94 protein-coding genes and 2 pseudogenes (2 of these 96 only partly in view) are annotated in these 115343 nt (G+C 63.5%); 59 read left to right on the top strand and 37 right to left on the bottom strand.

The features are described 5' to 3' along the window. Positions 1 to 528 carry the final stretch of a dihydroxyacetone kinase family protein gene (locus tag AABE10_RS14540; protein WP_342933975.1) on the top strand. The gene continues 1191 nt to the left of window position 1, outside the view, so 528 of the gene's 1719 nt are visible here — the last part of the coding sequence; its start codon lies off the left edge, out of view; its stop codon occupies positions 526 to 528. Between the two features lie 87 nt (positions 529 to 615). Here AABE10_RS14540 and kdgD read toward each other — a convergent pair whose 3' ends face one another. The 6 genes from kdgD to AABE10_RS14570 form a co-directional block, all read right to left on the bottom strand. Beyond that, positions 616 to 1533 (bottom strand): 5-dehydro-4-deoxyglucarate dehydratase, encoded by a 918-nt coding sequence (gene kdgD / locus AABE10_RS14545; RefSeq protein ID WP_342933976.1) that lies wholly within the window; start codon positions 1531 to 1533, stop codon positions 616 to 618. 177 nt (positions 1534 to 1710) lie between these two features. Then, positions 1711 to 3060 carry a glucarate dehydratase gene (gudD, locus tag AABE10_RS14550; RefSeq protein WP_342933977.1) on the bottom strand — a complete coding sequence of 450 codons (1350 nt, stop codon included), beginning with the start codon at positions 3058 to 3060 and terminating at the stop codon, positions 1711 to 1713. Positions 3061 to 3092: 32 nt separating this feature from the next. Beyond that, positions 3093 to 4223, bottom strand: a complete 1131-nt coding sequence (locus AABE10_RS14555; protein ID WP_342933978.1) for a lactonase family protein — start codon at positions 4221 to 4223, stop codon at positions 3093 to 3095. Between the two features lie 52 nt (positions 4224 to 4275). Further along, positions 4276 to 5169 (bottom strand): 2-hydroxy-3-oxopropionate reductase, encoded by an 894-nt coding sequence (locus tag AABE10_RS14560; RefSeq protein ID WP_342933979.1) that lies wholly within the window; start codon positions 5167 to 5169, stop codon positions 4276 to 4278. A 38-nt stretch (positions 5170 to 5207) separates the two neighbouring features. Then, positions 5208 to 5993 (bottom strand): 2-dehydro-3-deoxyglucarate aldolase, encoded by a 786-nt coding sequence (gene garL / locus AABE10_RS14565; RefSeq protein ID WP_342933980.1) that lies wholly within the window; start codon positions 5991 to 5993, stop codon positions 5208 to 5210. Between the two features lie 464 nt (positions 5994 to 6457). Next, a complete protein-coding gene (locus tag AABE10_RS14570) occupies positions 6458 to 7216 on the bottom strand; it encodes a FadR/GntR family transcriptional regulator (protein ID WP_342933981.1) in 759 nt (252 codons plus the stop codon). Positions 7217 to 7662: 446 nt separating this feature from the next. Here AABE10_RS14570 and AABE10_RS14575 point away from each other — a divergent pair, with 446 nt between their 5' ends. Continuing rightward, positions 7663 to 8793 (top strand): GGDEF domain-containing protein, encoded by a 1131-nt coding sequence (locus AABE10_RS14575; RefSeq protein WP_342933982.1) that lies wholly within the window; start codon positions 7663 to 7665, stop codon positions 8791 to 8793. Positions 8794 to 8928: 135 nt separating this feature from the next. Here AABE10_RS14575 and AABE10_RS14580 read toward each other — a convergent pair whose 3' ends face one another. After that, positions 8929 to 9324, bottom strand: a complete 396-nt coding sequence (locus tag AABE10_RS14580; RefSeq protein WP_342933983.1) for a YqcI/YcgG family protein — start codon at positions 9322 to 9324, stop codon at positions 8929 to 8931. 23 nt (positions 9325 to 9347) lie between these two features. Between AABE10_RS14580 and AABE10_RS14585 the strand changes: the two genes are divergently transcribed. After that, a complete protein-coding gene (locus AABE10_RS14585; RefSeq protein WP_342933984.1) occupies positions 9348 to 10562 on the top strand; it encodes a GGDEF domain-containing protein in 1215 nt (404 codons plus the stop codon). Between the two features lie 155 nt (positions 10563 to 10717). Here the strand turns inward: AABE10_RS14585 and AABE10_RS14590 are convergent, their stop codons facing one another. Then, positions 10718 to 12511 carry a hypothetical protein gene (locus tag AABE10_RS14590; RefSeq protein WP_342933985.1) on the bottom strand — a complete coding sequence of 598 codons (1794 nt, stop codon included), beginning with the start codon at positions 12509 to 12511 and terminating at the stop codon, positions 10718 to 10720. On the opposite strand from AABE10_RS14590, the gene AABE10_RS14595 reads away from it, so the two are divergent. Then, positions 12510 to 12797: a hypothetical protein gene (locus AABE10_RS14595; protein WP_342933986.1), complete on the top strand. Its 288-nt coding sequence runs from the start codon at positions 12510 to 12512 to the stop codon at positions 12795 to 12797. The genes AABE10_RS14590 and AABE10_RS14595 overlap by 2 nt on opposite strands. Positions 12798 to 13073: 276 nt before the next feature. Here the strand turns inward: AABE10_RS14595 and AABE10_RS14600 are convergent, their stop codons facing one another. The 6 genes from AABE10_RS14600 to AABE10_RS14625 form a co-directional block, all read right to left on the bottom strand. Continuing rightward, a complete protein-coding gene (locus AABE10_RS14600; RefSeq protein WP_342933987.1) occupies positions 13074 to 14132 on the bottom strand; it encodes a YncE family protein in 1059 nt (352 codons plus the stop codon). Between the two features lie 164 nt (positions 14133 to 14296). Continuing rightward, positions 14297 to 17410, bottom strand: coding sequence for an efflux RND transporter permease subunit (locus AABE10_RS14605; protein ID WP_342933988.1), 3114 nt, complete (start codon positions 17408 to 17410; stop codon positions 14297 to 14299). Between the two features lie 42 nt (positions 17411 to 17452). Further along, the gene (locus AABE10_RS14610; RefSeq protein WP_342933989.1) at positions 17453 to 18517 is read right to left on the bottom strand and encodes a metal transporter; all 1065 of its coding nucleotides are present in this window, start codon (positions 18515 to 18517) and stop codon (positions 17453 to 17455) included. Further along, positions 18514 to 19902 carry a TolC family protein gene (locus AABE10_RS14615; RefSeq protein ID WP_342933990.1) on the bottom strand — a complete coding sequence of 463 codons (1389 nt, stop codon included), beginning with the start codon at positions 19900 to 19902 and terminating at the stop codon, positions 18514 to 18516. The genes AABE10_RS14610 and AABE10_RS14615 overlap by 4 nt, the downstream gene beginning before the upstream one ends. An 83-nt stretch (positions 19903 to 19985) precedes the next feature. Further along, the gene (locus tag AABE10_RS14620) at positions 19986 to 21299 is read right to left on the bottom strand and encodes a HAMP domain-containing sensor histidine kinase (RefSeq protein ID WP_342933991.1); all 1314 of its coding nucleotides are present in this window, start codon (positions 21297 to 21299) and stop codon (positions 19986 to 19988) included. After that, entirely contained in the window at positions 21289 to 21978 is a 690-nt protein-coding gene (locus AABE10_RS14625; RefSeq protein WP_342934421.1) for a response regulator transcription factor, read from the bottom strand. The genes AABE10_RS14620 and AABE10_RS14625 overlap by 11 nt, the downstream gene beginning before the upstream one ends. A gap of 283 nt (positions 21979 to 22261) precedes the next feature. On the opposite strand from AABE10_RS14625, the gene AABE10_RS14630 reads away from it, so the two are divergent. Together AABE10_RS14630 and AABE10_RS14635 are read left to right on the top strand one after the other, a co-directional pair. Further along, positions 22262 to 23809 (top strand): methyl-accepting chemotaxis protein, encoded by a 1548-nt coding sequence (locus AABE10_RS14630; protein WP_342933992.1) that lies wholly within the window; start codon positions 22262 to 22264, stop codon positions 23807 to 23809. Between the two features lie 144 nt (positions 23810 to 23953). Then, on the top strand, positions 23954 to 25483 hold the full coding sequence (locus AABE10_RS14635) for a CHAD domain-containing protein (RefSeq protein WP_342933993.1): 1530 nt from the start codon (positions 23954 to 23956) through the stop codon (positions 25481 to 25483). A gap of 97 nt (positions 25484 to 25580) precedes the next feature. Here AABE10_RS14635 and AABE10_RS14640 read toward each other — a convergent pair whose 3' ends face one another. Together AABE10_RS14640 and AABE10_RS14645 are read right to left on the bottom strand one after the other, a co-directional pair. Next, positions 25581 to 25871, bottom strand: coding sequence for a hypothetical protein (locus AABE10_RS14640; protein ID WP_342933994.1), 291 nt, complete (start codon positions 25869 to 25871; stop codon positions 25581 to 25583). Positions 25872 to 26140: 269 nt separating this feature from the next. Then, the gene (locus AABE10_RS14645; RefSeq protein ID WP_342933995.1) at positions 26141 to 26827 is read right to left on the bottom strand and encodes a hypothetical protein; all 687 of its coding nucleotides are present in this window, start codon (positions 26825 to 26827) and stop codon (positions 26141 to 26143) included. 135 nt (positions 26828 to 26962) lie between these two features. On the opposite strand from AABE10_RS14645, the gene AABE10_RS14650 reads away from it, so the two are divergent. From AABE10_RS14650 to AABE10_RS14700, 11 genes are all read left to right on the top strand, one after another. Further along, positions 26963 to 27403 carry a hypothetical protein gene (locus AABE10_RS14650; RefSeq protein ID WP_342933996.1) on the top strand — a complete coding sequence of 147 codons (441 nt, stop codon included), beginning with the start codon at positions 26963 to 26965 and terminating at the stop codon, positions 27401 to 27403. Positions 27404 to 27707: 304 nt separating this feature from the next. Beyond that, on the top strand, positions 27708 to 28412 hold the full coding sequence (locus AABE10_RS14655) for a GntR family transcriptional regulator (RefSeq protein WP_342933997.1): 705 nt from the start codon (positions 27708 to 27710) through the stop codon (positions 28410 to 28412). Between the two features lie 34 nt (positions 28413 to 28446). Further along, positions 28447 to 29265, top strand: a complete 819-nt coding sequence (locus AABE10_RS14660) for an SDR family oxidoreductase (RefSeq protein ID WP_342933998.1) — start codon at positions 28447 to 28449, stop codon at positions 29263 to 29265. 23 nt (positions 29266 to 29288) lie between these two features. Beyond that, positions 29289 to 30221 carry a 3-keto-5-aminohexanoate cleavage protein gene (locus AABE10_RS14665; protein ID WP_342933999.1) on the top strand — a complete coding sequence of 311 codons (933 nt, stop codon included), beginning with the start codon at positions 29289 to 29291 and terminating at the stop codon, positions 30219 to 30221. A 15-nt stretch (positions 30222 to 30236) separates the two neighbouring features. Next, positions 30237 to 31022, top strand: coding sequence for an N-acyl homoserine lactonase family protein (locus tag AABE10_RS14670; protein WP_342934000.1), 786 nt, complete (start codon positions 30237 to 30239; stop codon positions 31020 to 31022). 27 nt (positions 31023 to 31049) lie between these two features. Continuing rightward, positions 31050 to 32177, top strand: a complete 1128-nt coding sequence (locus tag AABE10_RS14675) for a sugar ABC transporter substrate-binding protein (protein ID WP_342934001.1) — start codon at positions 31050 to 31052, stop codon at positions 32175 to 32177. 25 nt (positions 32178 to 32202) lie between these two features. Next, positions 32203 to 33741, top strand: coding sequence for a sugar ABC transporter ATP-binding protein (locus AABE10_RS14680; protein WP_342934002.1), 1539 nt, complete (start codon positions 32203 to 32205; stop codon positions 33739 to 33741). Between the two features lie 36 nt (positions 33742 to 33777). Continuing rightward, positions 33778 to 35877 (top strand): ABC transporter permease, encoded by a 2100-nt coding sequence (locus tag AABE10_RS14685; protein WP_342934003.1) that lies wholly within the window; start codon positions 33778 to 33780, stop codon positions 35875 to 35877. A gap of 18 nt (positions 35878 to 35895) precedes the next feature. Further along, the gene (locus AABE10_RS14690) at positions 35896 to 36846 is read left to right on the top strand and encodes a 3-hydroxyacyl-CoA dehydrogenase (protein WP_342934004.1); all 951 of its coding nucleotides are present in this window, start codon (positions 35896 to 35898) and stop codon (positions 36844 to 36846) included. A gap of 70 nt (positions 36847 to 36916) precedes the next feature. Continuing rightward, positions 36917 to 37819, top strand: coding sequence for an SMP-30/gluconolactonase/LRE family protein (locus AABE10_RS14695; RefSeq protein WP_342934005.1), 903 nt, complete (start codon positions 36917 to 36919; stop codon positions 37817 to 37819). Positions 37820 to 38034: 215 nt separating this feature from the next. Further along, positions 38035 to 38253 (top strand): hypothetical protein, encoded by a 219-nt coding sequence (locus AABE10_RS14700; protein WP_342934006.1) that lies wholly within the window; start codon positions 38035 to 38037, stop codon positions 38251 to 38253. 68 nt (positions 38254 to 38321) lie between these two features. On the opposite strand, the gene acpA is transcribed toward AABE10_RS14700, so the two are convergent. Further along, positions 38322 to 40067, bottom strand: coding sequence for an acid phosphatase (gene acpA / locus AABE10_RS14705; RefSeq protein ID WP_428983319.1), 1746 nt, complete (start codon positions 40065 to 40067; stop codon positions 38322 to 38324). Positions 40068 to 40530: 463 nt separating this feature from the next. Continuing rightward, on the bottom strand, positions 40531 to 40734 hold the full coding sequence (locus tag AABE10_RS14710) for a DUF2970 domain-containing protein (protein ID WP_342934007.1): 204 nt from the start codon (positions 40732 to 40734) through the stop codon (positions 40531 to 40533). 321 nt (positions 40735 to 41055) lie between these two features. On the opposite strand from AABE10_RS14710, the gene hcp reads away from it, so the two are divergent. Together hcp and AABE10_RS14720 are read left to right on the top strand one after the other, a co-directional pair. Beyond that, positions 41056 to 42723, top strand: a complete 1668-nt coding sequence (gene hcp, locus AABE10_RS14715) for a hydroxylamine reductase (RefSeq protein ID WP_342934008.1) — start codon at positions 41056 to 41058, stop codon at positions 42721 to 42723. A gap of 53 nt (positions 42724 to 42776) precedes the next feature. Further along, positions 42777 to 43814, top strand: a complete 1038-nt coding sequence (locus AABE10_RS14720; RefSeq protein WP_342934009.1) for an FAD-binding oxidoreductase — start codon at positions 42777 to 42779, stop codon at positions 43812 to 43814. A 41-nt stretch (positions 43815 to 43855) separates the two neighbouring features. On the opposite strand, the gene AABE10_RS14725 is transcribed toward AABE10_RS14720, so the two are convergent. After that, on the bottom strand, positions 43856 to 44452 hold the full coding sequence (locus tag AABE10_RS14725; protein ID WP_342934010.1) for a UTRA domain-containing protein: 597 nt from the start codon (positions 44450 to 44452) through the stop codon (positions 43856 to 43858). On the opposite strand from AABE10_RS14725, the pseudogene AABE10_RS14730 reads away from it, so the two are divergent. Further along, a pseudogene (locus AABE10_RS14730) lies at positions 44384 to 45118 on the top strand (lyase family protein); the annotation flags it as partial. The gene AABE10_RS14725 and the pseudogene AABE10_RS14730 overlap by 69 nt on opposite strands. Positions 45119 to 45134: 16 nt before the next feature. On the opposite strand, the gene AABE10_RS14735 reads toward AABE10_RS14730, so the two are convergent. Continuing rightward, positions 45135 to 46196, bottom strand: a complete 1062-nt coding sequence (locus AABE10_RS14735; protein ID WP_342934011.1) for a LacI family DNA-binding transcriptional regulator — start codon at positions 46194 to 46196, stop codon at positions 45135 to 45137. Between the two features lie 195 nt (positions 46197 to 46391). On the opposite strand from AABE10_RS14735, the gene AABE10_RS14740 reads away from it, so the two are divergent. Together AABE10_RS14740 and AABE10_RS14745 are read left to right on the top strand one after the other, a co-directional pair. Next, positions 46392 to 47756 (top strand): MFS transporter, encoded by a 1365-nt coding sequence (locus AABE10_RS14740; protein ID WP_342934012.1) that lies wholly within the window; start codon positions 46392 to 46394, stop codon positions 47754 to 47756. A gap of 84 nt (positions 47757 to 47840) precedes the next feature. Beyond that, a complete protein-coding gene (locus tag AABE10_RS14745) occupies positions 47841 to 49004 on the top strand; it encodes a mandelate racemase/muconate lactonizing enzyme family protein (protein WP_342934013.1) in 1164 nt (387 codons plus the stop codon). 58 nt (positions 49005 to 49062) lie between these two features. Here the strand turns inward: AABE10_RS14745 and AABE10_RS14750 are convergent, their stop codons facing one another. Both AABE10_RS14750 and AABE10_RS14755 read right to left on the bottom strand, forming a co-directional pair. Continuing rightward, positions 49063 to 49854, bottom strand: coding sequence for a phytanoyl-CoA dioxygenase family protein (locus tag AABE10_RS14750; RefSeq protein WP_342934014.1), 792 nt, complete (start codon positions 49852 to 49854; stop codon positions 49063 to 49065). Positions 49855 to 49911: 57 nt separating this feature from the next. After that, positions 49912 to 52260, bottom strand: coding sequence for a PAS domain S-box protein (locus AABE10_RS14755; protein ID WP_342934015.1), 2349 nt, complete (start codon positions 52258 to 52260; stop codon positions 49912 to 49914). A 444-nt stretch (positions 52261 to 52704) separates the two neighbouring features. Here AABE10_RS14755 and AABE10_RS14760 point away from each other — a divergent pair, with 444 nt between their 5' ends. Further along, positions 52705 to 52959 (top strand): hypothetical protein, encoded by a 255-nt coding sequence (locus AABE10_RS14760; RefSeq protein WP_342934016.1) that lies wholly within the window; start codon positions 52705 to 52707, stop codon positions 52957 to 52959. Between the two features lie 123 nt (positions 52960 to 53082). Here the strand turns inward: AABE10_RS14760 and AABE10_RS14765 are convergent, their stop codons facing one another. After that, positions 53083 to 53451 carry a hypothetical protein gene (locus AABE10_RS14765; protein ID WP_342934017.1) on the bottom strand — a complete coding sequence of 123 codons (369 nt, stop codon included), beginning with the start codon at positions 53449 to 53451 and terminating at the stop codon, positions 53083 to 53085. 228 nt (positions 53452 to 53679) lie between these two features. Between AABE10_RS14765 and AABE10_RS14770 the strand changes: the two genes are divergently transcribed. The 3 genes from AABE10_RS14770 to AABE10_RS14780 all read left to right on the top strand — a co-directional run bounded on the left by AABE10_RS14770 (position 53680) and on the right by AABE10_RS14780 (position 55093). Continuing rightward, entirely contained in the window at positions 53680 to 53847 is a 168-nt protein-coding gene (locus tag AABE10_RS14770; protein ID WP_342934018.1) for a zinc ribbon-containing protein, read from the top strand. Positions 53848 to 53881: 34 nt separating this feature from the next. After that, positions 53882 to 54403, top strand: a complete 522-nt coding sequence (locus AABE10_RS14775; RefSeq protein WP_342934019.1) for a hypothetical protein — start codon at positions 53882 to 53884, stop codon at positions 54401 to 54403. Positions 54404 to 54535: 132 nt separating this feature from the next. Next, positions 54536 to 55093, top strand: coding sequence for a hemerythrin domain-containing protein (locus AABE10_RS14780; RefSeq protein ID WP_342934020.1), 558 nt, complete (start codon positions 54536 to 54538; stop codon positions 55091 to 55093). A 102-nt stretch (positions 55094 to 55195) separates the two neighbouring features. On the opposite strand, the gene AABE10_RS14785 is transcribed toward AABE10_RS14780, so the two are convergent. Further along, positions 55196 to 55786 carry a hemerythrin domain-containing protein gene (locus AABE10_RS14785; RefSeq protein ID WP_342934021.1) on the bottom strand — a complete coding sequence of 197 codons (591 nt, stop codon included), beginning with the start codon at positions 55784 to 55786 and terminating at the stop codon, positions 55196 to 55198. Between the two features lie 176 nt (positions 55787 to 55962). Between AABE10_RS14785 and AABE10_RS14790 the strand changes: the two genes are divergently transcribed. Both AABE10_RS14790 and AABE10_RS14795 read left to right on the top strand, forming a co-directional pair. Continuing rightward, positions 55963 to 58266: an FdhF/YdeP family oxidoreductase gene (locus tag AABE10_RS14790; RefSeq protein ID WP_342934022.1), complete on the top strand. Its 2304-nt coding sequence runs from the start codon at positions 55963 to 55965 to the stop codon at positions 58264 to 58266. A gap of 572 nt (positions 58267 to 58838) precedes the next feature. Beyond that, entirely contained in the window at positions 58839 to 63011 is a 4173-nt protein-coding gene (locus AABE10_RS14795) for a CheR family methyltransferase (protein WP_342934023.1), read from the top strand. A 145-nt stretch (positions 63012 to 63156) separates the two neighbouring features. Here AABE10_RS14795 and AABE10_RS14800 read toward each other — a convergent pair whose 3' ends face one another. After that, positions 63157 to 63486, bottom strand: coding sequence for a hypothetical protein (locus AABE10_RS14800; RefSeq protein ID WP_342934024.1), 330 nt, complete (start codon positions 63484 to 63486; stop codon positions 63157 to 63159). Between the two features lie 14 nt (positions 63487 to 63500). On the opposite strand from AABE10_RS14800, the gene AABE10_RS14805 reads away from it, so the two are divergent. After that, positions 63501 to 64505: a chemotaxis protein CheB gene (locus tag AABE10_RS14805; protein WP_342934025.1), complete on the top strand. Its 1005-nt coding sequence runs from the start codon at positions 63501 to 63503 to the stop codon at positions 64503 to 64505. A gap of 281 nt (positions 64506 to 64786) precedes the next feature. After that, positions 64787 to 65212 (top strand): CBS domain-containing protein, encoded by a 426-nt coding sequence (locus tag AABE10_RS14810; protein ID WP_342934026.1) that lies wholly within the window; start codon positions 64787 to 64789, stop codon positions 65210 to 65212. A 111-nt stretch (positions 65213 to 65323) separates the two neighbouring features. Here the strand turns inward: AABE10_RS14810 and AABE10_RS14815 are convergent, their stop codons facing one another. Next, entirely contained in the window at positions 65324 to 65512 is a 189-nt protein-coding gene (locus AABE10_RS14815; protein ID WP_342934027.1) for a hypothetical protein, read from the bottom strand. Positions 65513 to 65693: 181 nt separating this feature from the next. On the opposite strand from AABE10_RS14815, the gene AABE10_RS14820 reads away from it, so the two are divergent. Both AABE10_RS14820 and AABE10_RS14825 read left to right on the top strand, forming a co-directional pair. Further along, positions 65694 to 65975: a hypothetical protein gene (locus AABE10_RS14820; protein ID WP_342934028.1), complete on the top strand. Its 282-nt coding sequence runs from the start codon at positions 65694 to 65696 to the stop codon at positions 65973 to 65975. A gap of 381 nt (positions 65976 to 66356) precedes the next feature. Next, positions 66357 to 66824 (top strand): BON domain-containing protein, encoded by a 468-nt coding sequence (locus tag AABE10_RS14825; protein WP_342934029.1) that lies wholly within the window; start codon positions 66357 to 66359, stop codon positions 66822 to 66824. Between the two features lie 167 nt (positions 66825 to 66991). Here the strand turns inward: AABE10_RS14825 and AABE10_RS14830 are convergent, their stop codons facing one another. Continuing rightward, positions 66992 to 67885: a manganese catalase family protein gene (locus AABE10_RS14830; protein ID WP_342934030.1), complete on the bottom strand. Its 894-nt coding sequence runs from the start codon at positions 67883 to 67885 to the stop codon at positions 66992 to 66994. A gap of 177 nt (positions 67886 to 68062) precedes the next feature. Here AABE10_RS14830 and AABE10_RS14835 point away from each other — a divergent pair, with 177 nt between their 5' ends. Continuing rightward, positions 68063 to 68308 (top strand): hypothetical protein, encoded by a 246-nt coding sequence (locus AABE10_RS14835; RefSeq protein ID WP_342934031.1) that lies wholly within the window; start codon positions 68063 to 68065, stop codon positions 68306 to 68308. 122 nt (positions 68309 to 68430) lie between these two features. Here AABE10_RS14835 and AABE10_RS14840 read toward each other — a convergent pair whose 3' ends face one another. Beyond that, positions 68431 to 68952, bottom strand: coding sequence for a hypothetical protein (locus AABE10_RS14840; RefSeq protein ID WP_342934032.1), 522 nt, complete (start codon positions 68950 to 68952; stop codon positions 68431 to 68433). Between the two features lie 75 nt (positions 68953 to 69027). Further along, complete coding sequence (locus AABE10_RS14845; RefSeq protein ID WP_342934033.1) at positions 69028 to 69270, bottom strand: hypothetical protein; 243 nt, start codon at positions 69268 to 69270, stop codon at positions 69028 to 69030. 326 nt (positions 69271 to 69596) lie between these two features. On the opposite strand from AABE10_RS14845, the gene AABE10_RS14850 reads away from it, so the two are divergent. From AABE10_RS14850 to AABE10_RS14915, 14 genes are all read left to right on the top strand, one after another. After that, the gene (locus AABE10_RS14850; RefSeq protein ID WP_342934034.1) at positions 69597 to 69905 is read left to right on the top strand and encodes a DUF4148 domain-containing protein; all 309 of its coding nucleotides are present in this window, start codon (positions 69597 to 69599) and stop codon (positions 69903 to 69905) included. A 597-nt stretch (positions 69906 to 70502) separates the two neighbouring features. Then, complete coding sequence (locus tag AABE10_RS14855; RefSeq protein ID WP_342934035.1) at positions 70503 to 73766, top strand: efflux RND transporter permease subunit; 3264 nt, start codon at positions 70503 to 70505, stop codon at positions 73764 to 73766. Beyond that, positions 73759 to 74994, top strand: coding sequence for an efflux RND transporter periplasmic adaptor subunit (locus AABE10_RS14860; RefSeq protein WP_342934036.1), 1236 nt, complete (start codon positions 73759 to 73761; stop codon positions 74992 to 74994). Before AABE10_RS14855 ends, AABE10_RS14860 begins: the two co-directional genes overlap by 8 nt. Before the next feature lie 32 nt (positions 74995 to 75026). Further along, positions 75027 to 76499, top strand: a complete 1473-nt coding sequence (locus AABE10_RS14865; RefSeq protein ID WP_342934423.1) for an efflux transporter outer membrane subunit — start codon at positions 75027 to 75029, stop codon at positions 76497 to 76499. Between the two features lie 123 nt (positions 76500 to 76622). Further along, a complete protein-coding gene (locus AABE10_RS14870) occupies positions 76623 to 77309 on the top strand; it encodes a heavy metal response regulator transcription factor (protein ID WP_342934037.1) in 687 nt (228 codons plus the stop codon). Further along, positions 77306 to 78790 (top strand): heavy metal sensor histidine kinase, encoded by a 1485-nt coding sequence (locus AABE10_RS14875; RefSeq protein WP_342934038.1) that lies wholly within the window; start codon positions 77306 to 77308, stop codon positions 78788 to 78790. Before AABE10_RS14870 ends, AABE10_RS14875 begins: the two co-directional genes overlap by 4 nt. Before the next feature lie 157 nt (positions 78791 to 78947). Continuing rightward, entirely contained in the window at positions 78948 to 79136 is a 189-nt protein-coding gene (locus AABE10_RS14880; protein WP_342934039.1) for a hypothetical protein, read from the top strand. 296 nt (positions 79137 to 79432) lie between these two features. Beyond that, positions 79433 to 79903 carry a DUF3280 domain-containing protein gene (locus AABE10_RS14885; RefSeq protein ID WP_342934040.1) on the top strand — a complete coding sequence of 157 codons (471 nt, stop codon included), beginning with the start codon at positions 79433 to 79435 and terminating at the stop codon, positions 79901 to 79903. Positions 79904 to 80092: 189 nt separating this feature from the next. After that, positions 80093 to 81178: a beta-propeller fold lactonase family protein gene (locus tag AABE10_RS14890; RefSeq protein WP_342934041.1), complete on the top strand. Its 1086-nt coding sequence runs from the start codon at positions 80093 to 80095 to the stop codon at positions 81176 to 81178. A 237-nt stretch (positions 81179 to 81415) separates the two neighbouring features. Continuing rightward, positions 81416 to 90265, top strand: coding sequence for a hemagglutinin repeat-containing protein (locus tag AABE10_RS14895; protein ID WP_342934042.1), 8850 nt, complete (start codon positions 81416 to 81418; stop codon positions 90263 to 90265). A gap of 27 nt (positions 90266 to 90292) precedes the next feature. Further along, positions 90293 to 90535 carry a hypothetical protein gene (locus AABE10_RS14900; protein ID WP_342934043.1) on the top strand — a complete coding sequence of 81 codons (243 nt, stop codon included), beginning with the start codon at positions 90293 to 90295 and terminating at the stop codon, positions 90533 to 90535. Positions 90536 to 90626: 91 nt separating this feature from the next. After that, on the top strand, positions 90627 to 91049 hold the full coding sequence (locus AABE10_RS14905; protein WP_342934044.1) for a hypothetical protein: 423 nt from the start codon (positions 90627 to 90629) through the stop codon (positions 91047 to 91049). A 350-nt stretch (positions 91050 to 91399) separates the two neighbouring features. Continuing rightward, positions 91400 to 93181 carry a ShlB/FhaC/HecB family hemolysin secretion/activation protein gene (locus AABE10_RS14910; RefSeq protein WP_342934045.1) on the top strand — a complete coding sequence of 594 codons (1782 nt, stop codon included), beginning with the start codon at positions 91400 to 91402 and terminating at the stop codon, positions 93179 to 93181. Between the two features lie 117 nt (positions 93182 to 93298). After that, the gene (locus AABE10_RS14915; protein ID WP_342934046.1) at positions 93299 to 94588 is read left to right on the top strand and encodes an MFS transporter; all 1290 of its coding nucleotides are present in this window, start codon (positions 93299 to 93301) and stop codon (positions 94586 to 94588) included. 24 nt (positions 94589 to 94612) lie between these two features. Here AABE10_RS14915 and AABE10_RS14920 read toward each other — a convergent pair whose 3' ends face one another. Then, entirely contained in the window at positions 94613 to 95641 is a 1029-nt protein-coding gene (locus AABE10_RS14920) for an AraC family transcriptional regulator (RefSeq protein ID WP_342934047.1), read from the bottom strand. 266 nt (positions 95642 to 95907) lie between these two features. Between AABE10_RS14920 and AABE10_RS14925 the strand changes: the two genes are divergently transcribed. Further along, on the top strand, positions 95908 to 96189 hold the full coding sequence (locus AABE10_RS14925; protein WP_342934048.1) for a hypothetical protein: 282 nt from the start codon (positions 95908 to 95910) through the stop codon (positions 96187 to 96189). Between the two features lie 375 nt (positions 96190 to 96564). Continuing rightward, the gene (locus AABE10_RS14930) at positions 96565 to 98031 is read left to right on the top strand and encodes an HDOD domain-containing protein (RefSeq protein WP_342934049.1); all 1467 of its coding nucleotides are present in this window, start codon (positions 96565 to 96567) and stop codon (positions 98029 to 98031) included. Between the two features lie 114 nt (positions 98032 to 98145). Here the strand turns inward: AABE10_RS14930 and AABE10_RS14935 are convergent, their stop codons facing one another. Both AABE10_RS14935 and AABE10_RS14940 read right to left on the bottom strand, forming a co-directional pair. Next, the gene (locus AABE10_RS14935) at positions 98146 to 98829 is read right to left on the bottom strand and encodes an HAD family phosphatase (protein ID WP_342934050.1); all 684 of its coding nucleotides are present in this window, start codon (positions 98827 to 98829) and stop codon (positions 98146 to 98148) included. 107 nt (positions 98830 to 98936) lie between these two features. Beyond that, the gene (locus AABE10_RS14940; protein ID WP_342934051.1) at positions 98937 to 100103 is read right to left on the bottom strand and encodes a porin; all 1167 of its coding nucleotides are present in this window, start codon (positions 100101 to 100103) and stop codon (positions 98937 to 98939) included. Between the two features lie 836 nt (positions 100104 to 100939). Between AABE10_RS14940 and AABE10_RS14945 the strand changes: the two genes are divergently transcribed. From AABE10_RS14945 to AABE10_RS14955, 3 genes are all read left to right on the top strand, one after another. Further along, positions 100940 to 102673 carry a PQQ-dependent dehydrogenase, methanol/ethanol family gene (locus AABE10_RS14945; RefSeq protein WP_342934052.1) on the top strand — a complete coding sequence of 578 codons (1734 nt, stop codon included), beginning with the start codon at positions 100940 to 100942 and terminating at the stop codon, positions 102671 to 102673. Between the two features lie 86 nt (positions 102674 to 102759). After that, positions 102760 to 103302 carry a c-type cytochrome gene (locus AABE10_RS14950; RefSeq protein WP_342934053.1) on the top strand — a complete coding sequence of 181 codons (543 nt, stop codon included), beginning with the start codon at positions 102760 to 102762 and terminating at the stop codon, positions 103300 to 103302. Positions 103303 to 103317: 15 nt separating this feature from the next. After that, positions 103318 to 103983, top strand: a complete 666-nt coding sequence (locus tag AABE10_RS14955; protein ID WP_342934054.1) for an ankyrin repeat domain-containing protein — start codon at positions 103318 to 103320, stop codon at positions 103981 to 103983. A gap of 42 nt (positions 103984 to 104025) precedes the next feature. Here the strand turns inward: AABE10_RS14955 and AABE10_RS14960 are convergent, their stop codons facing one another. After that, positions 104026 to 104628 carry a TetR/AcrR family transcriptional regulator gene (locus AABE10_RS14960; RefSeq protein ID WP_342934055.1) on the bottom strand — a complete coding sequence of 201 codons (603 nt, stop codon included), beginning with the start codon at positions 104626 to 104628 and terminating at the stop codon, positions 104026 to 104028. Positions 104629 to 104715: 87 nt separating this feature from the next. On the opposite strand from AABE10_RS14960, the gene AABE10_RS14965 reads away from it, so the two are divergent. Then, positions 104716 to 105444: a hypothetical protein gene (locus AABE10_RS14965; RefSeq protein ID WP_342934056.1), complete on the top strand. Its 729-nt coding sequence runs from the start codon at positions 104716 to 104718 to the stop codon at positions 105442 to 105444. 19 nt (positions 105445 to 105463) lie between these two features. Here the strand turns inward: AABE10_RS14965 and AABE10_RS14970 are convergent, their stop codons facing one another. Further along, positions 105464 to 106399 carry a histone deacetylase family protein gene (locus tag AABE10_RS14970; protein ID WP_342934057.1) on the bottom strand — a complete coding sequence of 312 codons (936 nt, stop codon included), beginning with the start codon at positions 106397 to 106399 and terminating at the stop codon, positions 105464 to 105466. Between the two features lie 344 nt (positions 106400 to 106743). Here AABE10_RS14970 and AABE10_RS14975 point away from each other — a divergent pair, with 344 nt between their 5' ends. From AABE10_RS14975 to AABE10_RS14990, 4 genes and pseudogenes are all read left to right on the top strand, one after another. Then, positions 106744 to 107178, top strand: coding sequence for a YeeE/YedE family protein (locus AABE10_RS14975; RefSeq protein ID WP_342934058.1), 435 nt, complete (start codon positions 106744 to 106746; stop codon positions 107176 to 107178). Between the two features lies 1 nt (position 107179). Next, positions 107180 to 107611: a YeeE/YedE family protein gene (locus tag AABE10_RS14980; protein ID WP_342934059.1), complete on the top strand. Its 432-nt coding sequence runs from the start codon at positions 107180 to 107182 to the stop codon at positions 107609 to 107611. 125 nt (positions 107612 to 107736) lie between these two features. Then, positions 107737 to 109548, top strand: coding sequence for a SulP family inorganic anion transporter (locus tag AABE10_RS14985; RefSeq protein WP_342934060.1), 1812 nt, complete (start codon positions 107737 to 107739; stop codon positions 109546 to 109548). Positions 109549 to 109893: 345 nt separating this feature from the next. After that, positions 109894 to 110067, top strand: a pseudogene (locus AABE10_RS14990) (cytochrome o ubiquinol oxidase subunit IV); the annotation flags it as partial. A gap of 95 nt (positions 110068 to 110162) precedes the next feature. On the opposite strand, the gene AABE10_RS14995 reads toward AABE10_RS14990, so the two are convergent. Together AABE10_RS14995 and AABE10_RS15000 are read right to left on the bottom strand one after the other, a co-directional pair. After that, positions 110163 to 110582: a DUF934 domain-containing protein gene (locus AABE10_RS14995; RefSeq protein ID WP_342934061.1), complete on the bottom strand. Its 420-nt coding sequence runs from the start codon at positions 110580 to 110582 to the stop codon at positions 110163 to 110165. Beyond that, a complete protein-coding gene (locus tag AABE10_RS15000) occupies positions 110579 to 112369 on the bottom strand; it encodes a nitrite/sulfite reductase (RefSeq protein ID WP_342934424.1) in 1791 nt (596 codons plus the stop codon). Before AABE10_RS15000 ends, AABE10_RS14995 begins: the two co-directional genes overlap by 4 nt. A gap of 273 nt (positions 112370 to 112642) precedes the next feature. On the opposite strand from AABE10_RS15000, the gene AABE10_RS15005 reads away from it, so the two are divergent. Next, positions 112643 to 112975 (top strand): DUF2322 family protein, encoded by a 333-nt coding sequence (locus tag AABE10_RS15005; protein WP_342934062.1) that lies wholly within the window; start codon positions 112643 to 112645, stop codon positions 112973 to 112975. Positions 112976 to 113006: 31 nt separating this feature from the next. On the opposite strand, the gene AABE10_RS15010 is transcribed toward AABE10_RS15005, so the two are convergent. Next, positions 113007 to 114491 carry an HD domain-containing phosphohydrolase gene (locus AABE10_RS15010; protein ID WP_342934063.1) on the bottom strand — a complete coding sequence of 495 codons (1485 nt, stop codon included), beginning with the start codon at positions 114489 to 114491 and terminating at the stop codon, positions 113007 to 113009. Between the two features lie 147 nt (positions 114492 to 114638). On the opposite strand from AABE10_RS15010, the gene AABE10_RS15015 reads away from it, so the two are divergent. Beyond that, on the top strand, positions 114639 to 115343 hold the 5' portion of the coding sequence (locus AABE10_RS15015; protein ID WP_342934064.1) for an alpha/beta hydrolase. Its footprint extends 75 nt past the window's final position; 705 of the gene's 780 nt are visible here — the first part of the coding sequence; it begins with the start codon at positions 114639 to 114641; its stop codon lies beyond the right edge, outside the window.

Raw genomic sequence — 115343 nt, forward strand, 5'->3', positions numbered from 1 at the left:
GGCGATGGCGACCTCGGTTCGAGCATGAAACGCGCGGGCGAAGCGGTGCTCGCTATGCCGGATACGGCGTGGCCTTCGGACGCCGATGCGCTCGCGGAACTCGCCGTGACGTTGCGTCGCGCGATTGCGGGCAGCTCGGGGCCGTTCTATGCGACGGCCTTGCTGCGCGCGTCGCGACGTCTCGCGGAAAGCCGCGCCCCTTCGGCATCCGATTGGGCCGACGCATTCGATCTCGCCGTCAGCGCAATTGCGGAACTGGGCGGCGCGCAGCCTGGCGAGCGCACGATGCTCGATGCGCTGCGGCCTGCGGCGGACGCGTTCTCGGCCGCCGTTCGCAACGGCCGGCCGCTCGCCGATGCGTGGGCCGTCACTGTCGAGGCCGCGCAGAAAGGCGCGGACGCAACGGCGTCGATGATGCCGCGCGTCGGACGCGCGAGCTATCTGGGCGAGCGCGCCATCGGCGAACCGGATGGCGGCGCGGTGGCGGCCGTTTGCTGGTTGCGCGCGCTGTCGCCGTTTATTCGCTGACGCATTGCTGGCGAAAGGGTGCGCAACAGCCGTTGCGCTGCGCGTCGGCCCTCCCGACGGCGCGCAACGCAACGCATTACTTGAACGTCACTGAGCGCCGAGCTTCCTGATCAGCGCATCGAGTTGCGCCATTTCGTCTTCCGTCAGATCGGTCAGCGGCGCGCGCACCGGGCCAGCGTCACGGCCGACCAATTTCGCGCCCGCCTTCACGATGCTCACCGCGTACCCCTGGCGACGATTGCGAATGGCCAGATACGGCAGGAAGAATTCGTCGAGCAGCTTGCCTGTCGTTGCGTGATCGTCGGCGGCGATTGCGCGATAGAACGCCATCGCTGTCTTCGGGATGAAGTTGAACACGGCCGACGAATAGACGGGGACGCCCAGCGCCTTGTATGCGGCTGCGTAGACTTCGGCCGTCGGCAAGCCGCCGAGGTACGAGAAGCGCTCGCCCATGCGGCGGCGGATCGTCACCATGCTTTCGATGTCGCCCACGCCGTCCTTGAAGCCGATCAGGTTCGGGCATTTGTCCGCGAGACGTTCGAGCGTGTCCGCGTTGAGCTTCGAGTTCGCGCGGTTGTAGACGATCACGCCGATGTTCTTCACCGCATTGCAGACCTGCTCGACGTGCGCGGCGATGCCTTCCTGCGACGCTTCCGTCAGATAGTGCGGCATCAGCAGCACGCCGCTCGCGCCGAGGCGCTCCGCTTCCTGCGCGTATTCGATCGCGACGCGCGTCGGGCCGCCCGCGCCCGCGAGAATCGGCACCTTGCCCCTGCACGTTTGCGTCGCGGTGCGGATGACGTTCGTATAGTCGGACTTCGTCAGCGAGAAGAATTCGCCCGTGCCGCCCGCCGCGAAAAGGGCCGTTGCACCATACGGCGCGAGCCATTCGAGACGCGCCGCGTAGGTGTCGGCGCGGAAGTCGCCGTTGCTGTCGAAGTCGGTGACGGGGAACGACAGAAGGCCTTCGGAAACGATCGCTTTGAGTTCTTGAGGCGTGGTCATGGTTCGCTTTGAATGTCGGTCAATGTGGGGCGGCCATCTGGCCGCGTTGTTTTCGGCGTTCCGGTCCGGTTCGCTATTAGCGTGCGATAGGTGTGCGATAGGTGCATGGGCAATAGGCGCGATGAGCGCGCGATAGGCGTGCAATGAGCAACTCACCGGCGCGCGATCAGCCCGACCTCAGCGCACGAGGCAGGGGCGCTTGTTGTCGAACTTCCAGTTCGGAATCAGGTACTGCATCGCGACGCCATCGTCGCGCGCGCCCAGTCCGTGCTGCTGATACAGCGCGTGCGCCTGTTCGAGCGCATCCATGTCGAGCTCGATGCCGAGGCCCGGCCTCGCCGGCACCTTCACCTTGCCGCCGACGATCTGCAACGGATCGCGCGTCAGATACTGGCCGTCCTGCCAGATCCAGTGCGTGTCGATCGCGGTGATCTTGCCCGGCGCGGCGGCCGCGACGTGCGTGAACATCGCGAGCGAGATGTCGAAGTGATTGTTCGAGTGCGAGCCCCATGTGAGGCCCCAGTCGTTGCACATCTGCGCGACGCGCACCGAGCCTTGCATCGTCCAGAAGTGCGGATCGGCGAGCGGAATGTCGACCGATTGCAACTGGATCGCGTGGCCCATCTGGCGCCAGTCGGTTGCGATCATGTTGGTGGCCGTCGGCAGGCCCGTCGCGCGGCGGAACTCGGCCATCACTTCGCGGCCCGAATAGCCGTTTTCCGCGCCGCATGGGTCTTCCGCGTAGGCCAGCACGTCGTGCTTGTCGCGGCAGAGACGGATCGCTTCCGCGAGCGACCATGCGCCGTTCGGATCGAGCGTCACGCGTGCATCGGGGAAGCGTTCGGCGAGCGCCGTGACCGCTTCGATTTCGGCGTCGCCGGAAAGCACGCCGCCCTTCAGCTTGAAGTCGTTGAAGCCATAGCGCGCTTGCGCCGCTTCCGCGAGGCGGACGACGGCCTCGGGTGTCATCGCTTCTTCGGTGCGCAGCCGTTCCCAGTCGTCGCGGCCTTCGGCGCCGCTCGCATACGGCAGGTCTGTTTTGTTGCGGTCGCCGATATAGAACAGGTAGCCGAGCATCTCGACTTCGTCGCGTTGCTGGCCTTCGCCGAGCAGCGCCGCGACGGGCACGCCGAGATGCTGGCCGAGCAGATCGAGAAACGCGGCTTCGAGCGCCGTCACGGCGTGGATGGTCGTGCGCAGGTCGAAGGTCTGCAGGCCGCGGCCTCCCGCGTCTCGATCCGCGAACTGCTTGCGTACCTGGTTCAACGCCGCGTGCAGATTGCCGATGGACTGGCCGACGACGAACGGGCGCGCATCGTCGATGGTCTTGCGGATGTTTTCGCCGCCCGGCACTTCGCCGACGCCCGTATTGCCCGCGCTGTCGCGCAGGATCACGATGTTGCGCGTGAAGAACGGGCCATGCGCGCCGCTCAGGTTCATCAGCATGCTGTCGCGGCCGGCGACGGGCACCACGCGCAATTCGGTGACGGTCGGCGCGCCTTGGGTTTGGGATGCGATCGTAGACATGAAAGTCGGTCCTGAGGTTTGGTGCTGGTAGATCAATGAGTGGATTCGGCAGACGTCGCGCGTTTGGCCGGCTGCGTCGGAATGATTTCGATCCAGTTCGCGCCGCGTCCGCCTTCGCAGCGCGACAGCAGCGCAAGCGCGCCTGAGCGGGCGTCGATCGCATAGACGGCGACGTGCGTCGATTGCTCTCCGCACGCGACGAGGAAGCGTCCGCTCGGGTCGATCCCGAAGCCGCGCGGTTGCGTTTCGGTGTCGGTATAGCCCGCGTATTCGAGCGATCCGTCGTCCGTCACGCGATAGCCGATCAACCGGCTCGTCGTGCGCTCGGCGACGAAAAGGAAATGTCCATCGGGCGTGATCTGGATGTCGGCGGCCCAGACGAGCGTCGATGGATCGACCTGAGCGCCCGCCGTACCCGAAGCGAGCGGACGCGCGCGACCGTCATGCAGATGAGCGAGCGCCGGCGCACGCGGCGCGATCGAGCGGGCCGTGAGCGTGCCCGACGCGCTGTCGCGCGCGAACACCGCGACCGTCGCGCGAAATTCGCTGGATACATAGAGCGTTTTGCCATCCGGCGAAAAGCGCAGATGACGCGGACCGAAGCCCGGTTCGACGCGCATTGTCTGCACGAGTTCGAGTCGCGCATCGGCGGCGCGCTCGACGATTGCGTAACACGACACCGTATCGGAGCCGAGCGACGCGACGTACGCGAAGCGGCCATCCGCGGACGCAACGATCGAATGCGCGTGCTCGATGCCTTCGATCAGTTGAAATGGTTCGACTTGCGCATCGGCGTGAACATCGGCGGCGCGATACAGGCTTATCGAATGTTCGCCATACGATGCGCCGAGCAGCCATGCGCCGGACGGCGTCAGCGACAGATAGGCGAGGCTGGATGCAATGGACGTCGTTCGCAGTCGCGTGAGACTGCCCGTAGTTGAATCGACGGAATATGTGACGATGGTCCGCTTCGCTGCGCGCGTTGCCGCATGGAGCAGGCTGCCGTCGGCGGAAAGCGCCATCGGCATGACGGCCTCGCCAGCGGGATGACGTGCAATGCGCTCGATGTGGCCCGTCGATGCGTCGACGCGAAACACGGCAAGATCACCGTCCGCCGCGTTCGAGACGATCGCGAAGAACGATGCGGGAGTCGGTTCGCTCATGATGTGCGTGCGTTCATTCGGCGATCGGACACGCGCGGAGGACGCATCGTTGTCATTTCTGCTGCTGTCCGATTTCGTGATCGGCGAGGTACTCCAGCGCGCGGACCATGCCCGAGTGATCCCATGCGTTGCCGCCGTGCGCCGCGCACGCGTTGAAAAGCGCCTGACAGGTGGACGTATTCGGCAGCGACACGCCGAGCGCCTGCGCCGTCGAAAGCGCGAGGTTCAAGTCCTTTTGATGCAGCTCGATACGGAAGCCCGGATCGAACGTGCGCTTGGTCATGCGCTCGCCGTGCACTTCGAGAATGCGCGACGAAGCGAAGCCTCCCATCAGCGCCTTGCGCACCTTCTCGGCATCGACGCCCGCTTTCGACGCAAGCAGCAGCGCTTCGCCGACGGCTTCGATCGTCGCCGCGACGATGACCTGATTGGCCACCTTGCAGATCTGGCCTGCGCCCGCTTCGCCGATCAACGAGACGTTCTTGCCCATCATGTCGAAGAACGGCTTGACGGCATCGAACGCGGCTTGCGAGCCGCCCACCATGATCGTCAGCGACGCGGCCTTCGCGCCGACTTCACCGCCGGAGACGGGCGCATCGAGATAGTCGGCGCCTTTTTCGCGCACGCGCGCCGCGAAGTCGCGCGTTGCGATCGGCGAGATGGAGCTCATGTCGACGACGATCTGGCCTTGGCGCAGCTTGCCCGCCACGCCGTTCTCGCCGAACAGCACGCGTTCGACGTCGGGCGTGTCGGGCACCATGATGAAGATCACATCCGCTTTTTCCGCGACTTCGGCAGGACTGCCGCACGCGAGCGCGCCCGCTTGCGTCAGCTCGTCCGGCACGCCGCTGCGCGTGAAGGCGGCAAGCTCGACACCGTTCTTGCGAAGATTGGCCGCCATGGGCTTGCCCATGATGCCGAGTCCGATGAAGCCTGCTTTTTTCATTCGCTACTCCAGATAGTGAGAGGTGAGGGGGCGTCCGCTCAGTCCGGCATGAAATGCTTCCGGACGCCCAGCGCGGCGTTGCGCAGAAGGCCCATGTCGGCGCAGACGGAAACCAGCGTGCTGCCCATCGCGAGATAGCGGTCTGCGTCCTGCTGCACGGGCGCGAGGATGCCCGAGGCCTTGCCCGCCGCCTTCGCCCGCTCGAACACATGCGCGATGGCCTGCTGGACATCGGCGTGCGCGGGGTTGCCGAGATGACCGTACGCGGCGGCGAGGTCCGACGGTCCGATGAAGACGCCGTCGATGCCTTCGACAGCCGCGATTTCGTCGATTGCCTCGACGGCCGCGCGGCTCTCGATCTGTACGACGACGCAGATGTTTTCGTTGGCGACGTGCAGGTAGTCGGCCACGCTGCCGTAGCGATTTCCGCGCTGACTGACGGACACGCCGCGGATGCCGTGCGGCGGATAGCGGGTGGCGGCGACCGCGCGGCGCGCATCGTCCGCGCTATCGACGAATGGAATCAGGAAATTGAAGAAGCCCAGGTCGAGCATGCGCTTGATGATCACGCTGTCGTTGGCGGGCGGACGAACCACGGGCGCCGAGCGGCTGTCTTTCAACGCCATCAGTTGCGGGACCAACGTGAGTTCGTCGTTGGGCGCGTGCTCGGCGTCGAGCAGGAGCCAGTCGAAGCCCACGGTGCCGAGCAGTTCGGTCGTGATCGGGCTGGCAAACGACGCCCAGCAGCCGATGAGCCGCTCGCCCCTTCTGACGGCGGCGCGAAAGCTGTTCGGCAGCGGTTGATACGGGGACGGCTGGGTCATCTCATTCTCCTGTCGGCCAGAATGGGCGCTTTAGCTCTTGCTGTGGCTCGTGCAAGCGGGCTGCCGGCTGGCGAACCGGGTTTCGCCGTGCGTGGCATGCTAAAGGAACATGGTATGTCATAGGACGTCTGAACACAAGATAAGTCGTCGGTTGACCTGGAGGAACGGTGGTAAACCCTGAATCGCCATGCAAGAAGCCAGCGGACAAGCTGAAAAGCAGGCGCGTGCGACGGCATGAGTGCTCCACTCGTCAATGAGGTTGTACGATGACAGATGGTGGCCGGGTGGATAGGGAAGAGAAAGCGCGTGACGAGCGATTTCCCGTAGAACCGCTGTTGAGAGTCCGCTCAGCGGCGCCGCTTCCGCGCAGGACGGGTACCACCGCGCGATCATCGGAATGCGCCGCGCAATAAAAAAGCGGCCACGCAGGCCGCTTTGCTGCCGCATGCTCGCGACGGATCAACTCACGTCGCGCGAGTCGCCGCTTCTTCCGCCTGTGCGCTTGCACGGCGCAAGCGTTCGCGGCTGCTCGACAGATGCATGCGCATCGCGGCGCGCGCGCCGTCGGGGTCGTTGCGCGCGATCGCGTCGAGAATGTTTTCGTGTTCGAGATTGACCCGCGCCATGTACGCGCTGAGATCGCTTTGCGCGAGCCCCGGCGAATCCACGCGATGCCGCGGAATCAGCGCCGTACCGAGTTGCGTGAGGATGTCGACGAAATAGCGGTTGCCCGTCGCGCTCGCAATCGAAATGTGGAACCGCAAGTCGGCGGCCGTGCTGTCGCCGCCGGCACGGCTCGCTTCTTCGACCGCGTCTAGCGCCTCGCGTATCTTTGCGATGTCGCGTTCGCTCGCCCGTTGTGCCGCGAGGCCCGCGCATTCCGTTTCGAGGCTGATGCGCAATTCCAGCACCGAGAGCACGTCGTTCAGCGTGGTCGCGGGGACCATCTCGAGGCCGAGCGGCTCGCGACGCGGCTCGAGCACGAAGCTGCCGATACCATGACGCGTCTCGATCACGCTATTCGCCTGCAGCCGCGAAATGGCTTCGCGTACGACGGTGCGGCTCACGCCGAGCAGCGACATCAGCGTGGTTTCCGTCGGCAGCTGATCGCCGGGCTTGAGCGCGTGCGAGGCAACCTGCTCGTTCACATAAGCGACGACCTGATCAGCAAGACTCCCGCGTGCCCGCCTTGGGGTCGAACCTGGTGCTGCAGACGCGGCCATGAAACGCTCCTCGGAGATTCGGATTTTCTCTTCATTATACGTTGTCCTACAACGCGAAAGCGGGGCGCAATTACGGATTGACCGGCCGTCAAAAGGGGAAACGCGCGGGTCGGACCGCTTGGCGGGCTTGATCGCGCATCTCATCGGACATCGCATTGCTGGCTCTCTCTACACCCGACACGCGTTTCGTTGCAGCAGCATGCATCCGCAGTCCGGCTCACGCATATCAAGAGCGATGCTCGATGACAACGCGCGTGACACAGCGCGCGCCGGGCAGACGTTCGTGCGGTCCGCGTTCGCCGTGCGGTATATTGCGAGCCTGATTTGCAGCGCACATGAGACGGGTAAATCCGTCGCCTCGCGGTCCGCGAGCCGGGACGGCTCTCATGTCGCCAGACCGCTATCGGAACCGTATGCCAGCCTTCGATCTTCGCACCGTCATTCTCATGTCGTCAGTCATGCCCGGGCTGATGTCGCTCGTCATGTTCTCGCTGGGCCGCGGTTTTCCGACGAATATTCGAGGCGTCGGGCATTGGGCGTCGGGGGCGCTGATCGTGTCGGTGTCGGCGATCATGCTTGCGCTGCGCGGCGGCATCGCCGACTGGCTTTCGTTTCTCGTCGCCAACGTCGGCATGATTCTCGGCACGGGGTTGTGGATGATCGGCAGCCAGCTGTTTTTCGGGCGACGTCCGTCGCGGCGCTTCATTGCCTTGCTGCTGATCGTCGGCGTGATCGCGATGAGCTGGACGACGTGGGTGCAACCGTCGGCAGCGGGCCGCACGCTGTGGATGTCGGTGTTCCTGACCTTGACCTACGGAACGAATTGCGTCGTGATGCTGCGTTTCGGGCGCGGCAGCAACACCGCGCTATTCGTCGGCTCGATGCTGCTGGTCCAGGCGGTCGTGACGGCCACGCGAGTCGCGACGATGTTCATCCCGTCATGGGCGAACGCCGGGCTCTTTTCGGATGACATCTTCCAGAAGATCTATCTGACGACGAGCGCGCTGATGTCGCTGACGGTGACGGTCGGCCTGCTGTTCGCGGCGATGGACCGGCTTCGCAATCAGCTCGAGCAGCAGTCCTTCATGGACCCGCTGACGGGCTTGCTGAATCGCCGCGCGTTTCTGAGCGCGCACCAGCAGGAACGCGAAAAGACGATGCGCACGGGCGGGCTCCTTTCGCTGATACTGATCGATCTCGACCACTTCAAGCAGGTGAACGATACGTACGGGCATGCAACGGGCGATCGCATCCTGACCGACTTCGCCCGGCGCGTGGCCGACATGCTGCCGGAGCACGGCCACTTTGCGCGCTGGGGCGGCGAGGAATTCGCCGTGCTGCTGCCGCGCACGCAACCCGACGAGGCGCGAGAGCACGCCGAAATCATCCGGCGACGGGTCGAGCAGAAAGAGGATCAGTCGCTGCCCGGCTATACGTGCAGCATCGGCGTCGCGTGCATGGCCGCTGCCGACGCGACGATCGAGCAACTCGCGCGCGATGCCGACGAAGCGCTATACGGCGCGAAGCGCGGCGGCCGGAACTGCGTCCGGGTCAGCGATCACGTGATCCTGCTTTAAGCGCATCAGCGCAGCGGACGCCAGAGAAAGCCGAATTTGCGCGGCATGCATTTGTGCGGCATGAGTCAGCGGCTCGCGAACGGGCAGCGTCCTGCAACGGGCGCGTTGTCGTCGGGCAGGCAGTACTGCTTCCAGTCACGCGTCGCGGGATCGCCATAAAGCCGATGCCGGATGCACGGGCATCGCGTCGTATGCGAGCATGCGCGCGTGGATCCGCCGGCGGACTTCGGCGCTGATCGGCTTGCCGGTGGCGAGGTCGGTGAACAGCTCGGGCGGCTGGAATAGCAGCAACATGCCGCTGCCGATCACACGGCCGCGTCGTTTGCGATAGGTCGGGCTCGTGCCGATGAGGAACATTATGCGGCCGGATCGCAGGGCTGCCAGAAAGGGCTTGAGTCCCGTGCCATATATCCTTGAAACGCCTGCACAGCAGTACTTCGCTATTGAAACGGGACGCCTGACTATCATCTTATTATCGAAATTTTCGGCGTAAAATCCGGCTTTCGCCGCGATGTGCGGGCCTAAAGCCACCACATCGGGCCATCAAGTCGGCGATGCATGTGGATCTTATTACTCTCTATTTCCTCGCGATCGGAACCCTTCTCGCCAGTTGCGGGATGACGCTTTGGGAGCATCGCACGCATCCCAGGCGCAGCAGGGAATTGAAAATACTGGCAGCCGGATACGCCGCGCTTGCCATCGGCTGCGCGGTGGCGCCGTTGCGTCACGATCTGCCCGGCGCGACGGGCTCTGCGCTAAGCAACCTGATCATCGTCACCGGCTATCTGCTGATCCTGCACGGCGTCGCATCGTTGAGCCACCGGCAATACCGTACCGGTTCCATCGGCATGCTGGTTTTACTTGCACTGGCGTGGGCGATTGGCGGCGCGCGCGGGCAAGAAATCATGTGGAGCTACGTGAGTGCGTTTCCAATCGCAGTCGCTTGCGGGATGACATTTCGCGAACTGCTGCGATGTGACGGAATGAAGGGGATGCAATCGCGGCGCATCGCCGCGATCGTGTCGGGCGCCCATGCGCTTCTCTATGCCGCGAGAGCGTTTGTGTTGCCCGCTCTGGTGGCGCTGTATGGGCAACGCATGCTGCTGATTGTCGGCAAGATCACGATCTACGAAGGCGTGCTCTATTCGGTCGTTTTGCCGATGACCTTGCTGAGGCTCGTGCGCGACGAAGCCCACGGTCAGCTTCTAAAGGAATCGCAGACGGACTATCTGACCGGTCTCGGCAATCGCAGATGGTTTTTCGAAGAGGGCGCGCGCATCATCCGCGACGGCGAATCGTCCCGGCCAGTTTCACTGCTTGCGTTCGACCTCGATCAATTCAAGGCGATCAACGATCGATATGGCCACGAGACGGGCGACGAGGTGCTGAAGTCGTTTGGGGACGTCGCCCGCAGCGTATTGGGACGTGATGCGATTCTCGCGCGCATCGGTGGAGAAGAATTTGCCGCATTGCTGCCGCGACATGACAGCGTTCGCGGGAAAGAGGTGGGCGAGGCCATCGTCAGGCGCTTCGCCGGAACGATCGCTCACAGGAAGAACGATGTCGAGATCAAGGCCACGGTCAGCATCGGACTGGCGCAGTCCACAAGCGAAACGCTCACGCTTGCCGACCTGCTGGCGGCCGCCGATCAGCCGTTATACAGCGCGAAATCGCTTGGCGGGAATAGGGTTGAATTGGCGCAGAGGGTCGCGCGTCGGGGCTCATCCGATGATGACGAACTTGCGTCTCGCCGCACAAGTGCTGTTTAACGCTATTTGAGCGCGGGATTTGCGAAGCCGTTGTCGTTGGATGGCTTCGGTCACTTCTGCCGATTGAACGCTAAGGTTGGCTGCAATGCAAAACGGCCCGCCGGGTGGCGGGCCGCTAAGAAAGCTTCGTCGATGCTCGACCGGTCAGGGCCGCATCAGATGTCGGCGTTTGCCGAAATGAAGCTCGAAAGTGCCGAGTAGGGCTGACTCACGGGAGTACCGTCGATCATAATGCCGTACGTTGTATTGCCGCTGTCCAGCACGTAATACATCACAGACTGGATGTTGTGGCTCTTTCGCGACCGGTAGAAGCTCGCCAGCGTCGACGAAATGTAGGACGCGCGGTAAGCCTCGGTTTTCTCTGGACCCGTATTCCATTCGGAGATGATGAACGGCACACCGTATCGGGCCTTGCAGTAGGTCGGCAGATCGAAGCCCGGACCTGCGCCGTCAACCCCGATGTTGAAGATGTCGCCGTACACTTCGTAGTTGTGCCACGTCGTGACGTCCCAGCGCACTTTCGGATAGCCGCCGCTGCCGTCGGGCTGCATGCCGTCCCACAACGCGTCGGCTGCGCCGACGTCCGCAACGCAGAAGTTGATGCCGCACTTTGCAGACGGTTGAACCGACTTCACGCCGTCGATCATCCCGCGCATCACGCCGCGCATGACCGGCCAGTTGGCGTTATTGAAATCGGAGGCCTTCGTGCCGGCGTAGGTGAAGTCCATGACAGTTGCGTCCTGTCGCGTCAACTCGTTTCCGCATTCGTAAAGCGTGACGCCATACGGCTGGAGCGCTTTTGCGATCGTCATGCCGGCAGCGAAACCGCGGTTGTATGCGGCGCCTTCGCCGGGAAGCAGCTCGCCGGTGGCGTCATACACGCCCTGATTGACGAGAACGAGGAGCGTGAGTCCGGCAGCCTGGAACGCTTGCGCCAGCTTCGTGACGGCACTTAGTTGCACGGGATCATCGGTACATCCGACGCGATACGACGTGCAGCCCATGCTCTTCATGATCGAGACAAGCTGCGCGGGCGTGTACGTGTAATCGAAGTGTCCGTTGATGCCGTAAAAGCTTCCAGCCGTCGTCAGCGACGTGGCCAGGCGCGGGTCATCACACGGCAACCATCTGTCGAGATCCGCGAGCACATAGAACTGCCCGCCCGTGCCGCGATGCCAGATCTTGCCGCCATACCACAGCAGAAGCGAAACGTTATAGGTGTTGCCGACGGTCGCGCGGTTGCGGTAGATGACGCCGTTGACGACGGTCCAGATTGCGCCCGTCTTGTCGATGATGTACGAAGCGGAAGGAATGGTCGTGCCGTCAGCCGACGTGCCGCCCAGACGCGGATCGTTGCAGGCGGTCCACGTCGTGCCGTTCCATGCATAGAACTGGCCGCCCGTGCCCTGATGGTACATGCTGCCGCCGTACCACAGCAGAAGCGAAACGTTGTACGTGTTGCCGACCCCCGATCCGTTTCGATAGATCACGCCGTTGACGACGGTCCACACTGCGCCGGAGGTGTCGGTGATTTGCGAAGCTGGAGGAATCGAGGTGCCGTCGCTGGAGGTGCCGCCGCCGCCCAGACGCGGATCGCCGCTCGCAATCCACGTGGTCCCGTTATACGCGTAGAACTGCCCGCCCGTGCCCTGGTGATAAACGGTGCCCCCGTACCACAGCACCAGCGTGACGTTGTAGTTGTTGCCGGCCTTTACGCCGTTCAGATACACGGAGCCGCCGGACAGCGTCCATACGGAACCGTTGTTGTCGATGATGTACGAGGCGGACGGAATCGTCGTGCCGTTCGCCGATGCAGCGCTTGCGCGGGCCGTCGATTTGGCAACGGGCGAGCTGCCGCTGATGCCTTCACTGCCACCGCCGCATGCGGTCAGAATGTAGCTGCCACCAAGGGAAGTTAGGAGTCCGAGAAATTGACGTCGTTTGACCATGGCTAACAAGATCCTCGCCGTGAAACTCACCGGCAGAAGTTGCGGAATTCGTCTGGGAGATGCGAGGAAAAGCGCAGATCGTCCGCTTCAGGATTTCGAATGCCTGAGGCGCAAACGTTTGACCGACGCGGTGCGTTCCCGTGACAAGTTAAAAGAGTGCGGCAGGTGTCCCTGGCCGTATTACCACCTTGCAGGCAATAAGTACCTCAATGTCCGTAAAGCAGCAAATGTCACAGACTCGATTAGCACCAAAGACAGCGAATCGGTATTTAATGCTGTTAGCTAAGTCCGAACAGCGCAAAGTCTACCGGGTTCTGGCGATTGTGCGTAATATCATAAGAAAAAACAAAGCAATCGCACTGATTTGTCGCATTAGAGAAGTGTTTTGCGCGATGTGCTTTTCGATAAGAGGGTCCTTGCCAAATCATTTGGAATGCGACCCCATAGATAAGAATCGGACGGTATGGCCTGCAAGAAGAGCGCAAATTATTACCGATTTCACTTGAAGGGAATAAGTACTTTTTTCAATCCATGAATTGCTCTTGATTCCATCGGAACGGCTTCAGCGCGGTGCCATTACACGCAACACCGGAGGTCCGTCGATGCTCTTCAGCGGGAAGTAAACCCGATGCGTCGATGGATCGACACCCACCACATGTGCGTTGGGCCCAATGCTGCCTTCGCCTATCTTCGACACGGTTGACGAACTCGCGTCAAACATCGACACGATGCCTGCTTCGCCCGCGACGTACAGCGTGCGCGAACCGGGATCGAACGCGAGCACGTCGGGCTCGCGGCCGACATCGAATGATTGGACGACCCGTTTCGTGAGCAGGTTGAGCGTCAGAAGTTTGGCATTGCCTTCACAGGCGATAAATGCGAGGTGCAATTGCGAATCGATATAAAGACCGTGATTGCCTTTAGCGCCCGGCAAGTCAATGCGAGCGACGATCGCATCAGTCGCCGGATCGATTTCGACGAGCCGTCTTTGCGTCTGCACATTGACGAAGATATGACGCGACGCGGCGTCGTACTGGGTATTGCCGGCTTCGCCGCCGAGCGGAATCGTATTGATGCGTCGATTGGCGCGCGTATCGATCACCGTTTCAGTCCCGCCCGACTCGTCGGAGACGTAGAGTTTTCCGGATTCGCGCGCATACGCCATCCCATCCGGATAGACGCCACCCGGCATGCGTGCGGTGATTTTCAGCGTGGATTCGTCGATGGCGACGATCTCATTCGTGCCCGTCGCGGACGCGTATACGCGCGACAGTTCGGGGACGACGAGTATGCCGTGCACGGCAGCGATGTTGCCGATGCGCGCGACGACGCGCGAGGCCTTCATATCGAAGACGATCACTTCACTGTCGCCGAGATGCGCGATGAACAGCAGATGCCGGCCCGGGTCATCGCTTTCGTAGTCGAGCCGCGATGCGCGGCCCGGCAACGGAATGTCGGCGACGTGCGTCAACGGCAGATTTGCGACGGCAGATTTTTCACCGGCAGATTTTTCACCGGCAGTCGCACTGTGGCGCACGGTCGATGCCGCCACTGTGACCATTGCAACGACGGCGATCACCAGCGCAATACGAAGACGATTCGTGTCGATCGGACGGTTCATGAGGCACCTCGGTCTGGCTGACAGCTATTGCGAGGAAGGGTATCTCGCTTGACGCATCAACGATGCCTGCGACTTGAACGTTCGAAGCTTGAGCGATAGTCGAGATGTTGATTGAAGAGCTAGCAGCGCCTGCGCTCCTCGGCGTCCCGATTCACCCGCGTACCTCAGGCATTCGCGATTCCGGATTCGGCCAGCGCATCGCCTTCGAAGCGCCCGTAGCGCAGCGCGAGCGTCGGAAGCACGATCAGATTCAGCGCCGTCGACGTGAGCAGGCCCCCGAGGATCACGATCGCCATCGGCCCTTCGATTTCGTTGCCCGCGGCGCCGCTCGTCACGGCGAGCGGCAGCAATGCGAGCGCCGTGACCAGCGCCGTCATCAGAATCGGCACCAGCCGCTCCGATGCGCCGCGCACGGCCGTATCGATGCCCCATGACAATCCGTCCACGTGCACGAGATGTTCGTAGTGGCTGATGAGCATGATCGAGTTGCGCAGCGAGATGCCAAAGAGCGTCACGAAGCCCACCATGCTGCCGAGCGACAGGTTGCCACCAACAAGCAGCACGCTGACGACTCCGCCCACCAGCGCGAACGGCAGATTGGCCATCACCAGCATGACACCACGGCGGCTCTTCAACGCAAGAAACAGCAGCAGCGCAATGCCGACGATCGACATCACGCCATACGCGAGCAAATCGCGCTGAGACTGCGCGCGTGCTTCGCTTTCGCCGGCAAATACGGCGTAGGCGCCCGAAGGCATCGCGATCTCGCGGTTCACGCGCGACTGTGCTTCTCGAACGAAGTCGCTCACCGCGCGTCTGCCGAGATTGACTGACACGGTTTGCATGCGCTGCCCGCCGTCATGCGTGATCTGATAACGGCCCGACACCTGACTGATCGTCGCCAGTTCGCGCAACGGCACGGACAGGCCGTCCGGGTTGCGCAGCATCAGCGCGCCGATATTGCCGAGCGTCGCGCGCGCGGACGGCGCGAGCACCACGCTGACGTCAGCGGTACGGCTGCCCTGGTAGATCTGCGATACCGTCGTGCCCTGGCAGGCCGCCTGGATCGTATCGAGCACCTCGACGGGCCTGAACCCCCAGCGGCTCAGCTGATTAGGCTTGAGCGTCACTTGCAGTTCGGGGATACCGGGCGGCGATTCGACGCGCACGCTTGCCGCGCCGCGTATCGTCCCGAGCAGCCGCGCGATCTGCTGTGCCTTGCGATCGATGATGTCGAGGTTGTCGCCGAACACATTGACGACGACAGGCGCTGTCACGCCGGAAATCGTCTCGTCGATACGCTCGACCAGAAACGTATTGACCGATACCGACAAGCCCGGAAACTTCGCGAGTGCCTGCTGGATGCGATAGAGCGTGCGGCGCTGTTGCGACGCGCTCATCGGAGCGAGATCGACTTCGAATTCGGAGAGCTGCACGCCGACGGGATCGACGACCTCGTTCGCGCGGCCCGCGCGCTGCGCGACGAGACGCACGCCCGGCACCTGAAGCAGCGCCTTTGACACCTGCGTGCCGATACGCATCGATTCGGCCAGCGACGTACCGGGCGCGAGCCCCATGTGCACGATATAGTGTCCTTCGCGCAGTTCGGGAATGAAGTTGCCGCTCATGAACGGAAGCGTCGCGAGCGCGGCGACGCACATCACCGCGACCACGGCCATGACCGTCTTCACGCGCGCCTCGATCTTCATCAGCAGCGTGACGTAGCGCGCTTTCAGCCTTGCGATCAGCGGCGGTTCGTCGGCGGGCAGCGGGCCGCGCACGAGCAACGCGAGCGCCATCGCGGGCGTCAGCGTGAGCGCGACGCCGAGCGACGCGAGCACGGCGAGGATGTACGCGATGCCGAGCGGCGCGAAGAGCTTGCCCGCCACACCGGAGAGCGTGAGCACGGGCAGGAAGATCAGCATGACGATGAAGGTGGCGAACACCACGGCGCTGCGCACTTCGAGCGACGCACGCAGCACGACGCGCCATGCCGGGAACGGAGCAGGGAGCGCGCGGTTTTGCCTCAAGCGCCGGTAGATGTTTTCGACGTCGATGATCGCATCGTCGACGACTTCGCCGAGCGCGATCGCAAGGCCGCCGAGTGTCATCGTGTTCAGGCTCACGCCGAACGACGTCAGCACGATGATCGCGACGAGCAGCGAAAGCGGAATCGCAACAGCGGAAATGAAGGCAGCGCGCACGTTGAGCAGAAACAGGACCAGGACCGCGATCACAAGCACCGCGCCGATCAGCAACGCGCTACGCAGATGGCCTATCGACGCATCGATGAAATTGGCCGGCCGGAACACGTCGGCGTTGACGTCGACGCGCTCTTTCGCGAGCACGGGCTTGAGCGAGGCCAGCGTCTTCTCGATGTCCTTCGTGACGGCGAGCGTATTCGTGCCGTACTGGCTTTCCAGCACCAGCATCACGCCCGGCTGGCCCATGATCGAAGCCGCGCCGACGGCGGGCGCGCTGCCCCACGTGAGCGTCGCGACATCCTGGAGACGCACGGCCGCGCCATTGCTCCAGCGCAGCACGGTTTCGCCGAGCTTCTGCGGCGTGGTGATCTGACCGTTTGCGTTGACCGCGATGCGTTGATTGTCGTTTTCGACGAAGCCCGCGCCGCGCACGCCCGTCGATACACGTGCCGCCGCAATCACGTCCTGGATCGACAGGCCATAGCGAAGCAGCTTCGACGGATCGACCTGAATCTGTAGCTGCCGCGTCTCGCCGCCGAACACGATCGCATCGGCGACACCGGGGACGCTCAATAGTTGAGGCCGCACCGTCCACCGCGCGATGTCGTACAGGTCCATCAACGAGCGCGTCTTCGACGTGAGGCCGATGGTTCGCACGACACTCGTTGTCGTTGTGAGCGGAAGGAGTCGCGGCGGCATCACGCCCGCGGGCATCGTCGCTGCGAGCGCATTCACGCGCTCGGAGACGAGCTGGCGGATTTGCATCATATTCGCGTGCGCGTCGAATACCAGCGTGATCGACGACAGCCCTTGCATCGATTTCGAGCGCATCGACTGAAGCCCGACCAGCCCGCCGAGGCCGTTTTCGAGCGGCTGAGTTACGAGCGTTTCGACCTGCTCGCTGGTCAAGCCCGGTGCTTCCGTCTGGACGATGCTCATCGGCGGAGCGAACTCCGGGAACACGTCGAGCTTCGCGCGCGTGAGCGTAAAGAGACCGTAGCCGGCCGCGATGACGGCCAGCGCATAGACAATGCCGCGAAAGCGGAGCGAAAACCGGATGATCGTGTTGAGCATGAGGGCTAGTCGGGTGCATGTCGTGCGAGGCTGGCAAGCAGATCAGTCATCGCATTCGGGCGGGTCCTTGCACGCAGTTGCGATGCCCTGCGGCTTCAGTTCCTCGGACAGCAGCAACTGCGCGCCTTGCGTGACGACGGCATCGCCCGCATGGAATCCGGACGTGACGACGAAGCCCTGATCGCCTTCGCTGTCGGCGGGCACGTAGCGCCGTGTGAAGCGGTCGGGTGCGGTCTGCACATAGCTCCATGCCTGGCCGCCGTACCACACCACCGCGCGTTCCGGAATGACGATCGCCGGCGTGGCTGCACCGGACGATGGCACGTGCGCGCTCGTGCGGATGCCGACGGGCAGCGCGTGGTCCGTCGCATAGAGCCACGGGTTGCCCTGCACCGACGGATCGCTCGATGGCGAAGCCGACAGCTTCTGCGCCGGCAAGGCTTGACCATCGGGCGTATCGATCGTGATGCGAGCGGGCGCAGGGTTCGTATAGTCGGAGGGCAGCGTGACGCGCAGCACGACCGCGCGGCCCGCAAGCAAACGCTGGAAGAGAGGGGAGGCGGGCGTCGTCGCGGATTCGGCGAGCGCATCGCCGAACTGCTGCCTCATCGTCGCTTCGAGTCCGCTGACGGTAGCTTCCGCCGACCGCCGCTTCGCCTCGTCGGCCTGCATCGTTGCGCGCGCATCTTGCAGGCTCTTTTGCGACACGTTGCGGTCGTCGTCGAACAGCACGCGGCTGCGCTCGTACTGCATCTGCGAGTTGCCGGCCTGTGCGGTGAAGGTGTCGAGATCGGCGCGCGCGGCCGCAAGGCGGGTGCGCAAGTCGAACAGCGGCTGCAAGTCGACGACGCTCGCATAGGCGGTGCGCTCGGGGCGAACGGCGAGCGCCGCGAGCCGCGTCGCCTCGATATGACTGGCGCGTTGCGCAGCGGCGCTCACGATGATCACCGTTTCGCCGTTTACGGCCTGTATCGTCGACTGCGGCGCCGTCTGCGCAGCCGCAGCGGTCGCAAAGGAATCCGGATAGAGAGCCTGATAGAGGGTCCAGCACGCTCCCGCCGCCAGCGCAAGCGTGCCGGCGGACCAAAACAGAAAGCGGTATTTCATCGGCGTGTCTCCTGTCCGGTCGCGGCATCGTCGAGTGGTCCGGCGGCAAGCGGTTGTTGCATCGCGTCTTCGAGCGCGCCCGCTGCTTGCCAGGCTGAAACGACGGCGTCGATATGCGTGAGCTCGCTCGCCTCGTAGTCGGATTTCGCTTGCACGAGCGTCAGGCGGTCCGCGTTGCCGGCGGCGAAACTCGCGAGCTGGCTGTCGCGTTGCTTGCGCGCGGCCGCGAGGTGCCGGGCCGAAATCCGCATCGCGTCGATGCTTGCGTGATACCGCGCGAGCGCGTGGTCCAGGTTCGCGAGAATCGAGTCCTGCAACGCGGCCGTGCGCGCGGCTGCTTCCTTGCGCTTCGCTTCGGCCTGAGCAATGCCGCCCTGGTTCTGGTCGAAGATTGGCAGCGAGATTCCGGCCACGCCGAACGCGATCTTGTGCGTGCCCGTGTCGTACGTGTAGCCGGGGCCGAGATGGATATCCGGATATTGCTTCGCGACTTCGAGCTGCAACGCCGACTCGGCGGCAGCGTATTCGGCCAGCGATGCAAGCAGGTCCGCGCGATGGAAGATCGCGTCGCGCCGTGCGTCGTCTGCGGGCGGCGCAGGCGGTGCCGTGCCGAACGCGTCGAGATCGAACTGCACGGCGTCGAGCGCTGCGACGGGAACGCCGATTGCCGCGCCGAGCTGCGCGCGCGCATCCTGCCGCGCGCTGACGGCCGCGGCCAGATCGGCTTGCGCCTGCGTCCCGGCGAACACTTGCGCATCGACATCGGGTCCCGAGTTTTCGCCGACGGCTCTGCGCTTCATGACCATCCGCACGATCTGCTGTTCGTCGTCGGCCTTGCGCGACAGAACGGTTGTGCGCTCACGAGCTGCGTATAGCGCGATCAGCGCGTCACGGACCTGTCCGCGGACTTTCCATGCTTCGTTGCCGATCGCAAGGCGCGCCGCTTCCGACAGATGCGACGCCTGGTCCATCCGGTAGCCGCGCTTGCCGGCCGTCTCGATCGGGATGTCGAGCGAAGGACCCGTCACGTAGGGCGCACCAGGGCCCGGGTTCGGCGTCGCGTACTGGAACGGCAACTGGAGCACCGGGTTCGGAATCGCGGCCGCCACGTCGATACCCGCCTTCGCGGTGCCCCATTGCGCACGCGCGATATCGAGCGACGGGCTGTAGTACCACGCGGCGAGCGTGAGCATCTGCTCGTTCCACCTCGCCAACGGCCACTGGAGTTCGTGGCCGAGCTCGCGTGTCATGTACCGATGCAGATCGTCGGCTGCGAGGGATCGTTCTTCGAACTGTCGGGCAAGCTGCGTCGGCGCGATGGGCTGCGCATGATAGGTGGCGCAGCCCGTCAGCAAGGTAAAGGCAATCGGTAGTGCGCGGCGCATTCCGGCATCCGTGAGTCTCGCTTCCGCCTGCTGCATGGGCGGTTCCAGACCAGGATGCTACGCAAGCGCTTGTGAAGTTTTCGTCAAGACGCTGCGTAACGGGCCTCGGGGCCGGCGCCGCCGGGGCTCGCGGGCGGCAGACGTAACGAGACGCGCGTGCCCCGGCCCGGCTCGCTGTCCAGTTCGACGGGCCAGCCGTAGCGGTCGCAGATCTTCTTCACGATAGCGAGACCGATGCCGACGCTGTACCCCGATGTCAGCTCGGGACTCGCCCGATAGAACCGGTCGAACACATGCGGCAACGCGTGCGCGGAGATGCCTGAGCCCGTGTCTTCGATGCGCAGCCAGCCGTCCGCGTATGAGAACCATAGGTGCCCGCAATCGGTGTGGCGCGATGCGTTGTCCGCGAGGTTCGACAGCACGATGGCGAGCGCCGACCGGTTCGCCGCGACGTGAACGTCGCGGTCCATGTCGATCACGGTCTCGACGCCTTTGCCGGCAAGACGATCGGCGAACGGCGCGAGCGCGGTTTCGATCATGCGCGCGAGGCGAACGGGCTCGACATTCTGCGTGGACTCTTCGCGGGCGAGCAACAGCAGCGCATTGACGAGTTCGCGCATGCTGTCGGCTGCGCGTTCGATCTGCTGGATGCGGGCTCGCGATTTCGTGCCCGGCGCAGAATCCTGTTCCAGCAGTTCACAACTGGTCTTGATCGTGGTGAGCGGCGTACGCAGTTCGTGACTGACATTGCCGGTAAATTCCTTCTCGCGCTCGATCATGTCCGCCATGCGCCGGTGATAGTCGTTGAACGCTTCGACGAGTCCGACGAGTTCGACTTCATCGTATTTGCCGGGATTGATCGGCGTCGATCCGCCGAGCCGCAGCGCCTTGACCTGCCGCGCGAGTCCGGCCACCTGGCGCACCAGCAGACCCGACAGCCCGTACGCAAGCCAGATGGTCAGCAGCGCAAAGATACCCGTGCCGGCCATCAGCATGTCGATCACATGGCGGAACTGCTTCTCGTAGACGTTGAAATTGTAGACGCGGTACAGACGTTTCGCGCCGAACGGCACGACCGCGACGTGAATCTCCCGATCGTCGAGCACGATCTCGTGCGTGCCGGCGGACAGGTTCCTGATCGAAGCAGGCAATGCCGCAGGCGGCTGGTCTGCCGCCGACACATATCCGTTCAGGCGTGCGTCGAAGGGCGGCAGCAGCGCGGGATTCGCGCGATAGCCTTGCATCACGTTGGCGATGTCGTCGCGGATCAGCGCCGTGATCAGTTTTTCTTCCTGGGCCTCGGCAAGCGTCTTGACGCCTAGCGCCTGAGCGACGAGCAGCACGATAGTCAGCGCGGAAAAGACGAGTGCGACCTTGAAGCGCAAGCTATGACGCATGGCCATCGCTCGCGACGAAACGGTAGCCCAGGCCGTGAACCGTCTCGATCAGCTCGTCTTCGCCCGGCGCGGTTAACGCGCGGCGCAGCGTATAGACATGCGTTCGCAGCGTATCGCTGTCAGGGAGTTGCCCGCCCCATACCTCGTTTTCGAGTTCGGCGCGGCTGAACAAACGGTTCGGCGACTGCATCAGAATGCGAAGCAGTTGCAGGCATTTGGGCGGCAGCTTGATGGCGCGGCCCGCGCGTTCGACGGTCAGTGTCGTCAGATCGAGTTGCACGTCCGCGCAACGGATCACGGACGCTGCTACCTGGCCCTTGTAGCGTTTGATCAGCGCACTGACCCGCGCGCCGACCTCCTTCAGCGAAAAAGGCTTGACGAGGTAATCGTCGGCGCCGTGCACGAAGCCCGCGAGCTTGTCATCGAGCGTGTCCTTGGCCGTCAGCATCAGCACGGGCGTGTCGCGATGCGCTTCCTCGCGCAGCTTGCGGCACAACGTCAGCCCATCCATTCCGGGCAACGCAAGATCGAGCAGGATCGCGTCCCACGGTCCTGCCAGCGCGAGTTGCAATCCGGCGTGACCACTCGACGCAAGATCGACTTCATAGCCGGCATTCTCGAGGAAGTCATAGAGGTTGGTCGCGATGCTCACATCGTCTTCGATCACGAGGACCCGCACGATACGTTCTCCCTGGTCGTCAGGCGGTATCCATTTTGCCATGCGCCTCGCGAGGCAAAGGCGTGTGGGAGAGCGATCGATGCGATCGACCGTCGAGCGCGATGACCTGCGGCAGTCCATCACACGCACTGCATCGGTGCGCAAAGTCATAAAAACTTCATTCAAGTATTCGCGCCTCGCGCCGTAATGAAGGCGCGTTCCTTCAAAAGGATTGTCTTCTCTCCGTGCCTCGCGGCCGCGCTTGCATGCCCCGCGACGCATTGCCATGTAGGCCTCGACTCCAATGCGCAAGTTAAGTATCAAAACCCGCCTTCTTCTTTTGACTGGCGCCGTTACCGTCATTGCCCTTTGCATCGGCGCGGCGGGATTGATGGGTGTGTCGAGGTCGATCGACACGTTGCAGCAGATGTATGAGGGACGTGCACAGGCGTTGCAGACGATTTCGACCATCAACGAGCTCGTCACCGAAACGGTCTTTGCAGTGAGCGACGCGATTCTCGATCCGTCGGCGCAAAAGACGCAGGCGGTCGCGGCAAGCGGTGTCGCTCGCATCGAGCAGGTCGACACGCTGATGAAGCAGTATCTCGCCAACAGCGCATCGGCGGACGCGCGAGAACTCGCGACGAAGTACGCCTCGAACTGGGCGAATCTGCGCGACAAGGGTCTGCGGCCCGCCGTTCAGCAGTTGAGCGCAAACAGCCTCGCCGAGGCGCAATGGGTGCAGACGCAAACCGTCGACCCGTTGTCGCGCGCGTTGAAGCAACAAGGCGCGGAACTGCGCAAGATCGAATTGACGGCCGCTCAATCCGAATACGAGCAGGCGACAAAGGCGGGACACGTCGTCGAATTGCTCGTCATCGGTTTTATCGTGGTCGGTCTGGGCGTCGTCGCGGCGCTGTGCGCGTCGATGTCGAGGAGCCTGTTCCGCGAACTCGGCGGCGAGCCGCAGACGGCGGCGGAAATCGCTAATCGCGTTGCGTCGGGCGATCTCTCCGTCAATGTGCCCGTGAAGCCGGGGGACACGCACAGCGTATTGTTCGCAATGAAGACGATGCGCGAACGTCTGGCCTCGATGATCGGCGAGATCCGCCACTCGACGGATACGATCGCCGAAGCGAGCGCATCCATCGCAAGCGGCACGGGCACGCTTGCGACCAGCGCAGAGGAGCACGCGGCGAGCATCCAGCAGACTTCGGCGAGCATGCAGCAGCTTGCCTCGATGGTCAGAGCCAACGCGGAACATGCGACGCAAGCGCGCACGCTGGCAGGCATCGCGTCGGGCAAGGCCGGCGACGGCGACCGCGCCGCGAAGGACGCCGGCGCGCGCATGCGCGCGCTCTCGGAACAGTCGGGCCGCGTGCGCGACATTACATCGGTGATCGAAGGCATTGCATTCCAGACGAACCTGCTGGCCCTCAACGCCGCTGTCGAAGCCGCGCGCGCAGGCAATCAGGGACGTGGCTTCGCCGTCGTCGCGCAGGAAGTGCGCGCGCTCGCCGAGCGAAGCTCGAAAGCGGCAAAGGAAATCGGCGCGTTGATCAAGGAAATGACAGCCGAGGTGGACCAGAGCGGCGTCGCAGTGCAAGCCGCTGGGGCTACGATCGTCGATTTGCTGGCCGCCGTTCGCGGCGTGGCGGATCTGGTCGACTCGATCGCGGAGGCCTCGCGCGAGCAGAGCAACGGCATCGAACAGGTCAACGCGGCCGTTCTCGTAATGGACCGCGCGACGCAGCAGAACGCCGCTTTCGTGCAGGACGGCGCACAGGCGTCGGGCGACTTGCGCGCGCAGGCGGAATCTTTGCGGTCGGCCGTGCGGGCCTTTCAGCTTTAACCCGAACGCTTCTCTTTGCTGCGCGAGCCCCGGCCGCTGTGCGCTGCCGGGTTTCACGTACATGCATGAAATGCATCCGCGCGTGACCCGCAATCCGGCGGATTCGGTGTAGCCTGATAGTCCCAAGCGCAAATGGGAGCCGGTATGGAACAGGAGCTGAAGCTGCGGGTCCGCATCGAAGATCTCGACACATTGCGTCACGCGTCTTTGTTTGCGCAATCTAAAAACGCAGCCGAGGCTCCCCGGCTGCTGACGAGCACCTATTTCGACACGCCCGAGCTTGCCTTTCACGGATGCGGGGCTTCGCTGCGCGTGCGTGCCGTCGGTGACGAGAGACTTCAGACGTTGAAGCTGGAAGGATCGGCGCAGGCGGGCCTGTTCGACAGGGATGAGTTCGAGATGCCCGTCGATGGCGATACGCCCGATCTCAAGCTGCTGCACGACGCGATACCCGAAGCAAGCGACTGCGGGAAGCTGATCCGCGACGAGTCCACGGCGGCCCAGTTAAAGCCCATCTTTGTCACGCGTATCAATCGAGCGGTTTTTACGCTGCGCTTGCAGTCCGGAGATGAAATCGAAGTTGCACTCGACGAAGGCACCATCGAAGCCGATGCTGGCTCGTTGCCCGTCGCGGCGCTCGAACTGGAGCTGAAGCAGGGGCAGCCGGAGAACCTGTACGGCGTCGCGCTTGAACTGCTCGACACCGTGCCGCTGCGCATCGACCGCTGCAGCAAGGCCGACCTCGGCTACGCGCTGCTGATCGCGGAGCACCGCGCGGCCGTGAAGGCGCAACCCGTGTATCTGCACAAAAGCGATTCTGTGGAGGACACCTTTTGCAGCATCGTGCGCAATTGCCTCGCTCAGGTTCATGCAAACGAACGGGGCGTCGTGTCGGGCCATGATCCGTCGAGTGTTCATCAGATGCGCGTGGGCCTGCGTCGTTTGCGCTCGGCGCTCGATCTGTTTGCGACGGTCATTCCCGCTTATGCCGGTCTCGAAGAAGCGTTGCGCTGGATCGCCTCGGAACTCGGCGCCGCGCGTGACTGGGAGGTGCTCGCGGGATCGACGCTCGAACATGCGGGCACCAGCGGCAATCCCGAGGAGTTGCTGCCCGTACGCGACGCCTGCTTGAAGATCGCCATCGAGAACCGGCAGCGCGCAGCCGACGCCGTCGAGTCGGTTCGCTACACGCGGCTCGCGCTGCAACTCTCGCTATGGTTGAGCCGCAAGGGATGGCGCGACGGAATGTCCGATGAGCAGCGTGAAGCGATCAGCCGCCCTGCGAGGTCGTTCGCCGTGGAGGTGCTGCGTCGCCGGCACCGGAAGCTGATCAAGCGAGGCAAGGGTCTCGCCGATATCGACGATCGCCGTCGTCATCGCGCGCGCATCGCCGCGAAGAAAGTGCGATACGCGACGGAGTTCTTCGCGTCGCTTTGTCCCAGGCATGTCGTGCAACACTACGTCGGCGCATTGGCCCGGCTACAGGACGATCTCGGCTGGCGCAACGATGCCGTCGTCGCCGATCAGCTTCTGAAGTCGCTGTCCCGAACGTCGCCCGAGACGGCTGCGGGCGCGGCCTTTGCGCGGGGCTTTCTAGCGTCACGCGTCGCCGCGGATCACCGGACGCTGAAAAAGCTCTGGAAACGCTTCAGGCGTCTTTCGCCGCCGCATTAGCGCGAGTACGTCGTTAAATGTGTTTGTTGTCAGGTACGGCGAAACGCGGCACACCTGACAAGATGCTTTCCGTCTCTGTTCTACCGCTGTTTCTACCTCACGCGGCTTCCGGCCGAAACGCGTGATGCGGGATGTCGTGGGCAACGATCGGCTCGCGTGTGACCGTGCTTTCGTTCTGGCGATCCGTCGATGCGGAAGAACCTTCCGGCTCCAGCGCGGCGAGGGGGTCCAGAATGCTTGATGCGTGATGCAGACAGACCCATTCCAGATGATCAGGTGTTTGCGGATCGAATTCGCGCATCCAGTTCGTCCCGCAGACGCGGCACTGGTAGTTCTGCACGACAACGGGGCTGCGACCGAGCGGACGCAGCTTTTTCGGCTTGTGCAATGCCCGCAATCCGTCATGTGGCACGGTTGCATCGCTGCACTGCATTTGGTCACAGGCGTCGCAGGACATTTCAGTCGGGCTCCGCGAAAGAGAAGCCAACTATAGCAGCGTAAACGTCCATATGTGCAACCGGTATGAACCGATAAAAACCGCATTAGCAGTGCATAAATAACGGATCGAAGGTCCTGTAAGAACTGTCGTGGCAGGTCGCCGGCTTGCCGACTGGCACGCGGGCGCACATGTCGACGCATCGCCTGCGACCCCCTTCTTCATAGGTGATACGAACATGAGAGCACGATCAGATTTGCGCGATCTGCGATGAGGTCGATGCATCGTATGCGTCGCGTTCGTGTCGTCGTCGGTGACGGGCTGCGCGCCGGTGAATGCGCTACCACGACGCGCGGTTCGACGCGTTCGTCGATCAAGCGCTCAGCGACACGCCGACGGTCGTGCTGCTCACGCTCGACGGTCAGACGATCAGTCAGGAGATCACATTGACGGAGGCGCTCGGCGCCGGCTATCGCGCCGATCCGCCCGTCGAACTGAAGCCGCGCTGAGCGGCACATATCGCGATGACGGGTATTGCCCGAATCGCCGGCATCGGCTCGCCCCTCTGTCATTAGACATTTGATGCCCAAATGCTTGGGGGCACGTTGCCCGCCCGTCTGTACAAAGCCGCGAACGCTGACCGTTGGCGCTTCATTGTGCTTTACCTCGTCATGACTTTCGGTCTGCTGATCGCGGCCGGGCTGTTCCTGCACCAAGCCCGCGTCATCATCAGCGACAGTCTGCTTGACGAAGATGCCGTTGCCGTCCTGAGTCAGGCAAATCGTGTACTTCACGCGTTCGAGTTCCGTTTCGTCGAGCGAAGCGAGGAAGCGGCGCAGCCGGAAGCGTTCGAGGTCGGGCAGTTCCGCGCCTTGCGCGGTCGAAGGGATGGCGGTCTTGGGTCTCAATGTAGTGGTCCTTATGCGGACGGCGGCACGCTGTGCGCAGTCGTTATCGTTAGAAGCGCGCCGACAGCGCGGAACTGGCTGCCGATCCTGTTCAGCACGAGCGCATTGCCGTCCGCGCAGGCAGCGAAAGCGGCGATGATGTTCCCGGTAGGCGGCACGGTCGGCGCGCTTGCGTTGAGCCGTTGCGTGGACCGCTATGGCATCGCGGTGATCTTGCTGCTCGCGTTGCTGGGCCTTCCTGTTTGCGTTTCGCTCGGCATGCCGATGCCCGCGGCCTGGCTGTATGGCGCCGCGTTCATGAGCGGCGTCTGCGTGATCGGCTGCCAGCTCGCTCTTTACGCAGTGGCGGGCATGGTCTATCCGACGATGCTGCGCTCTGCCGGCGTCGGGTCCGCAATCGGAATCGGCAAGCTTGGATCGGTCGCCGGATCGGTGTTGGGCGGCGTGCTGCTCGCGATGCATCTGCCGATCGCGCAACTCTTCATGAACGTGTCGATCGTTTTCGTGTTCATCGCGCTGCTGTCGGTGTGGCTCAGCTGGAACCGTCGGCGCGACGCGCGTGAGTCGCTGGCGTGACGGCTGTTCCGTCCGCTTCCGCGCGGGCTGGTGGTTCAAATGTCGCTAGCCCGCGCGTGCTTGTAGATCGGTTTATCGCACAACCACATAACCACCTTTCCCTCGATGCGCGCTTTATCGCAAAGCGCGGTCATCCAGGCGCGAACCGATGACGCCAAAAGCGAACTGGCCGCCCATCCCTTCAAAACCGTTTGCGTATTAACCCTGGTCAAGCTTGGCTTGACTCATCGATCCTCGCGACGCACACTGTTCTCAACGCAACTGTGATCACAGGTCACAGATCGCAATACAGGAGAACACCTGAATGGCGACACGCTCACCCCGTGGCGAGCTGCCCGAGCTGGAACTCGTCGCGCGCGAGACGATGGCAGGCCGGGTCTACGCGCAGTTGCGCGAGGCGATCATGATCGGCCGGTTCGCGCCCGGACAGCTGCTGAGCCTGCGCAGCGTCGCGGAGGCGGTCGGTTCGTCGACGATGCCCGTGCGCGCCGCGCTCACGCGCTTGCAAGCCGAAGGCGCGTTGATCGACGGGCCGGCGCGCGCGCTGATGGTCCCGCCGATGACGCTCGAACTGCTCGACGAGTTGCGCGACGTGCGCATCGCGCTCGAAGGCTGTGTCGCGAAGCGCGCAGCGTCGCGGATGACGCAGGCGCATCTGTCCGAGCTGCAAGCGATCTACGACGCGATGGACACCAACGTCGAAGCAGGCGATGTCGCCGCCTACCTGCGCAGCAACTTCCAGTTTCACATCGCCATTTACACGCACGGCGCGAGCGACCTCACGCTCGCGACCATCCAGAACCTCTGGTTGCGCATCGGACCGTTTCTCAATCTCGTCGCCCCTGACATTCCGCACATGCGCCGCTCGATGGACGCGCACCGCAAGATCGTCGAAGCGCTGTGGCGCGGCGATGGCGAAGGCGCGCGCGCAGGCATCGCGCAGGACATCGGCGAGGCGGCGGCGGACCTCGCCGAGCGATTGCAGGGCAGGGAAGCGGCCAGCGCCTGACACGCTTCACCGCATCACAACAATGGAGACAAGCATGACGGTTACACAGATGTTGCAACCGCGCGCGGGTTTGCGCGTGCTCGTCACGGGCGGCGCATCGGGTATCGGGCTCGTGATCGCCCGCGCGTTCGCCGAGGCCGGCGCGCGCGTGCATGTATGCGACGCGAGCAGCGACACCATCGATGCGCTCGCAACGGACGAGGCGAATCCTGGCAAAAGCGGCGGCGCGGGCGCGATCACGGCGACGCTCGCCGACGTGTCCAATCGCGATGCCGTCGAACGCGTGTTCGCCGACGTACAGGCGCAACTCGGCGGACTCGACGTGCTGGTGAACAACGCGGGCATCGCCGGGCCGACGGGCGGCGTCGATGAGCTCGATCCGGACGAGTGGGACAACACGATCGACGTGAACCTGAACGCGCAGTTCTACTTCGCGCGCCGCGCGGTGCCGTTGCTGCGCAATGCGCCGGATGGCGGCGCGATCATCGCGTTGTCGTCGGTGGCGGGGCGCCTCGGCTACGCGTATCGCACGCCTTATTCGGCGACCAAATGGGCCATCGTCGGCCTGACGAAAAGTCTCGCGATCGAACTCGGGCCCGCAGGCATACGCGTCAACACGATCCAGCCCGGCATCGTGAAGGGACCGCGCATCGAGCGCGTGATCGCCGCGCGCGCGCAGCAACTCGGCCTCTCATACGACGAGATGGAGAAGCAGTACCTCGAAAAGATTTCATTGCGGCGCATGACGACGCCCGAAGAAGTGGCGGCCACTGCGCTCTTTCTGTGCTCACCTGGCGGCAGCGGCATCTCGGGACAGGCGATCTCCGTGTGCGGCAACGTCGAAGTGCTCTGACGTCATCCAGCGAAGAGGAAAACATGGCAAGCAAACGCAAGGTCATCATCACCTGCGCGCCGACGGGCGCGATTCATACACCGTCGATGTCGCCGTATCTGCCCGTGACGCCGCAACAGATCGGCGACGCCGCGCTCGCAGCCGCAAAAGAAGGCGCGGCGATCCTGCATCTGCACGCACGCGATCCGAACGACGGACGGCCGACGCAGGACCCCGCGGTGTTCCAGCAATTCCTGCCGCGCATCAAGGCCGAAACCGATGCGGTGATCAACATCACGAGCGGCGGCAGTCCGCACATGACAGTCGCCGAACGGCTCAAGCCTGCGCATCACTTCAAGCCCGAAGTCGCATCGCTGAATATGGGTTCGATGAATTTCGGCCTCTATCCGATGCTGGAGCGCTTCAAGGAATTCAAGCACGACTGGGAACGCAAGCATCTGGAGAACAGCCGCGACCTGATCTTCAAGAACACGTTCGCCGATATCGAATACATCCTGACGTCGTGCGGCGCGAACGGCACGCGCTTCGAGTACGAGTGCTACGACATCTCGCATCTGTACAACCTCGCGCATTTCGTCGATCGCGGCCTCGCAAAGCCGCCGTTCTTCGTGCAGAGCGTGTTCGGTCTGCTGGGCGGCATCGGCGCGCATCCTGAAGACCTGATGCACATGCGCCGCACAGCCGATCGCCTGTTCGGCCGCGACTACGTGTGGTCGATTCTCGGCGCGGGCCGCAACCAGATTCCGCTCGGCTCGATGGGCGTCGCGCAGGGTTCGAACGTGCGCGTCGGTCTCGAAGACTCGCTGTGGATCGAGCCGGGCAAGCTCGCCGAATCGAGCGCGGACCAGGTGCGCAAGATCAGGCTGGTGATCGAAGGGCTCTCGCTCGATATCGCGACGCCCGCCGAAGCGCGCGCGATGCTGGGCCTCAAGGGCGCGAGCGAAACCAACTTCTGACGCGCGGAGGCCATCATGAGCAGCGCATCTGCGCCACGTCTGAAGGTCGTGGCGATGCCGACGGGCTGGCTGACGGTCGACCGCTCGTCGCAAGTTTACGGGCGCTATTTCGGGCAGTCGATCCGCGTGCCCGTGTGGTCGACGGCGATCGTCGGCGCGCAGAAGAAGATTGTCGTCGATACGGGCATTCACGATCCGGCGTGGGTCTCGAACTTCGTGTGCCCGTGCGAACAGGCGCCCGAAGAGCGGCTCGAACGCGCGCTGAAGGAGTACGTCGGCTGGAGCGCGGACGACGTCGATATCGTGATCAACACGCATCTGCACTACGACCACTCCGGCGGCAACACGCTCTTTCGCAACGCGAAGTTCGTGATCCAGGCGGCCGAATGGGAATACGCGGGCCATCCGCTGCCGACGCAGGCGACGTACTACCAGGAGTTCCTGATCGGCCGCGAGCCGCTTGCATGGTTTCGCTGGCAGTTCGTCCACGGCATCGCGGATATCGTGCCCGGCGTGCGCGTCGTGCCGACGCCGGGGCATACGCCCGGTCATCAGTCCGTTGCCGTCGATACGGAAGACGGCGTTGTGCTGATCGCGGGCGATTGCGCGAACTGCATGGAGAACATCGTCGATCTGGTGCCCGTCGGCATCGTCCACGAAACGCAGGCGGAATTTGCATCGCTCAGGCGCATTCGCCAGATCGCCGACTTCGTCATCCCCGGACACGATCCCAACGTCGTGCCCGGTTCGGCAGGCATCGTCCTGCCGCGTGAATCACGCTTGCCGCACGTCCAACCCTGAAAAACAAAGACGGTACTGGAGGAAGACATGAAAGCAGTGACCCGCATCATCCGCCGCGCGGGGCAGGCGGCGTTCGCAGCCGTGCTGGCCGGCGGACTCGCTTTTTCCGGCAATGCCGTTGCCGCCGGCAAGTACAAGATCTTTCTGTCGATGAGCTACGTCGGCAACGACTGGCAGACGGAAGCCGCGAACATGGTCAAGGCGATGGCCGAAACGCCGGCGCTGAAGGACAAGGTCGATCTCGAAGTACAAGTGGCGGGCACCGACGCGCAGAAGCAGATCCAGCAGATCAACTCGATGGTGCAGGCGGGCGCGAAGGCGATCGTCATCTATCCGATTTCGCCGACGGCGCTCAACCGCGCGATCCGCAACGCGTGCTCGAAGGGCGTGGTGGTCGCGGCGTATGACGGCGAAGTCACCGAGCCGTGCGCGCACAACGTGACGATCGACCAGAAGCAGGCGGGCACCGTTACGGCCGAATGGCTCGCGAAGACGATCAACGGCAAGGGCAACATCGTGCTGATCAACGGCGTGCCGGGCACGTCGGTCGACCGCGCGCGCACCGAGGCCGCGAAAGCCGTATTCGCGAAGTACCCGGGCATTCACATCGTCGCGGAAGGCACGGGCATGTGGAGCCAGGCCACGGCGCGCACCGAACTGTCGAAGATTCTCGCGACGAACAGCTGGGACAAGATCGACGGCCTGTGGATGCAGGTCGGCTGCTTCACGGCTGCATCGATGCAACTCGAAGCGGGCATCGCCGACGACAAGATCAAGCCGTGCGCGGGCGAATCGTCGAACGGACATCGCGTGCAGATGTTGCCGCCCGGCACGGTGAAAGGCGAAGGCACGTATCGCTCGATCGGCTACCGGTCGATTTCGTACGGCGCGCCGCCGTACTCCGGCGCGATGGCGCTGAAGCTCGCCGTGGCGAAGCTCGACGGCAAGGACTTTCCGCAACGCGTGACGCTCAAGCTGCCGCTCGTCGAAAGCGCGCAGTCGAAGCTGTGCAAGACGGGTTCGATCGACGAGCTGAAGGCGGGCTGCTCCGCGTTTGCGCCGGACAAGGTGCCGCCGGGCTGGTTCGCGGACATCTATTCGGACGAGACGCGCGAGGTCGGTTTCAACGCGGCGCTGAGCGGCAAGCAGGACTGACGCTCGCCGCAACGGAGGTATTCCGATGGCAAGCATGAGCATGCAGGCGAGCGCGGCGGAAGGCGGTCTCGCGATCGATCTCGCCGGCATCGTCAAGCGCTTCGGCGCAACCGTCGCGCTCGACGGCGCATCGTTTCGCGTGAAGCGCGGCACGGTTCACGCGCTGCTCGGCGAGAACGGCGCGGGCAAGTCGACCACCGTCAAGCTGCTGTCCGGCCTGATGCGGCCGGACGCAGGCAGCATGCGCGTAATGGGGCAAGAGGTGTCGATGCACGGCCCGAAGGACGCGCATCGCGCCGGCGTGCAGACCGCGTTCCAGGAGATGACGCTGGTACGCGATCTGACCGTCGCGCAGAACCTGTTGATGGCCTACGAGCCGACGGGCTGGTTCGGCCGCATCAAGCGGCACGACGCGCTGCGCAAGGCGGCCGGGTGGCTGGAGCGGCTGGAGCTCGGCGACATCCGTCCCGGCGCGTACATCCGCGATCTGTCGCTGCCCGTGCGGCAGAAGATCGAGATCGCGAAGGCGATCGCGCGCGAGCCGCAAGTGCTGCTGCTCGACGAGCCGACCTCGGCGCTGTCCGGTCGCGACGTCGCGTGGCTCGCGCGGCGCATCGACGAACTGAAGGCACGCGGCGTGACCTTCGTGTTCATCTCGCACCGGATGCAGGAAGTGCGCGAGTTCTGCGACAGCCTGACCGTGTATCGCAACGGCAAGGATGTCGGCGCGTTCGACGCCGCCGACATCTCCGACGACGAAGTAATCCGGCTCGTGATCGGCCGCTCGATGGACGCGAAGTATCCGCCGAAGGTGACGGCCCCCGCGAAGATCGCGACGCCCGCGATCGAGGCGCGCGGCATTCGCGTCGACGGCATGGTGAACGACTTCGACCTGACGTTGCGCGCGGGCGAGGTGCATGGCATCGCGGCGCTGCAAGGCATGGGGCAGCGCGAACTGTTCGAGGCGCTCTTCGGCGCGACGTATATCGACGCGGGCGAAATTCGAATAGACGGCAAGCCCGTCACGCTCACATCGACCGCCGATTCGCTGAAGGCGGGCGTATCGACGGCGCTGCTGCCCGAGGATCGCAAGACGGAAGGGCTGTTCCTGCGTCTGCCGGGCGGCGAGAACATTTCGCTGCCGATGATCCGCCGCTATACGCGTTTCGGACTGATCGACCGCAAGCGCGAGCAGTCCGCGATCCGTCGCTCGCTCGAACAGATGGAAGTCAACCCGCGCGCGCTGTACAAGCCCTGTCTGTCGTTCTCGGGCGGCAACCAGCAGAAGATCGCGATGGCGAAATGGCTGCTCACGCAAAGCCGCGTGTGGTTGATGTTCGACCCGACGCGCGGCATCGATGTCGGCACCAAGCATCAGATCTTCGTGCTGATGCGCGCGTTCGCGGCTGCGGGCGGCTCGGTGCTGTTCTATTCGACGGACGTGCCCGAGCTCGTCAACGTGTGCGATCGCGTGACGGTGGTCTATCGCGGCCGGCACGCAGGCGAACTCGAAGGCGACGCGCTCACCGAAGAGAACGTGATGCGCAGGATGCTGTCGAGCTGAGACCGGCCTGATCCATCGTTCTACGAGAGGGATTTCATGAACAATGCAATTGCGTCTCACGAAAGCGAGATCGCGCGGCCGGGCGCGCGCGTCGGCTTCGGTGCGCGCATCGATCACCATCGCGGGCTGATCATCGCGATCGGCGCGCTCGCCGCGATGATGATCGCGTGGGTGGCGCTGTCGGCGACACCTGTGGGCCTCTACGACATCGGCTCCGTGATTTCGAGCAGCACGACGCTCGCGCTCGCCGCGGTCGGCCAGACCATCGTCGTGCTGAGCGGCGGCTTCGACCTGTCGGCATCGGCCGTCGTATCGCTCGCGAACGTGCTCGCCGTGCGCTTCGTGCAGGGCACGCCGCTCGAGCAGTGGGCGGGCGTCGCGTTGATACTCGCGATCGGCGGCGGCATTGGCCTTGTGAACGGCGCGCTGATCGCGTGGTTCCGGCTGCAATCGATTGTCGTTACGCTGGCGACGATGTTCATGGTTCAAGGCATGACGCTGCTGATCCAGAACAAGCCGGGCGGCAGCATCGGCGACCAGTTCGCGGGCGCGCTCACGGCCGACCTGATCCCCGACAAGCTGCCGATGTCGGCGGGCGTGCTGATCGCGGCGCTCGCCGTCTGGGCTTTCTTGCGGCGCACGCGGCTCGGCGTGGGCATCTATGCGCTCGGCAGCGAGCCGGACAGCGCGTACGCGAACGGCCTGCCCGTCACGCGCTATCGGATTGCCACCTACGCGATCGCGGGCATGTTCTACGCGGCGGCGGGCCTCTATGTGTCGGCGCAGACGGGCTCCGCCGATCCTCTCGTCGGCAGGCCGCTGCTGCTGTCGATGTTCACGGCCGTCGTGCTCGGCGGCACGCGGCTCGGCGGCGGACGCGGCGGTTGCGTCGGCACGGTGTTCGCCGCGATGACGCTGATGATCACCGTCAACATCCTGCTCGTGCTCAACGTGTCGGCGTTCTTCACGACGATCGCCGAAGCCGTGATCCTGATCCTCGCCGTACTCGGCTCGTCGATCGGCAAGCAGTCCGCGGCGCACGAAAGCGCGCGTTACCTGATGCAATGCGTGAAGGCGCTGCGTACGCACAGCCGCGCGCAAGACGACAGGCGCGCGCGGCGCGTCGATTTCGCCGTCACGGATTTTCGCGCGGTCGAAAACACGGAGCTAACAGGCCGCTTTGTCGCCGACTGGATCGAACGCAATCGCGAATGGGCGCGCTACGTCGTGCCCGCGTATCTGCTGTTCGTCGCGGTGATTGTGTTGACGGGCTTCGTCTACGGTCCAGGCGTGCTGGCGAGCGCGAACTTCTATAGCAGCTTGCTCACGCTGACGCTCTTTCTCGCGATCCTCGGCCTGGGCCAGGGCGCGGTGATCCTGACGGGCGGTCTCGATCTGTCGATGCCGTGGCTCATCACGCTGTCGGGCGTGCTGCTCACGGGCCTCACGCACGGCGTCAACGACGCGGCCTGGTGGGCCGTGCCCGTCGTGCTGGGCGCGGGACTTCTCGTCGGCATCTTCAACGGCGCGGGCGTGGTCGTGCTCGGGTTGCCGCCGATCGTCGTCACGCTCGCGGCGAACGGGTTGCTGCAAGGGCTGACGCTGATCTACTGCAACGGCTCGCCGCAGGGCTGGGCGCCTTCCGCGCTCAGTGCGTTCACGAATGGACGCGTGGGCTGGCTGTCGCTCGCGGCGTGGTGCGTGCCCGTGTTTCTCGCGTTCGCGCTGCTGCTGTTGCATCGCACGGCGTTTGGCCGGCGCGTGTATGCCGTCGGCAATTCGCCCGTCGCGGCGAAGCTGTCGGGCGTGCGCGTCGGGCCGACGCTGATCGCCGTCTACTGTCTGTCGGGCGTGTGCTCGGCGCTCGTCGGCCTGCTGCTCGCGGGCTTCAGCAGCCAGGCGTTTCTTGGCATGGGCGACCCGTACCTGCTGCCGTCGATTGCCGTCGTCGTCGTGGGCGGCGCGCTGATCACGGGCGGACGCGGCCACTATCTCGGCGTGTTCGGCGGCGCGCTGCTGCTGACCGCGCTCGGCACGCTGCTCGCGGGCACGACGGTGCCGCCCGCCGTGCGCGACATCATCAACGGACTCGTCGTGCTGGCCGCTGTCATCACGCTGCGCGACAAGAAAGCCTGATCAATGGGAGAAAGCACAATGACGCAGCGACAGGTTGCAGTGATCGGTTCGGGCCGCATCGGCCGCGCGTGGGCGATCGTCTTTGCGCGCGCGGGTTTTCGCGTGAATCTGCACGACGCAGCGCCCGCGAAGCTGGAAGGGGCCGTGCCCGCGATTCGCGAGAGCGTGCGCGACCTGGCGTCGTTCGGGCTCGTCGATGAGCCGGTGGATCGCATCGTCGAACGGATAGCCGTTTGCGCACAGCTCGCCGACGCGGTGCGCGACGCCGATCTCGTGCAGGAGAACATCGCGGAAGTGGTCGACGACAAGCGCGCGTTGTTCGCAAAGCTGGACCAGATGACGCGCGCCGATGCGCTGCTCGCGAGCTCGACGTCGGGCCTGCCTGCGTCGACGTTCACCGAAGGGCTCGCGAGCCGCGCGCGCTGTCTGGTTGCGCATCCCGTGAATCCGCCGTCGCTCGTGCCGCTGGTCGAGCTGTGCGGCGTGCCGTGGACCGCGCCCGACACGCTCGCGCGCGCCCGCGCGATCTACGAGGAAGCGGGGCAGAAGCCCGTCGTCGTGAACCGCGAGATACCGGGCTTTCTGTTGAACCGTCTGCAAGGCGCGTTGCTCGACGAGGCGTTGAGCCTCTTCGAGCAGGGCTACGCCGATGCGGCGGATCTCGATACGGTGATGCGCGACGGGCTCGGCCTGCGCTGGTCGTTCATGGGCCCGTTCGAGACGATCGATCTGAATGCGCCCGGTGGCGTGACCGATTACGCACAACGCTACGGCGGCACGTATCGCTCGATCGCGGCCACGCGCGTGCCGTTCGAATGGCACGCCGATGTCGTCGCCGCGCTCGACGCGCAGCGTCGCGACGTGCTGCCGCGCGATCAGATCGAGGCGCGCAGCGCATGGCGCGACCGGCGGCTGATGGCGCTGCTTGCGCATCGGCGAGCGCTCGCGGCGAGATCCGACGACGAATGACGCTGTGCAACGTGCGATGCGCGGCGGACGGCATCGCGGATACATCACGCAAACGAAGCGGGAGATGACGATGGTCGAGACAAGCTTGCTGGTCGATGCGAACAATCACCTGGGCGAGGGGCCGCTGTGGGACGTGCGCGAAGAGCGCCTTTACTGGATCGACAGCACGGCGGCGGAAATCTACAGTTGTCGCGCGGATGGCTCCGATGTGAAGCGCTATTTCGTGCCGCGGCATATCGGATCGATGGCGTTGCGCGAGCAGGGCGGCGCCGTCGTCGCGCTCGCGAACGGGCTTCACTTCTATGACTTCGATGCGCAGACCGTCGAGCCGATCGGCGATCCCGAAAGCGACGATCCCGAGACGCGCTTCAACGACGGCAAGGTTGATCGCAAGGGGCGTTTTATCGCGGGCACGATGGCGTACGATTTCGATCGCTTCGACGCCGATCGCGGCCAGCGCCCGACGCGCAGCGGCGGACTATACCGGCTCGACACGAATCGCGCGATCACACGGCTGGACAGCGGCATCAGCTGTTCGAACGGACCCTGCTGGAGCCCCGACAACCGCACGCTCTATTTCACCGACACGTACGAGAAGCAGATGTACGCATACGACTACGACATCGAAACGGGAGGCGTGTCGAATCGCCGTGTGTTCGCATCGGCGCGCAACATGGCGGGCACGTTCGACGGCGCGACCGTCGACGAAGAAGGCTACATCTGGTCGGCGCTCGTATTCGGCGGGCGCATTCTGCGTTTCGCGCCGGACGGCAGACTCGACCGCACGGTGCCGTTCCCCGTGCGCAATCTGACGAGCGTGATGTTCGGCGGGCCGAAGCTCGACGTTCTTTATGTGACGACGATGGGCCGTCCGATGTGGGGCATTCCGCAGAAAGAACGCGACAAGGGCGGCCTCTTCGCGGTCCGTGGACTTGGCGTGCGCGGCCTGCCGGAACCGCGTTTTGCGGGGTAGCTAGCGGCTGACGAAAAATCCATTGTTGTGAGGCGGTGTTGTCTATAGCGGTTCGCCGCGATGACGGATTCAACACGCGATCATTGCCGTGACCTGGCGGCAACACCTGTTGTAACGCTTTTTTGACGGGCGTAGGCTTGCAGTACGTCGGGCGTGAACACGTCGATGCACATAACAAGTACAGCCAATCGGGAACGTTTCAACGGGTAAGGGCGATGAAGAAATCCCACACATTGCCGACGCATAGCGCTGGGCCGATCTGGGGCCTGATTTTCGGGGCCGTGATGGCGGCGATCGCGGCCGCTCTCTGGATGTACGCGCAGACGCACGCCAATTCGAGCCGTCTGGACGAATCGCTGGCCGTGGGCGCTGCCCTTGTCGGCGTATTTGTCGCTGTGTGCGCTGCCCGGGAAATCCGTCATCACAAGCATTGAAGAATACCGGACGACGTTCTCGCGCCACGCGTTTTGGCAACGCGTGGCGGCCGGCGCAGATGCTCTCGTTACGCGGACAAATCGAGCGCGTTGGTCAAATCGCCCATGACCGGCTGACCGCGCGACTGCATCGCGGCATCGCGCGTGCGAAAGCCGTCGAGTGGCTCGAGGTCGAACACGCGCGTAATCAGGCGCAGGATCGACGCCGTGTCGTACACGGTGTGATCGACATAGCCCTTCTTCGCGAACGGCGAGACAACCAGCGCGGGCACGCGCGTGCCCGGACCCCAGCGGTCGCCCTTCGGCGGAGCGACGTGATCCCACCATCCGCCGTTTTCGTCGACGGTCACGATCACCACCATGTTTTCCCATTGCGGGCTCGCGCGCAGCGCCTTCACCGCGTGCACCACATGGCGATCGCCCGATGCGACGTCCGCGTATCCCGCATGCATGTTCAGGTTGCCCTGCGGCTTGTAGAACGTGACGGCGGGCAGCCGGCCCGCGCGCGCGTCGGCGAGGAAGCGATTGGTGCTCTCGTCGTCGCCGAGGCCGCCGTCGCGCAGATGCTTCTCGCGCGCGGCAGTGCCCGGCCCGAGATTGGCGAAGTAGTTGAACGGCTGATGGTGATACTGGAAGTTCGGTATCACCGGCGTGCCGTCGTTCGTGTTCTTGCCGTGCATCTCCAGCGTTTGCTGGAACGCGCCCGCGTACCACGCCCAGTCGATGCCACGCTTGTCGAGCTTGTCGCCGATGTGCTCGTGCGTCTGCGGCGGCAGGGCCATCGCGTTGCTGTCCTGCGTCAGGTCGACGACGCCGTTCGCGCCGACCTTGTATGGCGTGGGCGCGAAGGGCGGCATCATCGTGTTGACGGCATAGCTGATCGCGCGTCCGTCCGCGAGCGTTTCAGGCGGCGTCAGCGCGCTCGGGCCGAACTTGGGGACGCCATCCATCGCACTGTTCGGCGACGCGGCGAGCGGTTTCAGATTCGGGTCGTCGGGGCGTCCGCTGACGGTCTCCGCAATCTGCCCCTTCGCAATGCTCTGCTGCGGATTCGGATACACGGGCGGTGTCGCCGCGACCAGATACTGATGGTTCAGGAACGAGCCGCCAAACGCACCCTGAAAGTAGTTGTCGCACAGCACGTATTCGCTGGCGAGATCCCACAGGCGCAGGTCGTAACTCGTGTTCGCGTAGTGACCCATCGTGAAGCCGCCCGAGTCCGCCCACGCGGCGAACATATCGTTCTTGCCGCCGTTGATCTGCATCTGATTCTGATAGAACACGTGCCACAGGTCATGCGTGACGAGCGACAGCGGCAGGTTCTCGCCGTGCGGCCCCTTGAGCGCAAACGGCGCGTTCGGCAGATCGGTCTGATATTGCTCGCCGGCCTTATACGGAACGCCGTCCGCGATCTGATCCTTCAGCAGCCAGCCGCCCGGCACTTTCGGCAGGCGAGGCAATACGGTCTTGCCGTCGCGGTCGCGCTGCACGCAGTCTTCCGGCTTCACGGCGGAGAGCGGCCGCTCGACGCCCGGAAAATTGCCGAACAGATTGTTGAAGCTGCGATTCTCCGCGTAGATCACGACGATCGTCTTGACCTTCGAGCGCAACGCGCGATCGAACTGCGGTCCGGCCGCGACGCCCGTCACCGACGCTTCGCGCGATGGCGGCAATGCGCAGCTTGCCAGTCCGCCGCCCATCGCCACAGCCGCGACTCCGCCGAGGAAGTGGCGGCGGCTGGGGCGCTCGGGTGTCTGCGCGGGATCGGCGTCTTCATTCACGGGCGGAGAAGAGGGCGGTTCGGTGCGTTTCATCTGGATGTCCAAGGACGAGGGAAGCGATCGAAGAGGCTTGCGCGAAGCATAGCGTATGGCGGCGATGCGCGGGCGGTCGCAACAGGCTGCGCAGTGGGGGCATATCTTTGCGTACCTGACGTGACATCTGCGTGACAGGGAACATTGCGCCGTCGCAGTTCGCTTTACGCGGTTGATCCGGCGTCGATCAGCGTTCTTGTTCGCGTGGAAGCAGGTCTGTGCTTGATGCCCCGGCTGTTGCGATGCGCGCGGAAAGTCGGTCGGCGAGCGGCAAGACGACGGCTCGACGTAATGGTCGTCGTTCGGGCGGCGGGGCGGCAGGTTCAACGTGCTCTTCGAGAAGGAAGGCTGGATTATCCAGTCGCCTCTCGAAGGCAATCTGCATCGTGCAGATTCGCACGTCGTGAAATCAGCGGAGCGTGACGCGCTATTTTCGTTTCGATCTTGGCTGTCGTCGCGAGAATCAGAAGCCTTGAAGCGTAGGTGTCGCGTGTGTAACGAGGTGTACGAGAGTGAAGATCGTGCCGCCGATACACGCCGCGAGGACGACGGCAACGAACGGAAGCAACACGATATTCACGTTGGCAAAATCGGCCTCGTGCGAAGCGCTTTTGCGCACGCCGAAAAAGCTCCACAAAACGATACGAATGAGCTTGAGGATTTCCATGGCTCTCTCCATCAGGGTCAACTAAAGGTACGGCTCATGATCGGCCTTCGACAGAAGCGAAGGAAGGAGCAGTTGACGCTAATCCGATAGAAGCAGAGCACATTCCCCATTCATCGCTGCACAGGCCTCGTTCAACCGGGTGCGACAAATGTTCGCGATCAGCCCTTTGAAGGCGGAACGAAGCGGTCTCGCCTGCATTCGCTGATCCAGATCATGATCAACAAGCCTTCATATCTTGATAATGAAAACATACTTATGTGGTGCATCTTAATGCTGTGCGATAGCACGCCTTATCAACGCCTGAACCAGAACGGAGAAACTGTGTTTTGCTACCAATGTGAACAAACGGACTGCACGGGTGTCCAGCCCGGTTGTGCATCTTCAAGGGGCAATTGCGGCAAGGACGCGACGACGGCTGACCTGCAGGATCTGCTGGTGCATGCCGTCAAGGGCCTCGCGCAATACAACACGCTTGCGCGTTCGACAGGGCATGCAGATCGCGAAGCGGATCGGTTCGTTCTCTACGCGATGTTCACGACGCTGACCAACGTCAACTTCAACGCAAGCCGCTTCGTCGCAATGCTGAAAGAAGCGGCCCAGCTTCGCGACCGGGTACGGTCGGCCTATGAAGACGCAGCGAAGGCCGCAGGGGAAGCCATCCAGCAGCCTGCTGGCCCGGCCGCATGGCAACCGGCTGGCGATCTCGCCGGTCTGCTTGCACAGGCGCAGACGGTCGGCATCAATGCCGGCATCGAGACGGTGGGCGCGGATGTCATCGGACTTCGCGCATTGGTGATCTATGGTCTCAAGGGCGTGTGCGCGTACGCGCATCACGCGCAGATGCTGGGCAAGGAGAGCGAAGAAGTCTACGCGGGCGTCGAAGAGGCGCTCGTGTTCCTCGCCGCCGAGCCGAGCGATGTCGAGGCGTTGCTCGCGCAAGCACTCAAGCTCGGCAGCCTGAATCTCAAGGTGATGGAGCTTCTCGACGACGCCAACACGAGCCGCTTCGGCGCGCAACAGCCGACGGCCGTGCGTGTCACGCCTGTCGCCGGCAAGGCCATTCTCGTGTCGGGACATGACTTCGGCGATCTGCAAGCGCTTCTACAGCAGACGGAAGGCACGGGCATCCAGATCTATACGCATGGCGAAATGCTGCCGGCCCACGCATATCCGAAGCTCAAGGCGTATCCGCACCTCGCCGGCAATTTTGGCGGCGCGTGGCAGGATCAGCAGTCGGACTTCGCGAATTTCCCTGGCCCGATCCTGATGACGTCCAATTGCCTCATCGAACCGCGGCCGCAATATCGCCAGCGTATTTTCACGACGGGACCGGTGGGCTGGGCAGGTCTGCGGCATCTCGAGCATCACGATTTTTCGCTGCTGATTCAGGCGGCGAAGGCACTGCCGGGGTTCCAGGAGACGCCTCCCGAAAAGACGATCACCGTGGGCTTCGGACGCCACGCTGTCCTCGGTGTCGCCGACAAGGTGATCGACGCGGTGAAAGCGGGCGCGATCCAGCACTTCTTCCTGATCGGCGGCTGTGACGGCGCCGCGCCTGGCCGCAACTACTACACGCAGTTTGCCGAGCAGGCGCCGAACGACACGGTCGTGATGACGCTGGGTTGCAACAAGTATCGTTTCAACCAGCACGAGTTCGGCGACATCGGCGGCATTCCGCGTCTGCTCGATCTCGGGCAGTGCAACGACGCGTATTCGGCGATCCGCATCGCGATGGCGCTTGCCGATGCGTTCGAGTGCGGTGTCAACGATCTGCCGCTGTCGCTGATCGTGTCGTGGTTCGAGCAGAAGGCGGCCGCCGTGCTGCTGACGCTGCTCGCGCTCGGCATCAAGAACATCCGCCTCGGACCGACGCTGCCTGCCTTCCTGACGCCGAACATCCTCACGATCCTGGTCGAGCAGTTCGGTATTCAGCCGATCGGCGACGCCACTGCGGATCTCGCCGCCGCGCTTGCCCGCAAGGCAGCCTGAGTCTCCTACGCCGGGCGTCGTCGGGCGCCTGGCTTTTCCTTGCGCAGAATTTCATGACATTCCAAATCCAGCTCACGACACGCGATGAGCAGCAGCTGAGTTTCGACTGTGCGCCTGATCAGGATCTGCTCACGGCCGCGGCGCAAGCCAATATCATGCTGCCCTCGCAATGCAGGAAGGGCAGTTGTGGCGCGTGCCACGCGTCCGTCACGCACGGCGATTATCAGATGAGTGAGCACAACGCCGATGCGCTTTCGGCGGGTCAATCGACTGCGATCCTGATGTGCAGGACCACGCCGTGCAGCGATCTGCGCATCCGCGTTCCGTACGATCACACGAAAGTGCTGCGTCAGGCGGTGCCGCGCCGTTCGACGACGATCGTGGGCCTCGAAACGATCGCGCAGAACACGGTGCGCCTGAAACTTGCGATTTCTCCCGATGCCGAGGGCGGCAACGCCGCCGAGTTCGAACCCGGGCAGTTCATGGAAATCGAAATCCCAGGCAGCGACGAGCGACGCCCCTATTCGCTTGCGAACACAAGCAACTGGGACGGACGGCTCGAATTTCTGATCAGATTGCAGCCTAACGGCCGCTTTTCGACTTATCTGCGCGAGCGCGCGGAGGTGGGTCAGCGGCTTATGGTCCGCGGACCGATGGGCGGCTTCGGCATTCGCGAGGGGAGTTTTCGCGCGCGCTGGTTCGTCGCCGGCGGCACGGGCGTGGCGCCGATGCTGTCGATGCTGCGCCGCATGGCCGACTTTCAGGAAATGCACGACGCGCGGCTCTTTTTCGGCGTGAATCAGGAAAACGAACTGTTCCTGAAAGACGAACTGGAAGCGCTGAAAGCGCAGTTGCCGCAACTCGAAGTCGATCTGTGCGTCTGGAAGCCCGAAGCGGATTGGGATGGCTTCAGCGGCACACCGGCCGATGCGTTGTCCGCTGCGCTGGCTAACACGGCTTCTCAGCCGGATATCTACGTCTGCGGACCGGCCCCGCTGATTCGTGCCGCCGAACAGATCGCAATCGATTCGGGTTTGCCGTCCGATCAATTCGAAAGCGAGCGGTTTGTTTCGAGTGCCGGCGCGGCGTGACGGACTTGTTGCAAGCTACATGCTGATGTCCCGCCGCACGCTCAGCCCTGCCTCGTAAGCTCCAGCGCGTACGAATAGCGATCTGCGGGAAACACGCTCACGGTGGCCTCGAACACGAGGCCACGCGCATCGAAGTAGCGCCTGACGATCTCCAGCGCGTGAGAGTCGGGCGCCACGCCGAGCGGTTCGGCGATATTCGCGGGCACGCCGATCGCCCTGATCTCCTGGCGCACGTTCTGCACCGACCGGCCGAAGCGTTTCTCGACCATCTCGCATATCAGGCCCGTGCTGTTGCGCAACTCGCGCTTGATGCCCGTGCCCAGCGCCACTTCCAGATAGACGTCGGTCCAGCATAGCGGCGCGTCCGGCTTGGACGGATCGACGCGCAGCATTTCGACGCGCAGCAGACGGGTTCCCGCCTCGACGCCGAGTTTGAGCGCAAGCGAAGGACTCGCCGACAGTTCCGTGATCGAGCGGACATGGCGCTCGGTAATCGCGGCGAACTGGACGAGGTCGTCGCGTCGGGCGCATTGGCCTGCGGGCGCTTGTCTATTTCGAAGTAGTGTCGAAAGGGCTTCGACGTGCAGACCGCGCTCGCCGACGAACTGAAACTCGGTGTGCCTGCAACGACGTGGCACGTCGCGCGCGACGGCTTCGCCGAGGCCGTCAACCTGCTCGCGCTCGTGACGGGCTCGCTCGGCAAGATCGCGGTCGACATCATGATCATGGCGTCGAACGAATTCGGCGAAGTGTACGAACCCTTCGTCAAGGGGCGCGGCGCGAGCAGCACGATGCCGCAAAAGCGCAATCCCATTTCGAGCGAGTTGATGCTTGCCGCCGCGAAAGCCGTGCGGCAACACGCGGGCCTGATGGTCGACGCGATGATCCAGGACTTCGAACGCGCGACGGGTCCGTGGCACGCCGAGTGGATCGCGATTCCTGAGAGCTTCATTCTCACGTCGGGCGCGCTGCATCAGGCGAAGTTCGCGCTCGGCGGACTGATCGTCGACACTGAGCGCATGAAGCACAACCTCGGGATCAGCAAGGGACTCATCGTCGCCGAGGCCGCGATGATGGAGATGGCGCCGTACACGGGACGCCAGCAGGCGCACGACATCATCTACGACGCGTGCCGCGCCGCGAACGAGCAGGGCGGCACACTGGCCGATGCGTTGGCCGCGCTGCCCGAAGTCACGCGCCATTTCGATCGCGCTGCAATTGATCGGATGACCGATCCGTCGAACTATCTCGGCCTCGCGCCGCGAATGGTCGATCGCGCCATCGAGTTGTCGGCCGAAATCTGAAGAGCGGGACTGTGCGCTACGCGCGTTGCAGCTTTTTGGCGGCTGTGGCGCGAGCCGCGCCGCAACTTGGCCGCGGCACGAACCACGTCGGCAGGCTCACCGTCTCCGGCTCGCCCGGCGCCTCGATCTGTGCCAGCAGTATCTGCGCGGCGCGCGCGCCAAGCTGCGCAGCGTCGCGCATCACAGTCGCGATAGCCGGCTGATGGAAACGGCAAAGAGGGACGTCGTCGCAACTGACCAGCGACAGGTCGGTTCCGAGTTGCACGCCGCGTCTGTGGACCACCTCCAGCGCGCCTTCGAGCAACTGATTGCCGCCGAGCACGATGGCGGTCGGCGGCCGCTTCGCATCGAGCATTTCCTCGAGCGCGGCCTTGCCATGTTCGGGCGACAGCGTCCCGCGATGCACGATCAGATCGCGCTTGACGCCGAACGTGTCGAACGCGGATTCCATCGCGCGAATCCTTTCTCGCGTCGGGCGCACGTCGCGTCCGACGACGAGGCCTATGCGCCGATGTCCGCTCGCGAGCAGATAGCGCGCTGCATCGCCGACGCCCTGGTGGTGATCCGACAGCACGTAATGCGCGGGGATGTCCGCCGGCAACTCGCGGTCGATCAGCGCAATGGGCGCCTTTGTCGCGCGTAAGGCCGCCAGCGTCGCGGGATCGTCTTCGAGCGCGGGCAGCACGATGAGACCGTCGACCTGCCGCTGCATCAGCACTTCGATACGCTCGGCGTCCACGCTCGGCACGCCGCCCGAGTTGGTCAAGAGGACGGAGAAACCGGCCACGCTCAGCACGCTCTCCGCGCCGCCCACGATCGATGCGATCAGTGGGTTCGTGATATCCGATCCGACAAAGCCGATCGAGCGAGTCGCCTTCCTGCGCAATCCTTGCGCCAGTGCGTTCGGCGTGTAGCCGAGCGTGCGCGCAGCTTCGAGCACGCGCTGCGTCAGCTGCGGGCTCGACCCCGGCTGACCGGACAGCACGCGCGACACCGACGCGATGCCCACGCCGGCCAATGCCGCCACCGCCTTGATTCCAGGCCGCGTCTTCGGATCGCCCGGCAGGTTGTCACTCATCGACTGTTCTCCTCTTGACACGACAGTTTACAACGACTATCGTTTGGAAACGTTTCCGGGAAACGTTTCCAAGAACCGGGGCGAGAAGAGACCGAGAGCGAGGAGCCGCGACGAGTGAGCGAAGGGCGGGGTCCATCATGGAGCGAGACGGCGCGCCGCGCACAGGGGCAGCGCGCAAAGACAAAGAGGTGATATGTGGAAAGCGCAGCACGTATGACGCCGGAAATCCGGCGGGCGGTTCGCAACGCAACCCTGAGCGCGATCGTCGGCACGGCGATGGAGTGGTACGACTACTACCTGTACGCCACGGCCGCGGCGACGCTATTCAACCATCTGTTCTTCCCCAAGTACGACCACCTGACGGGCACGCTGCTCGCGTATGCGAGCTTCGCGATCGGCTTTATCGTGCGGCCCGCGGGCAGCGTGATTTTCGGGCGCCTCGGCGACCGCATCGGACGCAAGGCCGTATTGATCATCACGCTGCTGTTGATGGGCGGCTCGACCACGTTGATGGGTCTGTTGCCGACGTATGCGGCCGTCGGCGTATGGGCGCCGCTGCTGCTGTGCGTACTGCGCGCGGCGCAAGGTCTCGGCTCGGGCGCCGAGTATGCGGGCGCGGTGCTGATGGTGATCGAGTACGCGCCCGCGAAGCGGCGCGGCCTGTACGGCTCGCTGCCTTATACGGGCGTCGCGCTCGGCCTGCTGATGTCGCTCGCGACCTTCCACATTTCGTCGTCGATGTCGAAAGGAAGCTTCGAGGCATGGGGCTGGCGCATTCCGTTCCTGCTTAGCGCCGTGGTCGTCGCGATGGGTCTGCTGCTGCGCAGCCGGCTCAAGGAAACCCCTGTATTCGAGGAATTGCGCCGCAACAAGGCGGTGGTGCGCGCGCCGATCACGGAAGTGCTGCGTACCTCGTTGCGGCCGATGTTGTGCGCGTGGGGCGCGCGTCTCGGTGACAACTCGCTCGCCTACATCTACGAATCGTTCGTGATCGTCTATGTGACTCAACAGTTGCACATGTCGCGCGACACGATCGTGACCGCGCTGATGTGGAGCACCGCCGCGCAATTCATCACGGTTCCGCTGTTCGGCTGGATCTCGGACCTCGTCGGCAGAAAGCCCATTTATATGGGCGGCGCGCTGATTTCCGGCATCGCCATTTTCCCGTTCTTCTCGATGCTGCAAACGGGCGAGCTCGTGTGGATCTATACGGGGCTCTTCCTCGTCTCGTCGATCGCCAAGACGATGATGACTTCGGCGCAAAGTCCGTGGCTCGCGGAGATGTTTCCGTCACGCGTGCGCTACACAGGCTTCTCGCTGGCCCGCGAAGTGACGTCGCCGATTTCGGGCGGTATCGCGCCGATGATCGCCGTCGCGCTGCTGGCCGCAGGACAAGGCTCGCCGCATCTGGTCGCGTGGTACGTGGTGGCGCTCGGCGTCATTACGGCGGTGTCGGTGCTGCTCGGTCCTGAAACGCGGGGCCGCACGCTCGAAGATCACACGCGGGAAGAAAGCACGGTGTCCGGCGGCCCGGTCGCCGTCTCGCACGATGCGCGCTGATCCGCGCATACGTACAGCGTTTTTCGGATGTCTCAAGGCAACGAACGCAGGTAGTGACTACAAGTAATGAGTACAGGAGCAGAAATGAAGATCATCAAGGTTGAGCCGCTGCATGTCGGCCAGTTCATGTTCGTGCGCATCGATACGGACGAAGGCATCACGGGCTACGGCGAAGCCGGCATCTGGGGGCATATCGAAGCGGCGGGCACCGCGATCCAGCGCTTTGCGGAATATCTCGTCGGCAAGCGGGCCTTCGATATCGAGCATCACTGGAACGTAATGCATCGCTTCAGCTACTTCCAGGGACTGGCGATCAACGCGGCGATTTCGGCCATCGACATCGCGCTGTGGGACATCAAGGGCAAGGCGCTCAACGTGCCGATCTACGAACTGCTCGGCGGGCCGGCGCGCAAAAAAGCCCGGATTTATGGGCACATTTACGAAAGCACGATCGAAAAAGTGCTGGAGGAATGTCAGCGCAAGATGGAGGCGGGGTTCAACGCGTTCGGCCATATCAACCCGTTCCTCGACGAAGGCAACGACAAGGTCTACTTCAAGACCCATATCCGCAAGATGCGCGATGCGATCGAGAACGTGCACCGGATGCGCGAAGTGGTGGGCGACCGCGTCGATCTGCTGGTCGAACTGCACCGCCGTCTCACGCCCGCCGAAGCGGTGACGTTCACCAACGGCATCGAACAGGACACGCCGATGTTCGTCGAAGATCCGATTCGCCCCGAGAACGCGGACGCGATGGCGCGTGTCGCCGATCGCATCCGCGTGCCGATCGCGACGGGCGAGCGCTTCTGCACGATCTACGAGTTCCAGGCGCTGCTCGCGCGCAACGCGGTCGAATACGCGCGCGTGGATGTCGCCGTGTGCGGCGGCATCACGGGCGCGAAGAAAGTGGCGGCGATGGCCGAGGCGCATCACGTGCAGGTCGTGCCGCACAATCCGCTGTCGCCGATCGGTCTTGCCGCATGTCTGCAAGTGGCCGCAGCCATTCCGAACTTCGCGATTCAGGAATACGCAACGGGCTTCGAGGCGGGCGTGTTCGAATCGACGGGCAAGCATCTGGGCAGCGATATCGTCGACAAGGTGCCGCTGCCGCGCGAAGGCTTCGTCGATATTCCGAGCGGACCGGGGCTCGGCATGGCGCTGCTCCCCGACGCGCAAAAAATCCGGCCGCCGCTCGTCAAGCCGATTTCGATGCGGCCGCATTTCGACGGCTTCGTCATCGATCAGTAAAGCGCTCGCGGACGATGCGTCCTTTGTAGCTTTTGTCGCTTTGCAGGCGCATCGTCGGTCAATAGGCGAATTTCGTGTAGCTTTCGCCGGCGGCATGGCCATCTGCATTGTCCACGCGCGGCATGTACCGGAGCAGTCGCCGGGCCTTGGCGCTCAGCGATCGATAGACGCTTTCGGGAACGTCGATGCGCACTTCGGGCCGGAAGTACCAGCTGCGGCTGTAGCCGATCACGATCATCGGACGTGGAGTCTGCGTCCGGTTGGGCGTGCCTCTGTGCAAGGCGCGCACGTCCCGGATCATCACATCGCCGAGTTCCATCGTGATCGCCTGCAACGGCGCGTGTCCATTTGCGTGCGCTCGCATCGCTTCGTCGGCATGCATACGATGCGTGCCAATCGTCGTTTCGAATGGCCCGTTATCGAGCGTCACGTCGCACAGCGGAAAGTTGATCGCTAGCTGGAACGACGGCGTTTCAGGAAAGCCGTCGAAGAGCGCCGGCGTGTCGCGGTGTATGTCCTGATAGTCGGAGCCGTGCAGCGGCGTATCGGAGGCAAGCTGGCACATGACCGGGTCGTCGCCCGCCACGCGCTCGACAATGCCCAACACGTCGGGGTCCGCGAAAATCGTCTCGTCGGCGAAAGCGCCCGTGAAAGGCAGCGTGATGTAATGCCTGTTTTGCCCTCGGACGGCGGTCGCATTGGAGCGGATGCGTTCATCGAGCAGCACGTCGAATGCCTCTTGCCATCGGCGCAGCGTGTCTTTCGGAAAGTGCTGGCGCAGCATCACCATGCCGTCTCTGTCGAATTGCTGCGCGAGCGAATCGATCTCCGTTGTCGTATAGCGGCTCATTCGATGTCTCCTGCGAGGTCATTGCCGATGCAACCAGGTCACGGGCCAGTCCGCGCGTCAGTCGCTGAAGCCCTGCAATACGGCGCCCAGTTCTTCGAGCGTGAATGGCTTGCGCAGCGCGGCCCAGCGAAAGGGCAACGCGGGTACAGCCGGCATCTCGTAGCCCGACGAAAACACGACGCGTATCGACGGCTGAATCGCCGCCGCCTGCCTGGCGAGTTCGATGCCATCGATGCCCGGCATCCTGATATCCGTGATCATCACGTCAAACGGCTCTTCGCGCAGCCAGCCGAGCGCTTCTTCGGGCGACGTGGTGAATTTCGGCGCGTGGCCGAGCAGGCGGATCAGTTCGTTGATCGCTTCCGACAGATTCCCGTCATCGTCGACGAGCAGGATGCGCATCGTCTGCGCGCCATCCGCGCGCTCGATGACGGAACCGTTTTCCGAGAGCGCGTCTTTTCCGCTGTCGAGTATCTGCCTGATCTTGTGTGCGAGCTGCTCGCGGCTATAGGGCTTGCTGAGCAGTTCGACACCCGGATCGAGTCTGCCGCCGTGGACGATTGCATTGTGCGTATAGCCCGATGTGAACAGCACCTTCAGACGCGGCAGCAGCGTGACGGCCTGTGCCGCCATGTCGGTGCTGCGAACGGGGCCGGGCATCACGACGTCGGAAAACAGCAGGTCGACATCCACGCCGCTTCGCAGCACGGTCAGCGCCTGTGACGCATCGTCGGCCTTCAGCACGTTGTAGCCGAGCTCGGAGAGCGTGTCGATCGCGGTCGTCTGCACTTTCTGGTCGTCCTCGACGACGAGGATCGTTTCCGTTCCTCCCCTCACGGGCGCGCGCGTTCGCGGCGGCGGCTCGATGGCCGCCTTGGCGGAGCGCGGCAGATAGATCTTGACGGTCGTGCCGTGGTCGATCTCGCTGTAGATCTTGATATGCCCGCCGCTCTGCTTCACGAAGCCATAAGCCATGCTCAGCCCGAGGCCCGTACCGTGGCCTTCGGGCTTCGTGGTGAAGAACGGATCGAATGCGCGCTCGACGACGTCTTGCTGCATGCCTATGCCCGTATCCGTGACGGCCAGCAGCACGTACTGTCCGGCGGCGACATCCGGAACGGTCGCGATGTATTCGTCGTCGAGCATCGCGTTCGACAGCTCCATCGTCAGCCTGCCGCCGTCGGGCATCGCGTCTCGCGCATTGATAGCGAGATTGAGGATCACGTTTTCGAGCTGATGGATGTCGACCAGCGTGTTCCACAGTCCGCCCGCGACGACCGTCTCGACACGTATCGTTTCACCGAGCGCGCGCCGAAGCAGGTCGTCCATGCCGCGAAGCGCCGCCGCGAGATTGATGACCACGGGCTGCAACGGTTGCTGGCGGCCGAACGCCAGCAGTTGCGATGCGAGCTTCGAGCCACGGTCGACCGCGTCGATGGCCTTGCTGACCCGCTCGCGCGTCCACGAATCGCGGTGATGCCGGCTGTCGAGCAGTTCGAGATTGCCGCGCAATATCTGCAGCAGGTTGTTGAAGTCGTGAGCGACGCCGCCCGTCAGCTTGCCCACGGCTTCCATCTTCTGGGCCCGAAACAGTGCCGTGCGAGTCTCTTCGAGCTGCCGGCTGGCGTCCAGGCGTTCGGTGATGTCCCTCGTGATCTTCGCAAAACCGACAAGCGCGCCGTCTTCGCCCTTGATCGCGTCGATTACGACGTGAGCCCAGAAGCGCCTGCCATCCTTGCGCACTCGCCATCCCTCGGACTCGAAGCGTCCTTCGTTCGCGGCGATTGCCAGCCCACGTTCCGGCAGTCCGGCTGCCGCATCTTCGGGCGTATAGAAACGGGAGAAGTGCGAGCCGATTACTTCTTCCGCGCTGAAGCCTTTGATTCGCCGCGCGCCGGCGTTCCAGTTCGCGATCGTGCCGTCGGGCGACAGCATGAAGATCGCGTAATCCGTGACGCCGTTGACGAGCATCCGGAAGCGCTGCTCGCTTTCGACAACCGCTTCGTGCGCGATTCTCTTGTCCGTCATGTCGCGCACGATTTTGGCGAAACCGGCGACGCGGCCCTGCTCGTCTTTCAATGCCGTGATGACGACGCTGGCCCAGAAGCGCGAGCCATCGCGCCGGATGCGCCAGCCTTCCGACTCGGAACGTCCCGTGCGCCGCGCCGTTTCGAGGGCGGCCGCGGCGGCGCCTTGAGCACGAGCTTCCGGCGTATGGAACATGTCGAAATGCCGGCCAATGACTTCCTCGCTCACGAAGCCGTGAATGTGCTCGCCGCCGACGTTCCACGTCTTGATCGTGCCGTCGTGCGACAGCCCGATCACTGCATAGTCGCGAACGGAGCTGACCCATCGCCGGCACCAGTCTTCCGGGAGCGAAAGGTTGCCCTGGTCGTCGTCTTGCATCGTCGTCTTCCCGTTCTTCCGCTGGTTCATGTCAAGCGTCACCAATGGCCAATCGAAGTTTTTAGCACGTTTCATGCCTGGGATTCGCCGATCGAAACGCCAGTTTGTTGCTCTCGGGACGATCTCGTTTGGCTCGAAGGTGACTATCGTAGCGGAGATGGTCCGGTCAGTCGTGCAGCGCGGGTCCGCCGACCATGACGGAGTCGTCGTGCACCGTTTCGTCGGCAGGTCTTTTCACAAGCATACAACTTGAGCATCGGCCTGGTTTTCGCTAACGAGGTCCACGGTAAGGCTTTTGCCGGCATTCGTTCGCGAGCCTTCGATCGATGTCTGACGGGTAGCTCACGACGTCAAATGCTTTGAACAATGCAGCCGTTTCGTTTTCGGCGACCCATGATGCTGCGAACGCGGATGGCGACGCGGTACACAAATCAATACGGCGTGATGCTCGCGCGTCTGGGACGGGCTTTCCAGCGAGTGCAGCGCCCGGCCGGTTGCCATCCGTCCGATCCGCTTGCCGTCATCGAGGCCGGGCAGGCGTGCGAGCGGGCGAAGCTCGTGTGGTTGTCGGCCGACCTGACTTTATGCGGCGATGCGCTGCTGAACGCGCCGCGCTCGCGCGTGCCGCACGGCAAGGTCCTCATCGTGGGCCGCTCCGATCAGATCGTGCGATCCCAGCTCGCGTTGCTCAAGACCTAATGTTGCGTGCGATGGGTGCAGCGTCGCGGAACTGTACGGGGCGCTGCGCGAGTCTGCCTATGCGGGGGTTCTGGTGAGCGTCGATTGCGCGATGGCCCGGGGCCGGGCGTTTCCCGAACGCATCTAGAAGCGGTGCGGCGCATCGGTTGGCCCCGTCGACGGCGGCACCGGTTCGTCGAGCACTAGCACGACGGAAGGGCATCCTTCGAGCACCCCTTGTGGATGCTCTGCTGCGACAGCCGTAAACAGGCCATCGAGATACTCGAACGTGAGCAGCGGTTTCAGCGCCGCGAGCGCGCTTTCAGGATCGGGCTGCGGTGATGTCGTGATTCCGTCGACGTCCAGACGGATGACGCAGCGATCGCCGTCGCGAGTCATTGCGCCGATGTCGATTAGCTTGCCGTCCATGTTTTGCGCGAGCACGCGGTCTTCCAGCGCGAACAGGCGGAATGGGCGACGTGGCGAGTGGGTGACTGCATCTCGATCTGTCATGGCTTCATCCCCGGTGGAATGCTCTCATTCGCGCAACGGCTATGCCTGCGCGCGCGGATGATCCGTCGTATGGCAGAGCGGCACGTGTGAACGTGCACGTTGTAAATGCTACGCGCGCCGCAAGCTGCCCACGATGCTGGGCATAGGCCATGCTGAACCCGAACGCAACGGCGACGTGCCTTTGCGCTCGCATCCGTGCGTCGCTCGCATCTCCCCAGGAGAACTGCCATGTCAGCCAAAGCCGGTGAAATCGCGCAAAAGACGGGTGACTTCCGCTGTGAAAAATGTCACAAGACGACGCACGTGACGCACGGCAAGAAGATCCCCAAATGCCCGCACTGTGGCAACGATACCTTCGATACACGCACGCATGAGCCAGGCAACAAGAGCTCATGAACAGGATTGCACGCATGAGTCCGGGAGACTTCCAATGGCCCGATATATCGAGTGGCAGGACCGGCGCGCACATGCGATGAGCCCGTCCATCATTCAACGCTCAGTGCGCTCGGGCTTGCTTGCGGGTGCGCTGGCTGCTGTCGTTGCCGGGTGGCGCGCGGCGGCAGAAGGTTCGAGCGCGATTGCCCCGATCAACGCCGTCACGCATTGTTTGTGGCCTCACCGCGCGTTTGCAGAGACGCACTTTAGCGCACGCTTCTCACTGACGGGTCTTGCGATTCACGAGGCGTCGGCTGTGCTATGGGCGATGCTCTTCGAGGGACTGCGCGACCGTCTATCGCGTGGATCGTCGCGTCGGGACGCCGTTGCCGTTGCAACAGCTGCGACAGCGACGGCTGCAACGGCGTACGCCGTCGACTATCACCTGGTGCCCGAGCGACTGACGCCGGGCTTCGACGCTCATCTGTCGAATCGGTCTCTCGCGGCCGTGTATATCGCACTGGCAGCCGGACTTGCGGCGGCCGCATTGCTCGGCGGCGCGCGGAGCGACGACTGAGCACTGCCGCACTGTCATGACGTGCCCGCGAGGAACGCCCATTGCTGATCCGACGCGGCCACATCACGCGTCGCGGCGGCCGATAGATGCCGCCGCGATTCTTCACAGCAATCACACTTCATGGAGTCGATCATGACTGAGGCCGCACACAAACCCGTTGCCGCGTCGGCGGCGCGCAATTCGGGATCGGACGCAATCGAATTGTTGAAGAGCGATCATCGCGCCGTCGAAAAACTGTTCGATGCATTCGAAAAAGCGGGCGACGACGATCTCGAAGCAAAAGGGACGCTCGCGCAGCGCGCATGCGAAGAGCTGACCGTGCATTCGATCATCGAGGAAGAGATTCTGTACCCCGCCGCGCACAAGGCGCTCGGCAAAGACGACGCGCTCGACGTGAACGAAGCCTATGTCGAGCACTATCTCGTGAAGACCCTCATCGAGAAGTTCGATTCGCTGAAGCCCGGCGACGAAGGCTTCGATGCGACGTTCAAGGTGATGTCGGAACTGGTTCGGCACCACATCGAGGAAGAAGAATCGGAGCTGTTTCCGGAATTGCGTCAGCGCGGAGTCGACCTCGTCGCACTCGGTGACAAGCTCGGCGCCCGCAAAGCCGAGCTCACGAAGAAACTGGAGCAAGTGGGCAGCAAGCTCGCCGGTGACAGGTCGCTGTCGTTCGGCCGCTCGGCCTGAACTTCGTGCATGTAGTCAAGCGTCGCCGCGCGCGGCTTCGGCGCGCGCGGATGTCACACGTCCACATGGTTGTCCGCGTGTTAACCGGACCCACAGGCATGCTCACGCGTGCGACGCCCGCGCACGGTGATTGCCGCTGAACAGCTTGACCATTCCGCACGCGACGACCGTCGCGAGCAATGCCGTTGCGACGGGGAACGTGCCCGCCGTATTGACGGCGATCTCCACGGGACGCTCGCCAAGCAGCTGCATCCGCCGTTGCGTCATCTGCGCGCCCAGCGTTCTTAGCTCGTGTTTCAACGAGCGCTCCGCGATCGGCAGCAATGTCGTTTCCTCATCGGCGACGTGATGCAAAGTCTCGCGGATCAGTTGCATGAAGAGCGCATCGTATGCGGCGTTTTCCGGGCCCATGCTGCGCAACGTAGCGATCACTTCGCGCATCGCGTCGTGTTCGGCACGGCTGCTTTTCAGCGTCTCGTTGTCCGGGTCCACGCGGGCCAGCGCGGGATAGAAGATCTCTTCCTCCAGTTGCGCGTGAATCTCAAGTGCCGCGCAAACGGAATTGACGATCGCGCGCTTGCGCCACCACGCGGTTTCGTTCCGGTATCGATGAAACGCGGAAATCACGTGCGTATGGTCGAGACGGATCATCGTCGTGATCGTCGGGGACATGGAACGGTTCGTGGTGGACATGGCATGAAGGTGTCGAAGGGATCAGGCAAAGCGTTGAGCATGTCCCGTTCCACCAGACCGCGCCAATGAGATCACGTCAGTGCATGCGCCAATACATGCACGCCAATGAACACCGCGCCGGAGGAACATCGATTGCTCAGGCATCACGTTGTGAGTCATTTGACGCGGAGCGACGAATGAGCAAGGAAACGAAAAATCCGGCCTACCCTTGGGCATCGGGCGGATGGGGTTCGCTGAAGTCCGTGGTGAGAATCCTGACGCAGGAAAAAGTCGCGTTGAAAGACAGTACGATCCTGCTGCGCCAGAACAAGCCGGACGGGTACATGTGCGTCAGCTGCTCGTGGGCGAAGCCCGCGTCGCCGCACACGTTCGAGTTCTGCGAGAGCGGCGCGAAGGCGACCGCATGGGACACGACGGCCAAGCGCGTCACGTCCGATTTCTTTCGCGCCTATACGGTTCGCGAACTGCTGACGTGGCACGATCACGATCTCGAAGAGGCGGGGCGCCTGACGGAGCCGCTGCGCTACGACGCATCGACGGACCGCTATGTGCCCGTCAGCTGGGAACAGGCATTCGAGGAAATCGGCCGCGAGTTGCGCGCCATCGATCCGGGCCGCGCCGTGTTCTATACATCGGGTCGCGCATCGCTCGAAACGTCGTACATGCTTCAGTTGTTCGCGCGGATGTACGGCACGAACAACCTGCCCGACAGCTCGAACATGTGTCACGAAAGCACGAGTGTCGGACTGAAAGAGGCGATCGGCGTCGGCGTGGGCACGATCATGCTCGACGACTTCGAAAAGACCGATCTGATGTTTTTCTTCGGACAGAACACGGGGACCAACAGCCCGCGCATGCTGCATCAGCTGGAAGAAGCGCGCAAGCGCGGCGTGCCCATCATCACGTTCAATCCGCTGAAAGAGCCCGGCCTCATCAGCTTCGCGAATCCGCAATCGCCCGGCAAAATGCTGACGCCCGCCGAAACGCAGATCAGCACGCAATACCATCAGGTGAAGACGGGCGGCGATACGGCTGCGATTCTCGGCATCTGCAAGGCCGTGATCGACGCCGACGATCAGGCCGTTCACGATGGCCGTCCGCGTGTTCTCGACGTGAACTTCATCGACGAGCATACGAAAGGCTTCGAAGCATTCGCGCGTTATGCGCGCGAGACCAGTTGGGCCGACATCGAGCAGGTGAGCGGCCTGTCTCGCGAGGCGCTTGAAGCCGCCGCGACCGAATACGCGAAAGCGAACGCCGTGATGGTTCACTACGGCATGGGGCTGACGCAGCATCGGATGGGCGTGCAGAACGTGCGGATGCTGTGCAACCTGTTGCTCCTGCGCGGCAACATCGGCAAGCCCGGCGCGGGACCGTCACCCGTGCGCGGCCATTCGAATGTGCAGGGACAACGCACGGTGGGCATCACCGAGAAGCCCGAACTTGCGCCGCTCGACAAGCTGGCCGCGCAGTTCTCGTTCGAGCCGCCGCGAGAAAAAGGCATGAACATCGTCGAAGCATTCGAGGCGATGGTGAAGGGCGACGTGCGCGCCGTCGTCAACCTGGGCGGCAATCTCGTGCGGTCGGTGCCCGACCGCGGCCAGACGGAGCCCGCGTGGAGCCGTCTGCGCATGACGGTCAACATCGCGACGAAGCTCAATCGCAGCCATCTCGTGCACGGCGAGGTGTCGTACATCCTGCCGTGCCTGAGCCGCATCGAGATCGACCGGCAGGCGAGCGGCGAGCAGGCGGTATCGATGGAGGACAGCACGGCGTGCATCCACGGTTCGAAAGGCGTCATCGAGCCGGCGGGGCCGCACATCCGTTCCGAGCCGTTCATCATCGCGGGCATCGCGAAGGCGACGCTAAAGGAACGCTCGACCGTCGACTGGGATGCATGGCGAGACGATTACTCGCGCGTGCGCGCGGCCATTGCGCAGACGTATCCCGAGACCTTTTACGACTTCGATGCGCGCATGTGGACGCCCGGCGGCTTTCCGCGGCCGATGCCCGCGCGCGAGCGGAAATGGAAGACGAAGAGCGGCAAGGCCGAGTTCATGGTGACGGAGGCATTGGGCGAGGACCCGGACATGCCCGAGCGCGAGCCCGGCGCATTGCGCCTGATGACGCTGCGCGCGGACAGCCAGTTCAACACGACGATCTACAACCACGACGATCGCTTTCGCGGCATCAGGGGAACGCGGATGGTGCTGCTGATGAATCGCGCCGACATGGCGCAGCGCGAACTGCGCGAAGGCGACCGCGTGACGCTGGAAACCATCGCCGACGACGGGATCGAGCGCAAGGTGCAAGGGCTGTCCATCGTGCCGTACGACATTCCCGCCGGCTGCATCGGCGGCTACTATCCCGAGTGCAATCCGCTGCTGCCGCTGTGGCATTACGCAAAGGAAAGCAAGGTGCCGGGCGCGAAGTCGATACCCGTCAGGGTGACAGCCGTCGAGCGGATGTCGGCCGCGTGATGTGTGCTGCCTGACTTGCGCATGATGCGGCGCGCCCGTCGCGCCGCAACGCCGCGATGTTTCAACGGACCGTGTACCGTTTGCAATCACTCGCCATCGGTTGCCGTCGGTCGCGATCGTGCGGCAGCACAAAAGCAGCTTCTCTGATCACAGCCTGTTGACCTGCTGACTCCGGCACGCTGGAGCTGCGCTTCGACGTGAGCGGATACGTTGAGCGTCGCTGGCGGCGTTGCTCGCCGCCGCTGTCCTCCCTCTTCATGCTGCGCTGCAACCTACCCGCATCGATATGACCGGCACGCGTTCCTCTGCCGGTCGCCGCCTTTTCCGCTTCCATTGGACCGCTAACCCATCGCACTTTGCGCGCGTCGATGGATTTGATCGACAATGATCGATGGTCCCCACTAGAAATTTGTTATAAAGGCTCCGATTGCACCGGCCGTTCGGCTCACGGCTCGCCCGCCGCCATTCCCGAATGGACGCGTATTTCCCAACATCCATCGGCGCGCTTGCTGACTGCCCGTCATCGACTAAACCGGGCACGCGCGGAATCCGAGTAAAGGGTAGGTTCCAGTATGAGCAAAAGCACATCGCAAAGCCCGGAAGGCAGCGGTTCCGGCACGGCCTCGCACAGCACGCTGCCGTTTCCTGTCGTGGGGATAGGCGCGTCTGCGGGCGGCGTGCAGGCATTGATCCGGTTCTTCGAGAATGCGCCCGCCACGATGGACATGGCGTTCGTGATCATCCTGCACCTGTCGCCGGAGCACGCGAGTCACGCTGACGAGATCCTGCAACGCGCGACGCGCATGCCTGTCACGCAGGTCACGAGCACGACGGCCATCGAGAAGAATCACGTCTATGTGATCGCGCCCGGCAAGCAGCTGTGGCTGTCAGAGGGATATCTGCACGTCGGCGAGCGCGAAAAGCGCAGCCACGCAACGGTGACGATCGACGAGTTTTTCCGCACGCTCGCGGATGCCCATGACATGCACGCCGTCGGCATCGTGCTGTCGGGTACGGGCTCGGACGGCGCGGCAGGACTGAGCCGCGTGAAGGAAAGCGGCGGCGTGACGATCGCACAGGAGCCGAACGACGCCGAATACCCCGAAATGCCGAATCACGCGATCACGACGGGCCAGGTCGACATCGTGTTGCCCGTCGCGGAGATGCCGCAGCGGCTGCTCGAATTGTGGAACAACGCGCAGAAAATCCGCTTGCCGTTGCCCGACAACGCCGAGCTTGCGGCCGAGCAGCCCGACGACCAGTCCCGCGGCGGATCGGAGCGCGCGCTGCAAGACATCCTGATGCATTTGCGGGTGCGCACCGGCCACGATTTCCGGCACTACAAGCGCGCGACCGTGCTACGGCGCATCGAGCGGCGCATGCAGGTCAACGGCGTGCGCGACCTCGAAGCGTATCGCACGTTCCTGCGCAACACGCCCGAGGAAACGACGGCGCTGCTCGCGGACATGCTGATCGGCGTGACGCAGTTCTTCCGCGATCGCGAGGCATTCGACGTGTTGCAGCGCGCGGTGATGCCGTCGCTGTTCCGCTCGGCGACGAGCGAAGCCCAGGTGCGCGTGTGGGTGGCCGGCTGCTCGACGGGCGAGGAAGCGTATTCGATTGCGATCCTGCTCGCGCAGGCACGCGAAGCGGCGGGCTCGGCGGCCGCGATGCAGGTGTTCGCCACCGACATCGACGATTCCGCGATCGTGCGCGCGCGCACGGGCTCGTATCCGAGCACCATTGCGAGCGACGTGCCGTCCGAGCTCCTGCGGCGCTATTTCACGCAGGACGGCTCGCGCTATCTGATTGTGAAGACGGTGCGCGAACGCATTCTGTTTGCGGCGCATAGCCTGTTGCGCGATCCGCCGTTCTCACATCTCGATCTGATTTCCTGCCGCAACGTGCTCATCTATCTGGACCGCGCGGTGCAGCGGCAGATTCTGGAGCTGTTTCACTTTGCGCTGCGCCCGGACGGCTATCTGTTTCTCGGCACGGCGGAATCGGCCGATGCCGCCGACGATCTTTTCGCCATCGTCGACAAGAAGAACCGCATCTACCGCGCGAAGCCGGCCGTCAATCGCGTGAAACCCGCCGTCGGCTTCCCGTCGCTCTCCGTGGCGGCGTCGACGACGCATGAAGAGGCACCGGCGAGCGGCGCATCGGCGCCGCCGCCTGGCCCGCCCGAGCGCCGCGGCTTCTCGTTCTCAGCGCTGCACCAGCGGGTGCTCGAAGAGTATGCGCCGCCGAGCGTGATCGTCGATCGGGACTCGACGATCGTGCATCTGTCCGACAATGTCGGACGATTTCTGCGGCATGCGGGCGGCGAGCCGTCGACGAACATCATGGCCGTCGTCGTGCCCGAGCTTCGGCTCGACCTGCGCACGACGCTCTTTCGCGCGCTGCAAACGGGCGCGAGCGTCGAGGCGCGGCGCGTCAAGATGATGCACGACGGCCGGCCGTCGTGGATCAACATGACCGTGCGGCCGTTCCATGATCCGGGCCTGAACGCGGACTTCTTCATCGTGCTGTTCGATGAAGTGCAGGAGCGGATGACGGACGAGGGCGAGTCGGAGAACGAAGGCCAGGACCCTGTGCTCGTGCAGCTCGAACAGGAGCTTCAACACAGCCGCGAGCAGCTGGCGACCACCATCGAGCAGTATGAAACTTCCGTCGAGGAACTGAAGGCGTCGAACGAAGAGCTTCAGGCGATCAACGAAGAACTGCGTTCGGCGACGGAAGAACTCGAAAGCAGCAAGGAGGAATTGCAGTCGGTCAACGAAGAGCTGACGACCGTCAACGCCGAGTTGCAGGCGCGCGTCGAAGACACCGCGAAGGCCAACGACGACTTGCAGAACATCATCGTCTCGACCGACATCGCGACCGTGTTCGTCGACAAGAAGATCCAGGTGAAACGCTTCACGCCGAGCGCGACCCGCATCTTCAAGCTGATCGATTCTGACATCGGGCGCTCGCTGTTCGACATCACGCATTCGCTTCAGCATCCGACGCTCGCGGAAGACGTCAAGGAGGCGTTCGAGAGCCTGAAGCTGATCGAGCGCGAAGTGCAAAGCCACGACGGCAAGTGGTATCTGATGCGCCTGCTGCCGTACCGCACGGCCGACGACCGGATCGACGGCGCGGTGCTGACGCTGATCGACATCACGAAGCGGCACGAGGCGGAAGAGCAGGCTCGCATCGGCGAGCAGCGGCTGCGGCTCGTCGCGCAGTCCACCAACGATTACGCGATCATCGTTCAGAACCCGTCGGGGCGCATCGTCAGCTGGAACGCGGGCGCCGAGCGGATTTTCGGCTACACCGAGACCGAAGTGCTGGGCAAGGACATCGAACTGATCTATCAGCCCGACGATCGCGCGACAAACGTGCCCGCGCTCGAGCGCGAAACAGCCGCAAAGGACGGACGCGCGGACGACGAGCGCTGGCATCTGACGAAGGATCATCGCAGGGTCTATTGCAGCGGCGTCGTGACGCCGATCCGCGACGCGTCGTTCACCGGCTTTGCGAAGATCGCGCGCGACCTCACGGAGCGCAAGGAGCGCGAGGACGCGCAAGAGGCCGCGCTCGCGAGGGAACGCACGGAGCGCCAGAAGGAGTCGCTGTCGAATCAGCTGAAGGACGATTTCATCGCCGTGCTGTCGCACGAGCTGAAACATCCGCTGAACCTGATCGGCGTGAAGGCGGAAATGCTGCCGCGCCTGCCCGAGACGCGCGGCATCGAAGCCGTGCGCGAAACGGCGGATGCGATTCGCCGCGCGATGCGCAGCCAGGCGCAGATCATCGACGATCTGCTCGATTTTTCGCGCGTGAACACCGGCAAGCTCAAGCTCGATCTCGGGCCCGTCGATCTGGCCGCCACGGTGAACGGCATCGTGCAATCGTGTGAGTCGGACGCGGCCGAACGCGGTGTAGTCGTGTCCGCGACGGGCGTCGAGCAGCCCGCGATGGTGCTCGCCGATCCCATCCGGTGCGAGCAGGTCCTGTGGAACCTCGTATCCAACGCGCTGAAGTTTTCGCGCGCCGGCGGCCGGATCGATCTGCGCCTGACGCGCGAAGAAGGCATGATGCGCATCGACGTGGCGGATACGGGCGAAGGCATCGACCCGTCGGAACTGTCCACCGTCTTCGACATGTTCCGCCAGGGCGCGCGCAACCGCATGCGCGGCGGCCTCGGCATCGGCCTTGCGCTCGTCAGGCAGCTCGTCGACATGCATGGCGGACGCGTCGCCGCGCAGTCGGACGGCCTCGGGCACGGCACGACGATGAGCGTCTGGCTCCCGGCGATGGACGAGACCCACGCGCCGCCGCGCGATGACTCGTCGGCGCAATACGCGATTGCGGGCGCGCGCGTGCTGATCGTCGAGGACGACGCGGACTTCGTGTCGTCGTTGACGGCGTTGCTGGAGCTGGAAAAGGCATCGGTGACGGCCGTGGCGGGCGCAGCGCAGGCATGGGAAGCGCTCGCCGACCGGCCCGTCGACGTGTTGATCGTGGACGTGCGCGCGTCGGCGGGCGACGCGTATGCGCTGGTGCGGAAGATCAAGGCCGACCCGCAACGCGCGCGCATCGGGACCGTCGCGATCATCGGACTCAACCGCGAAGCGGACAGGCAGGCGGCCATCGACGCGGGCTTCGACGCGCTGGTCGGCAAGCCCATCGACTTCCAGGAACTGCTGCAAAAACTGCACGCATGGCTGACCTCCACTGCGCCGGCGGCGGGCTCGTGATCGCGCAATAGCGGTGGGAGCGAGCGGCGCGTCGAAGCGAAAGCAGCGACGCTCCGCCCGTCATTCCTTCATCGTCGACGGGCGTGGCTCGCCTGTGTCCGTCGCGGCCCGTGCGACGACGCGACGCGTGACGTGAGCCTCGCGGCTATCGTCGCGCGTCCGCGCAGATCGCCCGCGATCGCTGTACGTTCCCGGCGGCGCGGCGGTACGATTGAAACTGCGCGAGCGTTTCCCGCGTCGGCGCGAGCAGCGATTCGGCGCGCGCGTTGACGCCGTCGTTGCACGTCAGGTGTTCGATGAATAGCTGCTGGACCTCGATGGGTTTGATTGCGGCAGTGATGCGCTGATCGGCCCGTGTCAGATGATGCGGGTCGATCGACGAAGCCAGGCGGTTCGCGTTCCTGTCGACGCGCGCAGCCGTTCCCTGCGGCGTTGCATACGATACTTCGCGCAGGTTCGTTTTATGCTGGTTCATGCCGAGGAGGGTTTATGAATCAGCGAGATATTGTGGTCATTGGCGGATCGCGTGGCGCGTTTGCGGTGCTCAGGACGCTGGTTTCCAGATTGCCCAAGGATTTGCCGGCCGCCGTGTGCATCGTGTTGCATATCGGCCGGCACGAAAGCGTGTTGCCCGAGTTGCTGTCGAAGTGGGGGCCGATGCCCGCACGCCATCCCGTCCAAGGCGAACCGATTGTGAATGGCACGGTCTATGTCGCGCCGCCCGGCCGGCATATGGTGCTGTCACACGGATCTTTGGCGCTCAACGAAGGCGCGGCCGAAAACTTCGCGCGGCCCGCCGCCGATCCGCTGTTCCGCTCGGCAGCCGTGCACTACGGCTCGCGCGTGGTTGGCGTGGTGCTCAGCGGCGATCTCGACGACGGCGCAGCGGGACTCGCAACCGTCCGCGCACACGGCGGCTTTTGCATCGTTCAGGATCCAGCCGATTGCGAAGCGCCGTCGATGCCGCGCGCGGCGATGAAATCGGCGGGCGCGGACAGCGTGACGACCGTCGACGATCTCGCGCGCCATATCATGGCGGCGATCGGAGGCGCGGCGCTCCGTCAGCAGGAGGAACCAGCGATGAGCAGCGAGCAGCAGCTTGATCTCGAGGCCCGCCTGGCGCAACAGGGCATCGTTACGCCCGAGGAACTCGATCGCATCGGGGTGCGTTCGTCGTTGACGTGCCCGGACTGCGGCGGCGCATTATGGCGGGTCGGCGACGACCGGCCTCTGCGCTACCGCTGCCATACGGGGCACGCGTTCAACGCACTTTCGCTCGCCGACGGGTACTCGAAGGAATCGGAGAACGCGATACGGGCCGCGATACGCGCGGTGCACGAGCGCGTAATCTTTGCAAGAGAACGGCAAAGGTCGGCCGAGCGCACGGGCGATGCCGCTCTGATCGGCATCGAGCAGGCGCGGATCGAAGAGGGCGAAAAGCTCATCCGCATGCTGCGCAATGCCGTCAGCGAGGAACTCGCGCACGATCTGTAGGTTGCTGCCGGTTGCATCGGTAGTATCGCGGCTCAGTGACAGCCGCCGTCACGCCATATACGTTCATTCGATTCCACGTGAGAGGCGAGCGCGCAGACACGCGTGATCGCCGCCGGAGCGACGACCTGTTGCGGCGAATCAGGCGATCCCTTCGGTTCCTCAACTCTGCGATGCACGATTCATGCGGCGCGTATGCGATGCGTGCCGCGATGGGTACGCGCGATGCTCGACGACGAAGGCAGCCGGCGACGCCCGGCCGCATCTCGACGCGGAGGGAACCCATGACGACAGCAGCAGACATCATGACGCTCGACCCCATCACGATCGCTGCCGGCGACACGATACGCCAGGCCGCGATGATGATGGCCGACCTCAAGGTCGGATCATTGCCCGTGTGCCGCGACGGCAAGCTCGTCGGCACGGTGACGGACCGCGACATCGCCGTGCGCGCGGTCGCATCCGGTGTCGAGCCGACCACGCCCGTCGAAAAGATTGCGAGCGAACCCGCGCAATGGTGCCTTGAAACAGACGACATCAAGCAAGTCGAGCGGAAGATGGCGCAGGCACACATTCGCAGACTCGCCGTGCTCGACGACCAGAAGCGGCTAGTGGGGATGATTGCGCTCGGCGATGTCGCCGCGAGCGACGACGAAGATGTGGCGCGCACGCTGAAGGGCGTGTCGTCGCCCGCGCGACCCGATCGATGAAGCGTGCTTCGATGCGCTTTTTCACGCGGCGCAGCTTCAGCATCGCTCATTCGAACCGGCTGCGTGGCGCTTGTCAGTCGAAGCGGCGCAGCCGCGGACGTTCACTTCACATCATGGCGATTTCTTCTTGTCGTCCGTCGAGGGATGGGTCTCGGACAGATCGCCCTCGCGCACCTCGGCCTGACGGACGGTCGTACCGTCGTCGCCCGACTCTGAGATGTCGGTCTCGAACGTGTCGTCGCGCTTCGTCTTGTCGGCGTCTGTGTCAGCAGATGGGTTGGATTGCGGGCGAGTGCTCATGTGTCTTCCTCCTCTAACGATTACGTGGGGATAGCAGCCGGATCAGGCGCTGATGAACGCCTGAATACGGCTGGAGCATCGTGAGTGCCCGAGACGGACGTTCCGCGCAATCCTGCGGGAACACCCGTTGCGCGCAAGCAGGCGTCCCACGTGAACTTTCGCATCGCACGGAGAAGCCAACATGGAGTCGAAGCCAGGCAAACAGAACGCCGACAAGCTGCGCCAACCCGCGGGCGTCGCTCAGCCCGTACCCGAGCGCGATACGCACAAGGCGGACAACACGGACAAGGCAGCCGGCCGCACGCCCGGCGGCAACAACCTGAACGCCATTCCGGAGGAGGACATCGACAAGGTCGTGCCCGTCAGTCCCGATGAAACTGAACTGCGCGATCCCGCGCTCGCGCCCGACGACGAAGACCAAAAGAGACTGGACCAGTCGGGGAACAGGAAACGTCCGCTTTGATGATCGAAGCGAGGCTGGCTTTAACGAGCCCGCTGACCCGTTTCGTCGTGTACAAGGTTCATCTCCCGCGCCGAGTAGAGGCAAGTGTGCGTAGCGCCCGATGCGGCGTTGCGTCGATGCGCCGCTTCACAGACGCACATCGAAACGCGAGCGTCGCATAGGCCGATAGAGCGCTCGCATGGCCATCCGCCTATGCTCGCATCGCCTCTGCTCAAGCTGCGCTGGGCGTCCGATATTACATGCCGTATTGCAAATCTGCGCGGCCCTTCGTCGCGCATCGCATGCGCGCATCGCGGCTTTACGCGGTCACGCGAACGTCGCAAGGCATAGCCGATGCTGCCCATACTCATCATCTCGCGCACGCACTGAAGGAGGGCGAACATGAACACTTTTCTTAGATCGGTGACGGCGGCCGCGATCGGCGCGGCTGCGATGTATTACTTCGACAACCATTCGGGCAAGCGGCGGCGCGCGATGCTGCGCGACAAGATGGCATCGACGACGAGAAGGATTTCGAAGCAGTCTCGCGCGCAGGCGCGGCGGGCGGCGGGACACGCGTATGGGATGCTGCATCAGGCGGCATCGGACGCACCGACTTCGGATCGCCAGCTGACGGATCGTGTGCGCGCGCATCTCGGCCGGATCGTGGCAACGCCCGGCGCCATCGATGTGCGGGTGGAGCACGGCGTCGCGTGCATCTCGGGCCATGTGCTTGCGGCCGATCGCGAGCGCGTGATTCGCGAGACGGCAGCCGTGCCCGGCGTCGAGCGCGTCGAGGACCAGTTGTCCGCGCACGAGCACGCGGGCAATGTCCCGGAGCTGCAAGGCGCCGCAATGCGCGGCTTGTGACCGGCGAAGGCGCGCGGGCCGAACCGCGCGTGAAGCGTGTCGACGGGCGCGCGAAGCTATCGCGCTGCGCGACCTCGTTGCAAGAGTCGCCGATCCGTTCATCCGCGATATGGCCGCGATGCTTCACGCGGCCATGCCGACGGATGTAACGCGTGCCGTCGATGCATCTATCGAACGGGCTTATCCTGCAACGGCGATGCTGCCATGCCAAGTTCGGCACCCGTGGCCGGATCGATCGACGGGTCGGACGCAAGGCGCCGTTTCATCGCTTGAAGGGCTGTGTCCTGCGCGCCCTTCAACGGCACGGAGGCCGTCCCGTCACCATTGCCTGCCGGCGCCTGCGGAGTGTCGACGAGCTTCAACCCCGTGCCCTGATTCCACGGACCGCGGACGGGCGGCTGTCCTTGCGACATCTTGTAATAGACACTCGCGAACTCGGGCACGGGCGCCAGCTTGCCAGGCGGGAAATTTCCGGCGATCGAATACAACGCTTTTTCGAACGACTTCTGATGCGAGACTTCGCGCGTCATCAGGAAGCCTAGTGCTTCGCGCAAGCCTGCATCGTCGGTGACGTTGATGAGCCGCTCGTAGATGATCTTCGCGCGTGCCTCGGCGGCGATGTTCGAGCGCAGGTCGGCCGTCGGCTCGCCGATCGTATCGATGTACGCGGCCGTCCACGGCACGCCGGCCGAGTTGGTGAGCGGCGTGCCGGCGCCATACAGCAGCTGCGTCAGGTGACTGTCGTTGCCCGCGCCGTTGAGCTTGCGATACAGCTCCGCCTGCTCGTCGACGGCCTCCGCCAGTTCGCCCCTGGCGCCGCGATTGAGCATCGCGACCATCGAGCCGATGATCTCCAGATGACTGAGCTCTTCCGTTGCGATGTCGTACAGCATGTCCTTGCGGCCGGGGTCTTCTTCATTGACGGCTTGCGTGAAGTAGCGCATGGCGGCCGCCAGTTCGCCTTGCGGGCCTCCGAACTGTTCGAGCAGCAGATTGGCAAGCCCAGGATTCGTTTGGCTGACCCTGACCGTGTACTGCAAACGCTTGTTGTGGACGAACATGATGAGCTCCTTAAGGTTGGCATAAGCCATCGCGCTTCGCGCAAACGCTATTCCTATCCGGAGGGGCGGATGCATCGACCGTAGCGGTCAGCGAAAAGCGGGAGACACCGGTTGCAACGGCGCGCATGGCGCGCGCCTTGCTCGCTCGTAATCTCATCGAAGTGACGAGGAAAGGCCATGAATACCGACTCGACGCGCATCTCGGACACACAGGTGCGAGTAGCCAACAAGCAATACGGCTTTCGTTCTCGCGACGAGGCCGACCGGTTCGTGCAGTGCCTGCAGAACAAGGAAGCGAGTCATTGCATTGCGGAGTGTCCTCCCGACACGACGTCGGATGTATCTCCGCAAGGAAGCCCGAATCAATCGGGCGCGGGCATCACGATCGGCCCCCCGCCAGGAGTGCTCGACAGCGAAGAGTGACGGCGGCGCGGTATGCGTGCGCGTGCCGGGTGGCCGCTTATGGATGATGGCCGTTAGAAGCCGAAGGAGAAGGTTGCTCGTCGGGCAGCGAAGCGAATTGCGCTCTGACGGGCTATTCGAGTTCAGCGTTTGCGCGGTGGCCTCGCATTCAAAAACGGATTGAAGCCTGTGGACGCTGGAGAATCAGACGGCGTCTCCGAGGCACGACCACTTGCTGGGCGCGCGCGCTGTTTCGATCGCTTCGGCCGTTTCGGTCGCGCTGCGCCGAGTTGATGCTCCAAAGTTTCGTCTTGTTCCGAAGCCTCGCTTTCATCTTCTTCTGTCGTGTGCCCGGATGACGCATCGGCGTCGGGGACCGCTTCGCCATTCGCACCGATCGATCCGATATGCGCGACGACCTGCGCAAAATCGCGCGCCGCATTGCGCGGCGCGCGCCCTGGCATCATCGTCATCGCGACGATCTCGTGCAATGTGTGACCATCGGCGGAGCGCAGCTGAATCTCGGCGTTCCAGTTCGTCTTCGCGCCGATGAACGCCGTCAGCACGCGCTCCAGCACAGCCGGCGACAGCACGCCGCCGTCGTATAGCGCGACCACCGCCCGTTCGGCGACGCGAAACAGCGAGGTCTCATCGCGCGTGGGCATGAGCCGTCATTCCTTCGCTCATCGCTGAGGTGCTGCCATGCCCGCGCGCGCGACAGGGAAGTGGCCGCGCTTGCATCACCCGCGTCTCACGTAGTGGTCCGACACGATGTTGCGTCGTTGGATCCATGCAATCGCGAGTTCCATCGCCTGGTCGCGAGCCTCCTGCGATTCGACGAAATCACCGTCGACGCCGAGCGTTCGCGTCTCGCCCTCGCGGTCCGTGACGATGGCTGCGGCCGCATAGCGACCGCTTTCCGTGGTCGTAACGACCGGCCGGATCACGCAACCACGGTACTCAGTAACGTCTTCCGTTTGCATGTTGCCTCCCGTTAGCCAAAGAAACGCCGTCGCGTCGGACAGCGCATAGCGTCGCGTGCAAATCTCGCGCCCGATGCGGCGCGCCGCGCTTGTCTGAAAGCGGGCCGGCGGTTGGCCCACCAATCAGCCACCAATCAGCCACCAATCAGTCAGTCGCGAATCGAAGGCCACGTCGGTACGCTCGGCGCCAGGGTTAACCCGCCCACAACAACAATCCTTTCCTCGTAACCGTCTTAATCTTAAGCGGCTACATACCTAGACTGTCGTCACTGATTACGAACAGGGCTGTTCGTAAAGGACCAAAGCAAAGTCTGGAGGTAGTAACCATGAAGTTCCTTATTCAGGCCGTCGTCGTTGCCGCTGCGCTTGCCGCTCCCGTCGCTGTGCTCGCGCAGTCGAACCAGCCGGTCACGCGCGCACAGGTGCGTGCCGAGTTGATCCAGCTCGAAAAGGCCGGCTATAACCCGTCCCGTGGCGAAGATCCGAGTTATCCCGCCGACATCCAGGCTGCCGAAGCCAAAGTGGCTGCGCAGAATGCGGCGACGGGCATCGGCGGCCTGACGAGCGGCTCTTCGGCTGCGGGCCGCCCGGCTGTGTCGCAAGCCGACTGGAACGCGATGTACAACCGCCCGTAACGTGCGCTTGCGCATGCGTTCGACAGGGCACTGATCGCATCCTGCCGTCGCTGCATCGACGCTGCAATTTGAACGCGCGGCTTCGCCCGCGCGGAATCGTTTAGAAAAGGCTCGCTATAAAGTAAGAACACACGTGACGACACGCGTGAAAACACAATAGCGGGCCTGACAGGTCGAATACCTCCGCCGTCGGGTTCGCTCGATGGCTTCGCACAGACCTTCGTGGTCTGTGCGCTTTTTGATGTACACGTATGGCGGTTTTCTTCGCCGCGACGTGCATCGCTTCCAGTCGATCGGCCGGCACACACGTACATACACGTGCACCCAGGCGCCGTCGAACTGTCCCTAACTCGATCTTCGAGCACGAACTGCAGCGTCCACCGTCAGTTCATGCGACGTTGCTTTCTATTTGTCGGCCATTCGTTTGCACCCGAAAGATCCCATCTCGCGAACATGGCGAAACTGCCATTTTCGCGTCATCGGTTTGTTGGGCCTCACGCACTAGCATGAACACCTGGTTGCCGCGGACGCGCAGAGAAAAGTGACGCCGCTGCCGGACGTCACCCTTGCGCGTTCTTAACGGATACCCAAGCCGGTATGTGGATCGTCAATCTCGCATTGAAGCGGCCGTACACGTTCATCGTGATGGCCATCCTGATCGTACTGGCGACACCCTTCGTGCTGTTCACGACACCCGTCGACGTGCTGCCCGAAATCAACATCCCCGTGGTCAGCATCATCTGGAACTACACGGGACTGTCCGCCGAGGACATGGCCAACCGCATCACGTCCGTCAACGAACGCAGCCTGACGACGACGGTTAACGACATCGAGCACATCGAGTCGCAATCGCTCGCGGGCATCGCGATCATCAAGCTGTTCTTGCAGCCGAACGCGAACATCCAGACGGCGATCGCGCAGACAGTCGCCGTCGAGCAGGCGCAACTGAAGCAGATGCCGCCGGGCGCGACGCCGCCGCTCGTGATCAGCTATTCGGCGTCGAGCATTCCCGTGATTCAACTGGGCCTGTCGAGCACCCGGCTCTCCGAGCAGGACCTCAACGACACGGCGCTCAACTTCCTGCGTCCGCAGCTCGTCACGATCCCGGGCGCCGCTGTGCCCTATCCGTATGGCGGCAAGACGCGCCTGATCTCCGTCGATCTCGACACGCGTGCGATGCTCGCTAAAGGGCTGACACCTCTCGATGTCGTCAACGCGGTCAACGCGCAAAACCTGATTCTGCCGACGGGCACCGCGAAGATCGGACCGAAGGAATACACGATCAACATGAACGGCTCGCCGACGACCGTCGCGGGCCTGAACGACATTCCCGTGCGCACGGTGAACGGCGCGACGACTTATCTGCGCGAAGTCGCGCACGTGCGCGATGGCTTTTCTCCGCAGACGAACATCGTGCGCGAAAACGGCCGGCGCGGCGTGCTGATTTCGATCCTTAAGACGGGCAGCGCATCGACACTTTCGATCGTCAACGCATTGCATTCGCTTCTGCCGAACGCGACAGCAGCGCTGCCGCCCGATCTCAAGGTCACGCCACTGTTCGATCAATCGGTGTTCGTGAAGGCCGCGATTCGCGGCGTCGTCCGTGAAGCCGTGATCGCCGCCGCGTTGACGGCCGCGATGATTCTGCTTTTTCTCGGCAACTGGCGCAGCACCTGCATCATCGCCATTTCGATTCCGCTTTCGATCCTCACTTCGTTGATCGCGCTGCATGCGCTCGGGCAGACGATCAACATCATGACGCTGGGCGGCCTCGCGCTCGCGGTCGGCATCCTCGTCGACGACGCGACCGTTACGATCGAGAACATCGAGCGGCATCTGCACATGGGCGCGAATCTGCATGATGCGATTCTCGACGGCGCGGGCGAGATCGCGATTCCCGCGCTCGTGTCGACGCTGTGCATCTGCATCGTGTTCGTGCCGATGTTCTTCCTGACGGGCGTCGCGCGCTATCTGTTCGTGCCGCTCGCGGAAGCCGTCGTATTCGCGATGCTCGCATCGTATGTGCTGTCGAGAACGCTGGTCCCGACGCTCGCGATGCTGCTGATGGGTCACGCGCACAAGCGCGACGCGCATGCGAGGCCGAATCTGTTCATGCGCCTGTATCGCCGCTTCGATTCCAGCTTCGAGACGATGCGCGCGGCGTACATCATGGTCCTGAGCAGTCTGCTTGTGCGCCGCCGGCTGTTCGGCTCGATGTTCCTTGCGTTCTGCGCGCTCTCGCTGGGCCTTGCGCTTGTGCTTGGCGAGGACTTCTTTCCGCGCGTCGACGCGGGCGAGATACGCCTGCACATGCGCGCGCCGACGGGCACGCGGATCGAAGAAACGGCGCGCCTCGCCGATGAAGTCGAAAAGGTGGTGCGCGAGGTCATACCCGCGAAGGAACTGAGCACCGTGCTCGACAATCTGGGCCTGCCGTATAGCGGTATCAATCTTTCGTACAGCAATGCGGGCACCATCGGCACGCTCGACGGCGAAATCCTGCTCGCGCTGAACGAGGACCACAAGCCGAGCCTCGACTATATCGACCGCTTGCGCGCGCTGTTGCCGCAACGTTTTCCGGGCACCGAATTCTTCTTTCAACCCGCTGACATCGTCACGCAGATTCTCAACTTCGGTTTGCCCGCTGCGATAGACGTGCAAATCGTCGGGTCGAATCAGGAAGGCAATCTCGAGACTGCGCGAAAGCTGTTGAAGCAGATTCGCACGATTCCAGGCGCCGTCGATGCGCACATTCAGCAAAAGCTCGACGAGCCCGTCATCAGTCTGCAGATGGACCGCACGCGCATGCAGCAGCTCAATCTCAATGCGAACAACGTCGCGCAGAACGTGCTGGTCTCGCTGTCGGGCAGCTCGCAGACGTCGCCGGGATTCTGGTTCAATCCGCGCAATGGCGTCGAGTACAACGTTGCCGTGCAGACGCCGCAATACCAGATCTCGTCCGTCGATCAACTGCTGCGCACGCCCGTATCGGCGACGTCGACGGCGCCGACGCAACTGCTCGGCAATCTCGTGCAGGTCTCGCCGCAAACCCAGTTCGCGATGATCACGCATTACAACATCCGTCCCGTGATCGACGTGTATGTGAGTGTGGAAGGGCGCGATCTCGGCGGCGTCGACGCGCAAGTCCAAAAGCTCGTCGGTCAGGCACGTGCGACGCTTCCGCGCGGCAGCGGCATCACGATACGCGGGCAGGTCCAGACCATGCGCACATCGTATTTCGGGCTCGGCATCGGCGTCGCGATGGCGATCGTGCTCGTCTATCTGCTGATCGTCGTGAACTTCCAGTCGTGGATCGATCCCCTCATCATCGTCAGCGCCTTGCCTGCGGCGCTGGCGGGCATCGTGTGGATGCTGTTCCTCACGGGCACGCATCTGAGCGTGCCCGCGTTGACGGGCGGGATCATGACGATGGGTGTCGCGACGGCGAACAGCATTCTGATGGTCGCGTTCGCGCGCCAGCGTCTGACGGCGGGCGCGCCGCCGCTGACGGCCGCGCTCGAAGCCGGCGCAAGCCGGATCAGGCCCGTGCTGATGACGGCATTCGCGATGATCATCGGCATGATTCCGATGGCGCTCGGACTCGGCGAAGGCGCGGAACAGAACGCGCCGCTCGGGCGCGCGGTGATCGGCGGGCTGCTGTTTGCGACGGTTTCGACGCTTTTCTTCGTTCCGCTATTGTTCGCGGGCATCCACAGCCGGCTCGCGCATCGCAAGGCAAGGCGCGAGCAGCACAATCAATCAGAGGACCGCGACGCTCATGAACGAGATCAGCGACACGACCGTAACGGAAACGGACACGGAAACGGACACAGCTCGACGACGGACGGCCGGGATGACTGAGAAGACGCATTCTTCGCTGGCGATTCCCGCCCGCGAAACGGAAGACGGCCACGCGCTGCCGCCGCGCCATCTCGAATGGCGGCGCGCGAAAATCGCCGTCCTGATCGTGCTGATACTGCTCGCGCTCGGCGCGTTGCGCACGGTCGTGGCGAACATCGTGCAAAACCGCTCGGTCGCGCAGATGACGCAGCAAAACGCGAAGCAGTATGTCGATGTCGTCACGCCGAAGGACAACGACGGCAGCAATATGACGGTGCTGCCGGGCACGCTGCGCGGCTATGTCGAGTCGCCGATCTATGCGCGGGCGACGGGCTATCTGCTGCACTGGTACGCCGACATCGGCGCGCGTGTGAAGGCAGGGCAACTGCTCGCCGAACTCGACACGCCGGAGATCGATCAGGAGCTTGCGCAGGCCGTCGCGCAGCGCGATCAGATCCAGTCGAGCCTCGGGCTCGCGAAGAGTTCGTTTGAGCGCTGGCAGCAATTGCGTCAGCGCGACGCCGTCTCGCAACAGGAACTCGACGAAAGGCAGAGCACGTATTTGCAGGACGTTGCGAATCTCGCCGCTGCCGAGGCCAACGTGAAGCGCTTGCGCCAGCTCGAAGGCTTCAAGCGGATCGTTGCGCCGTTCGCGGGCGTGGTCACGCAGCGCAACGTCGATGTCGGCGATCTGATCGACGCGGGCAGCGGCACGAGCCGCGCGCTCTTCGCGCTTGCGCAGTCCGATCCGTTGCGCGTGTACGTGCAATTGCCGCAGGCCTACGCGCAGAACATCAAGGTCGGCGAGGACGTCGTCGTGACGCAGGCCGAGTTGCCGGGGCAGCAGTTCAACGGCCGCATCACGAACATCTCCGGCGCGATCGACGTGGCCACGCGTTCGCTGCAAATCGAAGTGACGCTGCACAATCCGGACGGCAAGCTGCGGCCGGGCGCCTATGTGCAGGTGGCGCTGCCGTCGGGCGCGCGTGCTCAACTGACGGTGCCGGGCAATGCGCTGCTGTTTCGCGCGGAAGGTCCGCGGCTTGCGGTCGTCGACGGCAACGGCGTCGTACATCTGCGCAAGGTCGTGATCGCGCAGGACCTTGGGCAAACGCTCGAAATCGAAAGCGGCATCGAGCCGACTGACCGCGTGATCATCAACCCGAGCGATTCGATCAACGACGGCGATCATGTCGAAGTGATGCATCCGCAGACGCCGTCGCGGTCGAAGGGCGAGGCGGCATCGTGAACGCGCTCGCATACGCTGCGCGTATCCGCACGATGGGAACGACGACGCTCGCGTTCGCGCTGTGCGCATGCACGGTCGGCCCCGACTACAAGGCGCCGCTGACGGACGCGCCGCCCACGTGGCACACGGATTCGTACTGGCGTCTCGCGCAGCCCTCGCATGCGCCGCTCGCGCCGGACTGGTGGAAATCGTTCGGCGACGCGACGCTCGACGGTCTCGAGACGCAGGCGCTCGCGCAAAACCAGACGCTCGCCGCCGCCAGCGCGCATTATGCGCAGGCCCGCGCGACGCTCGCGAACACGCGCGCGCAACAGGTTCCCGAAGTCGATCTGTCGGCGTCGGCGGCGCGCGCGAGAACATCGAAGAACCGGCCTCTGACGAATTACGCGTCGCCGAAACAGTCGACTGTGCAGAACAATCTGCAACTCGGAACGACGATCGACTATGACGTCGACCTGTTCGGCCGCATACGCCGCGAAGTGGAAGGCGCGCAGGCATCGGCGGAACAGTCGCGCGACGATCTCGCGAACGCGCGGCTCGTGCTCTCCACCGATCTCGCCACCGACTATTTCTCGCTTCGCGAACTCGACGCGGAGATCGACGTGCTGAACCGCTCGGTGCGACTGCAACAGAAGGCGCTCGATTACGTCACGACGGAGCACGATCTCGGTTCCGTTTCGGGGCTCGACGTGTTGCAGCAGAAGTCGCTGCTCGATCAGACGCGCGTGCAGGCGCAACTGCTCGTCACGCAGCGCGAGCAGTTCGAGCATGCGATCGCGGCGCTCGTCGCGGTGCCCGCGCCTCAGTTTTCGATCGAGCCCAAGGTGGTCGACTATCACGTGCCGGCGATTCCGCTCGGGCTGCCGAGCGATGTGCTTCAGCGGCGCCCCGATATCGCATCGGCGGAACGGGCGATGGCCGCTGCCAATGCGCAGATCGGCGTTGCGAAAGCGGCGTTCTTTCCGAGCCTGACGCTGACGCCCGGCATCGGCTGGCAGAGCACCGAGTTCGCGAATCTGATCAGCGCGCCGAGCCTGATGTGGTCGCTCGGCGCGGCGCTCAGCCAGGTCGTGTTCGACGGCGGACGGCGCGCGGCCAACGTCGACTTCGCGAGCGCCGGCTATCAGGCCGCGCAGGCGAATTACCGGCAATCCGTGCTCACCGCGTTCCAGCAGGTGCAGGACGGCATCACGGGGCTATCGGTGCTCGACAGCGCCGCCGCGCAGTCGAGCGATGCCGTCGCTGATGCGCAGCATCTGGTCTCGCTCGCCAACGATCGTTATTCGGGCGGACTCGTCGCCTATCTCGACGTGATCACCGCGCAGCAGTCGCTGCTGACGAGCCAGCGCCAGGACGTGCAGATCCACGGACAGCAGATGACGACATCCGTCGCGCTCGTAAAGGCTCTGGGCGGCGGATGGGACATGCAGGACACAGGCGCGCAGCCCGCGCCAGCCGATGCCGCGAACAATCTCGCGCCATCCGCCGCGCGTGCGCCGGACTGACGCGATGTGACGCGAAGTGACACGCATCGGCAGAGGCCATGCCGCATGAAGGGTGACGCAGGCCGGGCTGAACACGTTTGAAAAGCCTACTTATAATGAGCGAGAGAAGAGAGAGGAGCGCCCATGAAGCTGCTCATCGTGGAGGATGAATTCAAGGTCGTCGATTATCTGCGTCGCGGCCTGACGGAACAGGGCTGGGTGGTCGACGTCGCGCTCGATGGCGAAGAGGGCCTGCATCTCGCGTCGGAGTTCGACTACGACATCATCGTGCTCGACGTGATGCTGCCGAAGCGCGACGGCATCAGCCTGCTGAAGGCGCTGCGCATGCGCAAGTCCACGCCCGTCATCATGCTCACCGCGCGCGATCACGTGAACGACCGCGTGCGCGGCCTGCGCGAAGGCGCCGACGACTATCTGACGAAGCCCTTTTCGTTTCTCGAACTGGTCGAGCGTCTGCATGCGCTTGCGCGGCGGACGCGCGTGCAGGAATCGACGCTGATCTGCGTCGGCGATCTGTATGTCGATCTGATCGGCCGGCGCGCGACGCGCGGCGGCGTGCGGCTCGATCTGACCGCAAAGGAGTTCCAGTTGCTTAGCGTGCTCGCGCGGCGGCAAGGCGATATCCTGTCGAAAGCGATGATCACCGAACTGGTTTGGGACGTGAATTTCGACAGTCACACGAACGTCGTCGAGACGGCCATCAAGCGGCTGCGCGCGAAACTCGACGGCCCGTTTCCCACCAAGCTGCTGCACACAATGCGCGGCATGGGCTATGTGCTCGAAGTGCGCGAGGAAGCAGAGGCATCATGATTCGCTCGAATCGTTCGATTGGGCGGCGCCTTGCGTTGCTGTTCGCACTCGTCGCCCTGACCGTTTTCACGCTGGTCGACACGGGGCTCTTTCTCGTGCTCCGCTCGCAACTGGAGCAGCGGCTGCGCGAGTCGCTCGACAGCCGCACCGAGGTCGCGCGGATCATCGTGCATCACGCGATCAATCGCGACAAGTGGCGCTTCGCGCAGGAAAAACTCACGGACATGACGCCGCGCGATGGCACGAGTGCCTATTCGATTTCGAGCGCCGCGCCGCTCTTCAACTACGGGCATCCTGTGTCGGGCAGGGTCGTCGCGCAATGGCCGGGCGGCTACGCGCGTGTCGCCGACAACGGTACGGGCCACGACCTGCTGACCCGCACGCTGACGCTCGTGCCGAACGGCGAGCGTCCGCAGGTGCAGTTGCAGGTGGCGACCAGCTATGCGCCGACCGAACAGGCGTTGCGCGAGTTCGGCCTGGCGCTGGCGGCGCTGTCCGCGTTGGGCGCGATCGGCGCCTCGCTGCTGAGCTATTGGGTCACGCGGATCGGTCTCGCGCCGTTGCGCCGGCTGACCGTCGATGCGTCGGAAGTGAGCGCCGATAATCGCTCGCAGCGCCTGCGCACGACCGAGTTGCCGTACGAGCTGAACGACCTCGCGCATTCGTTCAATGGCGCGCTCGAAAGACTCGATGAAGCATACGTGCGTCTCGAATCGTTCAACGCGGACGTCGCGCACGAACTGCGCACGCCCGTGACGATCCTGATCGGACAGACGCAGGTCGCGTTGACGCGCAACCGTTCCGTCGACGATTTGCGCCGCACGCTGCAATCGAACCTCGAAGAGTTCGAGCGGATGCGCGGCATCATCAACGACATGCTGTTTCTCGCGCGCGCCGATCAGGGCGAGCGGGCCACGGAGCTGGTCGAGGTGTCGCTTGCTGCTGAGATCGCGCGCACCGTCGAGTTCCTCGAAATGCCGATGGAAGAGGCGCAGGTGCAGGCGGAGCTGCACGGCGATGCCGTCGCGCGCGTCAATCGTTCGCTGTTCGGGCGGGCCTGCGCGAATCTGCTGATCAACGCCATTCATCATTGCGCGCCGGGATCGACGATCGCGGTCACGATTGCGCGCGAAGTGGGCCGCGTGTGGATCGCCGTCGCCAATCCGGGCGAGCCGATTCCGCATGACGTGCTCGATCACGTGTTCGACCGCTTTTACCGCGCCGAGCTTTCGCGCACGAACAGCCGCGAGAATCACGGTCTGGGCCTTGCGATCGTCAAGGCTGTCGCCGAAATGCATGGCGGCTTCGTGTTCGCGCACAGCGTCGACGGCGTGAACACGTTCGGGTTTTCGATCAGGGGCGTCGACAGGGCGCGTTCACCGAAATCCGATGTCGTCGACAGGGAAGCGCCTGTGCCTTCGCGGACGATCGCGCCCGCCCCTGCATCTGCCTCTGCATCTGCGCCGCTCAAGTCGCCGTGACGCGTGCCGTGGAGACATGCCGTGAGGCGTGCCGTGACCCGTGCCGCGCGAACAGGTAAATTGATCGCATCATTGGCTTCTGTTCGACCGAATGACGGTCGAATTGACCGGTTACGCTGGGTCATCGCATCCAGTGTGTAATCGGCAAGGGGGCAGTGTGGATCTGATCGAAATGGCAAAGAAGTCCGGCATGCAGGTGCTGCTCGACGCGCAGATCGGCAGCCAGTCTTATCACAGCGTGTGCGGGCCGCTTTCCTCCTTGCAGCGATTCGCCGACGAGGTCGGCAAGGCGCTCGCCGCCGAGGCGGCCGCGCAGGCCGCGTCGCATTCCGGTGTGGAAGCGTAGACGCCGGCTGTTCTCGCGAGGTAATCACAAGCCGCGCATCTGGGCACTGCATACAGGCCCGTTATCTGCTTCACGATCGTCGCTCGGCTCAGGCGGGCATTGCTGGCGCGCTGCTGCTTTTCGCGCTTTCTCTGGGACGCTTTCTGTCGCGCGCGCTTTCCACATGACGCTCCAATCGTGGAGGACTCTCTGCGTTGAACGTTCGCGACTCCCTCTCGTCCCGCATCGAATGGCGATGGACAGCGCGCGCATTGCTCCACGCGTTCGCTGCCAGCGCCGCACTGTGTACCGTTTCGGTGACAGTGTTCGCCGCGCCCCGCACGGCTGCCTTGCTCGACTGCTCGGTGATCGACGACAACGCGCAGTACAGCGAGCCGGCCGCCGCGCAAGCCGAACAGGCGCGCGCCGCGATGGTCAGCGAACGTTTGCGCTCGCAGGTGGAAGAGCGCGGGCTCTACAAGGTCGCCGACAACCAGCCGGCCGCGTCGCTGATCGACGGCTTCAAGGCCACGCAGAACCTCAACGCGTGCAACGGATGCGAACTGGAGATTGGCCGGCGGCTCGGCGTTCAGCGCGTCGGCGTGTGCTGGGTGCAAAAAGTCAGCAACCTGATTCTCAACGTCAACTTGCGCATCGAAGATACGACGAGCGGACAGGTCGTGTTTCAACGCTCGGTCGACATGCGCGGCAATACCGATCAGTCCTGGCGACGCGGCGCGGATGCCCTCGTCGGCCTGCTCGCCGCAGATCCGGACGCGGCGCATTGAACATCGCACGCACGCCGATTTCGGGAAAAACTCCCGGCGTCCGCGCTGTCATCCGGCCGCGCGATGCGCTAACTTGAGCGTGGGTGAATTCGCCCTTGCGGCAAAACGCAGATGGCCTGAATGACCCAGGCGGGCCCGTCGAACAACCAACCGCAGGAGACATCGATGCATTGCACAAGACGTACACGCATGGCGGCATCCGTCGCGCTCGCCGTATTGCTCGGCGCGGGTGTCGGTCATGCGTTCGGAGCAACGGCGTATGTGACGAGCGAGACCAACGGCGTCGGCGTGATCGACCTCGACCAGATGACGCTGACCAAAACGATCGGCCTGGGCAGCGACGGTCCGCGCGGGCTGAGCCTCACGGCGGATGGCCGCCGGCTGCTGGTCGCGAACAAGACGGGCGACCTGTCGGCGATCGACACGTCGACGGACAAGATCGTTGCGCGAGTGAAGATCGGGAAGAACCCTGAGTTCGTGCGCGTGCGTCGCGGATACGCATACGTGACATACGAGCCCGGCGACAGCGGGCCGCCGCCGCAGGCTCAGGGCGCAGGCAAGCCCGAGAGCAAACCCGAAGGCAAGCCGGAGGGCCAGGCGGGTAAGGGCCACGACGACGATGACGACGCGCACAGTCCGCCCGCCGAAGTCGCCATCGTCGATCTGAAGACAATGAAAGTGGTCCATTCGGTGAAGAGCGGGCACGAAACGGAAGGCGTCGAGTTCTCGCCGGATGGGCGCGATCTGCTCGTCACCAACGAGGGCGACGATACGGTGTCGGTGTATCGGACAGGCAGCGGCGCGCCCGTGCGCACCGTGAAGCTGGACAAGGGTTCGCGGCCGCGCGGCATCAAGTCGACGCCGGATGGCAAGCATTACGTCGTCACGCTGGAGAACTCCAGCAAGTTCGTCGTACTCGATGCGGCGACGCTGAAGCCCGTGAAAACAGTCGATACGAAGCTCGGACCGTACGGCGTCGCGTTCGATCCGTCGGGCAAGCATCTGCTTATCGCCGCCGCGCGCGACAAGACGTTGCAGGTGTTCGACGCGAAGACTTACGCGCACGTGACGGACGTACCCGTCGGTCAGCGCTGCTGGCATTTCACGTTTACGCCGGACGGCTCGAAAGTGTTGATGGCGTGCGGGCGCTCGAATGCCGTTTATGTGCTCGACGCGAAGAACAATTATCAGACGCTCAGCCAGATCGGCGATTTGCCGCTGGCGTGGGGTATCGTGACGTCGCCGCCGAGCCAAGGGTCGATCGAATCGCGGTGACGATGTTTTTTGTGGGTGATTGAGTACTGCCGGTTAAATTAGCCCGCCTTACAGGCGGGCTTTTTCGTTTGTCCGATCCCGCTCGCCTGTTTAGACAGATTTTTAGCAAGCTGCAATCGAAAGAATTCTATTTGTGACAAAGCGTTGCGCTCGCGCGCGTAATGACAAACCTTGACAGAACTGATGCGGGTATTCGAATAGGGTTACGGATCTTGTTTATCTGCAATCCATAAGAATATGAACAACAGGTCGTACCGGCTGATCTTTAGCCGGATTCGCGGAATGCTCGTGGCCGTCGAGGAAACCGCAACCGCTACGGGAAAATCGGGCGAGACACCCGCGGGCCGCGCTTCGGGCGTACAGGTTACGGGCTTTTCACTGCGCAGTCTCGTCGCGCTGTTATTGGCCGTCGCGCCCGTGCTTGCGTTCGCGCAGATTGTGCCAGGCGGCGCGCATGCGCCTGGCGTCATCACGACGCAGAACGGTATCCCGCAGGTGAACATCAACAAACCCTCGGGATCGGGCGTGTCGATGAACACGTACAACCAGTTCGACGTGTCGAACCGGGGCGCGATACTGAACAATTCGCCGACGATCACGAACACGCAACTGGCGGGCTACGTGAATGGCAACCCGAACTACGGGCCGAACGACTCGGCGCGCGTGATCGTCAATCAGGTCAACAGCAATTCGCCGTCTCAACTGCGCGGCTATCTCGAAGTTGCGGGCCGCAGCGCCGAGGTCATCGTCGCGAATCCGAACGGGCTGCTTCTGGACGGCGCGGGCTTCATCAACACTTCGCGCGCGGTCCTGACGACGGGCACGCCGAACCTTGCGCCGGACGGTTCGGTGTCGGGGTTCAGCGTGACCCAGGGCAACATCACGGTCCAGGGTGCGGGGTTCAATGCCTCAAACGTCGATCAGGTTGACCTGCTCGCAAGAGCCGTTCAGGTCAACGCCGCCATCTACGCGAAGAACCTGAACGTCATCACGGGTTCGAACAACGTCGACTACGCGTCGCTGAACGCCACACCTATCGCGGGCAACGGTCCTGCGCCTGGCGTGTCCATCGACGTGAGCAACCTCGGCGGCATGTACGCAAACCGTATCTGGCTGGTGGGCACGGAGAACGGTGTCGGCGTCTCGAACAGGGGCGTGCTCGCGGCACAGGCGGGCGACCTGATCCTGACGACACAGGGCCAGCTCGTACTGGCCGGACAGACGAACGCAAGCGGTAATATCACGGCGAGCGCGCGCGATGGCATCGACAACAGCGGCACGACTTACGGGCAGCAGAACGTCAGCGCGAACACGTCGGGCGCGCTCACCAACAGCGGCACGCTCGCCGCACAGCAGAACACGACCGTCAGCGCGGGCAGCGTCGCAGCGACGGGCACGCTCGGCGCGGGCGTGAACAGCGACGGCACGATTGCGAGCGCGGGCGACCTGTCCGTTTCCGCGAGCGGCGCCGTGACAGCCACCGGCCGCAACGCGGCGGGCGGCAATGCGACGATCCAGGGCACATCGGTCAATCTCGCGGGCAGCAGCACATCGGCGAACGGCGCGCTTGCACTGACGGCAAGCGGCGGCGACCTGAACCTGACGGGCGCGACGACGACGGCGGGCACGACACTCAACGCCACCGCAGCGGGCACGCTGACCAACGACAATGGCGCGCTCTCATCGGGCGGAGCGCAGACTATCACGGCAGGCGCGCTGTCGAATGGCGACGGACAGATCGTGTCGGGTGGCGCGCTTTCGACAAATGTCGCGGGCGCGATGTCGAACCAGGGAGGGACGATGCAGGCGACGGGCGCGCTCGGGGTGTCCGTCGGTTCGCTCGACAACTCGGCGGGTCATGTCGCCTCGATCAATGCAGACGGCCTCACCCTGACGACGACGGGCCTGCTGAACAACGGCGCGGGCGGCACGATCGGCGGCAACGGCAATGTGACCTTGCAGACCGGCCAGTTGGTCAACGCCGGTTCGATCACGGCGGTGCAGACGCTTATCGCGAGCGCCACGCAGTCGCTGTTCAACAGCGGAACGCTTGCAGCCAACAACAATGTGACCTTGTCGGCAGGCTCGACGCTGGCCAATGCCAACACGATTGCGGCCGGTCATCTTGCAACGCTCACGGCAGCAACGTTCGACAACAGCGGTGGCACGGCCAGCGCCGACCAGATCGCGCTCCACGCGACGAACCTCGTCAATCACGATGGCAGCATCACGCAGACGGGAACGGGCGCGACGACCGTCGATGTGACGGGCACGCTCGACAACACGAGCGGCATGCTCCAGACGAATGCCGCGGACCTGACGCTCTCGCCCGCTGCACTCGTCAATGATCGCGGCACGATTGCGAGCGCAGGCACGGGCACGCTTGCGGTGAACACGGGCGCACTGTCGAACAACGGCGGCACAATTGCGACGAACGGTGCGCTGAACGTGCATGCTGGCGCGGCAGCGAATCGCGGCGGTACGCTCGCGGGGCAATCGTCGGTCACGCTCGACGTTGCGTCGCTCGATAACAGTGCGGGCGGCTACGTCAGCGCGCAGGCGGTTTTGGTTACGGACACGGGCACGCTGAACAATGCGGGCGGCACAATCCAGGCAAACAGCACACTCGGTGTTTCGGCGCAGTCGCTTGCCAACGACGGCGGTACGATCGCCAACGGCGGCACAGGCACAACGACGGTCGCGTCAAACGGCGCGATCACAAACACGAACAACGGGTTGATTGGCGGCAATGGCGATGTGTCGGTTTCGGGCAGCAGCATCGATAACTCAGGCGGCACGGTCGTTGCGGGCGGTGCCACATCGGTCGAGTCGGGCAGCACGCTCGTCAACCGCGCGGGTCTGATCCAGGGTACGGGTAACGTAGTCGCGTCGGCGCAAGGCGCGATCGACAACACGGGGGGACAGATCGAAGCGGACGGCGCGACGGCGACGCTCGCTGTCACGGGCGCATCGCTCGACAACGCGAACGGACGCATCGCCACCACCGGCACCGGCGCGACCACCATCAACGCGCGCGCCATCACGAACAGCAATACGGGTGGCGTCGCGGGCGCGGGTATGATCGGCGGCAACGGTGACGTGACGGTGAACGCGCAGACGCTGTCGAACACGAATGGCGCACAACTGCTGTCCGGTCACGACCTGACACTGAACGTCGCGCAACTCGCCGACAACACGAACGCGACGCTGTCGGCCGCGAACAACGTCACGCTCAACGCCGCGAACGCGGCTGTCATCAATGCGGGCGGCTCGATTCACGGCAACGGCGCGGTCGCGCTCAATACAGCAGCACTGGATAATTCGAATGGCCGCATCGGCAACGACCAGGGCAGCGGCGGCAGCATCACGATCAGCACGGGCGCGCTTGCGAACCAGAACGGCGCGATCGGCAGCGACCAGAACCTGAGCGTCACGACCAATACGCTGTCGGGCGACGGCCGCATCATCGCGGGCAACGACGGTACGGTTACGGTCAACGGCGATTACACGCTCGATGCCGCCAACGTGATCCAGGCGAACCACGACCTGACGTTCACGACGGCGGGCAACTTCACGAACCAGGGCACGCTCGGCGCGGTCAACGCGCTGACGGTGAACGCGGCGAACGTCGACAATCAGGCGGGCGCGGACATCAACTCGTCGAACACGACGGTCAACGCGCAGAACGCGATTACAAACGAAGGCCGCATCGAAGGCGATTCGGTGACGACGCACAGTGCGTCACTGACCAACACCGCGACGGTCGTCGGCAATACGGTCACGCTGAACGCCGGTTCGATCGCGAACACGGGCACAGCGGCTGCAATCGCTGCGGCAACAGCCGTCAACCTGTACGCGCCCGGCGACATCACGAACACGGGCGGCGCGACGATCTTCAGCCTCGGCGATATCAACATCGCGGCAGACGGCACGCGCGATGCAAACGGTCTGCTCGCGAACCGTTCGAACTCGCTGACGAACGACCAGTCGACCATCGAAGCGCAAGGCAACATCGAAGTCGCGACGCAGACGCTGACCAACACGCGCCCCGCGCCGCTCGTCCAGACGGTGACTACCGATGTCGAAACCGTCCATCAGACCAAGCGCGACAAGTACACGGCCTGCGCGACGACGAACGCGGACAACCACTCGTCGTGTACGCAGGCCGTATGGGATTATGGCTATCAGGCGCCGGTGAACAGCACGTACAGCAGCGCCGATGTCGTATCAACCGCAAACGGCCCCAACGCCACTGACCGCGTGCTGGTCGTGAACATCAACGGCCAGCCGACGACGATCTACTACAACTCGATCACGACCAACGCTGACGGCTCGATTACCGTCAGCTATTGGGACGGCTACAACCCGAACGTCAACTACGACCCCGCGACCGAGTACCCCACGCGCAACGACGCGCATCACGGCTACCAGCGCGTCGAGATTGCACGCGACACGACGACCACCACGCAGCAGGACCAGACGACGGGGACGCAGGCACAGGAGGCGCAACTCGTCGCGGGGGGCAACATGGTGCTGGCCAACGTCGGCACGGTGAACAACGCCTATAGCGCGATTGCAGCGGGCGGCTCGATCCAGATCGGCAGCAGCGAACAGGACGGCACGCTCGACAGCGGCAGCAGCGGCACGTATGGCGGCACGACCGTCAACAACACGGGACAGACGCTCTATCAGTACCAGCGACAGGACATCGTCTCGACCTACGCGTGGAACGAGGACATCACGCGCGATGTGGGCCAGGTAGTCGAACCGTCGATCGTGCTGTCGCCGGTTGCGATCGGCGGCACGGGCGGCACGATCGTCGCGAACAACGCGGTGCAGATCAACGCGACGAACGTCAACAACACGAACGTTGCAGCTGCGAACTCGGCGACGGGCGCAGCGGGCGGCACGCCAGGCGCAAACGGGGCTGTAGGCGGCGTGACGGGCGGCAGCACGCAGACTGTCAACCTCGCGACGGGCCAGACGCAGACCATCAACGCGCCGCAGTCGGTCGCGGGCGCGACGGGCGCGCTGAACATCACGTTGCCGAAGAGCGGCCTGTATACGTTCAACACGGCGCCCGGTGCGTCGTACCTGATCGCAACCGATCCGCGCCTGACCAGCTATACGAACTTCATTTCGAGCGACTACATGCTCGGCCAGCTTGGCTACGATCCGTCGAAGGTGGAGAAGCGCCTGGGCGATGGCCTGTACGAAGAACAGATGGTGCGCAATCAGGTCACGCAACTGACGGGCCGCGTTTATCTGCAAGGTTATACGAGCAACGAGGACGAATACCGCGCGCTGATGACCAACGGCGTGAACGTCGCGAAGGAATTCAGTCTCGAACCGGGCATGGCGCTCACGGCTGCGCAGATGGATGCGCTGACGAGCGATATCGTGTGGCTCGTCAACCAGACCGTCACGCTGCCAGACGGCACGACGCAACAGGTGCTTGCGCCTGTCGTGTATCTGGCCCATTCGCATGCGAATGATCTGCAACCGACGGGCGCACTGATCGCGGCCGATGACGTCGAGATTCACGCAACCGGCAGCGCGGTGAACTCGGGCGTGATCAAGGGCGGCTCGCAGACGGTGATCAGCGCGACGGACATCGTGAACCGGGGCGGCAAGATCGGCAGCAGCGGCGCAAACGGGACGACGGTTGTGTCCGCGACCAACGATGTGGTCAACGCGTCCGGCCAGATCACGGGGAATCGTGTTGCTGTGCTTGCGGGTCACGACATCGTGAACACGACGCTGGTCGACACCGTCGGTGTGAGTTCGGTAGCCGGCAACAGCAAGGTCAATCAGACGCTGCTCGGCGCACAGGGCACGATTGCGTCGACGGGCGACATGATCGTGGCGGCGGGCCACGACCTGAACGTGCATGGCGCGAATATCAGCGCGGGCGGCAATGCGCAGATCGCGGCCGGTCACGACGTCAACGTGGATACGGTCCAGGCCGATACGTCGCAGTCGGTCACGAAGAACGCAAACCATCATTGGGAAGCGAACAGCACGCTGAACGAAACGAGCGGCATCAGCGCGGGCGGGAGCCTCGCGATGCAAAGCGGCAACGACATGACGTTCAAGGGCGCTGCGGTGTCCGCAGGCGGCGACATGGCGGTTGTGTCGGGCGGCAACCTGACGGCGACGACGGTCACGAATACCGCGTCGTACAACAACGTCGCAACCGACGACAAGACACGTAAAGAAGTCGACCGCAGCTATGACGAGCAGGCAGTTGGCACGTCGTTCAACGCAGGCGGCAGCGGCACGCTAGCGGCTTTGAGCGCCGACGCGGGTAAAGGCAACGTGACGCTGACCGGCTCGTCGCTGTCGACGGACGCGGGCGCGGCGAACATCGCGGCGACGGGTAACGTGACGATCAACGAGGCGCGCGAGGAACACGACAGCTATACGGCGACGGAATCGAAGCGCGGCAGCATTGTCCACGGCTCGACCACGGATACGATGCAGAGCACGCAGGCCAGTATCAGCGTCGGCAGCACCGTATCGGGCGACTCCGTCAACGTCAGCGCGGGCAAGGATCTGACGGTAAAAGGTTCGACCGTCGCGGGGACGAACGACGTGAAGCTTGCCGCTACTGGCAACGTGAATATCACCACGTCTCAGGACACACAGAGCACGCAGAGCGACTACGAGAAGCGTGAATACGGCTTCCTGTCGGGGCTGAATCCGCTGAACCAGCTTGACGGTGGCTTGCAGGGTTACAGCATCGGCACACGCAAGACGACGGACGCGCAGCAGGCAACGCAGGTCACGAACAACGGCAGCATGGTCGGCTCGCTGAACGGCAATCTGAGTGTCGCGTCCGGCAGCGACCTGCATGTGACAGGCAGCACCCTGCACGCGGGCAACGACGTCAATCTGGCGGGCAAGACGGTCACGATCGATGCGGCGCAGAACACCGCGACGCAGAACGAGCAGCAGTCGTTCAGCCAGACGGGCATCACGGCGGGTCTGAGCAGCCCCGTGATCGCGGCTGTACAGACCGCGAACCAGATGCGCAAGGACGTGCAGCACACCAAGGGCGATGTGCGCCTGAACGCACTGGCGGCCGCGACGACGGGCCTCGCCGGGAAGAACGCCTATGATGCCGTGGCGAGCGATCCGAGCCATCTCGGCGGCGTCGGCGTCAACGTGTCGCTCGGCACCAGCCACAGTAACAGCAGTTCGACCGGGTCGTCGACCACGGCCGCAGGCAGCACGGTCAGCGCGGGGCACAACGTCAACATTGCCGCGGCGGGCGCAGGCGTGAACAGCAATATCAACGTGACCGGCAGCGACATCACTGCCGGTAATGACGCGACGCTCAATGCGCAGGGCAACATCAATCTCCAGGCTGCGCAGAATACCGACAGTCAGCAAAGTACGAACAGCGGTTCGAGCGCGAGCATCGGCGTGACGATCGGCGTCGGGCAGCAGAATGGCATCTCGTTCCAGGCGGGCGTATCAGGCACGAAGGGTCACGCCAATGGCGCGGACGAGACCTGGACCAATACACACGTCAATGCAGGCAATACGCTCACGCTGCAATCAGGCGGCGATACGAACCTCAAGGGTGCGGTGGCGGACGGCCAGCAGGTTGTCGCCAATGTCGGCGGGAACCTGAACATCGAGAGTCTTCAGGACACCAGTCGCTACGATTCTAAGCAGACCAGCGGCGGCGTATCGGTGAGCGTGTGCGTGCCGCCCATCTGTGCGGGCAGTTCGAGTGTGTCGGCCAGTTTGAGCCAGAACAAGCTGAACAGCGACTACGCGAGCGTCACTGAGCAGTCGGGCATCAAGGCCGGCGACGGCGGGTTTCAGGTCAACGTCAAGGGCAACACCGACCTGAAAGGCGGCGTGATCGCGAGCAGCGATACAGCCGTTGACAACGGTCTGAACAGCCTCACAACGGCGACGCTCACGCATAGCGATATCGAGAATCACGCGTCGTATAGCGGCTCGTCGGTTGGCATCAGCGGCGGCTACGGCGGCAATATCGGCAAGACACAGGGTGGCACGGCGACGAACGTCAATCCTGTTCCGGGCACGACGTTGCCGAGCGCGGGCGGTGTTTCGATGGCACCTCCTGTCGCACTGAGTGCATCGGGCGACGCGAGTTCGACGACGAAGAGCGCGATCAGCGGCGGTGCGATCAACATTACCGACGGCACGAAGCAGCAGCAACTGACCGGGCAGACGTCGGATGAAGCGGTCGCGGGTATCAGCCGCGACACTACCGGCACGCAGGCGACCATTGCACCGATCTTCGACAAGGACAAGGTCGAGGCCGGTTTCGATATCACGAGCCAGCTCGTGAATCAGGTCGGGACGTTCGTCAACAACCGTGCGAAGGAAGCTGATGCAGCAAAGGCAGCCGCCAGCGATCCGAACCTGACGCCGGAACAGCGCGCAGCGGCGCAGCAGCAGGCCGACCAGTTGAATGCTGAATGGGGGCCCAGCGGTAGCTATCGTCAGGTGCTGACGGCGCTTACAGTGGCGGCAGGTGGCAACGTGACGGGCGGCGTGGGCCAGTTAGCGCAGGGCGCGACGGTCGCGTATATCCAGGAACTTGGCGCGAACCAGGTCAAGCAGATAGCGGACTCTCTGGACAGCGATACGGCGCGTGCTGCGCTGCACGCGATCGTCGGCTGCGCGGGCGCGGCGGCGAGCGGTCAGGGGTGCGGCGCGGGCGCGATGGGTGCGGCAGCAAGCTCGGTGATCGGCAGCCTGCTCGGACCAACGACGGATATGTCGGCGGCCGATCGCGAGGCGCGCGAGAATCTGGTGAACAGCCTCGTTGCAGGCATTGCGGCAGCGGGTGGTGTGGATGCTTCGACAGCGACGGGCGCGGCGCAGATCGAAGTGGAAAACAATCAGGTGGCGCGGGGGCGCCCTGTTACCGGAGAACCGAATAGTTACTCTGTACATCCGCTAACTGGGGACACACGATACTACGGAGATGATGGGAAACCATTGTTCGATCTAGACGTCAGCCATTCCCATAGTGGTTTGATTCCCCATATCCATGTATGGCGAGGGGGAACACGTGGCGACGGTGAGCCGTTGTTCTAAGATTGAAAGATACTTAGGAGCTAGACAATGAATGTCTTCTTTGCGACAACTCGGGGCGGAGTCGTCCACTACTTAAGTGCGAAGTCTAAACTAAACAACGTTCATTTATGGGTGAATGGGGGCGTTGATTTGACAGATATCGATCTTAAAACTGAAGACATTTCTGTCTTCGACAAGACATTTGATTTGAAAGATGAGAAGCAATTTGAGGCTGCTGTAGGTACGATCGAAGAGCACTACGATGAATGTATTGTTTGGGTTGAGGCGTGATTTGAATTAAATTCCGCAATCAGATTTATCTGGCTCGCGTGCAAGATGCTCTCCGAATATAGTTTAAGAATCGTGATGTAGTGAGCTAGACATGTCCTCGTTCTCTGAAATCGACTACCAGCGACAATTGATCGTTTCTAGCCTCGACGACTTTACGCCGAACGCGGCGCTTCCCAACGTATACGGTGGGCAGTTCGGCGGAAGCACTGACATGTGGAAGCGTGCGGTGATCGAATTCCTATGCGTCAACGTCAAGTGTGGGCTGATAGAGGCGATTCATAGGAAAGAGCTTTCGGCAAATGAAGGTGCTCATCGCCTTAAAAACATTTTGATATGTGGTGGTGACGAAAATCATATCGATATGGACATCGTATGGAACGCGTTGTACTTCAACTCGACTCCTCGGTTGGATGAGATTCTTGAACGCTTGAATATGAGAACGTGGGAAGCGTTGAAGCTTGATCTAAGCGGAACCTTTATCGCCGAGTTAAAGGACGTTTACGGGCACAATTGACGACTGACTACCGCGTCCTGTTAGTTTTTCAACGCTCAAGACTTCGTGATGGTTCGCGAGTTGTCTGGTTGACCGCCAACACTACACGCAGAATCCGGGGTAACTAGACAAAGCAAGTAAGGAGGCCATATGGCAGTCGGTGGAGGGCCGAATCCCGAGCAGCGGGCCAAAATGACAAAGGGACAAAAAACTGCATATTGGATAGCTGTCGCGCTTGTATGCGCGTTTATTGGCGGCCTTCTGATCAAATCATGGTTCTTCTAACTGAACAAGAGAGCAACTAACAATGAGAGCGGCGGCAGTCACCGGCCGCTTGTCACACTACAGGCAGATCAGGGACCAATTCAATAATGAAGATCAGAACGAGGCTGGCGGCTTTGCCGCTCACAGCCCTGGTAACACTCGCGTCCGCGCAGCGGGCGCCGACGCCAGCAGATGAAGCCGCCGCCGCGCGCGCGAATGCAGAACAGAACCAGCAGCTACAGCAGCAGCGCGACGCGCAGCAGCGCGCGCAGACAGTCAACGTCCCGGCCGTGCGCTCGGCGGCACCCAAGGCCGAAGGCTTTCCGGTCCTGCCCGCCGAGTCGCCGTGCTTTCGCATTGACACGTTTGCGCTCGACGTACCGGCGACGCTGCCCGATCCCGTCCGCAAACGGGGCGCATCGGCGCTCCCGCTCGATCCGTTCGCGTTCGCACGTGAATGGCTCGACCACTACAAGGGGCAATGCATCGGCAAGACGGGCCTCGATACGCTCACGAAGGGACTGCAACAGACGGTTCTCTCGCATGGCTATGTGACAACGCGCGTTCTGCTACCTGAGCAGGATCTGTCGACGGGTACGCTGAAATTGGCGCTCGTGCCTGGCATCGTGCGACATCTGCGCTTTGCCGATCCTGACACGCGCGGCACATGGAAGTCGGCGTTTCCGGCCCGCGACGGCGACCTGCTGAACCTGCGCGACCTTGAACAGGGGCTGGAGCAGATGAAGCGCGTCGCGTCGCAGGACGTGGACATGAAGATCGAGCCAACCGAATCGCCTGGCGAGAGTGATGTCGTCGTTTCAGTGAAGCGAGCGAAGCCCTGGAGCTTCGTCGCGTCCGTCGACAACAGCGGCACGAAGGCAACGGGCAAGTGGCAAGGCAACATCAGCTTCGGCATCGACAATCCGCTCGGGCTTAACGACGTGCTCGCGCTCGGCGCAAACCAAGACCTGTCGTTTGGCAACAAGACGCTCGGCTCCCACGGCTTCAACGGCTCGTATTCGGTGCCGTGGGGCTACTGGACCGCGACGCTGTCGGGTAACACGAACACCTACTATCAGAACATCGCGGGCGTGAACCAAACGTTCGTGTCGAGCGGCAACGTGCAGACGGCCGCGCTCCGACTCGCGCGCGTCCTCTCGCGCAGCCAGAACGATGTCTTTGGCGCGGAGTTCCAGCTATCGAAGCGCTTCGGCGAGAGCTTCATCGATGGCACGACGACCCCGATCCAGCACCGCAACAACACGTTCATCGAGGCGGGCCTGACTGACCGGCACTATTTCGGCGCATCGCAGTTCGACGGCACGCTTGCGTATCGACAGGGTATTCGCGACCTCGGCGCGACGGGCGACCCGGACCCAACCCTGTATTCCGCGACCGACGACAGCAAGCCGCGCCCGACATACCTGTACAAAATGGCGGTGCTTGACGCGAACCTGTCGGTGCCGTTCGCGATCGCTTCACAGAACTTCCGCTACCTAACTACCTTTCACGCCCAGTACACGAACGACACACTGTTCTTCATCGACGACCTGACCATCGGCAGCCGCTACACGGTACGCGGCTTCGACGGCGAGACGATGCTCGCAGCAGAAAAAGGCTTCTACTGGCGCAACGAACTTCAATGGGTAACAGGACAGACAGGACAGGCTCTGTACGCGGGAATCGACTACGGACGCGTGTTCGACCCGAACACAACGATACTGGCGGGCACGCAACTCGCGGGCGCGGTCATCGGCATTCGCGGCGGCGTGCCGGCGAAGTATTCGGGGCTCTCGTATGACCTGTTCGCGGGTACGCCGATCTACAAACCAGCCGGCTTCCCCACCGCGCGCGTGACGCTTGGCGCACAGGCGACTGTGCAGTTCTGATCCACCGTCGGACGCGATCGAAGAGGCAACCATCGCAGACACCACCGCAGCTGCTAAAGTCCTGCGCAACGCAGCCGTTAACGCAGTCACGCATTCCCAGCACCTGCGACTCGATCCATGCCTCGCCCCGAAGAACAGCCGGCTCGCCAGGCCGCTCACATCGACCCGAAGACCATCGCCGCCATCGTGATCGGCAACGGCTTCGTCGCCTACGACTTCACGGTCTACAGCTTCTCGGCCGCGCTGATCGGCAGTCTGTTCTTTCCATCGGCGAACCCCGCGTCATCGTTTCTGCTGTCGCTTGCGACGTTCGGCGCGGGCTTCGTCATGCGTCCGCTCGGCGCCTTGATGATCGGCCATATCGCCGATAACCGCGGCCGCCGCGCCGGCATGATCGTGTCGCTGACGTTGATGACCGTCGGCACGTGGATGATCGCCTGTCTGCCAACGTACGCGACGATCGGGCCTATATCGACCGTGCTGATCGTCGTCGCGCGGCTCATGCAGGGTTTGGCCGCAGGCGGCGAGATCGGACCGGCATCGGCGTCGCTGATGGAGTCGGTTGCCTATCGGCATCGCTGCTTCATGGTGAGCTGGCGCGGCGCGAGCCAGGGCGCGGCGGCATTCGCGGCGGCGCTGATCGGCGCGAGCACCACGGCGCTGTTGTCGCACGACGCGATGCAAACCTGGGGATGGCGCATCCCGTTTGTGCTGGGCGGCTTCATCGGACCCGTCGGCTGGTATCTGCGCGGCCGGATGGCTGCCGCGCAAACGCTGGCCGCGCGCGAGCGACTGTCGGCGCGCCTTTTCACCGAGCACGCGCGGCCGCTCTTCTGGGGCGTCCTGATGATGGCCGCGCCCACCGTCAGCATCTACGTGACGGTGTTCTACATGCCGTCGTACCTCGTGCGCACGCTGCACCGGCCCGCCGCGATCAGTCTGCTGACGGGCTGCATTTCCGGACTCGTGATTCTCGTCGTCACGCCGCTCGTCGCGCGCATGGCCGACCGGCTCGCGAGCCGCAAGACGCTGCAATACGTGACGTTCGCCGTTTCGATCGCGGCGGCATGGCCCGTGTTTCGGGCGCTGCTCGACGGTGCAAGCGATATTGCCGCGCTGCTCATCATCACGGCTTTCGTCGCGTTCGCGCTGAACAACGCGGGCGCCGGTTCCGTCCTGATGATGGAGGCCTTTCCGCGCCACCGACGCGCAGCGGGACTGGCCGTGATCTACAGCGTCGGCGTGGTGGTGTTCGGCGGCTTCTCGCCGTTGATCGTCACGTGGCTCATCGACGCGACGGGCAATCCGATGGTGCCCGCGTGGTATCTGATCGCGGCGATGACGCTCTCGCTGGCCGGACTGACGCGCTTTCCCGAACGCACGCAAGCGGCGCCGATACAGCGATAGCAGCAGCCGCGCCGCGCGCGCCGCTCACTCGTGCTCGCGTTGCAGCGATCGTGCGCGGGTGCGCAAGTCCTGCGGGCTCATGTCGAATGCGCGGCGAAACGCGCGCGTGAAGTCCGACGCGCTGTTGAAGCCGAGCCCATACGCGATGTCGATCACCTGAAGCTGCGGGAAGCGCACGAGCTCGTTGGCGGCCTCGCGCAGCCTCTGGTTGCGTATGTATGCGCCCAGACCGCCTTCGTGCTCGAACCAGCGATAGATCGTCGCGCGCTTGAGTTGCAGCGTCTGCACGACGCTCGCCGGCGACAGATCGGGCCGATGAAGATTCGCATCGACGAAGCGCCGCACTCGCGCGAGCACCGCGGCCTGCAGCGCGGCGCGTCCCGCGCCCGTCAGCGTCGCCTCCTGCCGGAACGCGGCGATCAGCAACTGCGCGCCCGTTTCGAGCGCGCGCGCCGCTTCTTCGGGCTGAGCGTCAACAATCGTCGCCGCGACGCCGGCGAGATGATCGCGCGCCGCGCGGGCAAGCGGCGCGCCGAACGGCAACGTCCGGCCGTGGATCGACTCGCCGTCCGACAGGCCGGCGTCGATCGCATGCTGTGGCACGAACAGCGTCAGCACGCGGCACGCGGGGCGTTCGACGTGAAACGGCTGATTCAGGTCCATCGCCACGATGCCATGCACCGAATCGGCCTCGCTGCGTTTTCGATGCATGCCCGAGATGCGGCCCGTCTCGCCTTCCAGATACAGATGAAACGCGTAATCGCGGCGCGTATCCGTGGAGACGCGCGCGATCGAGCGTTCGAGCACCATCGCGTCGGTTCGCGAGTCGGTGAAAAGGGCGCCGCCCACTCTATAGCGATCGATGTGCGCGCCGAACCCTAGCGTCAGCTGTTGCCGCGAAGGCGGCACGTCGACCACGTGTCCGACCCGCGTGCGCCAGGCGAGCACCTGCTGATCGGGCGCGAGCGCACGCGTGCTGAAGCGGTCGATCAGCAGCGAAATATGCGGTTCGTCTTCGGGCGGCGGCCGGTGCGGATCGGGGCGCTGGGTCATGGTTCGGTGCGGCGGGGGCAGCGTTGCAACTGGATCCGTGCAACGAGCCGCCGGAATTTCTGTCGATGCTGCAGAGAACTGAGACGCATGGTAAAGCCAATCCCAAAAGTCGCGCTATCGTTGAAAGAAAAAAGGCCGGACGGGTCGTGCAGCGTTGCCTTGCGTTGAAACGAGGCATCGTGGGCGCGGCTGCGCAGCCCCGCTGTCGCCGAGGACAGTCGAGCGCGGCCCGTCTGACGGCATACGGGGTAACGAGCGGGGGCTCGATGACGACCATGAAAGCGGAAAGCGCGACAGATGTCGCGGCAAGACAGTCGGCCAGCCAGGCGGACGCGGAACTGGATCATCTCGAACGGATGGTGCAGTACATCGTTCGCCGCACGGAAGCGGACGACACGTCCCGGCTCGACTACGAATACTGGGGCAAGCGCCTGCGCGCGCTGACGCAGACGCACGATCTGGTGGCGACTCAACGACAGCGCATCATCGGCTTGCTCGATCTGCTCGAGCGCGAAATGCTGTACCGGTCGCGCCAGACGGCGGCCTGAGCGCATCTCCGTCGCCGGACAAGGTCGACCGCGCCGCATCAACAGAGCCGGTGCTGCCCCGGCGCGCGAGCACCTTTTCATCTCCTCTCGCCTCGTTTCACCGCGTCGTCACACTGCGGCACGAGTGCGTCATCGCTCATGATGCGGGTGCAGTGGCCGCCCGACGAGTACATCGGGTACGTCGGCGTATCGCCTGATCCTGTCAACACGCTTGCGAAAGGCGTGCGTGCAACTGTCAAATGATGCGAAATCGCGTCACAAATCGGCGACTTGCGGTTTTTCGCGGCTACGCGGCGCGATGACGGACGGCGGGTTGTGTTTTAATCACGCCTGCCGCTGCTGTGTTCAACGTATCCGATTTCCAGCCTCCATCCGATGTCTGCTGTCGTCAAATCCGAATTGCTCGAAAAATTGTGGGTCCGCATGAGCGAGCGCGGCGATTTCCCGCTGCTGTCGCAGGCGCTGCGCTCGACCGTTTCGGCGATGAGCGACGACGACCTCGACTTCACGTCGCTCGTGCAGGTCGTGCTCTCGGACGTCGGTCTCACGCAAAAGGTACTGCGCCTCGCCAATTCGGCGATGTACGTCGCGTTCGGCGGCAACATCACGACCGTGACCCGCGCGCTGATGGTGCTCGGCATGGATACCGTCGGACATCTCGTCGTCGGGATGAAGATCGTCGATCACTTTCATCAAAGCGTGCCGCACCGGATCGACGCAAAGCTCGAACTGAACCGCGCGCTGCTGTGCGGAACGGTCGCGCGGTGCATCACCGAGGGCGTCGATCTGCGCATCGCCGAAGAGGCCGTCGTCTGCACGCTGATGCGGCAGATCGGCAGGCTGCTGGTCGCGTTCTATCTGGAGGGCAAGTGGGAGCAGGTGCGCCGCACGGCCGAAAGCGAACGTATCGACGACAGCGAAGCGTGCGTGCGCCAACTGGGCGTGAGCTTCGAGGACATCGGCGCCGAGGCCGCGCGCCGCTGGCGGCTGCCCGAGACGATCTTCGCCGGCATGCAGTCGCTCGGCGCGCCGTCAGATGAGCCTGCGTCGGATCACGTGCGCTGGCTGCGGGCCGTCAACAGCTATTCGACGGAAGCGGCCAACGCGCTTGCGGCCCATCAGGCGGGCGACGGTCTGGAAGCCTTGCTCGCCGAGCTTGCCGTTCGCTATAGCGACGAGCTGAAGGTCGATGCGCCGAGGCTCGAAGCGCTGACTGCCGCGTTGATCGACGAAGAGAGCAACGAGGGCCTGATGCAGGAAATCGCCGAGTTGCGCGCACACGCCGACGCGATCGTGAGCACCGGCAACTCCGCGCATGCGCGCCTGAGCGCGGGTCTCGAGGACCTGCGCGCGCTGCCGTCCAGCAAGACGCTCGCGCCCGTGCTGACGCTCGCTTCCGAAGCGGTTCTCGCCGGACTCTCGCTGTCGCGCACGCTCGTGTTCGTGCGCCAGGCCGACGCGCGGTATCACGCGTGCATCGGCTTCGGGCCAGACATGGAACGCATGCTGCCGACGCTGAATTTCGGCGCGGGCTTCCAGCCCGACGTGTTTCATCTTGCGATCGCGAACCCGGTAGGCATCTTCATCGAAAACGCGCGCGAACCGCGGATGGAGGCGCGCTTGCCGGACTGGTTCAAGGCGCATCTCGCCGACGCCCGGGCGTTCGTGCTGCTGCCCGTGAAGGCGAAGGACACGACGGTGGCGCTTCTTTACGGCGACTGGACCCAGACGCAGTCCCTGCACAAGATCACGCAATCGGAAATGGCGATTCTCAACGAGCTGACACGCGAGTTGAGCCGGTTCTTTTCGGGCGCCAACCTCGAAGCCGTCGACATGCTTTGATCGCGCTGGCCGCGAATGCGCACGAATACGCGTGAGTGACGGTTTGCGAATGCAAGGGCCTCGCATCCTTTTGCCGACACACGCACCCCGGCGTGCGATGAGCCGTTAGCGCGATCAGCGGGCCCAGCCAGCGAGCAAGGCCGGCAACTGCGCCATGTCTTCGAACACACCGGCGACACCGGCCGCACGCAGCGCTTCCTTGGAGCTATGGCCTTTCTCGCCTGGGCTATAGCCGAACACGGTCGCGCCCGCCGCGCGGCCTGCCGTGGCGCCCGTCACCGTGTCTTCGATCACCGCGCAGCGCGACGGATCGACACCCAGACCTGCCGCCGCCGCGAGATACACGTCCGGATGCGGCTTGTTGCGCGGCGTTTCGTGGCCGCTGAAGATGCGCCCTTCGAAGTGATCGAGCACGCCGATTTTCGCCAGTTGCAGGCGCACCTTGTAGCGATCGGCGCCCGATGCGACGGCGATGCGTCCGTCGAGCCGCGCGTGCAGCGCGCCGACCGTTGCTGCGATGCCGTCGATCGCCGTTACATCGCGTTCCAGCGCGGCGTTGCGCCGTGCGCGGAACGACTCGATCCATGCCGCCGTGATCCTGACGCCCGTTTTCGCTTCGATCAGCGGCGCTTCGTCCATGACCGTCTTGCCGATGAAGATCGCCATCGCTTCGTCGAGGCTCAGATGCCAGCCGAGTTCGCCGAGCATCGTTGCCAGCACGGCGGTGGTAATCGTCTCCGAGTCGACGAGCACGCCGTCGCAGTCGAATAGCACGGCATCAAACGGAAAAGCAGGCATCGTTGTCCCTTGTGGATCGCTCAAAACCCGCAAGCGTACCGCGAGTCGGGACAGTCTGCTCCAAAAGCGGCCGCGCGCCGCGCGAGCGCTGCGGCCGCGTCGAACGATCAGAACTTGTGGCGCAGGCCGATGCGCGTCACCAACTGCGTATTCGCGCCCGCATTGCCGATGAACGACGACGACGAGCCGATCTCCGCCTGCACGGGCACGTTGCGGCCCGCAACGGTATTGCTGCCCGACGCCTTCTGATAGATCGCGAGCACGTAGACATCGGTGCGCTTGGACAGCGCGTAGTCGACGGCGCCGTTGAACTGGTGCCACTTGCCTTCGTAGCGGTCGTCGAGCTTTGAGAACGTATAGCCGAGCCCTGCCGAGAGCGCCGGTGTGAACGCGTACCGGCCGCCGATTTCATAGTTGTTCAGCTTCGACGATGCGCCTGTGAGCGGCTCGAACTTCGTGTGCGTCCAGTTTGCCCACACGAGGGCCGCGGCGATCCTATAGCGCGCGCCGACGCCGAACGTCTCTAGATCGCGCAGTCCGCCCGTGTTGATGTTCGCGATGCTCACGCTGAACGCAGGCGTCGCGCCGTTCGGATAGCGGATATTCGTGTACGCCGCGCCGATGCCGAACGGTCCCTGCGCGTAGTTGGCGCCGAAGCTGTACGCGCTCGACGAGCCTTGCGTGGTCGTCGTGCCCACGGTCGTGGTCGGCGTGCCGGCGAACAGCGTCGAGTTCGAGAAGCCGTACATCGCGCCGAACGTCAGACCCGCGAAGTTCGCGCTGCTGAATTTGACCGAGTTGTTGACGCGGCTGGAGGTCAGCTGGTCGAGATCGTTGATGTGGTACGCGTAGTTGCCGGCAGGCGTCTGGCTGCCCATCGTGTAGTTGCCGCCGATGTACTCTGTCGAGAACGTGTACTGGCGACCGAACGACAGCGCGCCGATGCTGTTCTTCGATACCCCGACGAACGCTTGCCGGCCGAACAGCGCGCCGCCCTGTCCCGATGTGCCGTCGCCGCTGCTGAAGCCGCTTTCCAGTACGAATAGCGCCTTCAGTCCGCCGCCCAGGTCTTCCGTGCCGCGCAGGCCCCAGCGGCTGCCCGAAGCGACGCCGTCGCCATATTTGACGACGCTGTCGTGTCCCGTCGAAGTCGCGACCTTGTTCGCGTACGTGATACCCGCATCGATCAGTCCGTACAGCGTGACGCTGCTTTGCGCGTGCGCTGCCGTGACGAAACACCCGAGGGCCGCGACGGCCAGGAGGGTCTTCTTCATTCTTCTTCCTTTGTTGTGGACGCACGCGTCTTGACTGACGAAACGCGCGTGACGTCGGTGATGAAAAATGTGCTGCCGCCTTGTTTGCTTTATCCGCATCGATCACATCAAGCGCCTGCACCGGATCGAAAAATCGGGCCGCGCAAGAGCCTCATGCGCGCGCACGATGGTTCATCTCGATGCCTGTGTGTTGCTGCTGGAGCGGCGCGCCGTGAGACCGCTGCTGGTGCTGCCGGCGCTGCGCGTCGTGCGGATGCCGAAGCGCGGACAATGACGACGCATTGCTCCATCGATGCAGCCAGGAAGAGGTTTTCCGGCTTTCGTGGAGCGGAGGGATGAATAGAGCGCCGAAGCGATTCGGGGATCTGCCCGTATGGCTATAGCGAGGCGAATATATTGGTTCGTCAGCAAGCAGTAAACGTTTACGAGCGTGCTGTAGTCTTTTGTCCACACGGCTCGCAATGGCCTATCAAAGAACGGCTACCTGTGCCGCAGCAATTGCCTGCGCGCGCATTCAGTCGGAATCCTCATATGTGAATCGAGGTTCTATTGCGGCGCAACGAAGCGCAAGTTTCATATGCGCCCTGGTAAATCCGCATCGCTTGACATAGGCTTAATAGAGCCGGCCTCCGGGGCGAAAAAAGCGTCGCGGTTCTCCCCGATTTTGCGCAGCCGACCGTTCCGACGAAGCAATCAACGCTTTTAATTTTTAAGCTTTTGTTGTTTGAGAAAGGTTGCGCGATTGTGCCTGGTCCGTGCACGCCGTTTCAGGTGTGGAAGAACGACGCATTCCAGCGCCCGCCATTCCCAAGCAATAAAAAGCGGAGGAGACGCTCATGCCCACATCCCCCCGGTACTTCGCCGTCTTCGTTCCCTTGCTTGTCGCGGCTCTTGCGCCCGTTGCGTCGCTTGGCGCAGACGAAGTGCAGAATGCTGCGACCACGACGTCGGCGCCCGTGCCTTCGACGTTGCAGCCCGTCGACCAGGCGCAGCTCGACGGCGCGGCCAGCAATTCGTCCGACTGGCTGCATTCGAACGGATCGTATGCGCAGACACGCTTCTATCCCGGCACGCAGATCAACAAGTCGAATGTGTCGAAGCTGAGGCCCGTCTTCATCTTCCAGACGGCCGTCAACGAGTCGATGGAAACGGCACCGATCGTGAAGAACGGCGTCATGTTCATCACGACATCGTTCAATCATGTGTATGCGCTCGATGCCGTCACGGGCAAGGAATTCTGGCACTACAAGCACAAGATGGGTTCCGTGACGACATTCTGTTGCGGGCCCAACAATCGCGGCGTGGCGATTTCCGGTGACAGGCTCTACATGGGTACGCTCGATTCCAAGCTGGTCGCGCTCGACGCGAAGACGGGCAACGTGCTGTGGCAAAGCCAGATCGCCGATCCCGATCAGGGCTATTCGGAAACGATGGCGCCCGTCGTCGTCGACGGCAAGGTGCTGATCGGCACGAATGGCGGCGAATACGGCATTCGTGGTTTCGTGAAGGCGTTCGATGCGAACTCCGGTCAATTGCTGTGGACGTTCTACACGATCCCCGACAAGGGACAGGAAGGCGTATGGGCGACGAAGGACGCAACGGGACGCGACGAGCATCGCGATATCGACGCGGAGAAAAAGCAGCTCGCGGACAAGGGCGGCGACTTCTACAAGACGCTCGGTGGCGGCGTGTGGATGGCGCCTGCCGTCGACCGCAAGACACATACGGTGTTCTTCGTCGTCGGCAATCCGTCGCCTGACCTGTATGGCGCGATCCGGCCGGGAGACAACCTGTACACGGATTCGCTCGTCGCGATCGATCTGGAAACGGGCCAGTACAAATGGCACTTCCAGTACGTGCCGCACGACGTGTGGGACCTCGACGCCGTCAGTTCGCCGATCCTGATCGACGTGCGCGATACCAACGGCAAGATGATTCCGGGCGTGATCCACGCGGGCAAGACGGGGCACGTGTATGTGCACGATCGCGCGACGGGACGCCTGATCCGTTATTCGCAGGCGATGATTCCACAGGAGAACATGTGGACGCTGCCGACGCCGCAGGGCGCGCGGATGCTGCCGGGCGCGAACGGTGGCGTCGAATGGTCGCCGATGGCGTTCGATCCGCAAACGCGTCTGGCGTACGCCGCCAACCTGCATCAGCCGATGACGTACCAGGTCGAAGAAACGCCCTATCCGGGCGGCAGCAAGCTGTGGCTTGGCGGTGCGTTCAAGGTGATTCCGTCCGAAGAGCAATGGGGCAAGCTGTCGGCCGTCAACGTCGACACGGGCAAGGTCGTGTGGGACTTCAAGACGGCGCAACCGTTGATCGGCGGCGTGCTCGCGACAGCGGGCGGTCTTGTGTTCAACGGAGAGGGCAACGGCCTGTTCCGCGCTTTCGATGCATCGACGGGCAAGAAGCTGTGGGAGTTCCAGTGCGGAGCGGGCGTGAATGCGCCAGCCGTGTCGTATAGCGTGCACGGCAAGCAGTACGTTGCCGTCGCGGCGGGCGGCAATACGCAACTCGACTACAAGCGCGGCAACACCGTGCTTGTCTTCGCGCTGCCGTGATGAGGGGCGCGCGGAAGGTTCCATTCGCGCAGCGCGCCGGCTGCCTGGCGCGTCGCGCGTGCGCGGCCCTGTTGTGCGCAAGCGGCATGCTGTGGCCTTTCGCCTATGCGCATGCTGATGCCGAAGCCGGCAAGACGAAGGCGCAAACGTGCGTGGCGTGTCATGGGCCGATGGGCAATTCGACTGATCCGCAATATCCCGTTCTCGCGGGGCAGACTGCGCGATATATGTATCTGCAACTGAAGGACTTCAAGGAAGGACGCCGCAAGGACCCGCGCATGTCGCCGATGGCGGCGAACCTGTCGCGCGACGACATGCAGGATCTCGCCGACTATTTCGCCGCGCAAAAGCCCGCGCCGATAGCGTTCAAGGCGGACGGCGCGGCCGTTGCGGCAGGGCAGAAGAAGTCGGCCGAAGAGCTCTGCACGATGTGCCATCTCGGCGGCTTCTCCGGACAGAACGAGATACCGCGCGTCGCGGGTCAGCAGTATCAGTACATCGTCAAGCAGTTGCAGGACTTTCGCTCGCACACCCGCACCAATGACGCGGGCAATATGGCGAGCGTCACGCGCAATCTGACCGACGACGATATCCGTAACCTCGCCAGTTACATTGCGAATCTCCAGTAGCGCCAGGGAGGCGAAATGAGACAGACGGTCGGATATGTTGCACGTGCATTGCTTGTGTCGTGCGCGCTTGCATCGGCGTTGCCGTTGCCGGCGCTCGCTGAGGACCAGGGCGAAACGAATCGCCAGTTGCTTGCCGCTGCAAAAGACGGCGATCGCGCGAGCGTCGATGCGGCGCTCGCACGCGGCGCATCCGTGGATGCGGAAAACCGCATCGGCGACACGGCGCTGATCACTGCGTGCAAGAGGGGCGACGCCGCCACCGCGCGCACGTTGATCGAACATGGCGCGAACGTGAAGCATGCCGACGCGCCGGGTATCACGGCTTTGATGGCGGCCGCGTATGGCGGTTACGAAGAGATCGTTGCGTTGCTGCTCGCGCACGGCGCCGATCCGATGGCGACGGACCGCGTCGGCAAGACCGCGATGGAATACGCAGCCGGCCAGGGACAGACGCAGGTCGTGAAGCAGTTGCTCGACGCCGGCATCGACGTCAACAGGCAGTACAAGAACGAACTCACCGCGTTGATGTGGGCCGCAGGCTACGACCGCGCCGACACCGTAAAGCTGCTGCTCGCGCGCGGCGCGAATGCATCGCTAAAAGACAATCGCGGAATGACGGCAATGGACATCGCCGCGCAGACAAAGTCGAACCAGGTCGCGGGCCTGTTGTCCGTGCACTAGTCGTTGCGCAACCGTCGTGTCGCCAGCGGCGCTCGACGGTTCCTAACCAGCGCCCTTATCCGCTTTCAACGCGCCTCGCACGAAGCCGCGCACGGCGGCCAGAATCTTTCGCGCTTCAGCGGGGTCTTCCGTAGCGCGCGCCAGAACCATCCCACCGATCATCGCCGCCAACGCGCCCGTCGCCTCACGCGATCGCTCGCTGCGCTGGTCCGCGCGACTATGCTGCCCGAGCCAGCGCAAATAGGCCCGCACGTTGTCGCTACACGCGATACGCGCGAGGTCGTCGGCGCGCGCAAGCTCCGTGCCGCACGCAGCGAGCACGCAGCCCCGGTCGGGATGCTCGCAATGGATGTTGCTGAGATAGGCGTCGGCAATATCGGCCAATGCGGGTGTCTGCCCATCCTTCGCGGTGGTTGCCGTTCTGTCGAGCCAGGCGAGCGTTTCGTCCGTCGCGTGGGAAAGGGCCTCAGCGATGAGCGCTTCCTTCGATTGGAAATGCGCGTAGAAGCCGCCATGCGTCAAGCCGACGCTCTTCATGATGGCTGCCACGCTGACGCCGTCCGGTCCGTGTTCGCGAATTGCGCGCGCGGCGGCTTCGACAATCCGGCGTCGCGTCGCCTGTTTATGATCTTCACTCCACGGCATGAATGCCTCCCTGTTCTTCGGGTTGACAAAATATGATGAGCGACATATTTTATCAAAATGATGGTCGTCATATTGTAGGAGACTGCGATGATCGACGTGATAGGTGCGGTCGTGCTGGGGACGGTGTCAGCACTCGTGGTATTTGTCTACCTGCATTTTTCTGCTTGGAACGTCAGACAGCGCGCCGTTGCGGGCAGCGCGTTCGGCGCATGGTTCGCACTGGTCGTGGCATGCGGCGCGACGGGCGTGCTGGGTGCCTCGCGTGGAATGGGCCCGGCGGGATTGGGCATCGCGGTCATCGTGCCATTCGCAGTGCTCTCATACCTGAGCATGCGGCAAGGCGCGTTGCGCGATGCGCTCGGCGCGATTCCTTTGCCGGTGCTGATCGGCGTGCATGCAATGCGATTGCTGGGCGTATTGTTCGTCTTGCTCTTTTGGGAGGGCAGGTTGCCCGCACCGTTCGCACCTGCGGCGGGATGGGGAGATATGGCGATCGGCGCGTTGGCATTGCCAGTCGCTTATATGGCCGCGACCCAAGCACCGGCGTGGCGCGTTGCCACACTGGTCTGGAGCGCGCTCGGACTGTTCGATCTGGCGGACGCGATCTTTTTGGGCGCGGCTTCATCGTCGGGCATTCCCTTTGGTTTTGCCGACGGGGGCACGAGCAGCGATCTGATGACGACGTTGCCGTGGATTCTCATTCCGTGCTTCAACGTCCCGTTGCTCGCGCACCTGCATATTCTGATTTTTCAACGGCTGCTGCGCTCGCAAAGCACGAGTGGACACGGACAGCCCATTGCGCGCCATCCGGTATGAGTCGAATCCTCGATGCGCGTTACAGGCCCAGCAGCGCGCGCACATGCTCGCGCGTGCCGCCCGCGAGCCCTTCTGTGCTGTACCCGCCTTCGAGTATCGACACGATGCGCCCATTGCATGTTCCGTCGGCAATGCGCGTCAGTTCGCGGGTGATCCAGTGAAAGTCGCCATCGTCGAGACGTAACGCCGCAAGCGGATCTAACCGATGCGCGTCGAAACCGGCGGAGATGATGATCAGCTCGGGCTCGAAATGGCGTATGGCTGGTAGCATCCCGGCTTCGATGCGCGTGCGAAACAATGCGGAATCACAACCTGGCGGCAGCGGCACATTGACTATGTTGTTGCTCACGCCCGTTTCGGCAGCCGCGCCCGTGCCCGGATAAAGCGGCGATTGATGGCTCGATGCATAGAAGAGTTCGGGCCGGTTGTAGAACGCGGCCTGCGTGCCATTGCCGTGATGAACGTCGAAATCGACAACCGCGACGCGCTCCAGCTTGTGCACGTCATAAGCGTATGCGGCCGCGATTGCAGCCTGATTGAAGATGCAAAAACCCATTGCTCTCGATGGTTCTGCGTGATGTCCGCAAGGACGCGTCGCGCAGAACACGTTGCGGGCTTCTCCGCCGAGCACGGCATCGACGCCCGCACATGCCGCGCCCACGCAACGCATCACGGCTTCCCAAGAGCCCGGCGACATGACGGTATCGCCGCCATCCAGTGGCATGTAGCTCTGTGTCGGCGCGATGTCCGCAACCTCGTCGATGAAGTTCCGCTCGTGGATGAGCTGCACCTGTTCGAGCGTGCCCATCGGCGCGTCGCGCCATTCGAGCGCGGCGAACTCGGGCGCGCGCAAGATGTTCAGCACCGTCTTCAGACGTTCCGGCGACTCCGGATGATGCGGCCCCGGTTGATGGTTCAGGCAGGCAGAATGCGTATAGACGAGGGTCGAAGGCATAGGTGCTGATGCCCTGCAGAGCGGGCATCGTCTCCTTGTGATTGGCGTTTTCGCGTGGACAAAGGTGGCGTTTCGAGTCTCGCCGGCTCGTTATGGCTCGCTAAGGGTTCGCTAAGTGTAAGGTCGCGTCTGTCGCGCGAAACAATAAAAGAAAGTTTGGCAGGCTATAGGCTTTCGTTTATGGCGCAAGACCGATACGTGCGCCGGAGCATTCAACGACACAGCAAAAGCGAAAACGCGTCGCGACGCCGCAAGCATCTTCCATTCGCGGCGCACACAGGAAACAATTGCATCCGTAGCCGTGCCCTATAACGGTTTTATGCGAATGCAAATCAGGAGGTGTCGTGTCGATTGATGTGCAGAGCTTCACTCCATTCTTTTCTCTTGCGGGCGGTATCGTCATCGGTGTCGCCGCCGCCGTGCTGGTGCTATTCAACGGACGAATCGCCGGTATTAGCGGCATTCTGGGCGGCCTGCTGCGCGCCTCGCGCGACGATTCCGGCTGGCGCGCGGCGTTCATCGCGGGACTCATCGGCGCGCCCATTCTGGCGAGCGCGTTCGGCCGGCCGCTATCGCCCGATATCCAGGCAGGATGGGGTGAAATCATCGTCGCCGGTTTTCTCGTGGGTGTCGGCACGCGCTACGCGAGTGGCTGCACGAGCGGTCATGGCGTGTGCGGCATTTCGCGCGGATCGATTCGCTCGCTAGCGGCGACGGCGACGTTCATGGCGGCGGGCTTCGTGACGGTGTTCGTGCTGCGGCATCTGGTGGGAGGCTGAGTTGAACGTGCTGACTGCGTTAGTGGCCGGGCTGCTGTTCGGTGTCGGCCTGATAGTCTCGGGCATGGCCAATCCGGCAAAAGTACTCGGCTTTCTCGACATTGCAGGGCGATGGGACCCGTCGCTTGCATTCGTGATGATCGGTGCAATCGGTGTCGCGTCGGCTGCATTTCTGCTCGCGAAACGCCGCTCGAAATCGCTGCTCGGGCTGCCGATGCAAATTCCCGCTAGCACTAGCGTAACGGCAAGGCTCATTTTCGGAAGCGCGTTCTTTGGCGTGGGCTGGGGCATCGCGGGGTTCTGTCCGGGGCCGGCACTGGTCGCGCTCGGCGCCGGATATCCGAAAGCCTTGGGTTTCGTCGTCGCGATGCTGGGCGGAATGGCCGTATTCGAACTGATCGAGCGATTGCAACGCCGCCGGCAGCATGCGTGAACGCGTTTTTGTGAGCTTCGACGAAACTAAAGAGTGAGTGCGCTCGCTTTATTCCCGTCCATTTCGCGCGGCTCCGTCTATAAAGTTAACGCGAGACCCCGCAAATCTGACTCAAGAGGTACGCGATGAGTCGCATGACCAGCAATTCGGACGGCGCCGCGATCGCTTCGCTCAATCGATTGCTGCGGCGCATGCCGGGCATTGCGACGCTGCGGTCTTATCAGCGCGCCTGGTTTTCGCACGACGTCGTTGCGGGCCTGGTGCTCACGACAGTGCTCGTCCCTGCGGGATTGGGCTACGCTGAGGCGGCGCGCCTGCCCGCAATTTCGGGGCTGTATGCAACCGTAGCGGGAATTGCCGCGTATGCACTGTTCGGACCGAGCCGCATTCTCGTGCTCGGTCCCGACTCGGCATTGGCCGCGCTGATCGCTTCGATCGTGTTGCCACTGGCGGGCGCGCACACCGAGCGCCTGCTGGTGCTGGCCAGCATGCTCGCGATTCTGTCGGGCGTGTTTTGCATTGCCGTGGGCGTATGCCGTCTCGGCTTTGTCACGGATCTGCTCTCCAGGCCGATTCGTCAGGGCTATCTGAACGGCGTCGCGCTCACCGTCATCATCAGCCAGGCGCCAAAGCTGCTGGGCTTCGATGTCGAGGGCAGCAACCTGCTGCAAGACGCCGCCGGTCTCGTTCGTGGCGTGCTTAACGGGCAGGTGAACGGCGTGACCTGCTTGATCGGCGTTGCGTGCCTGCTGGTGATTTTCGGATTCAAGCGCTGGCTGCCGGTTGTCCCGGGGATACTCGTCGCCGTCGTCGGCGCGACATTGGCCGTCGCGCTTTTCGATCTTGACCGGCACGCGGGTGTGGCCGTCGTCGGCAATGTTCCGCAAGGGTTGCCGCTGCCGTCGGTTCCGCTGGTCTCGCTCGATGAAATCGTGGCGTTACTGCCTGGCGCGATCGCGATCGCGCTGATTTCGCTCGCGGATATCGCGGTGCTTTCGCGTGTGTTCGCCGAACGCCACCACGAAAGCGTCGACCGTGATCAGGAACTGGTCGCGCTCGGTGCGGCGAATATCGTCACGGGGCTTTTTCAGGGCTTTCCCGTGACGAGCAGCGCGTCGCGAACGCCTGTCGCCGAGTCGGCGGGCGCGAAGACGCAATTCACGGGCATCGTCGCGGCGCTGTGCGTGTCTGCGTTGCTGATCTTTGCGCCGACGCTGTTGCGCACGCTGCCCGCAGCCGCGCTCGGCGCAGTGGTCGTCGCCGCGGGTCTCGCGCTTTTCGAGGTGCGCGATGTGATTCGTCTGCGTCGATTGCGTCGAAGCGAATTCGTGCAATCGATCGCATGCTTTGCGGGCGTCGCGCTGATCGGTCCCATCCAAGGCATCTTCATCGCCGTGGGACTCGCGTTGATGGCATTCGTGTGGCGCGCGTGGCGCCCTTACGATGCCGTGCTCGGACGCGTGGATGGACGCAAGGGCTATCACGATATTTCGCGGCATCCTGAAGCGCGAACGATTCCGGGGCTTGTGCTCTTTCGTTGGGACGCGCCTTTGTTTTTCGCCAATGCGGAGATCTTTCGCGAGCATGTGCAGCGCGCGATTGCATCGGCCGTTACGCCTGCCCAATGGGTCGTGGTTGCGGCAGAGCCGATTACCGACATCGACATCACCGCCGCAGAAGTACTCGCCGACTTGCATGCGCGCTTGCGCGAACGACAAATCGAACTCTGCTTTGCGGAGATGAAAGGCCCCGTCAAGGATATGCTGCGGCAGTACGATCTGTTCGACAGATTGGGCGGCGAGTACTTCTTTCCCACGCTTGGCGTAGCCGTGGATAAGTATCTGGCGCATCACGACGTCGAGTGGCATGACTGGGACGACGATGGCGCAGAGCCCAGGCAAGGAACGGCAGACGATAAAAAAACCTCCGCGCCATAAGGGGCAGAGGTTTAGTGCCTGCCACGCTCGATATGTTACATAGCTGCAAGCTCTGCGGGTTGAAGGTCGTGGGCCGCGGGCACTCGCGCAGTGATCCCGGCGCGCTTCGAACGATAAAAGGAGTAAGGAAGTGTTCGGAGCAGCGTTGAACGGATTATTCGCGTGCGCCGGACTTCCGTACAGAAGCAGTTTACTTCTATTCGATCGCAGCAGTTCTTTCTGACGCTATATCAGCAGCCGATCACCGGCAGTCGGCTTGCGTTCCAGCCGTGCAACGAGCTTTCTCAATGCCGAAGTCAATTCGTTGCGCAGCGTGCACCCGCCAAGCGAAATCGTGCAGTGAAGTACTTTCTGCATCTCGGTTCAGCCGCCGATGAGCGCGCGAATACGGCGATCTTCGTCTGTACCGCGTTGGCGATTGTCATCATCGTCGCCGGTTCGCTGTGGGTCATTCACAACGCGGACATCAATATGATGCCGACGCAGATCACGATCGTGCGCGCGCTTGCGCATGACTGACGTGTGAAGCGCGAGTAAAAAGAAAAAAGCCGCGATGCGTAGACGCGCATCGCGGCAATTTGCATTCACAGACTGCGCTGGTGCGCGCCGGATCGTCAGCCGTCCGCTTTCGCTTCCTGCTCGTGGCGTCGGAACGGCGCATCGCGAACCACATCGCCCTGATAAAAAGACGCGAAACGATCGAGTTGCCTTTGCGCGTCGCCCGAATCGATACCTTCGCCGAGCACCGCGCTCGAAAAACCCGTTCGCTCCATCTGCATCAGTTGATCGGCAAGTACTTCACCCGTTGCGCGCAGGTCTCCGTTGAAGCCGAGCCGTCGCCGGATCAGATACGCCTGGCTATATGCTCTGCCGTCCGTGAAGCTCGGGAAGTGAAGGTCGACGCGCTGCGCTTGCGCAATCGCGTCGCGGTGATCGAGTGGATCGGCGTCGTTATCGAGCGCGGCGATGCGATCGGTGGCATCCGCGAGGTGCGTCGCCGCGTCGAGAAGCCTGATGCGTGTGTTGCCGTTCATGCGGGAAGCTCCATCGGTGTGCGCGCCGCGTTTGCGGCAGCCTTGAACGGATCGAGGCCCACGCGCCGCACGGTTTCGATGAAAGTCTCGCGGCGCAGGCCGTCCGCGCGCCTGTGTTCGACGTAGGTGCGCAGCACCGCTTCGATCACGTCGGGTACTTCATGCGCTGAAAACGATGGGCCGATCACTTTGCCCGGCTGCGCATTGCCGCTTGCGTGCGATCCATCGGACCCGCCCAGCGTGACCTGATACCACTCGGCGCCATCCTTGTCGACGCCGAGTATGCCGATATGTCCGCTATGGTGATGCCCGCACGAATTGATGCAGCCGCTGATGTGCAAATCCACTTCGCCGATGTCTTCGAGTTCGTCGAGGTCCTGGTAGCGCTCCGTGATCGCCTCTGCGACGGGCAGCGAGCGCGCGTTGGCGAGCGCGCAGAAGTCGCCGCCGGGGCACGCGATCATGTCGGTGAGCAGATGCACGTTCGCGCTCGCGAGACCCACGCTGAGTGCGGCTTTCCACAACGCAAGCAGATCGTCTTCATGCACCCACGGCAGCACGATGTTTTGCGTGTGCGTTACGCGCGCCTCTCCCGCCGAATACTGGTCCACGAGATCCGCGACGCGATCGAGCTGATCCGCCGATGCATCGCCCGGTGCCTGTAGCAGACGCTTGAACGACAACGTGACGATCCTCAGCGACGGATTCTTGTGAAGCGCGACATTGCGCTCCAGCCAGCGCGCGAATTGCGGATTCTGCCGGGCAGTGTCGTGCATCTGCTCGCGCGCATTTGCGTCCGGCGTCTCATGCGGCGCGGAAACAGAAGGCGGCACGAAATACGCGCTGACGCGATCCAGTTCCTCCTGTGGAATCGTATGCGGTCCACCGTCATGCTCGACGATCTGGCGGAACTCGTCTTCCACTTCGTCGATGTACTTCTGGCCTTCCGCCTTCACGAGAATCTTGATGCGCGCCTTGTACTTGTTGTCGCGCCGTCCGTACCGGTTGTAGACGCGCACGACGGCCTCGATGTAATTCATGATGTGCTGCCACGGCAAAAATTCGCGCAGCACCGTGCCGATGACGGGCGTGCGTCCCATGCCGCCGCCCACCATCACGCGAAAGCCCAGTTCGCCATGTTCGTTGTAGCGAAGGCGAAGCCCGACGTCATGCCAGTCCGTCGCCGCGCGGTCGTCGCTTGCGCCCGTGATCGCGATCTTGAATTTGCGCGGCAGAAAAGCGAACTCGGGATGCAGCGTCGTCCATTGGCGCATGATTTCCGCGAAAGGGCGCGGGTCTGCGATTTCATCGGGCGCGACGCCCGCGCGTTCGTCGCAGGAGATGTTGCGGATGCAGTTGCCGCTCGTCTGGATGCCGTGCATGTTGACGGTCGCGAGCAGGTCCATCACATCGGCCGCTTTCGCGAGCGGAATCCAGTTGAACTGTACATTGGTGCGCGTCGTGAAGTGCGCATGACGCGTTGGGAGACGCACTGTGCCGAGCTTGCGCTGCGCGTCGAGCGCGCGTCGATAGACGTCTTCTTCCGGCGCGTCGTATTCGCGCGCGACACGCGCAAGTACGCGAATCTGTGCGCTCGACAGTTCGCCATAAGGAACGGCTACGCGCAGCATCGGCGCGTGCCGCTGCACATACCAGCCGTTTTGCAGGCGTAATGGACGGAATGCGTCTTCGCTCAACCGGCCGTCCTGCCAGCGTTCGATCTGATCGCGGAACTGCGCGGCGCGATTCAGCAGGAAGGACTTGTCAAACTCGTTGTACTGATACATGGCTGATGTCGAGGGCATGTGCTTCGCGCGCCGCCATCCGGCGATGCGGAACACTACTGTCCCAATGTGAAATGTGCTTTCAAATCTACTGGCCGAAGCTATGGCGGGCAAGACGCAGATGACGCGAAATCGATAGCAGCAGATGAGAAAAACTGCGTGTGCGTTATGTCATGACTTCTGTGCAGACGATTCGCGTGTCGAAGCGATCGAATAAAAGCGATCGGATAAAATGCGGGCCCACACGTTATTTTCCGAACCGACGGAGCGTATTCAGTGATTCAACCGAGCAACGTATTCAAGGACAACCTCGCACAACTGCCGGGCATCGACGGTATCGAGCGTATCGACCTCGTCGACGGCAAGGGCGCCATCGTGGCAAGCATCGAGAACAAGCCGGGCAAACAGGGCTCGCTGGCGGTCTATCACTATCTGCGTCAAGCGTTCGGCGCGCTCGATGCGAAGGCCGCGGAACACGGCCTTGCCGTATTTGCCGAGCACACCGCCGATGCGCGCAATCGACCGGGCGCGCATCCTAACGTCGACCGCCTGCTGGAAATCGCGGCGGGTGGCGAAGCGCTGCGTATCGACGTGATTGCGGCGGCGTAAGCGTCGCTCGTTTAAAAGGGACCGGGGCGCGTCAGATCAGTCCGAGCGCCAACGCCTTCAACGTAGCCGCTGCGCGCGTCGAGCACTCCAGCTTGCGAAAGACGCTTTCGGCATGCGTGCGCACCGTGCTCGGACTCAACGCGAGTTCGCGCGCCGCTTCCTTGTTGCTCGCGCCGCGCGAGATTTCACGCAATACGTCGACCTCTCGCGCGGACAGCCGCGCCGACTGCGCGCGCGGATTCACGACCCGGCGCTGCGACGGACGTGTGTCGATCAATGCATCGACGACATCGCGATCGAAATGTCCCTGAGCCGCTTCGTCGCGCAACAGCTTCGCGGCTTCGCCGGCGGATAGCGCATCGCGCCACGGACGCGCCGCCCGCAATGCCACCCACGCGGCCGAGGTCGCGAGCACTCGCGCTTCGAACGACAGCGCGCTACCTGACGCGCCACGAAAATAGCCCGAGCCGTCGATGCGCTCGTATGCATACGAGCCCAGTTCGGCAGCATCGGCGAGCGCGCCCGTCTGCTTGCCCGCGCGCGATGTCCAGTACGGCACGAGGCGCACTTTTTCCCACGCCGCCTGCGATAGGCGCGCGGGGGCGTTCCAGATGGGGTTCGGCACGGCCGCGCGTCCCATGCCGTGAATCAGCCCTGCGCAATAGAGACGGTTCTGCGCGTTCGCATCGAGCGCGAAACGGGCGGCGCACGCGGCAGCCGTCGCGGCGACGCCGCGCGAATAGCCAACCATCCACGGCAGCTTGAGATCGACGATGTCGGCGATCAGTTCGATCGGCGTGACTTCGTTCATGCGAGGCGTCAACAGCGCGTCGTCGATCGACGATGCGTCCGCGCGTTCGAGTTCGTCGAGCCATTGCGCCGCATGTTCGATCGCGACCTTCGCGAGATGATCCGGATAGCGCGAGCCGGCGCGATGGCCGATCAACGATTGTGCGCGTTCGATCCCGTAGATCCGCGTGAAGATTTCCAGCTCGCCCGCAAGCGCGACGACGAACACGGTTTCCGGCACAGCGCTGCCACGCAGACCATCGGGCGTGCCGCTGCCGTCCCACGCTTCGAACACATGCCGCAGCGTCGCTTCCGTACCGCCTTCGAGCCCGAGCATCCGCGCCGCTTCGCCCGACACCTCGCAGTGAATGCGCGCGAGGGGCGTGATGACGGAGCCGATGTTGTCCTGCATCTCGGGCGGGCCGGCCCAGTCCGGCTTGAGCGCAAGCATCGCTTCGCGGCTCGACACGTCGTCGCCGAGCGCTTCGGCGAAACCCGACGCGTTCGCCGTGCAACCGGACCAGCGCAGCAGCGACGCTTCGCGCGCGGCCATGATGTCCGCTTCGCCGAGTCCTGCCGCGTGGGCCAACCGCAGCGCGAGCCATGCGGTGCGGACGGAATGATCGGTCGGCTGGCCCATGCTCAGGTCGCCGATGAAGGCGAGCGCCTTGACGGCATCGAATACGCGAACGGCGGGGCCGCCGGAAGTGCACGTCGATGTCTGCATGGTCCACGGTTCAGGTTGCTCTGTCGCGCCTACTATACCCGCGGCGCGAAACCCGAGCGACGCAAGGTCGGTCATTTGACCGATACCCGTTGTCGCGGCCTTCGGCGATGCTTCGATCCGTGTTGACCACTTGAAGGAGTATCGAAGATGAATTCGCTGATCAGGAAGTGCCTCGCCGCGGTGATGCTGATGGGAGGCCTGTTGTCGTTGCAGGCGTCGCACGCGGCGCAGCCGCAAGATCTGAAGGGCAAGAACGTGGTGCTGGTGCACGGCGCGTTCGCGGACGGTTCGAGCTGGGAGAAGGTGATCCCGTTGCTCGAAGCGCGCGGCCTGCACGTCGTCGCGGTGCAGAATCCGTTGAGCTCGCTCGCCGACGATGCCGCCGCGACGAAGCGCGCGATCGACGCGCAGCAAGGTCCCGTGGTGCTGGTCGGGCATTCGTGGGGCGGCGTCGTGATCAGCCAGGCGGGCAACGACGACAAGGTGAAGGCGCTCGTCTACGTCGCCGCCTTCGCGCCCGACAGCGGGCAGTCGCTCAACGACGTGATCAAGGGCAAGCCCGCTCCCGCATGGGCGAGCGAGCTGCAAAAGGACTCGGGCAACTTCCTGAGGCTGTCGTCGAAAGCAATCGACGACGATTTCGCGCAGGACCTGAACGCAGCCGAAAAACGCGTCGTGGCCGCGACGCAAGGCCCGTGGTTCGCCGGATGCTCGGACGACAAAGTGACCGACGCGGCATGGCGCAACAAGCCTTCGTACTTCGTCGTCGCGAGCCAGGACCGCATGATCGATCCGCGCTTGCAGGACGCGATGGCTGGGCAGATGAAGGCGCACGTGACGCACGTCAACGCG

Origin of the sequence: Paraburkholderia diazotrophica, from assembly GCF_038900755.1 — a bacterium.
Classification (GTDB): Bacteria; Pseudomonadota; Gammaproteobacteria; order Burkholderiales; family Burkholderiaceae; genus Paraburkholderia; species Paraburkholderia diazotrophica_A.

Bases quoted from the DNA above. Each gene is read 5' to 3' on its own strand.
- kdgD (WP_342933976.1), bottom strand. From the start codon at position 1,533: ATGACCACGCCTCAAGAACTCAAAGCGATCGTTTCCGAAGGCCTTCTG.
- gudD (WP_342933977.1), bottom strand. From the start codon at position 3,060: ATGTCTACGATCGCATCCCAAACCCAAGGCGCGCCGACCGTCACCGAA.
- AABE10_RS14555 (WP_342933978.1), bottom strand. From the start codon at position 4,223: ATGAGCGAACCGACTCCCGCATCGTTCTTCGCGATCGTCTCGAACGCG.
- AABE10_RS14560 (WP_342933979.1), bottom strand. From the start codon at position 5,169: ATGAAAAAAGCAGGCTTCATCGGACTCGGCATCATGGGCAAGCCCATG.
- garL (WP_342933980.1), bottom strand. From the start codon at position 5,993: ATGACCCAGCCGTCCCCGTATCAACCGCTGCCGAACAGCTTTCGCGCC.
- AABE10_RS14570 (WP_342933981.1), bottom strand. From the start codon at position 7,216: ATGGCCGCGTCTGCAGCACCAGGTTCGACCCCAAGGCGGGCACGCGGG.
- AABE10_RS14575 (WP_342933982.1), top strand. From the start codon at position 7,663: ATGTCGTCAGTCATGCCCGGGCTGATGTCGCTCGTCATGTTCTCGCTG.
- AABE10_RS14585 (WP_342933984.1), top strand. From the start codon at position 9,348: ATGCATGTGGATCTTATTACTCTCTATTTCCTCGCGATCGGAACCCTT.
- AABE10_RS14595 (WP_342933986.1), top strand. From the start codon at position 12,510: ATGGCTAACAAGATCCTCGCCGTGAAACTCACCGGCAGAAGTTGCGGA.
- AABE10_RS14590 (WP_342933985.1), bottom strand. From the start codon at position 12,511: ATGGTCAAACGACGTCAATTTCTCGGACTCCTAACTTCCCTTGGTGGC.
- AABE10_RS14600 (WP_342933987.1), bottom strand. From the start codon at position 14,132: ATGAACCGTCCGATCGACACGAATCGTCTTCGTATTGCGCTGGTGATC.
- AABE10_RS14605 (WP_342933988.1), bottom strand. From the start codon at position 17,410: ATGCTCAACACGATCATCCGGTTTTCGCTCCGCTTTCGCGGCATTGTC.
- AABE10_RS14610 (WP_342933989.1), bottom strand. From the start codon at position 18,517: ATGAAATACCGCTTTCTGTTTTGGTCCGCCGGCACGCTTGCGCTGGCG.
- AABE10_RS14615 (WP_342933990.1), bottom strand. From the start codon at position 19,902: ATGCGCCGCGCACTACCGATTGCCTTTACCTTGCTGACGGGCTGCGCC.
- AABE10_RS14620 (WP_342933991.1), bottom strand. From the start codon at position 21,299: ATGCGTCATAGCTTGCGCTTCAAGGTCGCACTCGTCTTTTCCGCGCTG.
- AABE10_RS14630 (WP_342933992.1), top strand. From the start codon at position 22,262: ATGCGCAAGTTAAGTATCAAAACCCGCCTTCTTCTTTTGACTGGCGCC.
- AABE10_RS14635 (WP_342933993.1), top strand. From the start codon at position 23,954: ATGGAACAGGAGCTGAAGCTGCGGGTCCGCATCGAAGATCTCGACACA.
- AABE10_RS14650 (WP_342933996.1), top strand. From the start codon at position 26,963: ATGATGTTCCCGGTAGGCGGCACGGTCGGCGCGCTTGCGTTGAGCCGT.
- AABE10_RS14655 (WP_342933997.1), top strand. From the start codon at position 27,708: ATGGCGACACGCTCACCCCGTGGCGAGCTGCCCGAGCTGGAACTCGTC.
- AABE10_RS14660 (WP_342933998.1), top strand. From the start codon at position 28,447: ATGACGGTTACACAGATGTTGCAACCGCGCGCGGGTTTGCGCGTGCTC.
- AABE10_RS14665 (WP_342933999.1), top strand. From the start codon at position 29,289: ATGGCAAGCAAACGCAAGGTCATCATCACCTGCGCGCCGACGGGCGCG.
- AABE10_RS14670 (WP_342934000.1), top strand. From the start codon at position 30,237: ATGAGCAGCGCATCTGCGCCACGTCTGAAGGTCGTGGCGATGCCGACG.
- AABE10_RS14675 (WP_342934001.1), top strand. From the start codon at position 31,050: ATGAAAGCAGTGACCCGCATCATCCGCCGCGCGGGGCAGGCGGCGTTC.
- AABE10_RS14680 (WP_342934002.1), top strand. From the start codon at position 32,203: ATGGCAAGCATGAGCATGCAGGCGAGCGCGGCGGAAGGCGGTCTCGCG.
- AABE10_RS14685 (WP_342934003.1), top strand. From the start codon at position 33,778: ATGAACAATGCAATTGCGTCTCACGAAAGCGAGATCGCGCGGCCGGGC.
- AABE10_RS14690 (WP_342934004.1), top strand. From the start codon at position 35,896: ATGACGCAGCGACAGGTTGCAGTGATCGGTTCGGGCCGCATCGGCCGC.
- AABE10_RS14695 (WP_342934005.1), top strand. From the start codon at position 36,917: ATGGTCGAGACAAGCTTGCTGGTCGATGCGAACAATCACCTGGGCGAG.
- AABE10_RS14700 (WP_342934006.1), top strand. From the start codon at position 38,035: ATGAAGAAATCCCACACATTGCCGACGCATAGCGCTGGGCCGATCTGG.
- acpA (WP_428983319.1), bottom strand. From the start codon at position 40,067: ATGAAACGCACCGAACCGCCCTCTTCTCCGCCCGTGAATGAAGACGCC.
- AABE10_RS14710 (WP_342934007.1), bottom strand. From the start codon at position 40,734: ATGGAAATCCTCAAGCTCATTCGTATCGTTTTGTGGAGCTTTTTCGGC.
- AABE10_RS14720 (WP_342934009.1), top strand. From the start codon at position 42,777: ATGACATTCCAAATCCAGCTCACGACACGCGATGAGCAGCAGCTGAGT.
- AABE10_RS14735 (WP_342934011.1), bottom strand. From the start codon at position 46,196: ATGAGTGACAACCTGCCGGGCGATCCGAAGACGCGGCCTGGAATCAAG.
- AABE10_RS14745 (WP_342934013.1), top strand. From the start codon at position 47,841: ATGAAGATCATCAAGGTTGAGCCGCTGCATGTCGGCCAGTTCATGTTC.
- AABE10_RS14750 (WP_342934014.1), bottom strand. From the start codon at position 49,854: ATGAGCCGCTATACGACAACGGAGATCGATTCGCTCGCGCAGCAATTC.
- AABE10_RS14755 (WP_342934015.1), bottom strand. From the start codon at position 52,260: ATGCAAGACGACGACCAGGGCAACCTTTCGCTCCCGGAAGACTGGTGC.
- AABE10_RS14760 (WP_342934016.1), top strand. From the start codon at position 52,705: ATGCTCGCGCGTCTGGGACGGGCTTTCCAGCGAGTGCAGCGCCCGGCC.
- AABE10_RS14765 (WP_342934017.1), bottom strand. From the start codon at position 53,451: ATGACAGATCGAGATGCAGTCACCCACTCGCCACGTCGCCCATTCCGC.
- AABE10_RS14770 (WP_342934018.1), top strand. From the start codon at position 53,680: ATGTCAGCCAAAGCCGGTGAAATCGCGCAAAAGACGGGTGACTTCCGC.
- AABE10_RS14775 (WP_342934019.1), top strand. From the start codon at position 53,882: ATGGCCCGATATATCGAGTGGCAGGACCGGCGCGCACATGCGATGAGC.
- AABE10_RS14780 (WP_342934020.1), top strand. From the start codon at position 54,536: ATGACTGAGGCCGCACACAAACCCGTTGCCGCGTCGGCGGCGCGCAAT.
- AABE10_RS14785 (WP_342934021.1), bottom strand. From the start codon at position 55,786: ATGTCCACCACGAACCGTTCCATGTCCCCGACGATCACGACGATGATC.
- AABE10_RS14790 (WP_342934022.1), top strand. From the start codon at position 55,963: ATGAGCAAGGAAACGAAAAATCCGGCCTACCCTTGGGCATCGGGCGGA.
- AABE10_RS14795 (WP_342934023.1), top strand. From the start codon at position 58,839: ATGAGCAAAAGCACATCGCAAAGCCCGGAAGGCAGCGGTTCCGGCACG.
- AABE10_RS14800 (WP_342934024.1), bottom strand. From the start codon at position 63,486: ATGAACCAGCATAAAACGAACCTGCGCGAAGTATCGTATGCAACGCCG.
- AABE10_RS14805 (WP_342934025.1), top strand. From the start codon at position 63,501: ATGAATCAGCGAGATATTGTGGTCATTGGCGGATCGCGTGGCGCGTTT.
- AABE10_RS14810 (WP_342934026.1), top strand. From the start codon at position 64,787: ATGACGACAGCAGCAGACATCATGACGCTCGACCCCATCACGATCGCT.
- AABE10_RS14815 (WP_342934027.1), bottom strand. From the start codon at position 65,512: ATGAGCACTCGCCCGCAATCCAACCCATCTGCTGACACAGACGCCGAC.
- AABE10_RS14820 (WP_342934028.1), top strand. From the start codon at position 65,694: ATGGAGTCGAAGCCAGGCAAACAGAACGCCGACAAGCTGCGCCAACCC.
- AABE10_RS14825 (WP_342934029.1), top strand. From the start codon at position 66,357: ATGAACACTTTTCTTAGATCGGTGACGGCGGCCGCGATCGGCGCGGCT.
- AABE10_RS14830 (WP_342934030.1), bottom strand. From the start codon at position 67,885: ATGTTCGTCCACAACAAGCGTTTGCAGTACACGGTCAGGGTCAGCCAA.
- AABE10_RS14835 (WP_342934031.1), top strand. From the start codon at position 68,063: ATGAATACCGACTCGACGCGCATCTCGGACACACAGGTGCGAGTAGCC.
- AABE10_RS14840 (WP_342934032.1), bottom strand. From the start codon at position 68,952: ATGCCCACGCGCGATGAGACCTCGCTGTTTCGCGTCGCCGAACGGGCG.
- AABE10_RS14845 (WP_342934033.1), bottom strand. From the start codon at position 69,270: ATGCAAACGGAAGACGTTACTGAGTACCGTGGTTGCGTGATCCGGCCG.
- AABE10_RS14850 (WP_342934034.1), top strand. From the start codon at position 69,597: ATGAAGTTCCTTATTCAGGCCGTCGTCGTTGCCGCTGCGCTTGCCGCT.
- AABE10_RS14855 (WP_342934035.1), top strand. From the start codon at position 70,503: ATGTGGATCGTCAATCTCGCATTGAAGCGGCCGTACACGTTCATCGTG.
- AABE10_RS14860 (WP_342934036.1), top strand. From the start codon at position 73,759: ATGACTGAGAAGACGCATTCTTCGCTGGCGATTCCCGCCCGCGAAACG.
- AABE10_RS14865 (WP_342934423.1), top strand. From the start codon at position 75,027: ATGGGAACGACGACGCTCGCGTTCGCGCTGTGCGCATGCACGGTCGGC.
- AABE10_RS14870 (WP_342934037.1), top strand. From the start codon at position 76,623: ATGAAGCTGCTCATCGTGGAGGATGAATTCAAGGTCGTCGATTATCTG.
- AABE10_RS14875 (WP_342934038.1), top strand. From the start codon at position 77,306: ATGATTCGCTCGAATCGTTCGATTGGGCGGCGCCTTGCGTTGCTGTTC.
- AABE10_RS14890 (WP_342934041.1), top strand. From the start codon at position 80,093: ATGGCGGCATCCGTCGCGCTCGCCGTATTGCTCGGCGCGGGTGTCGGT.
- AABE10_RS14895 (WP_342934042.1), top strand. From the start codon at position 81,416: ATGAACAACAGGTCGTACCGGCTGATCTTTAGCCGGATTCGCGGAATG.
- AABE10_RS14900 (WP_342934043.1), top strand. From the start codon at position 90,293: ATGAATGTCTTCTTTGCGACAACTCGGGGCGGAGTCGTCCACTACTTA.
- AABE10_RS14905 (WP_342934044.1), top strand. From the start codon at position 90,627: ATGTCCTCGTTCTCTGAAATCGACTACCAGCGACAATTGATCGTTTCT.
- AABE10_RS14910 (WP_342934045.1), top strand. From the start codon at position 91,400: ATGAAGATCAGAACGAGGCTGGCGGCTTTGCCGCTCACAGCCCTGGTA.
- AABE10_RS14915 (WP_342934046.1), top strand. From the start codon at position 93,299: ATGCCTCGCCCCGAAGAACAGCCGGCTCGCCAGGCCGCTCACATCGAC.
- AABE10_RS14920 (WP_342934047.1), bottom strand. From the start codon at position 95,641: ATGACCCAGCGCCCCGATCCGCACCGGCCGCCGCCCGAAGACGAACCG.
- AABE10_RS14925 (WP_342934048.1), top strand. From the start codon at position 95,908: ATGACGACCATGAAAGCGGAAAGCGCGACAGATGTCGCGGCAAGACAG.
- AABE10_RS14930 (WP_342934049.1), top strand. From the start codon at position 96,565: ATGTCTGCTGTCGTCAAATCCGAATTGCTCGAAAAATTGTGGGTCCGC.
- AABE10_RS14935 (WP_342934050.1), bottom strand. From the start codon at position 98,829: ATGCCTGCTTTTCCGTTTGATGCCGTGCTATTCGACTGCGACGGCGTG.
- AABE10_RS14940 (WP_342934051.1), bottom strand. From the start codon at position 100,103: ATGAAGAAGACCCTCCTGGCCGTCGCGGCCCTCGGGTGTTTCGTCACG.
- AABE10_RS14945 (WP_342934052.1), top strand. From the start codon at position 100,940: ATGCCCACATCCCCCCGGTACTTCGCCGTCTTCGTTCCCTTGCTTGTC.
- AABE10_RS14950 (WP_342934053.1), top strand. From the start codon at position 102,760: ATGCTGTGGCCTTTCGCCTATGCGCATGCTGATGCCGAAGCCGGCAAG.
- AABE10_RS14955 (WP_342934054.1), top strand. From the start codon at position 103,318: ATGAGACAGACGGTCGGATATGTTGCACGTGCATTGCTTGTGTCGTGC.
- AABE10_RS14960 (WP_342934055.1), bottom strand. From the start codon at position 104,628: ATGCCGTGGAGTGAAGATCATAAACAGGCGACGCGACGCCGGATTGTC.
- AABE10_RS14965 (WP_342934056.1), top strand. From the start codon at position 104,716: ATGATCGACGTGATAGGTGCGGTCGTGCTGGGGACGGTGTCAGCACTC.
- AABE10_RS14970 (WP_342934057.1), bottom strand. From the start codon at position 106,399: ATGCCTTCGACCCTCGTCTATACGCATTCTGCCTGCCTGAACCATCAA.
- AABE10_RS14985 (WP_342934060.1), top strand. From the start codon at position 107,737: ATGAGTCGCATGACCAGCAATTCGGACGGCGCCGCGATCGCTTCGCTC.
- AABE10_RS14995 (WP_342934061.1), bottom strand. From the start codon at position 110,582: ATGAACGGCAACACACGCATCAGGCTTCTCGACGCGGCGACGCACCTC.
- AABE10_RS15000 (WP_342934424.1), bottom strand. From the start codon at position 112,369: ATGTATCAGTACAACGAGTTTGACAAGTCCTTCCTGCTGAATCGCGCC.
- AABE10_RS15010 (WP_342934063.1), bottom strand. From the start codon at position 114,491: ATGCAGACATCGACGTGCACTTCCGGCGGCCCCGCCGTTCGCGTATTC.